The sequence below is a fragment of the Cobetia sp. 5-11-6-3 genome (assembly GCF_013374055.1).
Lineage (GTDB): Bacteria > Pseudomonadota > Gammaproteobacteria > Pseudomonadales > Halomonadaceae > Cobetia > Cobetia marina.
Genome location: NZ_BLWJ01000003.1, coordinates 229,315 through 344,657, shown reverse-complemented (window position 1 = coordinate 344,657; position 115,343 = coordinate 229,315). Strand labels below are relative to the sequence as shown.

Annotated in this window: 92 protein-coding genes, 1 pseudogene and 2 riboswitches (2 of these 95 only partly in view); of the genes and pseudogenes, 49 read left to right on the top strand and 44 right to left on the bottom strand. The window is 63.7% G+C overall.

Annotation, left to right across the window (positions count from 1 at the left end):
- Positions 1-91: the 5' portion of a leucyl/phenylalanyl-tRNA--protein transferase gene (aat, locus tag HXS66_RS07330; RefSeq protein WP_077375328.1), read on the bottom strand. Its footprint begins 632 nt before the window's first position; 91 of the gene's 723 nt are visible here — the first part of the coding sequence; its start codon is at positions 89-91; the stop codon falls past the left edge of the window.
- A 400-nt stretch (positions 92-491) separates the two neighbouring features.
- Here aat and HXS66_RS07325 point away from each other — a divergent pair, with 400 nt between their 5' ends.
- Together HXS66_RS07325 and lolA are read left to right on the top strand one after the other, a co-directional pair.
- Complete coding sequence (locus HXS66_RS07325) at positions 492-4,277, top strand: DNA translocase FtsK (RefSeq protein WP_176503186.1); 3,786 nt, start codon at positions 492-494, stop codon at positions 4,275-4,277.
- A 196-nt stretch (positions 4,278-4,473) separates the two neighbouring features.
- Positions 4,474-5,142, top strand: coding sequence for an outer membrane lipoprotein chaperone LolA (lolA, locus tag HXS66_RS07320; RefSeq protein ID WP_077375322.1), 669 nt, complete (start codon positions 4,474-4,476; stop codon positions 5,140-5,142).
- Between the two features lie 73 nt (positions 5,143-5,215).
- Here lolA and HXS66_RS07315 read toward each other — a convergent pair whose 3' ends face one another.
- Entirely contained in the window at positions 5,216-6,583 is a 1,368-nt protein-coding gene (locus HXS66_RS07315) for a replication-associated recombination protein A (RefSeq protein ID WP_136938834.1), read from the bottom strand.
- A gap of 312 nt (positions 6,584-6,895) precedes the next feature.
- Between HXS66_RS07315 and HXS66_RS07310 the strand changes: the two genes are divergently transcribed.
- From HXS66_RS07310 to HXS66_RS07255, 12 genes are all read left to right on the top strand, one after another.
- Positions 6,896-7,444 carry a hemerythrin domain-containing protein gene (locus HXS66_RS07310; protein ID WP_077375707.1) on the top strand — a complete coding sequence of 183 codons (549 nt, stop codon included), beginning with the start codon at positions 6,896-6,898 and terminating at the stop codon, positions 7,442-7,444.
- 327 nt (positions 7,445-7,771) lie between these two features.
- Positions 7,772-9,289: an NAD-dependent succinate-semialdehyde dehydrogenase gene (locus HXS66_RS07305; RefSeq protein ID WP_373996122.1), complete on the top strand. Its 1,518-nt coding sequence runs from the start codon at positions 7,772-7,774 to the stop codon at positions 9,287-9,289.
- Positions 9,290-9,364: 75 nt separating this feature from the next.
- Entirely contained in the window at positions 9,365-10,825 is a 1,461-nt protein-coding gene (locus HXS66_RS07300; RefSeq protein ID WP_176503185.1) for an aminotransferase, read from the top strand.
- Between the two features lie 3 nt (positions 10,826-10,828).
- A complete protein-coding gene (locus HXS66_RS07295) occupies positions 10,829-11,953 on the top strand; it encodes a pyridoxal-phosphate dependent enzyme (RefSeq protein WP_176503184.1) in 1,125 nt (374 codons plus the stop codon).
- A gap of 80 nt (positions 11,954-12,033) precedes the next feature.
- Complete coding sequence (locus tag HXS66_RS07290) at positions 12,034-13,023, top strand: cyclodeaminase (protein ID WP_240704243.1); 990 nt, start codon at positions 12,034-12,036, stop codon at positions 13,021-13,023.
- A gap of 156 nt (positions 13,024-13,179) precedes the next feature.
- Positions 13,180-14,043 (top strand): HAD family phosphatase, encoded by an 864-nt coding sequence (locus tag HXS66_RS07285; protein ID WP_077375310.1) that lies wholly within the window; start codon positions 13,180-13,182, stop codon positions 14,041-14,043.
- Between the two features lie 4 nt (positions 14,044-14,047).
- Positions 14,048-15,058, top strand: coding sequence for a DMT family transporter (locus HXS66_RS07280; RefSeq protein ID WP_176503183.1), 1,011 nt, complete (start codon positions 14,048-14,050; stop codon positions 15,056-15,058).
- Between the two features lie 264 nt (positions 15,059-15,322).
- Positions 15,323-16,810 carry a SulP family inorganic anion transporter gene (locus tag HXS66_RS07275; protein ID WP_077375304.1) on the top strand — a complete coding sequence of 496 codons (1,488 nt, stop codon included), beginning with the start codon at positions 15,323-15,325 and terminating at the stop codon, positions 16,808-16,810.
- 243 nt (positions 16,811-17,053) lie between these two features.
- Positions 17,054-17,944 (top strand): universal stress protein, encoded by an 891-nt coding sequence (locus HXS66_RS07270; protein ID WP_077375301.1) that lies wholly within the window; start codon positions 17,054-17,056, stop codon positions 17,942-17,944.
- Between the two features lie 288 nt (positions 17,945-18,232).
- A complete protein-coding gene (locus tag HXS66_RS07265) occupies positions 18,233-18,592 on the top strand; it encodes a RidA family protein (protein ID WP_077375298.1) in 360 nt (119 codons plus the stop codon).
- Between the two features lie 92 nt (positions 18,593-18,684).
- A complete protein-coding gene (locus tag HXS66_RS07260) occupies positions 18,685-19,464 on the top strand; it encodes a hypothetical protein (protein ID WP_176503182.1) in 780 nt (259 codons plus the stop codon).
- Between the two features lie 82 nt (positions 19,465-19,546).
- Positions 19,547-20,071, top strand: a complete 525-nt coding sequence (locus HXS66_RS07255) for a hypothetical protein (RefSeq protein ID WP_176503181.1) — start codon at positions 19,547-19,549, stop codon at positions 20,069-20,071.
- A gap of 39 nt (positions 20,072-20,110) precedes the next feature.
- Here HXS66_RS07255 and HXS66_RS07250 read toward each other — a convergent pair whose 3' ends face one another.
- From HXS66_RS07250 to HXS66_RS07160, 19 genes are all read right to left on the bottom strand, one after another.
- Positions 20,111-21,013 (bottom strand): hypothetical protein, encoded by a 903-nt coding sequence (locus tag HXS66_RS07250; protein ID WP_176503180.1) that lies wholly within the window; start codon positions 21,011-21,013, stop codon positions 20,111-20,113.
- 9 nt (positions 21,014-21,022) lie between these two features.
- The gene (locus HXS66_RS07245) at positions 21,023-21,562 is read right to left on the bottom strand and encodes a heavy metal-binding domain-containing protein (protein WP_255303144.1); all 540 of its coding nucleotides are present in this window, start codon (positions 21,560-21,562) and stop codon (positions 21,023-21,025) included.
- Positions 21,563-21,754: 192 nt separating this feature from the next.
- Positions 21,755-23,011, bottom strand: a complete 1,257-nt coding sequence (locus tag HXS66_RS07240) for a beta-ketoacyl-ACP synthase (RefSeq protein ID WP_077375291.1) — start codon at positions 23,009-23,011, stop codon at positions 21,755-21,757.
- Positions 23,011-23,805 carry a 3-oxoacyl-ACP reductase FabG gene (gene fabG, locus HXS66_RS07235; RefSeq protein ID WP_176493499.1) on the bottom strand — a complete coding sequence of 265 codons (795 nt, stop codon included), beginning with the start codon at positions 23,803-23,805 and terminating at the stop codon, positions 23,011-23,013. The genes HXS66_RS07240 and fabG overlap by 1 nt, the downstream gene beginning before the upstream one ends.
- On the bottom strand, positions 23,805-24,449 hold the full coding sequence (locus HXS66_RS07230) for a hypothetical protein (RefSeq protein WP_176503179.1): 645 nt from the start codon (positions 24,447-24,449) through the stop codon (positions 23,805-23,807). The genes fabG and HXS66_RS07230 overlap by 1 nt, the downstream gene beginning before the upstream one ends.
- Positions 24,443-25,744 carry a beta-ketoacyl-ACP synthase gene (locus tag HXS66_RS07225; protein WP_176503178.1) on the bottom strand — a complete coding sequence of 434 codons (1,302 nt, stop codon included), beginning with the start codon at positions 25,742-25,744 and terminating at the stop codon, positions 24,443-24,445. Before HXS66_RS07225 ends, HXS66_RS07230 begins: the two co-directional genes overlap by 7 nt.
- A 23-nt stretch (positions 25,745-25,767) precedes the next feature.
- A complete protein-coding gene (locus tag HXS66_RS07220; RefSeq protein WP_176503177.1) occupies positions 25,768-26,361 on the bottom strand; it encodes a DUF3261 domain-containing protein in 594 nt (197 codons plus the stop codon).
- A 152-nt stretch (positions 26,362-26,513) separates the two neighbouring features.
- Positions 26,514-27,908 (bottom strand): NAD(P)/FAD-dependent oxidoreductase, encoded by a 1,395-nt coding sequence (locus HXS66_RS07215; RefSeq protein WP_176503176.1) that lies wholly within the window; start codon positions 27,906-27,908, stop codon positions 26,514-26,516.
- Between the two features lie 84 nt (positions 27,909-27,992).
- Positions 27,993-30,389, bottom strand: coding sequence for an MMPL family transporter (locus tag HXS66_RS07210; protein WP_176503257.1), 2,397 nt, complete (start codon positions 30,387-30,389; stop codon positions 27,993-27,995).
- On the bottom strand, positions 30,386-30,961 hold the full coding sequence (locus tag HXS66_RS07205) for a LolA-related protein (protein ID WP_176503175.1): 576 nt from the start codon (positions 30,959-30,961) through the stop codon (positions 30,386-30,388). Before HXS66_RS07205 ends, HXS66_RS07210 begins: the two co-directional genes overlap by 4 nt.
- A complete protein-coding gene (locus tag HXS66_RS07200; protein WP_255303141.1) occupies positions 30,961-31,509 on the bottom strand; it encodes an acyl-CoA thioesterase in 549 nt (182 codons plus the stop codon). The genes HXS66_RS07205 and HXS66_RS07200 overlap by 1 nt, the downstream gene beginning before the upstream one ends.
- Positions 31,506-33,113 carry a histidine ammonia-lyase gene (gene hutH, locus HXS66_RS07195; protein WP_176503174.1) on the bottom strand — a complete coding sequence of 536 codons (1,608 nt, stop codon included), beginning with the start codon at positions 33,111-33,113 and terminating at the stop codon, positions 31,506-31,508. The genes HXS66_RS07200 and hutH overlap by 4 nt, the downstream gene beginning before the upstream one ends.
- 137 nt (positions 33,114-33,250) lie before the next feature.
- The gene (locus HXS66_RS17440) at positions 33,251-35,200 is read right to left on the bottom strand and encodes a glycosyltransferase (RefSeq protein WP_176503173.1); all 1,950 of its coding nucleotides are present in this window, start codon (positions 35,198-35,200) and stop codon (positions 33,251-33,253) included.
- Entirely contained in the window at positions 35,197-37,188 is a 1,992-nt protein-coding gene (locus HXS66_RS07185) for an AMP-binding protein (protein ID WP_176503172.1), read from the bottom strand. The genes HXS66_RS17440 and HXS66_RS07185 overlap by 4 nt, the downstream gene beginning before the upstream one ends.
- Positions 37,188-37,799: a hypothetical protein gene (locus HXS66_RS07180; RefSeq protein WP_176503171.1), complete on the bottom strand. Its 612-nt coding sequence runs from the start codon at positions 37,797-37,799 to the stop codon at positions 37,188-37,190. Before HXS66_RS07180 ends, HXS66_RS07185 begins: the two co-directional genes overlap by 1 nt.
- Positions 37,796-38,068, bottom strand: a complete 273-nt coding sequence (locus HXS66_RS07175; protein WP_240499665.1) for an acyl carrier protein — start codon at positions 38,066-38,068, stop codon at positions 37,796-37,798. Before HXS66_RS07175 ends, HXS66_RS07180 begins: the two co-directional genes overlap by 4 nt.
- Positions 38,058-38,327, bottom strand: a complete 270-nt coding sequence (locus HXS66_RS07170) for a phosphopantetheine-binding protein (RefSeq protein WP_077375262.1) — start codon at positions 38,325-38,327, stop codon at positions 38,058-38,060. The genes HXS66_RS07175 and HXS66_RS07170 overlap by 11 nt, the downstream gene beginning before the upstream one ends.
- A gap of 160 nt (positions 38,328-38,487) precedes the next feature.
- Positions 38,488-39,333: a 1-acyl-sn-glycerol-3-phosphate acyltransferase gene (locus HXS66_RS07165; RefSeq protein ID WP_176493489.1), complete on the bottom strand. Its 846-nt coding sequence runs from the start codon at positions 39,331-39,333 to the stop codon at positions 38,488-38,490.
- Complete coding sequence (locus HXS66_RS07160) at positions 39,333-40,040, bottom strand: beta-ketoacyl synthase chain length factor (RefSeq protein ID WP_176493488.1); 708 nt, start codon at positions 40,038-40,040, stop codon at positions 39,333-39,335. Before HXS66_RS07160 ends, HXS66_RS07165 begins: the two co-directional genes overlap by 1 nt.
- A 429-nt stretch (positions 40,041-40,469) precedes the next feature.
- Here HXS66_RS07160 and HXS66_RS07155 point away from each other — a divergent pair, with 429 nt between their 5' ends.
- Positions 40,470-41,933 (top strand): TrkH family potassium uptake protein, encoded by a 1,464-nt coding sequence (locus HXS66_RS07155; RefSeq protein WP_136938958.1) that lies wholly within the window; start codon positions 40,470-40,472, stop codon positions 41,931-41,933.
- Between the two features lie 102 nt (positions 41,934-42,035).
- On the opposite strand, the gene HXS66_RS07150 is transcribed toward HXS66_RS07155, so the two are convergent.
- Both HXS66_RS07150 and HXS66_RS07145 read right to left on the bottom strand, forming a co-directional pair.
- Entirely contained in the window at positions 42,036-43,292 is a 1,257-nt protein-coding gene (locus HXS66_RS07150) for a 1-acyl-sn-glycerol-3-phosphate acyltransferase (RefSeq protein WP_077375253.1), read from the bottom strand.
- 54 nt (positions 43,293-43,346) lie between these two features.
- Positions 43,347-44,267 (bottom strand): recombination-associated protein RdgC, encoded by a 921-nt coding sequence (locus HXS66_RS07145; protein WP_176503170.1) that lies wholly within the window; start codon positions 44,265-44,267, stop codon positions 43,347-43,349.
- Between the two features lie 344 nt (positions 44,268-44,611).
- Here HXS66_RS07145 and HXS66_RS07140 point away from each other — a divergent pair, with 344 nt between their 5' ends.
- The 8 genes from HXS66_RS07140 to rpsA all read left to right on the top strand — a co-directional run bounded on the left by HXS66_RS07140 (position 44,612) and on the right by rpsA (position 56,830).
- Positions 44,612-45,739: a YHYH protein gene (locus HXS66_RS07140; RefSeq protein WP_176503169.1), complete on the top strand. Its 1,128-nt coding sequence runs from the start codon at positions 44,612-44,614 to the stop codon at positions 45,737-45,739.
- Between the two features lie 180 nt (positions 45,740-45,919).
- On the top strand, positions 45,920-46,411 hold the full coding sequence (locus HXS66_RS07135) for a thioesterase family protein (RefSeq protein WP_084208007.1): 492 nt from the start codon (positions 45,920-45,922) through the stop codon (positions 46,409-46,411).
- A gap of 282 nt (positions 46,412-46,693) precedes the next feature.
- The gene (gyrA, locus tag HXS66_RS07130; RefSeq protein ID WP_176503168.1) at positions 46,694-49,507 is read left to right on the top strand and encodes a DNA gyrase subunit A; all 2,814 of its coding nucleotides are present in this window, start codon (positions 46,694-46,696) and stop codon (positions 49,505-49,507) included.
- A 58-nt stretch (positions 49,508-49,565) separates the two neighbouring features.
- The gene (gene serC, locus HXS66_RS07125) at positions 49,566-50,660 is read left to right on the top strand and encodes a 3-phosphoserine/phosphohydroxythreonine transaminase (protein ID WP_176503167.1); all 1,095 of its coding nucleotides are present in this window, start codon (positions 49,566-49,568) and stop codon (positions 50,658-50,660) included.
- Between the two features lie 12 nt (positions 50,661-50,672).
- Positions 50,673-51,812, top strand: a complete 1,140-nt coding sequence (pheA, locus tag HXS66_RS07120) for a prephenate dehydratase (protein WP_373996121.1) — start codon at positions 50,673-50,675, stop codon at positions 51,810-51,812.
- 38 nt (positions 51,813-51,850) lie between these two features.
- Complete coding sequence (locus HXS66_RS07115) at positions 51,851-54,100, top strand: bifunctional prephenate dehydrogenase/3-phosphoshikimate 1-carboxyvinyltransferase (protein WP_176493589.1); 2,250 nt, start codon at positions 51,851-51,853, stop codon at positions 54,098-54,100.
- Positions 54,097-54,816, top strand: coding sequence for a (d)CMP kinase (cmk, locus tag HXS66_RS07110; protein ID WP_084208009.1), 720 nt, complete (start codon positions 54,097-54,099; stop codon positions 54,814-54,816). The genes HXS66_RS07115 and cmk overlap by 4 nt, the downstream gene beginning before the upstream one ends.
- A 334-nt stretch (positions 54,817-55,150) precedes the next feature.
- The gene (rpsA, locus tag HXS66_RS07105) at positions 55,151-56,830 is read left to right on the top strand and encodes a 30S ribosomal protein S1 (RefSeq protein ID WP_077375230.1); all 1,680 of its coding nucleotides are present in this window, start codon (positions 55,151-55,153) and stop codon (positions 56,828-56,830) included.
- Between the two features lie 254 nt (positions 56,831-57,084).
- Here the strand turns inward: rpsA and HXS66_RS07100 are convergent, their stop codons facing one another.
- The 5 genes from HXS66_RS07100 to HXS66_RS07080 form a co-directional block, all read right to left on the bottom strand.
- A complete protein-coding gene (locus HXS66_RS07100; RefSeq protein ID WP_077375227.1) occupies positions 57,085-57,294 on the bottom strand; it encodes a hypothetical protein in 210 nt (69 codons plus the stop codon).
- Between the two features lie 334 nt (positions 57,295-57,628).
- Positions 57,629-58,438 carry an RNA methyltransferase gene (locus HXS66_RS07095; RefSeq protein ID WP_084208010.1) on the bottom strand — a complete coding sequence of 270 codons (810 nt, stop codon included), beginning with the start codon at positions 58,436-58,438 and terminating at the stop codon, positions 57,629-57,631.
- A 313-nt stretch (positions 58,439-58,751) separates the two neighbouring features.
- Entirely contained in the window at positions 58,752-60,401 is a 1,650-nt protein-coding gene (gene groL / locus HXS66_RS07090) for a chaperonin GroEL (RefSeq protein ID WP_065392449.1), read from the bottom strand.
- Between the two features lie 56 nt (positions 60,402-60,457).
- On the bottom strand, positions 60,458-60,751 hold the full coding sequence (locus tag HXS66_RS07085; RefSeq protein ID WP_043331438.1) for a co-chaperone GroES: 294 nt from the start codon (positions 60,749-60,751) through the stop codon (positions 60,458-60,460).
- A gap of 511 nt (positions 60,752-61,262) precedes the next feature.
- Positions 61,263-61,805 carry an FxsA family protein gene (locus HXS66_RS07080; RefSeq protein ID WP_176503166.1) on the bottom strand — a complete coding sequence of 181 codons (543 nt, stop codon included), beginning with the start codon at positions 61,803-61,805 and terminating at the stop codon, positions 61,263-61,265.
- 565 nt (positions 61,806-62,370) lie between these two features.
- On the opposite strand from HXS66_RS07080, the gene HXS66_RS07075 reads away from it, so the two are divergent.
- From HXS66_RS07075 to rsd, 6 genes are all read left to right on the top strand, one after another.
- Complete coding sequence (locus tag HXS66_RS07075; protein WP_084208013.1) at positions 62,371-63,132, top strand: SDR family oxidoreductase; 762 nt, start codon at positions 62,371-62,373, stop codon at positions 63,130-63,132.
- 196 nt (positions 63,133-63,328) lie between these two features.
- The gene (msrB, locus tag HXS66_RS07070; RefSeq protein ID WP_176503165.1) at positions 63,329-63,826 is read left to right on the top strand and encodes a peptide-methionine (R)-S-oxide reductase MsrB; all 498 of its coding nucleotides are present in this window, start codon (positions 63,329-63,331) and stop codon (positions 63,824-63,826) included.
- 139 nt (positions 63,827-63,965) lie between these two features.
- Positions 63,966-66,389 carry a Tex family protein gene (locus HXS66_RS07065; protein WP_176503164.1) on the top strand — a complete coding sequence of 808 codons (2,424 nt, stop codon included), beginning with the start codon at positions 63,966-63,968 and terminating at the stop codon, positions 66,387-66,389.
- Positions 66,390-66,552: 163 nt separating this feature from the next.
- Positions 66,553-68,151: a glutamate--cysteine ligase gene (gshA, locus tag HXS66_RS07060; protein WP_176503163.1), complete on the top strand. Its 1,599-nt coding sequence runs from the start codon at positions 66,553-66,555 to the stop codon at positions 68,149-68,151.
- 260 nt (positions 68,152-68,411) lie between these two features.
- Complete coding sequence (locus HXS66_RS07055) at positions 68,412-68,972, top strand: disulfide bond formation protein B (RefSeq protein ID WP_084208017.1); 561 nt, start codon at positions 68,412-68,414, stop codon at positions 68,970-68,972.
- Between the two features lie 125 nt (positions 68,973-69,097).
- Positions 69,098-69,592 (top strand): sigma D regulator, encoded by a 495-nt coding sequence (gene rsd / locus HXS66_RS07050; RefSeq protein ID WP_077375202.1) that lies wholly within the window; start codon positions 69,098-69,100, stop codon positions 69,590-69,592.
- 217 nt (positions 69,593-69,809) lie between these two features.
- Here rsd and HXS66_RS07045 read toward each other — a convergent pair whose 3' ends face one another.
- Both HXS66_RS07045 and HXS66_RS07040 read right to left on the bottom strand, forming a co-directional pair.
- Positions 69,810-71,201, bottom strand: coding sequence for an FAD-dependent oxidoreductase (locus tag HXS66_RS07045; protein ID WP_077375199.1), 1,392 nt, complete (start codon positions 71,199-71,201; stop codon positions 69,810-69,812).
- Positions 71,202-71,455: 254 nt separating this feature from the next.
- Positions 71,456-72,112 carry an HAD family phosphatase gene (locus tag HXS66_RS07040; protein WP_176503162.1) on the bottom strand — a complete coding sequence of 219 codons (657 nt, stop codon included), beginning with the start codon at positions 72,110-72,112 and terminating at the stop codon, positions 71,456-71,458.
- Between the two features lie 259 nt (positions 72,113-72,371).
- Between HXS66_RS07040 and HXS66_RS07035 the strand changes: the two are divergent.
- Together HXS66_RS07035 and ptsP are read left to right on the top strand one after the other, a co-directional pair.
- Positions 72,372-72,836 (top strand): annotated as a pseudogene (locus HXS66_RS07035) (RNA pyrophosphohydrolase); the annotation flags it as partial.
- Positions 72,837-73,038: 202 nt separating this feature from the next.
- The gene (ptsP, locus tag HXS66_RS07030; RefSeq protein WP_176503161.1) at positions 73,039-75,342 is read left to right on the top strand and encodes a phosphoenolpyruvate--protein phosphotransferase; all 2,304 of its coding nucleotides are present in this window, start codon (positions 73,039-73,041) and stop codon (positions 75,340-75,342) included.
- 91 nt (positions 75,343-75,433) lie between these two features.
- On the opposite strand, the gene HXS66_RS07025 is transcribed toward ptsP, so the two are convergent.
- Positions 75,434-76,327, bottom strand: a complete 894-nt coding sequence (locus HXS66_RS07025) for an NRDE family protein (RefSeq protein WP_176503160.1) — start codon at positions 76,325-76,327, stop codon at positions 75,434-75,436.
- Positions 76,328-76,596: 269 nt separating this feature from the next.
- Between HXS66_RS07025 and HXS66_RS07020 the strand changes: the two genes are divergently transcribed.
- The 10 genes from HXS66_RS07020 (at position 76,597) to HXS66_RS06975 (ending at position 89,023) form a co-directional block, all read left to right on the top strand.
- A complete protein-coding gene (locus tag HXS66_RS07020; protein WP_176503159.1) occupies positions 76,597-79,482 on the top strand; it encodes a response regulator in 2,886 nt (961 codons plus the stop codon).
- Positions 79,483-79,575: 93 nt separating this feature from the next.
- The gene (locus HXS66_RS07015; protein ID WP_077375183.1) at positions 79,576-80,358 is read left to right on the top strand and encodes a sulfite exporter TauE/SafE family protein; all 783 of its coding nucleotides are present in this window, start codon (positions 79,576-79,578) and stop codon (positions 80,356-80,358) included.
- A 157-nt stretch (positions 80,359-80,515) separates the two neighbouring features.
- Complete coding sequence (lgt, locus tag HXS66_RS07010; protein WP_077375180.1) at positions 80,516-81,319, top strand: prolipoprotein diacylglyceryl transferase; 804 nt, start codon at positions 80,516-80,518, stop codon at positions 81,317-81,319.
- A gap of 218 nt (positions 81,320-81,537) precedes the next feature.
- A complete protein-coding gene (locus HXS66_RS07005) occupies positions 81,538-82,332 on the top strand; it encodes a thymidylate synthase (RefSeq protein ID WP_084208021.1) in 795 nt (264 codons plus the stop codon).
- Positions 82,329-82,880 carry a dihydrofolate reductase gene (locus HXS66_RS07000; RefSeq protein WP_077375174.1) on the top strand — a complete coding sequence of 184 codons (552 nt, stop codon included), beginning with the start codon at positions 82,329-82,331 and terminating at the stop codon, positions 82,878-82,880. The genes HXS66_RS07005 and HXS66_RS07000 overlap by 4 nt, the downstream gene beginning before the upstream one ends.
- A 103-nt stretch (positions 82,881-82,983) precedes the next feature.
- A complete protein-coding gene (locus tag HXS66_RS06995) occupies positions 82,984-83,799 on the top strand; it encodes a ProQ/FINO family protein (RefSeq protein WP_240704264.1) in 816 nt (271 codons plus the stop codon).
- A gap of 379 nt (positions 83,800-84,178) precedes the next feature.
- Positions 84,179-85,168 carry a TRAP transporter substrate-binding protein gene (locus HXS66_RS06990; protein WP_176503158.1) on the top strand — a complete coding sequence of 330 codons (990 nt, stop codon included), beginning with the start codon at positions 84,179-84,181 and terminating at the stop codon, positions 85,166-85,168.
- Between the two features lie 97 nt (positions 85,169-85,265).
- Complete coding sequence (locus HXS66_RS06985; RefSeq protein WP_176503157.1) at positions 85,266-85,859, top strand: TRAP transporter small permease; 594 nt, start codon at positions 85,266-85,268, stop codon at positions 85,857-85,859.
- Positions 85,856-87,241 (top strand): TRAP transporter large permease, encoded by a 1,386-nt coding sequence (locus HXS66_RS06980; RefSeq protein ID WP_077375166.1) that lies wholly within the window; start codon positions 85,856-85,858, stop codon positions 87,239-87,241. The genes HXS66_RS06985 and HXS66_RS06980 overlap by 4 nt, the downstream gene beginning before the upstream one ends.
- Before the next feature lie 753 nt (positions 87,242-87,994).
- Positions 87,995-89,023, top strand: a complete 1,029-nt coding sequence (locus HXS66_RS06975) for a porin (protein WP_176503156.1) — start codon at positions 87,995-87,997, stop codon at positions 89,021-89,023.
- Positions 89,024-89,364: 341 nt separating this feature from the next.
- Here the strand turns inward: HXS66_RS06975 and HXS66_RS06970 are convergent, their stop codons facing one another.
- The 5 genes from HXS66_RS06970 to edd all read right to left on the bottom strand — a co-directional run bounded on the left by HXS66_RS06970 (position 89,365) and on the right by edd (position 96,067).
- Positions 89,365-90,348 carry a carbohydrate kinase gene (locus tag HXS66_RS06970; RefSeq protein WP_176503155.1) on the bottom strand — a complete coding sequence of 328 codons (984 nt, stop codon included), beginning with the start codon at positions 90,346-90,348 and terminating at the stop codon, positions 89,365-89,367.
- A complete protein-coding gene (gene pgi / locus HXS66_RS06965) occupies positions 90,348-92,030 on the bottom strand; it encodes a glucose-6-phosphate isomerase (protein WP_141392204.1) in 1,683 nt (560 codons plus the stop codon). The genes HXS66_RS06970 and pgi overlap by 1 nt, the downstream gene beginning before the upstream one ends.
- A 215-nt stretch (positions 92,031-92,245) precedes the next feature.
- Positions 92,246-93,115: a D-hexose-6-phosphate mutarotase gene (locus tag HXS66_RS06960; protein WP_176503154.1), complete on the bottom strand. Its 870-nt coding sequence runs from the start codon at positions 93,113-93,115 to the stop codon at positions 92,246-92,248.
- Between the two features lie 45 nt (positions 93,116-93,160).
- Positions 93,161-94,177: a glucokinase gene (gene glk, locus HXS66_RS06955; protein WP_176503153.1), complete on the bottom strand. Its 1,017-nt coding sequence runs from the start codon at positions 94,175-94,177 to the stop codon at positions 93,161-93,163.
- Positions 94,178-94,210: 33 nt separating this feature from the next.
- Positions 94,211-96,067 carry a phosphogluconate dehydratase gene (gene edd / locus HXS66_RS06950; RefSeq protein ID WP_077375147.1) on the bottom strand — a complete coding sequence of 619 codons (1,857 nt, stop codon included), beginning with the start codon at positions 96,065-96,067 and terminating at the stop codon, positions 94,211-94,213.
- A 376-nt stretch (positions 96,068-96,443) separates the two neighbouring features.
- On the opposite strand from edd, the gene gap reads away from it, so the two are divergent.
- The 4 genes from gap (at position 96,444) to HXS66_RS06930 (ending at position 102,109) form a co-directional block, all read left to right on the top strand.
- A complete protein-coding gene (gene gap / locus HXS66_RS06945) occupies positions 96,444-97,448 on the top strand; it encodes a type I glyceraldehyde-3-phosphate dehydrogenase (RefSeq protein ID WP_176503152.1) in 1,005 nt (334 codons plus the stop codon).
- Between the two features lie 696 nt (positions 97,449-98,144).
- A complete protein-coding gene (locus HXS66_RS06940) occupies positions 98,145-98,543 on the top strand; it encodes a hypothetical protein (protein WP_176503151.1) in 399 nt (132 codons plus the stop codon).
- Between the two features lie 282 nt (positions 98,544-98,825).
- Complete coding sequence (locus tag HXS66_RS06935; protein WP_176503150.1) at positions 98,826-101,177, top strand: diguanylate cyclase; 2,352 nt, start codon at positions 98,826-98,828, stop codon at positions 101,175-101,177.
- A gap of 65 nt (positions 101,178-101,242) precedes the next feature.
- The gene (locus tag HXS66_RS06930) at positions 101,243-102,109 is read left to right on the top strand and encodes a dienelactone hydrolase family protein (protein WP_136938791.1); all 867 of its coding nucleotides are present in this window, start codon (positions 101,243-101,245) and stop codon (positions 102,107-102,109) included.
- A 107-nt stretch (positions 102,110-102,216) separates the two neighbouring features.
- On the opposite strand, the gene pncB is transcribed toward HXS66_RS06930, so the two are convergent.
- Positions 102,217-103,401, bottom strand: coding sequence for a nicotinate phosphoribosyltransferase (pncB, locus tag HXS66_RS06925; protein WP_084208033.1), 1,185 nt, complete (start codon positions 103,399-103,401; stop codon positions 102,217-102,219).
- A gap of 132 nt (positions 103,402-103,533) precedes the next feature.
- Positions 103,534-103,890 carry a DUF4190 domain-containing protein gene (locus tag HXS66_RS06920; RefSeq protein ID WP_255303140.1) on the bottom strand — a complete coding sequence of 119 codons (357 nt, stop codon included), beginning with the start codon at positions 103,888-103,890 and terminating at the stop codon, positions 103,534-103,536.
- Between the two features lie 203 nt (positions 103,891-104,093).
- Between HXS66_RS06920 and HXS66_RS06915 the strand changes: the two genes are divergently transcribed.
- The 4 genes from HXS66_RS06915 to HXS66_RS06900 all read left to right on the top strand — a co-directional run bounded on the left by HXS66_RS06915 (position 104,094) and on the right by HXS66_RS06900 (position 107,940).
- The gene (locus HXS66_RS06915; protein ID WP_255303139.1) at positions 104,094-105,281 is read left to right on the top strand and encodes a GNAT family N-acetyltransferase; all 1,188 of its coding nucleotides are present in this window, start codon (positions 104,094-104,096) and stop codon (positions 105,279-105,281) included.
- A 191-nt stretch (positions 105,282-105,472) separates the two neighbouring features.
- Positions 105,473-106,810, top strand: coding sequence for a nuclease-related domain-containing protein (locus HXS66_RS06910; protein WP_176503148.1), 1,338 nt, complete (start codon positions 105,473-105,475; stop codon positions 106,808-106,810).
- Positions 106,811-107,092: 282 nt separating this feature from the next.
- Complete coding sequence (locus HXS66_RS06905) at positions 107,093-107,461, top strand: phasin family protein (RefSeq protein ID WP_077375127.1); 369 nt, start codon at positions 107,093-107,095, stop codon at positions 107,459-107,461.
- Positions 107,462-107,661: 200 nt separating this feature from the next.
- A complete protein-coding gene (locus HXS66_RS06900; RefSeq protein WP_043331408.1) occupies positions 107,662-107,940 on the top strand; it encodes a peptidylprolyl isomerase in 279 nt (92 codons plus the stop codon).
- A 130-nt stretch (positions 107,941-108,070) separates the two neighbouring features.
- Here the strand turns inward: HXS66_RS06900 and thiC are convergent, their stop codons facing one another.
- The 6 genes from thiC to HXS66_RS06870 all read right to left on the bottom strand — a co-directional run.
- Positions 108,071-110,080, bottom strand: coding sequence for a phosphomethylpyrimidine synthase ThiC (gene thiC, locus HXS66_RS06895; RefSeq protein WP_136938788.1), 2,010 nt, complete (start codon positions 110,078-110,080; stop codon positions 108,071-108,073).
- 126 nt (positions 110,081-110,206) lie between these two features.
- Positions 110,207-110,347, bottom strand: a riboswitch (TPP riboswitch).
- 190 nt (positions 110,348-110,537) lie between these two features.
- Entirely contained in the window at positions 110,538-111,197 is a 660-nt protein-coding gene (tenA, locus tag HXS66_RS06890) for a thiaminase II (RefSeq protein ID WP_136938787.1), read from the bottom strand.
- Between the two features lie 143 nt (positions 111,198-111,340).
- Positions 111,341-111,479, bottom strand: a riboswitch (TPP riboswitch).
- Positions 111,480-111,631: 152 nt separating this feature from the next.
- Complete coding sequence (locus HXS66_RS06885) at positions 111,632-112,324, bottom strand: TIGR04282 family arsenosugar biosynthesis glycosyltransferase (RefSeq protein ID WP_176503147.1); 693 nt, start codon at positions 112,322-112,324, stop codon at positions 111,632-111,634.
- 43 nt (positions 112,325-112,367) lie between these two features.
- Complete coding sequence (locus HXS66_RS06880) at positions 112,368-113,177, bottom strand: TIGR04283 family arsenosugar biosynthesis glycosyltransferase (protein WP_077375114.1); 810 nt, start codon at positions 113,175-113,177, stop codon at positions 112,368-112,370.
- A gap of 142 nt (positions 113,178-113,319) precedes the next feature.
- Complete coding sequence (locus tag HXS66_RS06875; protein ID WP_176503146.1) at positions 113,320-114,624, bottom strand: sorbosone dehydrogenase family protein; 1,305 nt, start codon at positions 114,622-114,624, stop codon at positions 113,320-113,322.
- A gap of 125 nt (positions 114,625-114,749) precedes the next feature.
- Positions 114,750-115,343, bottom strand: the 3' portion of a protein-coding gene (locus tag HXS66_RS06870) for a lysophospholipid acyltransferase family protein (protein ID WP_255303137.1). 441 nt of this gene lie beyond the right edge of the window; 594 of the gene's 1,035 nt are visible here — the last part of the coding sequence; the start codon falls outside the window, past its right edge; its stop codon occupies positions 114,750-114,752.

Here is a 115,343-nt window from a genome sequence, read left to right as displayed (position 1 = left end):
CGCCGCCCGCGCACAGCAGGCCATCGGGGTCGCTCAGCGCTTCGCTGGCATGCGGGAAGCGTACGGGGGCAGGAGGAAGCCAGGGCAGCATGGGCAGTCTCTTGTTGGATCGTGAACAGCTCAGTGCAATGCGCTCGTGACACCTGGATGTCATGGGCAGACGTGAATCGGCAATTGTGACGTCACTGCCATCGGATGGTTATGATAACCGGCTGAAGGTACATGGAAAATCGCCCACAAGGTGCAAGGGGGATGGCGACTTGACTGCCAAGAGTGCCAGAAAGACAAGTCGGGATCAGGCGAAGCCGGAGACCCGCAGCCGCCGCGCGGCAGCAACACCGAGAAAGCGTGCCCGCCAGAAGGCGGATGCGCCAGGCTTCTTCGCTCGTCTGCGGGGCGCTTCAGCGGCCAGCAAGCCCGCGCCCCGCAAGACGCCCAGAGTCTCGGGCAAGCCCGCGAAGAAGGACACGAGCAGGAATGAACCGCGCGAGATGAGCGCGGCGGCCCTGCGCCGTGAAGAGCGCCAGGCTGAACGCGAGGAGCGCAAGGCCATCCGTGCCGAACGACGCGCGGAAGCCCAGGCTCGCCCGCCTTCACGACTGACGACCACCTTGCAGGGTGTCAGCCGTGAAGGCGTGGTCATCCTCATGCTCAGCCTGTGCGTCTTCATGCTGCTGGCGTTGTTCAGCTACGCGCCGACGGACCCCGGCTGGTCCTACAGCGGGCCTGAGTCGACGACGAGCAACTGGATGGGCAGCATCGGTGCCTGGTTGTCCGACGTCCTGTATTCCCTGTTCGGTGGCAGCGCCCTGTGGTGGCCTGCCATGCTCGGTTTCGGTGCCTGGCGTCTGATGCGTCAACCCAGCACCGAGCTGGTGTGGGACCCGACCACCATCGCGGTGCGTGCCGGCGGGCTCTTCCTGTTGATCATGGCGACTTGCGTGATCGGCGATATCCAGTTCTACAGCCCTGACAGCCAGCTGACCAACGGTGCCGGCGGTATCCTCGGCAAGGGCATCGCAGGAGCGCTCACGCCCTTGATCGGCATGGGCGGCACCGTGCTGGCGTCGCTTGCCAGCTTCCTGTGTGGTTTCACGCTGTTTACCGGCATGTCGTGGCTGACGGTCATGGACGAGCTGGGCAATGGCTGCATGCGCCTTGGCGTCTGGCTGAAGGAGCGACTCAACAGTCGTCGTGATGATGAATACGATGACGAGGCGACCTATGCCGAGGAAGCGCTGACTCACGACGAGAACGATGCCGACAATGAGCCGGAGCGTGATGACGAGCGACTGAGCTGGTGGCAGCGTCTGTTGCCGCGCCGTCGAGACGAGCGTGTCGAGTGGGAAGAAGACAGCGACGAGATACTGCTTGGCGCAGCGCAGGCTGACGACACTCTGGCGGCTGAGCCACGTGGCAAGCGTCGGGTGGAACCCTCGCTTGGCGGTGACGACGATTTCGCCAATGATCGCAGCACGGATATCCCCTGGCAGACAGCCGAGACCACGCCTTCCGCCAAGGTGCCGGGGGCTGCCTACACCGAACGCATGACGGTGCAGAGTGCCACGGTCAACATCGAGGGCGTCGAGCTTGCCAGCGCCGTGCAGGCAGCCGTGGCGTCCCAGGCTGCCGCGGCCCCCAGAACGGCAGCCTCGCTCGAGAGCGCCGCAGACTCACGCGCCGATGTGACCCGCTCGCGCCTGCCGGATGCCTCTGCCATCGAAGCCGAGCGTCAGCGTCACGCCTCGGCGTCCCGTGACGCCGAGGCGTCGACGTCCGGCAGCACGCCGCCAGTCGACAGCTCGGTGAGCGAAACCGCACCGGTGACAGATTCCCGGCCAGCGAAGGAGTGGGACGCTGCGTCTGCCTTCGCACCTGCAGCGCGTCAGGACACTCGCCAGGCAGAGTCGACCTCCCGCGAAGCTGACAAGGCGCCGCAGAGCCAGGCAGACCGTGAGACTGAGGCGGCCCGCGAAGCAGAAGCGGCACGTGAGGCCGAGGCAGCGCGTGAAGCGGAAGCAGCCCGTGAAGCAAAAGCGGCCCGTGAAGCCAAGGCAGTCCGTGAAGCAGAAGCGGCACGTCAGGCCCAGCATGAGGCCGAGACCTCCCGTCAGGCCGCCGCGCAGGAAGCCGAACGCGCTCACAAGGCAGCCAATCCGGCGCTTCAGCCGCCTGAGCCGCGTGATGAAGAGGATGTACCGCTACCGAGAGAGTCCTCCCTGGCAGGCGCTGCGGTCGGTGCCGGCGTGATGGCTGCCGGTGTGGCAGCAGCGGCCTCGCGCAAGGCCGTCGTCTCCTGGGATGATGCCTTCGAGGCTCCCACCGGCAAATCCACCGATGCCACACCCACCGCATCGGGTCCGGCAACTGCTGGTGCGAGCGGTGCTGGTGGCGTCCCGACGTCAACTTCGGCTCCGGCACCGACACCGGCAGAACCGACGGAGCCGGCGCCACGTGCGCCAGAGCCTGAGCAGGTTTCCCGAGAGCCAGCTTCTCGAGAGCTGGCCGCTCGTGAGTCGGCCGCCCCGTTGCAGCCGGCAGAGCCGCAGGTGCCGGAAGACGAGATCGAGCCGCAGCAGGCCCCCGCCAACGCGACGCCTGAGCGTCCGAGCTGGGCCTATGACGGCGATGAGTCCGGCATGGTGCCGGGCGCCGGGCGACTGGCGACGGCGGAAGATGCGCAGGAAGCGGTACGGGATCCCTCCGGGCCGACTCTCTGGACCGTGGAGCACCTGCAGAGTCAGCGTCACGAGGGCTCGGATCACGAAGAGGCACCGGAGGGCGATCTGCCACAGCTCAGCCTGCTGACGCCCCCGGATGAGCAGAAGCCCAACTACAGCGAAGAAGAACTCGACCAGATGGCCGAGCTGCTGGTGGTGCGTCTGCGCGAGTACGGGGTGAAGGCCGAGGTGGCGGATGTGTGGCCGGGGCCGGTCATCACGCGCTTCGAGATCCAGCCGGCGCCGGGGGTCAAGGCCTCCAAGATCTCCAACCTGTCGACTGACCTGGCGCGCTCACTGCTGGTCAAGAGCGTGCGGGTGGTCGAGGTGATTCCGGGGCGTCCCACGGTCGGCATCGAGATCCCCAACCCCAACCGCGCCATGATCCGCCTGCGCGAAGTCTTCGACTCGGATGCCTATCAGCTGGCGGATTCGCCGGTCACGCTGGCGCTGGGTCAGGACATCGGGGGCGCACCGGTGGTGGCCAATCTGGGCAAGATGCCTCACCTGCTGGTGGCCGGTACCACCGGTTCGGGCAAGTCGGTCGGCATCAACTCGATGCTGATCTCGATGCTGCTCAAGGCCACGCCAGATGAAGTGCGCATGATCATGGTCGACCCCAAGATGCTGGAGCTGTCGGTCTATGACGGCATCCCGCACCTGCTGGCACCGGTGGTGACGGACATGAAGGAGGCCGCCAATGCCCTGCGCTGGTGTGTCGCCGAGATGGAGCGTCGCTACAAGCTGATGGCCGCCATGGGGGTGCGTAACCTGGCCGGCTTCAATGCCAAGATCGATGAAGCCGAGGCGCATGGCGCCCAGATCGCTGACCCGCTGTGGGAGCCGCAGCCCTGGGAGATGCATCAGCATCCGCCGGTGCTAGCCAAGCTGCCCTACATCGTGGTGGTGATCGACGAGTTCGCCGACATGTTCATGATCGTCGGCAAGAAGGTCGAGGAGCTGATCGCACGTCTGGCCCAGAAGGCGCGTGCCGCGGGGATTCACCTGATTCTGGCCACTCAGCGCCCGTCAGTGGACGTGGTGACCGGCTTGATCAAGGCCAACATCCCGACGCGCATGGCCTTCCAGGTCTCTTCCAAGATCGACTCGCGCACCATTCTCGACCAGGGCGGTGCGGAAGATCTGCTGGGCCATGGTGACATGCTCTATCTGCCGGCCGGTGCCGGCATGCCGACGCGTGTCCACGGCGCCTTCGTCGATGATGACGAGGTGCACCGCGTGGTGGATGACTGGAAGCGTCGCGGCACGCCGGAGTATATCGAGGAGATCCTCACCGGCGGCGTGCAGGCGGATGCGCTGGCCGGGCTTGAGGCCGAAGGCGAGGACGGCGATGCCGAGCAGGATGCGCTCTACGATGAAGCGGTCGCCTATGTGGTCGAGTCGCGTCGTGCTTCCATCTCCGCCGTGCAGCGGCGCTTCAAGATCGGCTACAACCGTGCCGCGCGGCTGGTCGAGGCCATGGAGATGGCCGGTGTCGTCTCCGCGATGGGCACCAACGGCTCGCGGGAAGTGCTCGCCCCCAACCATAGCGGCTAGGGCAGCCAAGCGTTTGAGTTGAAACATGAAAGACACGAAGGGGAGCTTTTGGCTCCCCTTCGTGTCAAAGACGTCAGATCACCTGTCAGACTCGCGGCGAGACTGGCAGGCCACAACCCGAATCGCTGACATGAGGTGGATATCGCGCGTCGAGGCCTCAGGCCGCAGCCATGTCCGTCTCATTGCAAGGAGTGTCATGAATACACCGTCACGTTCTTTCGTTTCCTCATTGACCACCCGTCTGGCCAAGGGGCTGGGCGCCGCCTTGATGCTGGGCATGGCCAGCCTGCCGGCCCACGCCGATGACGCCGCCGGAGAGCGTCTTTCTCGCCTGCTGGAGCCCCTCAAGACCTATACCGCCGACTTCGATCAGCAGATTCTCGATGCCTCGGGCCAGCGTCTGCAGGAAGCCCACGGCAAGATGTGGCTGTCACGCCCGGGCAAGTTCCGCTGGAGCGTCGACGCGCCATACCGCCAGGAGGTGGTCTCCGACGGCAAGGAAGTCTATCTGCATGACCCGGATCTGGAGCAGGTCACCGTGCAGCCGCTGGATGAGCGCGTGACCCACACGCCGGCACTGCTGCTGTCCGGGCGTTCCAGCGAATTGACCGCCAACTACGATGTCGAGCGCCAGCAGCAGGGGGCCCGCGAGACCTTCACGCTGACGCCCAAGCAGGCCGACACCCTGTTTGAAAGCCTCAAGCTGACCTTCGACGGCGAGCAGCTCGACATGCTGCAGATGGCCGATTCCACCGGCCAGCGCACGGCCATCGATTTCCATGATGTCCAGTACAACCCGAGTCTGGAGGCCAGTCGCTTCGTGTTCCAGATTCCTGAAGGTGCGGATGTCATTCGCGAGCAGTGATCCGCGAGCAGTGACATGATGATCAGACGACAACGCCCGGGCCATCTGGCCCGGGCGTTGTCGTTTCTGGCGCTCACGACTGGGCGTCAGGCGTGTGCCGGTCGGCGTGGTCATCCAGCTCGCGGCGCCAGCGCTCTATCTCGGCAAAGCGCTTCTCGCCGCCATACTGGGTCGGGCGGTAGAACTGCTGTACCGGCAGTTCCTCGGGCCAGGCGTTGTGCGCCGTGCCGGCGGGATAGCCGTTGGGCTCGTTGTGGGCATAGCGATAGCCTTCGCCCATGCCCAGCTCCTTCATCAGGGTCGTCGGCGCATTGCGCAGATAGACCGGCACCCCGAAATGCGGCTGCTGGCGCACGAAGGCTCTGGCCTCCTTCCACGCCGTGTCGATGGCGTTGCTCTTGGGGGCGATGGCCAGGTGTATCGCCGCATGCGCGATGGCACGCTGGCCCTCGTAGTCGCCCAGGCGCAGATAGGCGTCCCAGGCCGCGATGGTCAGCGGCAGGGCGCGCGGGTCGGCGTTGCCCACATCCTCGGAGGCAATCGCCGCCAGCCGACGCACCACATCCAGCGGATCCCCGCCGCCATCCATGAACCGTGCCATGTACAGAAGCGCCGCGTCGGGGCGCGAGGAGCGTACCGACTTGTGGATCGCCGACAGCAGGTCGTAATAGTCATCGCCCTGCTTGTCGAAGCTTGAGGCCTGATGGCCCAGCACGGCCTCCAGCGAGCTGTCCTCGAGTATCTCGCGCGTTCCCCCCTGGGCATCTGGCTCACGGCGCACGAAGTCGCAGGCGGTTTCCAGAAGGCCCAGGGCACGACGCGCATCTCCCGAGGCTGCTCGCGCAATCCGGGTCAGCGTCTCGCGGCTGGCGTCGATCTGACGCGTGCCGAGGCCATTGACCTCATCGCGCAAGGCACGGGTCAGCACCTCGACCAGATCCTCCTCGTCCAGTGCCTTGAGCACATAGACCCGCGCCCGCGACAGCAGTGCCGAGTTGACCTCGAAGGACGGGTTCTCGGTGGTCGCGCCGATCAGCGTCAGCAGACCCGACTCCACATGCGGCAGCAGGGCGTCCTGCTGACTCTTGTTGAGGCGGTGGATCTCATCGAGAAACATCACCGTCTGGCGCTCGCTGGCCTGATGGTGGCGCGCTCGCTCCACCACCTCGCGGATGTCCTTCACGCCCGCCATCACCGCCGACAGCTGTTCAAGGTGTGCATCGCAGCCGTGGGCCAGTATCTCGGCCAGCGTCGTCTTGCCGACGCCCGGCGGCCCCCACAGGATCATCGAGCGCACCACGCCGGATTCCACCATCTGGCGCAGCGGCATGTCAGGCCCGACCAGCGCCGCCTGGCCGATGTAATCTTCCAGCGAGCGCGGTCGCATGCGGTAGGCCAATGGCGCATGGGAATTCGAGGCGGTATCGGCAAAGAGATCCATCGGCGAGTCAGGCTCCGGCAGGCGTGGGCGGGGAATGCGCTCATCATGGCCGATCCCGCAAGCCTGTACAAATCAGCAGGGCTGGCGCGGCCTGCCAACGGCATCAGGCCATCCGTGACTTCTTCACGGACTGTCATGTTTTCCTGACAGCATGCCTCGCGCATTCAGGCAATCCCGCCCAACGTCTAACGGGCGCTCATGGGATGTGTCCTACACTTCAGGATGACGACATTGCTACATTCGGTAGCAATGCCCGAGGCGGCAGCGCTGTCTGCCAGCATCGGCCACCTGTTCCGTCAGGAGGAGGAAGTCATGCCCAATGTGACTCAGCTGCGCCAGGACCACGCCAACATGGCGCGTCTATTGCACGTGCTCTCGCATCGCCACAGGACACTGGTCAGTGGCGAACGCCCGGACTTTCGCATGATGCGGGAAGTGGTGGATTACATTCTCGATTACATGCAGGGCTTCATCATTCCGCTGGAGCGTCAATGCACGCAGATGTTGTGCGAGCGCTCCGAGGATGCCTCACCCCTGTGTCAGCGGCTCATCCAGCAGTATCACACTCTGCACGGCCGTCTCTCCAAGCTGTCCGACAATCTCGACAGCATCCTGATGGATCAGATCATACCGATGGATCAGTTCATCCATGATCTGCGCGACTATGTCGAAGCGCATCGTGACTACCTGCGTGCCGAGCGTACCGAGCTGTTTCCGCTGATGCGGGACAATCTCAGTGATGAGGAATGGCAGCAGCTGACCGACGCCATCCCGCATGCCCGTGCAGAGCTTGAGCGTCTGCAGGAAGCCTATCCGGAACTCTACGCCGAGCTGACCGAAAGTGAGGTCGTGACCGCCTGATCCCCTGCACATGAAGGCCCTGTCGTCTCGTGAAGGTGAGGTCGCGCTCCAGAGCACTGCGCCGGAGCGCGCCCCCGTCTGACAGAAAAAAACCGTCATTTCGCCCGCCACAACAGAAAGAACGTCAAGCCTCTGGCGGGCATTCCCGAAAGTCTCCTCCCGTCACATCCCCCACACTGAAGTCACTGAAACGCGTCCTTCGCAGGCCTCGGGCTGCGCGAAGGACACTGCCCATGCAGTGCTCAGTGATGTGCATCCTTGCCGATATCCACAAGGGGCAGATCGTCTGAGTGTCCAGATGACGGCCCTTCGGCCGGGGAGAGCGCCATGAGTGTCCAGACCCTTACCCGTCAGTGGGCCAGCGCCAGCGATGGCATGGCACTGGAAGACCCGCGACTGTTTCGTCAGCTTGCCTACGTGAACGGCTGCTGGGTGCATGGTGAGGCAGGCCGTGAGGAAGCGGTCTTCGACCCCGCCACCGGCGAGCGCCTCGGTCAGGTGCCGTGGCTCGAGTCCACGCAGATCGATGCTGCCATTGCCGCGGCCGATGAGGCCCAGCGGGAATGGCGCAAGCTGCGGGCGGACCAGCGCGGCGAGCTGCTGGATGCCTGGTATGACCTCATCCGCGCCCACAAGCAGGATCTCGCCATGCTGATGACCCGTGAGCAGGGCAAGTCGCTGGACGATGCCCGTGGCGAGGTGGAATACGGCGCAAGCTTCGTTCACTGGTTCGCCGAGGAGGGCAGCCGTGCCTTCGGCGAGACCATCCCCAGTCATATCCCGAATGCCGCGTTGGGCACCGTGCGTGAACCCATCGGCGTGGCCGCGCTGATCACGCCGTGGAACTTCCCGCTGGCGATGATCACCCGCAAGGCCGCCGCCGCGCTGGCGGCCGGCTGCACGGTGCTGGTCAAGCCCGCCGGCGAGACCCCGTTCTCGGCGCTGGCGCTGGCCGAGCTTGCCGAGCGTGCCGGGATTCCCGCCGGTGTCTTCAGTGTCATCACCGGCGAGGCCGCGGAAGTCTCGAAGCAGCTGTGTGATGACCCGCGTGTCGCCGGGCTCTCGTTCACCGGTTCCACCCGGGTGGGGCGTCTGCTGCTTTCCCAGTGCGCCGACAGCGTCAAGCGCGTCTCGCTGGAACTGGGCGGCAATGCGCCCTTCATCGTCGGGCCGGACATGGACCCCGAGGAGGCGGCGCGTGCCGCCGTCGATGCCAAGTTCCAGACCTCCGGCCAGGACTGTCTCGCCGCCAATCGCATCCTGGTGCACGACAGCCTGTATGAGGATTTCCTGAGCCACTTCGTGCGCCTCATGAAGCAGCTCAAGGTCGGCAATGGGCTGGTCTCGGGTATCGACATGGGGCCGCTGATCCACCGTGACGCCGTGGCCAAGGCGCAGACCATCGTCGATGACGCCGTCGAGCAGGGCGCGCGGCTGATCCACGGCGATCAGAGCATGGCTCCCGGCCCCAACTTCTTCATGCCGGTGCTGCTGGCGGATGTCACGCCGAGCATGCGCGCCTGGCGCGAGGAAACCTTCTCGCCGGTGGCCGGCGTGACGGCCTGGCACGATGAGGAAGAGGTGATCGCGATGGCCAACGACACCGAATACGGCCTGGCTGCCTACGTCTACACCCACGACATTCGCCGCGTCTGGCAGCTGATGCGCGGCCTGCGCTTCGGCATGGTCTCGGTCAACTCGGTGAAGATGACCGGTGCGCCGATTCCCTTCGGCGGCGTCAAGCAATCCGGTCTCGGGCGCGAAGGGGGTCGCCAGGGGCTGGAGGAATATCTGGATATCAAGTACTACTGCCTGGGTGGGATGGAAAGCGCCTCCGGGAGTTGAGACGGACATCATTCATTGTCACGGGCGGTCAGTGCCACGGCGCGATCGCCCCTTGTGGACCATTCGGAGAGTCACATGAGCACCGATAACACCCAACGCCAGTCTGTCGGCTTCGATGACAGCATCAGCACCGACGAGCTGATTCGCCGTGACCGCAAGGTCACCTTCCATGCGTCCACCCACCTGCGTGATTTCGCCCAGGGCGATCTGCCGGGCCGCGTGATCACCGGCGGCGAAGGCATCCGCATCCGTGAGCGCGACGGGCGTGAGCTGATCGACGGCTTCGCCGGACTCTACTGCGTCAACATCGGTTACGGGCGCACGGAAGTCGCCGATGCCATTCACGAGCAGGCCCTCAAGCTCAGCTATTACCACACCTATGTCGGCCACTCGAACGAGCCGCAGATCGCGCTGTCCGAGAAGATTCTCGAACTGGCCGGGCCTGACATGTCCAAGGTCTACTACGGCATGTCCGGCAGCGATGCCAACGAGACCCAGCTCAAGCTGGTGCGTTACTACCACAACGTGATCGGCAAGCCGGAGAAGAAGAAGGTCATCTCGCGCTGGCGCGGCTATCACGGCTCCGGCATCGCCTCAGGCTCGCTGACCGGCCTGGCGGCCTTCCATGATCACTTCGATCTGCCGATCGCCGGCATCCTGCATACCGAAGCGCCGGACTATTACCGTCGCCCCGCGGAATGCGCCGAGATGAGCGAGCGTGAATTCTCCGCCTGGTGTGCCGACAAGCTCGAGGCGATGATCCAGGCCGAAGGGCCGGAGACCATCGGCGCCTTCATCGGCGAGCCGGTGCTGGGCACCGGCGGCATCGTGCCACCGCCGGAGGGCTACTGGGAGGCCATCCAGGCCGTGCTCAAGCGTCACGACATCCTGTTGATCTGTGACGAGGTGGTGTGCGGCTTCGGGCGCATCGGCAGCCAGTTCGGCTACCAGCACTTCGGCATCAAGCCGGACCTGGTCACCATCGCCAAGGGCCTGACCAGCGCCTATCAGCCGCTGTCCGGGGTCATCGTCGGCGACCGCGTGTGGAAGGTGCTGGAGCAGGGCACCGGGGAATTCGGCCCCATCGGCCACGGCTGGACCTACTCCGGCCACGCGCTGGGCGCAGCGGCAGGTGTCGCCAACCTGGAGATCATTCGTCGTGAGGGGCTGGTGGACAACGCCCGCGATACCGGCGCCTATCTGCAGAAAGCCATGAAGGCAGCCTTCGCCGATCACCCCATCGTCGGCGACGTGCGTGGCATCGGCCTGCTGGCAGCGCTGGAGTTCTCACCGCAGCCGTCAGAGCGCAAGGCGTTCGATTCCGCACTCAAGGTCGGCCCGCGCATCTCGGCGGCGGCACTCGAGGAAGGGCTGATCGCCCGTGGCATGCCCCAGGGCGACATCCTCGGCTTCGCACCGCCGCTGGTGATCACCCCCGAGGAGATCGATGACATCATCGCCCGCGCGCGCCGCGCCGTGGACAAGGTGCATCAGGAGCTTCTCGACAACGGTGATCTGGCCTCTGGTGACAAGTAGGCCATGGTATTGACCCTACCCCCGCTCAAGCATCCACGGGAAACGCCGCTGGCGCTGGCTGATATCCATGCCGCGCGCCAGCGGCTGTTTCATTCATCGACTGACACGGGTGTCGAGCGTACGGCGCTGGTGCCATCCCCGGCGCTGTCGCGACGCTTCGATGCCGAGATCCTGCTCAAGCTGGAAACCCGTCAGCCCACCGGCGCCTTCAAGCTGCGTGGTGCCAGCAACCTGCTGGCGGCCGTGGCCGAGCAGACGTCGGGGGATGCCGTGACGCGCCTGGCGCGCGGCGTGACCACTGCCTCCACCGGCAATCACGGTCGGGCGCTGGCCTATGCCGCGATGCGCCGTGGCTTGAAGGCCATCATCTGTCTCTCCGAGCAGGTACCCGCCAACAAGGTACGGGCCATCGAGGCGCTGGGCGAACTGGGCGGCGCCTCCGGCGGCAGCGTCGAGGTACGCCGTGTCGGCCGCAGTCAGGACGAGGCCTTCCAGGAAGTCCATCGGCTGGTCGAGGAGGAGGGCATGCTGGCGGTGCCCCCCTTCGATGACCCGCTCATCGCGGCCGGTCAGGGCACCATCGGACTGGAACTGCTGGAGGATTGCCCAAAGCTCGACCACGTGCTGATCGGGCTCTCCGGCGGTGGACTGCTCGGGGGAATCGGGGCGGCGCTCAAGGCGATTCGCCCCGAGACCCAGGTGCATGGCGTCAGCCTCACCGAGGGCGCCGCCATGTGGCACAGCCTGCAGGCGGGCGCTCCGGTGGAGGTGGAGGAGGTCGCAAGCCTCGCCGATTCACTGGGCGGCGGCATTGGCCTGGACAACCACACCACGCTGCCGCTGGTGCATCGCGTGATGGATCATCACCATCAGGTCAGCGAGCGCGCCATCGCCCGCGCCATGCTGATGCTGCTGGAGGAAGAGAAGCTTCTGGTGGAGGGCGCTGCGGTGGTCGGGCTTGCCGCACTCGAGGCCTCGCGGCGAGGCGAGACCGACCCCGCGCTGGCCGAGTCGATCCGTGGCCAGCGCGTCGCGCTGATCATCAGCGGCAACGGCGTCAGCCTGGAAACGCTCGATCAGGCCAGAGCGCTGCTGGCAGACGCTCAGGGGCAAGGCCAGAACGCCTGAAGCACCAGAACGCCTGAAGACAACAGAGTGCCTGAAGACATCAGCGCGCTCGATGACACCCGAACCCCGGAGGAGGACGCATGACGGAACCGACTCAGGACAGCATGCAGAGTTATTCACGCGAACAGATCGCCGAGGTCGTGGGGCTGGATACCACGGCACTCAAGGCCATTCGTGATGCCTTCATCGCGTTGGGGCAGGGCAAGGTGGTGCAGCCGCCGATCCTGTCGATGGCCATCGAGGAGGCCAACGGCGAAGTGGACGTCAAGACGGCCCACATCCAGGGGCTCAAGCACTTCGCGATCAAGATCAGCCCCGGCTTCTTCAACAATCCCGCCCGCGGCCTGCCGAGTCTCAATGGCCTGATGGTGGTGTTCTCCGCCGAGACGGGCCTTGCCGAGGCGCTGCTCAATGATGGCGGATATCTGACGGCGGTGAGAACCGCGCTGGCCGGCGCCGTGGCCGCCGACGCCCTGTCTCGCCCGGACAGCAAGCGGGTCGCGCTGATCGGGGCCGGTGAGCAGGCCGGCCTGCAGCTGGAGGCCTTGCGGCTGGTGCGCGACATCGAGAGTGTCGATGTCTGGGCGCGGGACAAGCAGCGTGCCGAGACCTTCGCGCGGGAGACGGAGGAGCGCCTGGGGCTGACGGTGCGCAGTCATGACAGCCTGCATGCGGTCTGCCAGAACGCCGATATCATCGTCACCGCCACCCCCTCGCGAACGCCGCTGCTGGACTACTCGATGCTGCCGGAGGGCGTGCATGTCACCGCGATGGGCTCCGACAGTCCCGAGAAGCGTGAGCTGGAAGCCGATGTGCTCCTCGAGTGCGATCATTTCGTGTGTGATACCCGCGCCCAGTCCGAGACCAACGGCGAGCTGAAAGGGCTGGAGGCCGAGCAGGCCAGATCGCGTGACGTGCATGAGCTGGGCCGTCTGCTGGCCGAGGGGCGTGATCTGCGTTCAGGCGGGTCGGCCCCGGATACCTGCATCACGGTGGCGGATCTCACCGGTACCGGCGTGCAGGATACGGCCATCGCCAGCCTGGCGCTCTCGCGGCTCGTCCGGCGTTAGTACGGGAAGTGTCGGTACGGAAAACGTCGGTGCTGGCAGCGTCAGCGCTGGAGCGCCTGAATGGTGCGGCGGACTTGCCCGCAGCGTCGCCGCATGCGAGGGTCACGCAGGTGACGGCAGGAAGCCGTTGACGCCCCTTGCCACTCGGAGCCTGTCGTGACTCGTACCTCGTCCTCATCTGCCGCCCGGCCGCGTGCCCTGAGCGCTGCGCCCGATGTCGAGATCTGCCGCACACCGCTGGCGGATCTCTGCGCCGACTGTGACGCCGTGACCCTGCTGCCGCCGCTCTCGCCGCCGGAGGAGGGCCATGTGCGCCACCACTGTGCGCTGGATGCCCCGCTGGCGGTGTTCGATCTCGACGATACGCTGCTCGACGGCGACTGCACCGGCATGTGGATGCGCTGGATGGTCGCCTGTGGCTGGATCAAGGATGTCGATGCCTTCATGGCCATCGGTGAGCGTCATCAGGTGCAATACCATGCCGGCACTCTGGACATCCACGAGCACACCGGCCATCTGCTCAGCCCGCTCGTCGGGCGGCATCGTGATGAGGTGCGTCGCGAAGTCGATGATTTCGTGGAAGAAATGGTCATGCCGCGACTGCTGGAAGGTGGCATCGCGCGGCTGGCCGAGCACGGTGAGGCCGGCCATCGCACCCTGATCATCTCCGCCTCCATGCATCATCTGGTCGGGCCCATCGCCAGTCGTCTGACCGCCGATGGGGCGCTGGCCACCCATCCGGCCTTTGATGAGCAGGGCTGCTTCACCGGAGCCACCAGCGGTATCGTTACCTTCCGCGAAGGCAAGCTGGCGGCACTCGATGACTGGCTTGCGGGTGCCGAGCGCATCCATCGCACGCCGCAATCCCTGTGGGGCTATTCCGACTCCCACAATGACCTGCCCCTGCTGGAGCGGGTCGATTTCCCCCACGCCACCCAACCGGACGCACCGCTGCGCCAGCTGGCCGAGGCGCGCGGCTGGCCAGTGGTCGACTGGCGCCTGTCGCGCCTGTCGGACTGACGTCATGAACCCGCTGGCCGGGCGAGAGGCCGCCGCCCGCGCCTCGCGGCAGGCGCGGGGCGTGGCGATGACGGCCTGCGGGGTGCTGTTGATCTCGCCGGACGCGCTGCTGCTGCGGCTCGCCGATGTCGCCGATGGCCCGCTGGTGTTCTGGCGCGGTCTGCTGACGGCCATCGGCTTTGCACTGCTCCTGCTGGCCCTCCAGCGCGGCACTCCCGCACAGCGCATCGCCAGCGCCCTGGCGCGCATGCGTGGCTGCGGGCGTACCGGCGTATGGGTCGCGCTGCTGTTCACCGGCTCCACCCTGGGTTTCGTGCTCGCCAATCAATACACCCGCGCCGGCAACGTGCTGATCATCCTCGCCGCCAGTCCGCTGTTCGCGGCGCTGATGTCGCGCCTGTGGCTGGGCGAGCGTCAGCCACGCCATGTGTGGGGCGCGATTCTGGCCTCGCTGGCGGGCATCACGCTGCTGGTGCTCGATGAGGCCGGCAGCGGCACGCTCACCGGCAACCTGCTGGCGCTGGGCTGCAGCCTGTCGCTGGCCGGCAACTTCACGCTGTGTCGCACGCGCCCGGGGCATGACATGAGCCCGATGCTGACACTGTCCGGGCTGGTCACCGCGCTGTGCGGCCTGCTGGCGTGCCTGTGGAGCATGACGCAGGGCGGCGGTGACGTGCTGACGCAGCTGTGGCCTTCGCACGGTGCCGATTTCGCCCAGCGCGCCGGCTGGCTGGTGCTGCTGTGTCTGGTGCTTTCGCCGCTGGGCTTCACGCTGATCCAGCGTGGCCCGATCTATCTGCCCTCCGCGGAAGTGGCGCTGCTGATGTTGCTGGAAAGCGTGTTCGGCATCCTGTGGGTGTGGTGGGTGCTGGAAGAATCGCTCACCCCGCGTGGCTGGGCGGGCGGTGCACTGGTGCTGGGCGCGATGCTCATCAAGAGTCTGATCGACCGTCGTCACCGTCAATCGGTGACGGCGAGCGCGCGTTCTGCGGATGCGTCCACCGGTCGCAGCTGATACAATCCCGCCTATCCCCGAGTTTATTCACTGTCAAATGACAGCCCTCTGGACGCCTCACGGCGACCGGAGCGAATAGCTCATGGCGCGAAGAAAGCCACAGGGCGACCGGAAACGACAGCGGCATCACGACGCAAGCCAGGCGCGAGCGGCACTGCCCCTGACGGCAGCGATGAAGATTGCCACAACCGGACGCCAGACTGACTCGACAGCGCCAGGATTCAGCACGCACACCACCTTCCCCAACCTGTTGCGGACGACTCGATGACAAGCAGCCTCAAACAGCAGTGGCTTTCCAACCTCCGGCCCGACATCCTGTCCGGCCTGGTGGTGGCATTGGCCCTGATCCCCGAAGCCATCGCCTTCTCCATCATTGCCGGTGTCGACCCCAAGGTCGGCCTGTATGCCTCCTTCTCCATCGCCGTGGTGACCGCCATCGCCGGTGGCCGTCCGGGCATGATTTCCGCCGCCACCGGTGCCATGGCACTGCTGATGGTCGACCTGGTCAAGGACCACGGCCTGGAGTACCTGCTGGCCGCCACCGTGATGACCGGCGTGATCCAGGTCATCTTCGGCTACTTCAAGCTCGGCTCCCTGATGCGCTTCGTCTCGCGCTCGGTGGTCACCGGCTTCGTCAATGCGCTGGCGATCCTGATCTTCATGGCCCAGCTGCCGGAGCTGACCAACGTCACCTGGCACGTCTATGCCATGACGGCCGCGGGCCTGGGCATCATCTACCTGCTGCCGCTGGTGCCGAAGATCGGCAAGCTGCTGCCGTCGCCGCTGGTCTGCATCATCGTGCTGACCCTCTTCGCGATGGCCGTCGGTCTGGATATCCGCACCGTCGGTGACATGGGTGAGCTGCCGGACAGCCTGCCGGTGTTCCTGATTCCGGACATCCCCTTCAATCTGGACACCCTGTGGATCATCCTGCCGTACTCGCTGCCGCTGGCGGTCGTGGGTCTGCTGGAATCCCTGATGACGGCCACGCTGGTCGATGATCTGACCGACACGCCGTCCGACAAGAACCGTGAGTGCAAGGGCCAGGGCGCGGCCAACGTCGTCACTGGCTTCCTCGGTGGCATGGCGGGTTGCGCGATGATCGGTCAGACGATGATCAACGTGAAATCCGGCGGTCGTACCCGCCTCTCCACCATGGTGGCGGGTGTCGTGCTGCTGATCCTGGTCGTGTTCCTCGGCCCGTGGGTCTCGCAGATTCCCATGGCCGCACTGGTCGCGGTGATGATCATGGTCTCCATCGGCACCTTCTCCTGGCAGTCGATCCGTGACCTCAAGAGCCACCCGATGTCCACCAACATCGTCATGCTGGGGACCGTGGCCGTGGTGGTCGCGACCCACAACCTGGCGATCGGCGTGCTGGTCGGCGTGCTGCTCTCGGCGCTGTTCTTCGCCAACAAGATCGGCCAGGTGCTGCATATCGGCAGCGACATGAATGCCGATGGCCGTACCCGCGAATACCGCGTGGTCGGTCAGGTGTTCTTCGCCTCCAGCGAGCAGTTCCAGGCCGGTTTCGACCTCAAGGAGACCGTCGAGCGTGTCGTGATCGACGTCAGTCGTGCGCACTTCTGGGACATCACCGCCATCGGCGCGCTGGATACCGTGGTGGTCAAGTTCCGTCGTGAGGGGACCGAGGTCGAGGTACGTGGCCTCAACGAAGCCAGCGCCACGCTGGTGGATCGCTTCGCGGTGCATGACAAGCCGGACGCGGTCGAGAAACTGATGGGTCACTGATCACGCACGATTGACCCTGCGCGATCGAGGCACTTCGCTTGATCGCGCCGCGTGACAAGGTCAGACGGCGGGCAGTCCTTCACGGGCTGCCCGCCGTTTGCGTTCATGGGGCCGGAAAGTGGTAATCTCGAAACAGGCCGCGCCGGCATCGCTGGGGAATGTCAGTCCTCCTTCTGCGTCGCCCCGGTCGGCACGCCATCTCCGTTGTCAGTACTTTTTGTTGTCAGCACAAGGAAGCCCGCCATGAGCCAATCCTCTGCCAGTGCCGCGACAGGCCATGACAAGGTCACCGCCTGCATTGACGGCTCCGCCTTCGCCGCCCCCGTGTGTGACGCCGCCGTCTGGGCCAGCCAGCGCCTGTCGGCACCTCTCAGCATCCTGCATGTGATCGACCGCAATGAAAGCGCCGAACCCGCCAATGGCGATCTCTCCGGCAGCATCGGTCTCGGTGCCCGGGAGCACCTGCTGGAGGAGCTCGCCACCCTCGATGAGCAGCGCGGGCGCATCGCCCAGGAGCAGGGCCGCCTGATGCTGGAAGCCGCCTGTGAGCGCGCCACCCAGGCCGGTATCACCGAACCACGCCCGCGCCAGCGCAATGGTGAGCTGGTCGAGACACTGGCCGAGCTTGAGGACGAGATTCGCCTGCTGGTGATCGGCAAGCGCGGGGAAGGGGCGGAGCAGGCCAGTGAGCATCTCGGCTCCAATCTGGAGCGCGTGATCCGCAGCCTGCATCGTCCCGTGCTGGTAGTGCCGGGCGAGTTCCAGACGCCGACACGCGTGTTGATCGCCTTCGATGGCAGCGCCACCATCAAGCGTGCCATCGAGGTGCTGGCGGCCAGCCCCTTGCTGCAGGGCGCCGAGCTCCATCTGGTGATGGTCGGCGCGGACTCGGTGGAGCATCAGGCTCCGCTTGAGACCGCGCGTGACACCCTCCAGTCAGCGGGCTTCAACGTGCAGGCCAGCCTCAAGGCCGGTGAAGTGGAAGCCTGTCTGCGCGAATACGCCAAGGAGCACGCCATCGACATGCTGGTGATGGGCGCCTACGGCCACTCGCGCATCCGTCAGTTGCTGGTCGGCAGTACCACCACCGAGATGATCCGCAATGCCACGGTGCCGCTGCTGATCCTGCGCTAGCACGTTCAGCACACGCCCTGCCGGGCAATGATGACGCCGCGCCTTCCCGTGTCATGTCGGGATGGTGCGGCGTCATCATTTCCGCCCCTTGGGCAGTGGCTACAGGTACGCAAGGCAGAAACCCTCACGACGACTGGAAAATACCCCGCAGGTCGCGTTGCGCCGCTCGCCGGAATCTGGAACGCTGATGGCCGCTTATCCTCATTGCGCGCCATGCCGCTGAGGGGCTTTCCCTTACACAGGCGCGTCTTTCACCACTCCAAGAAGAACGGCACAAGGACACTCTCCATGAGCGATATCCAACGTCACGACACCAAGGCACGCATGAGCCGCGCCGTCATCCACAACAACACCATCTACCTGTGTGGTCAGGTCGCCGGGCCGGAACAACGCTTCAGCGATATCACGGACCAGGCCAACAGCATGCTCGCGCGTGTCGATGCGCTGCTGGAAGAAGTCGGCACCGACCGCGAGCACCTGCTCTCCGCCACCGTCTATCTCAAGACAATGGATGACTTCAAGACCTTCAATGACATCTGGGACACCTGGGTACCGGAAGGCCACGCCCCCGCCCGCGCCTGCGTCCAAGCCGCCATGGCCAGCCCGGAACTGCTGTGTGAAATTACCGTGGTCGCTGCGGTTAAGTAACACGCAGTATGGTTTTTCTAACCCCGCCAGAGATTTCTCTGGCGGGGTTTTTTATAGTTTATTATCTTTTCTAATTTTAATGGGAGGTGCGTATGGAATTTTTTTCTCGTTTATCCAGAAATCGATATTTTACTAGAACAAGTAGTATGGTGTTCGGGTCACTAGAGTTTTTTGCTGGAGCATTTTTTGGTTTTTTAATAGTTGTTTATCTAATTGGTATGTTTTTAGTGCCTTGGGTTAACGGAGGTTTTAGTTGGGACTATCTTCAGAGCGTTTGGTATAGATGGCAGGGGTTAAATGTAGGTGTTCTAGCCTTTATGTCTAGTATTATTATTTACATCTCTGCTAAGTATAGTGCTGAAGCTCAAAGGAAAAGAGAGTTTGAAGCCTCTAAAGCTTTTTTAAGTGATGCTCTAAGCGAGCTTGTTGGCTTCTATAAAAAGAGTGCGTCCCAATATGATAGTGTATGGAATGGGAATTACGTACTTATAGATATTGGGCACCCGAATAAATATCGAAACGTTTTTAAAGACTGCATAAGGCATTCAGATCCTTATGTAAGTAGTTTTTTGTATAATTATTTGGTGGATCTGCAAGTTCATAATGCCAGGCTATCTGACATTAGAGAGTATGTAAGTTCTAATTCTGTATACAGTTCAGATATGTTGGCCTCTAATCTTTTGTTACTTGGCAAATTATATGCTGCTACTGACAGGCTATTCGATATTGCCAGAAATGAAAGTTATAATCTACATGATTCTCTTGCTCTTCAAGAATATATGAGGTCTTATAGATTGATGAATGTTGACTATGATAAAGTTATAGTGAATGGTAATAGTCTCAGGGTTTATGTAGAAACCAATATGGATTAGTTTGGGTTTTAGTTTTAAAAGTTTAGTTTTAGTTAATGCACGCCTGCTTTGAGTTTTATATTTATATATTTCAGGAGGTGTTATGTCGAGTTATGTATCTTCAAGATATGTATATTCTAGCTGGGATATTCAGCAAGCGCTCTCAGCACTGACGTTTCTGATGGATGAATATGAGCCAAATGAGATTTCTAGTAGGTTGCATATCCGAAAACTAAAATGTTTTGAAAATACATTGATAATAGCATTCTGTCGACCGTTTAAAACCGGCAGAGGGAGGGCGTCACTTGAACTGGAAGAAATAGGTATTTACCTCTCTGATGAGGAGGCTGCCTTGATTGAAAAAGTGATTTGGTTGAGAGATAAGATAATAGCTCACTCAGACGAAGAAGCGATGGAGTATAGGGCTACATCCTTTCAGATTTTCGAAGATAGTCCTATTATATCTGTCTCGGAAAGTTTTCCTGAATATCTTTATTTTAATAACAGTGATCATAGGAAACTAGAGGTTCTTCTTAGAAGAATAAGGTTTTCTTTGGTAGAATATAAGTTTAAGTGCGTGCAGAATCCGCATGAAATATTCGATATTGTAAAGAAGAAAATTAAATAGTTGGTCTTGATTTGGCTGTTGTAGATTAAAAGTGCGGTCTCAATGCTTTAATTTGATCATCGACTCATACCGCACCCATTCCCGATAAAATCCGTCCAGTCGTTCTGTCTCGTTGAGGTGTGGTGCCTCGGCGAGGCGTTCGCGTGCGTCTGTAGGCAGCATGGCGATGCGGGCGTCGAGGTCGTGGGCGTGGCGGGGGGGGCGGTATTCGAGGTCCAGCCCGAGCGGGAGGGTGGCGAGGCCGACGAGTACATGGCCATGGCGGTGGGCGATGGAGACGTAGAAGCCTGCCGGTAGTGCAGGGTGATGGGGTGCCTGGCCACGCGGTGACCAGTCTGCCAGCGCAAGCTGGATACCCTGGGCAGCGGCGAGTTCACCAAGCAGCACGCGGGCGAGGTGGGATTCGGCTTCACGTTGCTGGCGACGGCGGGTCTTGGCGGAGGACACGGGGGTGTTCGCGTTATCCACATCCGCATGTCGAGCGCGCAGCGAGCGACGGCGGGAAGCCTCAGTCGAGGAGTTGATAGAGGGGGCAGCCGAATCAGCACAGGATGCTGGCAGCACACAAGCCTCGGCCAGCCACAGGCGGGCTGGTCGAGAGAAGGAATCAGAGCTTTCATTCGGCAAATTGCGCGCAGCGCTGTCAGTCGCAGACGCCAAGGCGGCGGCGAGGGCATGGGGATCATGCGAGATCAGCGGCTCGCCGTTGGACAAGTCGGCGCTCAGCGAATCAGTGCCCAGTAAACCAGTGCTCGGCGAACCAGTGCTCAGTGAACCAGTGCTCAGCGAACCTGTGCCATGCGATACCGCATGCCCCAGCACCACGCAGCGGTAGGCGGGGTGATCGGTCGGGCGCGCCGCAGGAGTATCCGCCGCGCGCGCCGAGCTGCCCTCGACCGGCTCGCCTGTCTCACTCACATCCTTGCCTTCCCTGGCCGTCATGATGGCGAATCAGTTCTTCGGATGCAGGATCACCAGATCCCCGCGCAACGCGACGCCCGCGACGACATTGCCCGCGTGGCACTCGTACTTCTCGCTGCTGGAGTAGGGCACGTTGTCATAGTCGCTGCGAATGTTGATGACGGCATTGGCCCCGTATTCCCGCGCCTTTTCCTGCAGCTCGCGCAGCGCCGACAGGAATACCCAGCGGCAGGCCGCGGCATCGCTCTTGTTGGTCGCGTTGGTCTTCGGGTTCACACGTGCCCAGCCACGCTTCTCGATGCGCTCGTAGGGCTGCTTGTCACCGAAGAAGAAGGCCACGTCCTTGCCCAGTCGCTGACTAGCCGCGGTGCTGGCCATCACCGGCATGATGGGCAGGAAGTGCTGCGTATCCCGCGCCTGTGCCGGCGCGGAGGCCAGCAGCCCGGCCGCGCCGAGCACCAGGGCGGACACCAGCACGCGTCCCCGCGACAGGCGGCCGACCGGCGCCGTGCTGGCGTGGGCCATGGGGTGTGACGAGGAAACGAACGACTGAGCAACGGATGACGCCATCTGACACCTCTCCTGACAGGGTTTGACTGGCTCAACGCCAGGGAATATCGCCTTCATCCAGTCAACGGCGTGAGCCCATCACACCATAGACCATGCAGCGGGCGCGTATCTTGCGCCAGTTGTGACCCGCTGCAAAGTCGTCTGGTGGCGACAGTCACGCGCCCGATGACCCCGAGGGCCGTGCGGGCGTCGTCAGCCCTGCCAGCGCCGCAGGATCAGCGAGGTGTTGATGCCGCCGAAGGCGAAGTTGTTGCTCATCACCGTATCCGTCTCGATCTCGCGGCCGCCGTCACGCAGGTAGTCCAACGCCGCGCAGCGCGGGTCGATGTCCTTGAGGTTGGCGGTGCCGTGGAACCAGCCTTCGCGCATCATCTCGATGGCGATCCAGGCTTCCAGCGCACCGCAGGCCCCCAGGGTATGGCCGGTGTAGCTCTTGAAGGCACTGATGGGCGTGCGTTCCCCGAACACGGCATGGGTGGCGTGACTCTCGGCGATGTCGCCGCGCTCGGTGGCGGTGCCATGCGCGCTGACATAGCCGATCTCGCTGGCCGAGAGGCCGGCATCGTCAAGGGCCATGCGCATCGCGGCCTCCATCATGTCGGCGTCCGGCTGGGTGACGTGGCGGCCATCGGAGTTGGTGCCGAAGCCGAGAATCTCGGCGTGGATGGTCGCGCCACGCGCCAGGGCGTGGTCCAGCTCCTCGAGGATCAGCGTGCCGGCGCCTTCGCCGATCACCAGCCCGTCACGCTCGGCGTCGAAGGGCCGCGGCGAGCGGTCCGGGCGGTCATTGCAGGTGCTGGTGGCGAACAGGGTGTCGAACACCGCGGCATCGGCGGCGGACAGCTCCTCGCAGCCCCCGGCGACCATCGCTATCTGGCGGCCGAAGCGAATCGCCTCATAGGCATAGCCGATGCCCTGGCTGCCGGAGGTGCAGGCGCTGGAGGTGGTGTGAATCCGTCCCTTGATGCCGAGAAAGACCCCGATGTTCACCGGCGCGGTATGCGCCATCATGCGGATGTAGGAGTTGGCGTTGAGGCCATCGGTGGAGTGGTTGATCAGCATGTTGCCGAAGTCCGCCACCGCGTCCGGCTCACCGGCGGACGCGCCGTAGGCGATGCCCATCTGGCCGCTCTCCTTGAGCGGGCTGTCACTCAGTCCCGCGGCTTCCAGCGCCAGCTCGCTGGAGCGGGTCGCCAGCTGCGCCACACGCCCCATGCTGCGCAGCGCGCGGCGGTTGTAGTGCTTGGGCAGTTCGAAATCGCTGACCGGCGCGCCGAGACGCGTGTTGAGACCCTCGTACTTGTCCCAATCCTCGATATAGCGGATGCCGGTGCGGCCCGCGGCCAGATTGGCGCGCAGGGTCGGCCAGTCATTGCCGATGGGCGAGAAGCCATGCATGCCGGTGACGACGACGCGATGGCCGCGCAGCGGGGAAGAGGGAGCTGTCATCAGAACATCCCTCCGTTCACCGCGATGGTCTGGCGGGTGATGTAGCCGGCATCCTTCGAGCACAGGAAGGCCACGGTGGCGGCGACTTCCTCGGCCTCGCCCGCGCGGCGCATGGGAATCATCTTCAGCGCCTCGTCCATCTCGACCCCTTCGGTCATCTCGGTGGCGATGACCCCCGGCGCGACGGCATTCACGGTGATGCGGCGCTTGGCCAGCTCCACCGCCAGCGCCTTGACCGCGCCGATCAGCCCCGCCTTGGCGGCGGAATAGTTGACCTGACCGCGATTGCCCATCATGCCGGACACCGAGGACATCACGATGATGCGCCCCGGCTTGCGGCGACGCACCATCGGCATCGCCAGCGGCTTGACCACGTTATAGAAGCCATCGAGGTTGGTGCGGATCACGCTGTCCCAGTCCTCATCGGTGAGCGCCGGGAAGGCGTTGTCGGCGTGGATGCCGGCATTGCAGATGACGCCGTAGTAGCAGCCGTGGGCCTCGACATCGGCCTCCAGTGCGCTGCGTGCGGCCTCGCGGTCGGCGACATCGAAGCTCAGGATGCGCGATTCACCGCCCAGGGCGCTGATCTCACGCGCGACCTCCTCGGCGGCGTCACGGCGCGAGCGGCAGTGCAGCACCAGATTGTAGCCTTCGCGGGCCAGACGCAGCGCGATGGCGCGGCCGATGCCACGGCTGGAGCCGGTGACCAGAATCCACTCGCGCGTCTCATTGGCAGCGGCGGCACCCTGGTTGTCAGCAGGGGTAGTTCGAGTAGCGGGGGGGGTGACAGACATCAGACATTACCTTGCGGTGCGGCACCGGCAGCATCCTGCTGACCGGGTGAGTGTTCTTGTGAGTGTTCTGGTGAGTGCCCCTGTGGGCCTGCTTCGGGGCTTCCTTCCTTCGACACGGCAGACGCCATGGCCTGGGCGGGCGGCTCGAAGACATTCACGCCGGCACGGGCGACCTGCGTGCCGTGCTCGTCGCTGAGGGTGGCCTTGAAGGCGCCCAGGCCGTTGTCGGCGCGATAGTCGAGCTGCACGTCTATCTGCCAGCGTTGCCCGCAGGCGAAGGCGGGCAGCTCGCTCTCATAGCGGCGGCTGCCGAGCAGAAACCCGACGCGGGGTGACTGGCCTGCGCGCGCGGCCTGCAGGCCCGACCAGGCGGCGATGGCCTGGGCCATCCACTCGAGCCCGACCCAGGCGGGAATCACGGCCTGGCCAGCGCCGTCCAGCTCCGCGAACAGATCCTCGGGCGAGGGGCGCACGCTCGCGCTGAGCGAGTGCTCGTCACAGGCCAGTACCTCATCCAGCAGGCACATGCCCGCCTCGTGTGGCACATAGGGGCCGATGGCGCAGGGCATGACGGGATAGCCTCCGTCACGGGAAGACGTGCCGTCGGGTAGCGGCGTGGCGGGGGTAGCGGTCGGGGTCAGCATGCAGAGGACTCCGGGTCGGTGGCGTGACGCTCCAGTATCAGCGAGATGTTGTTGCCGCCGAAGGCGAAGGCATTGCTCATCACTCTGAGCGGCGGGGTCTCGGGGCGGTCACGATAGACGATGTTGAGCGCGGGCAATGACGGGTCCAGTGCCTCACGCGGGGTGGCGTGCGGCGGCAGGCGACCATGTTCCAGCGTCAGCCAGCAGAAGGCGGCTTCCAGCGCCCCGCAGGCCCCCAGCGTATGGCCGGTGAGGGCCTTGGTGGAACTGACGGCGGGCGGGCGGCTTGCGGCCTCGTCGCCATCGGGACCGAACAGGCGGCTGATGGCGAGGCTTTCCATGGCGTCATTGAGCGGCGTGGCCGTGCCGTGCAGGTTGATGTAGTCGATCTCGCCGGGGACGCGGCCGGCGCTGGCGAGCGCGCCACGCATCGCGGCCTCGGCGCCGCTGCCATCCGGGCAGGGCGCGGAGATGTGATGGGCATCGCTGGATTCGCCGACGCCGGTCAGCTGCACGCCGCCGTGCTCCGGCGTGACCACGAACAGCACCGCGGCCTCGCCCAGATTGATGCCGTCGCGCGCGGCGCCCAGCGGCTGGCTTTGCTGGCGGCTGACGGCCTCCAGACTCATGAAGCCCTTCACCGTCATGTGGCACAGGCTGTCGGCCCCACCGGCGATCACCGCATCACACTGCCCGGAGGCCAGCAGACGCCGTGCGCTGGCCAAGGCCTTGGCGCTGGAGGTGCAGGCGGTGGAGAGGGTGTAGACCGGCCCGCGCGCGCCGCTCAACCAGGCCACGCACTCGGCGGGCGCGCCCAGTTCCTGACGGCGGTATTCAAAGCTCTCCGGCCAGCTGTCGGCGCTCGGCGTGCCCTGGGCGACGGCGGCGCGCTGAGCGTCCATCGCGGCTTCCGTCTCACCGATACCGGAGGTACTGGTGCCCAGCACCACGCCGATGCGCTCCGGCGCGATGCCCTGGCGCTTGAGGGCCTCGAGTTCCGGTGTCAGCTGCTCAAGCGCGGTGGCCAGCAAGCGGTTGTTGCGTGAGCGCAGCGGGGCCGGCCAGTCGCTGTCATCCACCAGCCGTGCGGTGACACGGCCCAGAGACAGCGGCGTGCCGGGACTGAAGTCATCACTGACGCGCAGGCCGCGACTGGCGCTGAACAGCGCACTGCTGATCAGCCCGTGGTCGGCGCCCAGCGGACAGACGATACCGGGCCGAGACAGACGGCATGGGCTGCGAGGGGCGAGGCCATGGCGGGTATCAGGTGCCTCGGGTGTGACGGGTTCAGTCATGCGGGGAAGCTTCCGGTGAGTCGTCAGGGGCTGGGGGAAGACAGGGGATCTAGCGTCATCTGCATCTCGGTGGCCGGGTCCCGCAGGATCACGCGGCCTTCGGCGTCGCGGGTCAGCTCGGCCATGCGCTCGCCATCGCGCAGGATGAGGCGCTGCGCGGCCTGGTGAGGCGTGTTCCACTCGCCGTGCTGCACCAGTTGCCAGGCGCTGCCGGCAAAGGCGTCATCGATCGCGGCCTGTGGCCAGTGGACCCAGGCGATGCGACGGGCCAGCCAGTCGGCGGTGAAGGGCAGCTTGTCGAGCACCTCGGGGCGGGCCTTCTCGAAGCGGCTGCCATCGGCGTCATGCACCAGTGTCAGCAGTCGCTGGCCCTGCACGCTGAGCAGCACCAGCCGCATGGCCTCGGGCGATTGGCGCAGCACGCCGATGAGGGGCGGCAGGTCGCGAGCCTCGTCCTCAGCGGCGTCTGCTGCCGCGTGATTCTCGCTGGCCTCACTCTTGTTACGCTCAACGCGCAGAATCAGACGTTGGGTGCTGCTCTCCTGCAGGCTCGCCAGGGCCGGCATCGGGCTCTCGGCGCTGAGCGGACCGGGCGCGAGCAGGCTGCAGCCGCTCAACAGCAGGCTGGTCGCCAGCAGCAGTCCGACGGATCGCCGCCCGACTGTACGCAGCCCGACAGAACACTTTCTGAAAGAGCGCAGTCCGACGGATCGCCGCCCGACTGAGCGCAGCCCGACTGAGATGGCATGAGGCGAGAGACGCATGGATATCATGACGATACTTTACCTTTTCTGGCGTCATTCTGCCGCGTGCCGGCCGTTGAGAGAGCGCTTGCGGCGGGCTCGCAGGTCTCCGCTTGCGGCTCCTGTGCTGCCGAGAGCGTGGCCAGTGCGGTCAGGCGACGACGACTGGCGCTGACGAAGGGATTGGCCTCGTCCCAGGCGTAGCCGGCGAGGACCGAGCTGATCATCTGGCGAATGCGGTCCGGCGAGCGAGGGTGATAGATGATGTCGGTCAGGCGGCTGTCGTACCAGGCGGTGACGAACTCGCGGAACACCTCGATGCCACGTCGCAATGGCAGCTCGTATTCGCGGGCCCAGTCCGGGCGCTGCTCATCGCGGGTCGCGGTCAGTTCACGCGCGACCAGCGGTGCGGCACGCAGGGCGGATTCCAGTGCGATGGTCACGCCGGAGGAGAACACCGGGTCCAGAAACTCGCCGGCATTGCCGAGCAACGCATAGCCCGGGCCATGCAGGCGGCTGACATCGGCGCTGTAACCGCCCAGCGACTGCACGGCATTGGCGGGCGTGGCATCGCGCAGCAGCTCCGCCAGGCGCGGTTCTTCCATCACCCACTGCCACAGGCGTGTCTGCGCATCGTCCTCGGCGGCAGGCTCGATCAGCTCCCGCGGGCCGACCACGCCCAGCGAGGCGCGGCCATTGGCGAAGGGAATCAGCCAGTACCAGACATCCGGATGCCCCGGGTGCGAGGCGATCAGGATAGTGTCGCGACGATAACCCTCGGCGGGCGGTGTGAGGTCGGCGATGCCATCGTGGACATGGCCGAACAGCGCCATGCGTGGCTCCAGACGCGGATCACGCTCAAGCGCCTCGAGCCGCGCCAGCACGCGCCCATAGCCGCTGGCATCCAGCACGAAGGCGGCCTGAAGCTCGCGGCCATCGGCCAACGTGAGACGCGGCCCCTGAGCATGGCCAGCGGTGTCACTCTGCGTGGGGCGAGCGGGAGTGAAACCGGTGACGGTGACGCCGAATTCGACCTCGGCCCCCGCCGCCCGTGCGCCCTCGATCAAGCGCTGGTCAAAGTCGGCGCGCTCCACCTGCCAGGTGGTGCCGGGGCCGTCGCTGAACTTGTCGCGGAAGTCGATCACGCGATGCTCGCCGCGGCGGGTGAAGGCCGCACCGGTCTTGCGCTGATAGCCTCCGGCGGCGGCGGCCTCCATCAGGCCACAGGCCTCCAGATGCTGCATGCAGCGCGGCAGCAGGCTCTCGCCGATGGAGAAGCGCGGGAAGTGGCTGCGCTCCAGTACGCGCACGGCGTGGCCGGCGCGCGCCAGCCAGGCCGCCGCCGCCGCCCCGGCAGGTCCGGCGCCGATGATGATGACTTCCTTGCGTGGTGGGTTGTTGCTGCGATCTGCCGATTCCATGGCATCGTCCCCTGTCGTTGTCGTTATGTGTTCATGACGGCATTCGTGTTCCCGCCTCCGTCTGGCCCGCGTGACGAGATCGCCTCAACTGCGGGCGAAGGGCACCAGGCACCAGGTGGCCGTCAGCCCCAGCAGGCAGGCCAGCCCCAGTGCGGCCAATGCCGGTGTCTGACTGAAACTCAACAATCCGAAGGCTAGCAGGCTGGAGGCACATGACAGCGAGATCGCCAGCAGACTGGCCTGCGAGGCGCGACTGGCGGTGGCCTCTGCGTTGCCTTGTTCGGTTTTGTCATTCGCGCTGCGCGCGGGATTACCTTTCTCTGCGCTGCGCGCGGGATGCTCGGCACAGAAGATCCCTGCATCCAGGCCAATCCCCAGTACCAGCAGCAGGCCCAGCAGGTGGAACAGGTTGAGGCCGACGCCCGCCAGCGTCAGGGCGGCGAGCGTCAGTACCAGTCCGCCCAGCGGCGGCAGCAGGGCGCGCCAGGTGCTGCGGCGATAGCGCAGCGCCAGCAGCAGGCTGATCACCACCACCGCAGCACTGACCAGCCAGGCCATTTCGCTGCGAATGCTGCCGAGCGTCGTCGAAAGCCTGGCGACCTGATCGACGTACTCGAGGCGGTCATCGCCTGCCGCGAGGCGTGCCAGGGCGGCGCTACCCTCGGCCGTGACGTCACCAAAGCGCACGATGCCGATGGCGGCGGTGCGTGAGTCGAGCCACAGTCGCTGGCCCATCTCGCCGGCAGGCAGCGTGACCCAGTCGGCCGGGCGCAACGGATGGGCGCTTTCGATGGCCTGCTCGGCACGTTTCACCAGCGCGGCGGGCAGGCCCGCCTGATGAAGCACCTGGGGCAGCAGGGTGCGGGTGCGCTCACGCATGGCGCTGAGATTGGCCTGCTGCTGTTCAAGCGTAGGCAGTTGCTGGGCGAGGCTCGCCCAGTGCCCCAGCTGCTGCTGGGCATTCAGCTGCTGGAAGGTGTCTTCCAGTGCCTGCAGGCGCGTGAGCAGCGCGACGCCATCCTCGGCCTGCACAATCAGGTAACGCAGGCCGTTCGGTTCGGCGAGCAGGCGCTGGACCTCGCGTTGCTCATCGATCAGCGACGCAGGCGAGGGGTTGAGCTGAGTGAGACGGTCATCGCTGCGCAGGGCGTAGAGGCTTGCCAGCGCGGCCAGCAGCAGCAGACCCAGCGCCTGCCAGCTGCGCCTGCCGGGAAGTACGCGTGCCAGCCATCCTGCAGCGCGGGCGGCGGGGGAATCCTTGCGGGTGGCATCCTCCGGCAGCGAGAGACGCGGCAGCCACAGGCGCACGCTCAGCCAGGCGCCGAGCAAGCCGAGGGCGGCGAACATGCCCATCTGGCGCAGGCCGGGCATCGGCGTCAGGGTGATGGCCAGATAGGCGGCGAGGCTGGAGCACAGCCCCAGCGTCAGGCCCGGCCACAGCGCGGCGAGTCCGCCGCGACCGTCTGTCGTCGCCAGGCGGCGCATGCATTCCAGATGCAGCACGTAATCGATGGAGATGCCGATCAGGCTGGCGCCGAAGGCCAGCGTCAGCACGTGCAGGCTGCCGAAGGCCCACCAGGTCAGCGGCAGCGCGAACAGCACGCCCGTGGCCACCGGTACCAGCAGCAACGGCAGCCGTCGCGGGGTGCGGAACACCGCCCACAGCAACAGCAGCACGCCGATCAGCGAGCCGAGCCCGATGGTCGACATCTCCTGTCTGGCCTGCTGCGCCCCGGCACTGGCATGGAAGACCAGTCCGGAGCGCAGCAGCCTGACGTCGGGGTAGTCGGCCTTCACGCCATCCACGGCCTGTTCCAGCGCCTGCTGATCCCCCATCGCGTAGGCGCTGCCGGTGAGGGTGGCGCTGATCAGCCGATAGCCGTTGCCGGGCTGCTCACCGCTTGACGTCGGCGCGCGCAGCAACAGCTGGCCGCCGGACAGCGACAGGTTGGCGGGTGTCAGCCAGTCCTGCCAGGCGCCGGCGAGACCGAAGGGATCATGGATCAGGTCGCGCTGGCCGCCGGGCTGGAACAGCTGCCTGAGCGCGCGCGCCTGCCACTGCTCGTCACTCAGCTCGGCAAGCCGCGGGGCGATCAGGGCTGGCTGGACCTCGGCCGGCAGGCGCAGGCTTTTGAGGCTCTTGCCGTCATCCAGCGTCGCGAGGGGGGCGAGCGCCTGACGCAGCGCCTGGGCGGCGGCGTCACGCTGCTTGAGTGACGTGGCGCTGGCATCGCGTGCGCCGACCAGAATCACCAGCCGATTGGCGGTGTCCTCCAGCGATTCGGCGCGCGCGGCCAACGGGCTGCGTTCCTGCGCTGGCAGCATGGCGGTGATGCGGGTGTCGATCGCGCCTCGCCATGGGCTCTGCGGGGCGAGCTTCCCGGCCAGCAGCACCGCGCACAGCAGCAGCACGCCGGCCCACAGCCAGCGCCAGGCGGCGCGATCCAGCCCCGTGTCATGCGAGTCGCCGCGCCCTGTCATTCGGGGCACTGATCGCGCGGTGTCAGGGTCAGGGCGAGACGGTCACCGTCGCCGCTGGTGAGGGTCAGGTGGTCAAGCCAGCTGCCACCCTCGATCTCGAGGTGCTCGATGGCCTCGGCCAGACGGGCATCACGCGGTGTCAGGCTGGCCTGCCAGTCATCCGCGCTGCCGGTGAGCTGGAGCGTGAAGTGCTCCTCGAGCGCCTGCCAGTCGCCGTGGAAGAAGTTGACCAACAGCTCCGCCATCGCCTGCTGGTCGGCGGGCAGTGGCTCGCCGTCCGGGCCTTCGCTGGCATTCGGGCGCATCTCGAGACGGTCCTCGATGGGGGAGGTGGTGTCCCACACCAGGCCTTCGGGCGCGTTCGGATCCCCGATCAGATGGAACTGGCCACGACTCTTGAGCTGTGCGCCGACATCCTCGAGCCAGCGGGTCTGCTGGAAATCACCGCAGACAGGGGCGGTGCGCGCCAGCTGTTGGGTCAGGGCGCGGGCGTCGAATTCGGCGGCGCTGGCCCCGAAGGCACTGGCAGTCAGCAGCAGGGTAGTGGCGGCAATGGCAAGGCGTGACGTCATCACGGCGTTCCTCGTGTCGGGGGCGGGGTGGCAGGCGCGTCCTTGTCGGCTGTCTGTGACGGGCTGGTCTGTGACTGGCTGGCCTGCCAGGCGGCCAGCCGCTCGCTGAGCGCAGGCGGCGAGGCCAGCAGCATCTCACCATCCGCGAGTCCGACGGCGACCTGCACGCTATGGCCACGGGTCAGGCGCTTGCCGCTCTCGACATCGCGGATCACGTAATCGAGCTTGAGGCGGTTTTCCCACTCGCGCAGGCGCGCGGTGACGGCGATGCGCTGGCCGAAGCGCGCCGGGCCCGCGTAGCGCAGGCGCAGGTCGATCACCGGCCAGGCATAGCCTGACTCGCGCATCTGCGGGTAGTTGTAGTCGAGCATGTCGAGCAGCTTGCAGCGGGCGATCTCGAGATAGCGCACGTAATGGCCGTGCCAGGCAACTTCCATCATGTCGACGTCGTGGAAGGGCACTTCCATTTCCACCGTGGCGCTGGGCATCGGCGTTTCGGCGGGCTGGTTCATGGCGTTTTTCTCGCTCGTGGCTGTCTGCTCGCTCATGCGTGGGCCTCGTCTGCGCTCAGGGCCCAGTGGCGCTCACGGATGCGTGCGCAAAGCAGGCGCAGGTCGGCTTCCAGGCCGCGGTCCTCCTCGAGCGGGGCGATGTCCTCGCGCAGCTCGCTGACGAAGGCCGCCAGGCTCGGCGGCGTGGCGGTGTGGCCGGCGATGGCGGCGCGTTGCTCACAGCCCTGTGCGGCGGCGTGCAGGGTGGCGGCGGCGACCTGCTCGACCAGCGCCAGCACGCGCAGGGCATCCCTCGCGGCGATGGTGCCCATGCTGACCTTGTCCTGATTGTGGCATTCGGTGGAGCGCGAGAAGACGCTGGCCGGCATGGTCAGCTTGAGGGCTTCCGCCGTCCAGGCCGAGGCACCGATCTGCACCGCCTTGTAGCCATGGTTGAGCGGCGCGCGCTCCGGCGTGGCACCACTGAGATTGCTGGGCAGGCCACGGTTGTAGCGGCTGTCAACCAGCAGGGCCAGCTGGCGGTCGAGCAGGTCGGCCAGGTTGGCGACCGCCGTCTTGAGGCTATCCATCACCATCGCCACATGGCCGCCGTAGAAGTGGCCGCCGTGGAGGATCTTGCCGGCCTCGACATCGATCAGCGGGTTGTCGTTGGCGCTGTTGAGCTCGGTCTCCAGGAAGCGGCGCCACCAGTCGAGACTGTCCTCGACCACGCCGATGACGTGGGGCGCGCAGCGCGTCGAGTAGCGGTCCTGCAGGCGCGGTGAGTTGATCGGTGTGGCATCGACCTCCGGTGCCGCCGGGTGGGCCAGATCATCACGCAGCCACTGCGCCACGCGGGCCTGACCGGGATGCGGCTTGGCGGCGAACAGGTCGGCATCGAAGTGGTAGGGATTGCCTTCCAGCGCCTGCACGCTGAGCGCGGTGATGCGCGCACTCAGACGGCTGAGGTAGCAGGTGCGACCGAAGGCCAGTGCAGCGAGGGCCGTCATCACGGCGGTGCCGTTCATCAGCGCCAGGCCTTCCTTGGGGCGCAGCACATAGGGTGTCAGGCCGTGCTGGGCGAAGACGTCAGCGGTCGGGCGCAGCGCATGTGGCTGACCTGCGCCGGGGCGCACCCACACCTCACGCTCGCCGCACAATACGGCGGCGAGATAGGACAGCGGAGTGAGATCGCCACTGGCGCCCACCGAGCCTTCCTCGGGAATGCGCGGCAGGATGTCGTGGTCGAGCAGCCAGACAAGGCGTTCCAGCAGCGCCAGGCTGACCCCGGAGACACCACGGCACAGCGAGACGAGGCGCACCATCACCACCGCGCGGCTGCTGACCACATCGAGGTCCGCGCCCATGCCACAGCCGTGGAAGGTATAGAGGTGGCGTGGCAGGGCCTCGAGGTCGTCGGCACCTTGCACGGCGCGGGTCACGGAATCGCCGTAGCCGGTGGTGACGCCGTAGACCACGCCTTCCTCCTCCAGCAGGCGTTCCAGCAGGGCGGGGCCTGCCTCGATGCGTGCTCGGAAGGCCGGCGCATCACTCAGACGTACGCCACACCGGCCCTCGGCGACGTCGATCAGCTGCTCGAGGGTGATATCACTGCCGTCGAGCGTCAGCGCCGGGGCAGTGGTTGAGACGGGATATGACATGACGAGGTACCTGAAAGCCGAGAGCCTGAAAGACGGAATGCCGGACAACTGAATCTGAAACTGAAACTGAATCTGAGCTTGAACCTGAACCTGAATCTGAACCTGAAACTGAGAAAGACGGGGTGACGCGCCAGCCGTCAGGTCACTCGCTCGGACTCCGAGGCACCTTCGCTAGAGGTCGGGACGTCGGGCGCCTGGTGCCAGAAGTCGAAGAGGTTGAACCATTGCAGCGGGTGGCGTCTGACACGCGCCTCGAGATGACCGGCATGGCGCTGCATGGCCTGCTCAATCCATGCCTCGCGGGTGCTGCGCTTGACGGCGCGGCTGTCATCGAAGGGCGCGAAATCGACCCGGAAGCGGGGATTGGCACCACCCTGCTCGCGCACGCAGCTCAGGGTGTAGACGTGACAGCGCAGCAGCGCCGCCAGCATGAAGGGGCCCACGGGGAAGGGCGCAGGTTGATCGATGAAGTCGCAGTGCTGGACACGGGCGCGGGTGACGGCGCTCTGTTCCACGCTCTCCCGCTCGCTTCCCCTCGCGTTTTCCCGTTCTGCCGCCACGCTTTCGGGGGGAATCGGCACGCGGTCCGCGGCGATGACCACGAAGCCACCGCGATTGACGCGGTCACCCAGCGCCATGGCGGTGGCGGGGGTGATCTCGCTGACCTCGATCATCTGCGGCGGCTTGCGCCCGGTGGCCTGTTCCAGCAACTGGTTGAACTTCTCGGCGTGACGCGTGTGCACCAGCGCGCACAGGTCGATGTCGTGACGCTCGCCGATGGCATTGATCACATCCAGATTGCCGTGGTGGGCGACGAGGATGATGCCGCCCTCGCCACGCAGCGCGGCATCGCGCAGGTCTTCCGGGCCGGTGCCGGTCAGCGAGGAGAGCGGAATCTCGCCGCTCCAGGCCGAGACCTTGTCCATGATCGCCTCGCCGAACTGCATGAAGTGGGCGAAGCTTCTGGCCCACAGGCGCACGCCGCCAAGTCCGGGCTCCAGGCGTCTGAGGTAATCGAAGGAGGCACGTCGCGCCACGCCGCGCAGCAGGAAATACCACATCAGCACCGGGAACAGCGCGATGCGAAACGGCCAGGCCCCGAGCCGACGGCGGATCGTCACCATCAGCCGCATGCCGCTCAATGAGCCGGTTTCGGACAGGCGGGCCCAGTGATTGGGCGCGACGCTGTCGTCGGCGGTCTGTGCTGCACGGTCTTCGCCATCCGTCAGCGCGTCATCTTGAGCGTGGGCGGTTTGCCGCTTGCCGCCTCGGCGGCTCAGCGTGCGCCAGGCCAGTGTCGGCGAGCGCAGCAGCATGCCGCAGAACAGGCGGGTATGCATGGCGCTGATCAACAGGTTGTCGTGGCCGGGGCGGAAGTGGCTGACGCCTCCGGTGGGGTAGCTGACACGCACCGGCAGGTTGGCCACCTCGCCCCCGGCCCAGTACCAGCGCACCAGTACCTCGGTGTCGAAGGACATGCGATCGCCACAGTCATTGCGCGCCAACAGGCGATTGGTGGCGGCCAGCGGGTAGAGGCGCACGCCGCACATGGTGTCGCGGATGGCCAGTGACAGGGTGTTGATCCATACCCAGACATGTGAGGCGTAGCGACCGTAGAAGCGGATGCGCGGCACGCTGGCATCGTATTCGGGATAGCCGATCTGCAGGCAGTCGGGATTGTCCTGCATGCCCTTCAGGAAGGCGGGCAGGTCACTGACATCGTGCTGGCCATCGGCGTCCACCTGCAGGGCATGGGTGAAGCCGAGCTGCTCGGCAGCCTGCAGGCCACTGCGCACCGCCGCTCCCTTGCCGCCGTTGTGCGTGCGACGCACCAGGTGATGGCCCTCGGCCGCCAGCTGATCGAGTACCTCGGCGCAGGGGGCACTGCAGCCATCATCCACCAGCACGATGGGCAGGCCGAGCGGTGCCAGGCCCGCACATACGCCGGCGATGGTGGCGGGGTGATCGTAGACCGGGATCACCACGCAGGCGCGCAGGGCGTTGCTCTGTTCAGGGGCGCTCTGGCGAGAGAGATGCTGCTCAGAATCGTGCTGCGAGTCGCTCACAGGCGCAGGGGATTGGCTCATGACGCCTCCGAGGTGGAATGGGGGGATGGGGTGGCCGCGGGCCCGTCATCGCGGGTGACGTCCGGAGCATGCGGCTGACCATGACGCAGCCGTCCACTGGCATGCAGGCCTGCGCGGGATTCCAGCCGGAAGTCGAGGCGCAGGCCCTGGGCGTCTTCCAGCAGGTGAGTGCTCAGCGTGAAGCGCATGCCGGGCAGCAGCAGGTTGGAGAACTTGAGGCGTTCCAGGCGCAGAAAGGGCGCATCGTCCATGCCTACGCCGTTCACCCGCAGTGTCCTGCCTTGCTCGCGTGCCCACTTGAGCATCACCACGCCCGGCACCAGCGGTTGGGCGGCGAAGTGGCCGTCGAGATAGACCAGACCATCAGGCACCTCGGCTTCCAGGGTGCTCTGCTGTGGCCCGCTGGAGGTGTCCCCCAGCCAGCGTGGCAGGCGCGGATCATCGAGATCGGCGAACAGCCGCGCGATGGAGTCCGCGGTGAACTTGCCCTGGGCATTGAGCGGCAGGCGCGTGACGAAGCGCCAGTAGCGCGGCAGGGCGATGCGCTCGAAGCCCGGCATCAGCGCGCGGCGCAGGCGGGCGATCAGATCGCGGCGGCTGGCGTGATCCTGCGGCAGCGCGCACTCATCCATCACCACCACTGCGCCCAGGCGATGCTCACGCGTGGGCATCGGCAGGCAACGCACTTCAAGCACCTCCGCTTGCTCGCTCAGGCAGCGCTCCACCGCGCTCAACGAGACCCGCTTGCCGGCCAGCTTGACCAGCCGATCACTGCGCCCCAGCAACTGAAAGCGTGGCGCCGCGTTCCGTGCGTCGTCACCCTCTGCCGCGTCCTCCACCAGCGCCGCCTTGTCGGCCTGCTGCCACCACTGATCAGGCGCTTTCAGAAATGGCGAGCGCACCGCGAAGCCCGGCGAGAAGGTGATCTCCACTGCCGGCAGCGGCGTCCAGTAGGCTGTCTCTTGCTGGCGGCGCCGGGCGATGCCGCCCGTCTCGGTACTGCCGTAGAGCTCGATCACCGGTGCCTTCAGGCTGGCCTCGGCATGACGGGCAGCCTCGGCCGGCAGCGGAGCGCCCGAAGAAAAGACCCGCAATACCTGACCGAGTTCCGCCAGAGGGGCGGCGGATGGCGTCTGTTCATCGGTCTGTGGCAGACGCGCCAGCTGGGCCGGAGAGCTGACCAGCTGGCAGCGATGACCAAGCCCGGAAAGCTGGGCGATGGCGGCGGCCAGCTGCTCCGGGTAGTGGCAGGCTTCGCTCAGGAACGGCACGCCTTCGCTGAGCGGACGCAGCAGCGAGACCAGCAGGCCGTAGATGTGCTGATGGCTGACCTGACTGAGGCTGACGGTGTCCGGCGTGGACGCCAGGGCTGTATCAGGGCCTGTCGCCAGCGGCCATAGCGCGCGATGCACGGCCAGTTCGGCCTCGAGCTGGTCGAAGCGCTTGGCGATGCGCAGTGGCTCGCCGGTGGAGCCGGAGGTGCAAAGCTCCAGTGCGATGCGTGCGGCATCGGGCGTGGTATCCGGTCGTACAGGGGCAGGGGCAGAAGCCGTCGCGGCAGTACCTGCAGGGGCGGGCTGTCCCGGTGGCCAGCCATCGGCGGTGGTCTCGGGGAGCTGGCCGGCGCTGTCGCCCGCCAGACGTGCCAGGGTCTCGGGGCGGTCATCTCCCGGCAGGATCGCCCGCATGCCGCGTTCCCACAGCGCCAGCAGCTGCACGCAGGCGCCCAGCGTGGTGGGCTGGAACAGCACCCAGCGCGCACCGGGCTGGCGGGCGTCGTGATCACCGGGCAGGCAGTCCAGCCAGTGATGCCAGGCGTCCACACGCGCCATCAGTTCGGCACGCGTCAATGCGCGCAGTGGGTGACCGGGGATGGCCAGCCAGCAGGCCGGCGCCTCGGGTGACTGTTCGGCGAGTTGACGCCAGACATGCTGCGTCAACAGCGACGTGACCGGCGTATCCGGGCTGACGGGAGATGAGTCAGGCATCAGGTGTGTGAACTCCGCAGGCGACGGCGAACCAGCCATTCACCGCCGAACAGGAGGCCCATCAGCACATAGCTGATCAGGCCGTTGTAGAGCGTCCAGGTCGCCAGGTCGGCATGCAGGGCCGTCCAGCCGGCGATGCTGGCATTGAAGAGAAAGAAGGCACACCACACCCGGGTGACCTGGTGGGTGTAGCGCACGCCGGCAGGGGGCATGTCGGGTTCCTTGAGGCGTGCGAGGCGCTCGATCACCGGCATGCCGCGCCACAGGCTGGTGGCGAAGACGCTGAGCATGGCCAGATTGACCAGTACCGGATAGGCCCGCAGCCCGAGTTCGGCCTCGCTCGCCACGCTGATGCCCACCAGCAGGGCGGCCAGACCCAGGCGCAGTGCTAGATGCAGCGGCAGGCGCTGGATCAGCAGGGCGCCGAACAGGATCAAGGCCCACACCCAGGGCGACGAGTGTCCACTGACCGCGCCGCTGTCTGCGGTGAGGCGCGACAGCAGGGCGTAGACCAGCAGTGGCCAGCCAAGAGCGGCCACGATGCCCAGCACGCTGAGCAGCACCCTGCTCAGTGCGGGGCGCGTGCGGCTGTCAGGGGACGACGGCGTCATGCCTGGCGCTGTGTCAGCTGTTCGACGGCGGTGACCACATCGTTGAGCGTGCGCACGCTCTTGAAGTCGTTGGCGTCGATGCGTCGGCCGGTGAACTTCTTGAGCTCGACCACCAGGTCCACGGCATCGATGCTGTCGATGTCGAGATCCTCGTAGAGGCGCGCCTCGGGGTGGATGTCAGCGGCCTCGATCTCGAACAGCTCGATCAGGGTGCTGCGGACATGGGCGTAGATCTCCTCGCGGGAGGGGGTCGGTTGATCAGCGCTCACGACGGGCCTCCACCATCTCGCGCAGCGCGTTGAGGCTGGCGAAGTGGGCCCGGGTGTCCTCGGATTCGGCATCCAGGGTGATGCCGTAGCGCTTCTGCAGCGCGAGGCCCAGCTCCAGGGCGTCAATCGAATCCAGCCCCAGGCCGTCCACGAACAGCGGCTCATCGGCGACGATGTCGTCCGGGGTGATGTCTTCAAGCTCCAGCGTATCGATGATCAGCTGCTTGAGTTCCAGTTCCAGCGAGGTGGTATCACTCATGGGAAATCCTCTCTCTAGCGCGTCAGGGTCGTTGATCCATGGATCAGCGATGATGTCGGGGGTCAGTCATTCAATAACGGCAGATATGCCATCTGGATGAATCTGCGGCATGCATTCGTGACATGTCTGCCACTCATGCCTGGCCTGCCTGCACAGACTTTCATGCCTGATGGGGGCTGTCAGGCTCCGCGATGGCCTGCTGGAAACGCTCGAGCTGCGTGGCGAAGGTGCCCGCCAGCTGGCGGGTCAGTTCGCGGGCATCCCGGGACAGCGGCGCCTCCGGCTCATCCTGCTCCTGTGTACGGGAGACCTCGGGGGCCATGTCCGGCAGTACCTTGAGATTGAGCATCACGCGCTGCGCGGGGATGTGGTACCAGGGCTCGCCCTTGGTCAGCGTGCTGGGCTGGCAGTCGATCAGCACCGGGGTGATGTCACAGGGCGTGCGCAGGGCGATGTTGGCGGCGCCGCGACGGAACTTCAGGGCGCGGCCCGGCACGCTGCGCGTCCCCTCGGGGAACAGGATCAGGGCGTTGCCCTTGGCCAGGCTCTCGCGGGCGGCATCCAGCACGCCCTGTGGCTCGTTGTTGGTGATATAGCCGGCGGCGCGGATCGGGCCGCGAGTGAACGGGTTGCGGGCCAGACGCCCCTTGACCACGCAGTCGGCGTGGGGGATCAGCGCGATCAGGAAGACCACGTCGATCAGTGTGGGGTGATTGGCCAGCACCAGCAGCCCCGGGCGCTGCAGACGCTGACAGTCGTGCAGACGGTAGTCGAGCACACCCAGGCCGCGCATCAGCTGGAGGAAGCCGCGCATGGCGTGATGGATGATGCGGCGCGCCAGGCGCTGGCGGCGTTCGCCATCGCGCATGCTCACTGTCAGCAGGGGCAGCAGCCCCCCCAGCAGCAGGCCACCCAGCCCGAAGACGCTGAAGCTGATGGCGGTGGCGATGCCACGCCACAGGCGCCCGAGGGGGGAGGATAGCCAGAAGGCATGACGAGGCGTCATCACTGCGGCGCGGCGTCAGTGGCGGGAGGAGGGTTCAGTTGCCAGGCCTGCCGGCGACAGACGAGCGGTGTCTGTCCGGCGGCTTCCAGCCACTCGATCACCTCGATGGGGGTCGGGGCGTGGCGGGCCGGCTCCTCGGCGTCGACTGGCAAGGCGGCGAGCCGCGGGGCCTCAGGCGAGGTGCGGCTCAAGCGCATGGCGACGGCACTGGCATGCTCGGGATAGTCGCCGTGGTGCTGGAAGGCCTCTGGCGCGGCGATATCGGAGAACAGCACGATGACTTCCTCCCGCTCCCCCAGATAGCCGAGCGCTTCGCTCATCAGTGCATCGAACTCGTCACCGCAGGCGGCGAGCGCCTCGAGCGGCTGATGGGACTGACGCGTGATCGAGTACATGCCAAGGATGGCGTTGTGCACCGAGAGCGAGAAGCGTGCGGGTGACAAGGCTTCCTGCGGCTGGGTGGCCGAGTCGAGCAGGGCAAGTATCTTGCTGGTGTCGCCATGTCGGGAGGCGTGGATGATCGGCAGATCGCCCTCAGGGTCGAGGGTGAACAGCAGCTTGCAGCATGCCTGCCCGACCGGACTCAGTCGGCGGCGCAGCATCGCCGGTACCTGTTCGGCACGCGGGGAGGGGGTGATGTCGGTGCGACCGTCGTGGGTCGTGCGTGTCGCACTCGCCTGCCAGGCTCGCCAATCAGTCAGACGCATGAGGTTCCTGTCCGTGAACGCATCGTTGCCATATTGGAGCCTCAGTGTACCGCAGGGGAAACGGCCAGCCCAAGCCAGCGGCCCATCAGGCCGAGCGTTGGCGCTCTGGTGGACAAATGCCCGGTGCCGCCCGAGTGAGACGTCGCGGACCCGGCGCCTCGCGCCACCGCGCGCTGGGCGCCTTGCGGGCATGAGCACTGGACTGCCCGCGATGACGGTGTAAGGTGTCGCTTCAGCGAGCCAGAGGCCGAGGGCCTGAGGGCGATGGGAGCGCCGGCAGCGGGGGCGTGTGCGCCTGCCGGGCGGTCCTGTCATGCCTTCTGGTGGTCATAACGAAGGGTGAGGATGGGTAATGAAGCCGATCATGCGTGAGGCAACGTCATGAGCACGCCGAGGGAGGCGAGAGCGGGTGGCCACGGTGCCGCCTTGATGCGCCGTCTGCAGGTGACGGAGTGGCTGCCGGTGGTCCGGGTGCTCGGCCTGCTGCTGTGCGTGGTGGCGGTGATGATGCTGGTGCCGCTGCTGCTGTTGCTGGAAGAGGGCGATGCGGATGCATGGGCCTTCGCGATATCGCTGGGCATCACGCTGGGGTCGGCTCTGGTGATGCTGCTGGTCTCGCACCAGGTGGAGCTGCAGCTCAAGCCCCGCGCGATGTTCGTGCTGACGACCCTGAGCTGGGTGCTGGTATCAGCCTACTCGAGTCTGCCCTTGATCTTCGGCGCGACCCACCTGGGCGTCACCGATGCCGTCTTCGAGTCGGTCTCGGCGATCACCACCACCGGCTCGACCGTGCTGACCCACATCGAAGGACTGTCGGATGGCCTGAAGCTGTGGCGGGGCCTGATGCAGTGGGTGGGGGGGATCGGCATCATCGTGATGGCCATCGCGATCCTGCCGTTCCTGAAGGTGGGTGGCATGCGTCTGTTCCAGACCGAATCCTCGGACTGGTCCGACAAGGTGCTGCCACGTGCCGGGGGTGTCGCCAAGGCGATCGGGCTGGTCTACGTGGGGCTGACGCTGCTGGCGATCCTGAGCTACTGGCTGGGGGGCATGCTGCCGCTGGATGCCGTGGTGCATGGCATGACCTCGCTGGCCACGGGCGGGTTCGCCAACTACGACAGCTCGATGGGCATCTATTCCGATCGCCCGCATCTGCTGTGGATGGCTTCCGCCTTCATGCTGCTGGGGGCGCTGCCCTTCGTGCTGTTCATCCGCGCCTGGCAGGACAGTGCCGGAGTGATGTGGTGCGATGCCCAGGTGCGCGGCTTCCTGCGTTTGCTGGGCTGGGTGATCGCGGCGCTGACGCTCTATCGCGTCGTGCTGGGGGAGGACCTCTTCACGGCGCTGACCCAGGTGACCTTCAACGTCATGTCGGTGGTGACCACCACGGGCTATGCCAGCGATGACTACAGTGCCTGGGGGCCCTTCGCGGTGGTGGCCTTCTTCTATCTGACCTTCGTCGGGGGCTGCAGCGGCTCCACCAGCGGGGGCATGAAGATCTTCCGCCTGCAGATCGGCCTGATCATGCTCGGCAATCACCTGCGCTCGCTGATCCATGCCAACGGGGTCTTCTCCCAGCGCTACAACGGGCGCGCCTTGCCGGATGAAGTGGTGCGCGCGGTCATCGCCTTCTCGTTCTTCTTCTTCATCACCATCGGCGGGCTGGCACTGGCGCTGTCATTGATCGGGCTGGATCTGGTGACCGCCGTGACCGGTGCCGTGACCGCCGTCACCAACGTCGGCCCCGGGCTTGGGGACATCATCGGCCCGGCCGGCAACTTCGCACCGCTGCCTGACAGCGCCAAATGGCTGCTGTGCATCGGCATGCTGATGGGGCGCCTCGAGATCCTGACCGTGCTGGTGCTGTTCTCGCCCAGCTTCTGGCGCAAGTAGGCGCTCGCCGGCAGCAGGCTGCATGAAGCGGCCAGACACGACAACGCCACCGTCGCAGGACGGTGGCGTTGTCGTGTCCAGGGCGGTATCCCGTGAGCGGGATCAGTCGGTGGCGGTGGCCTCGGCGGCGTCCAGCTTCTCGTCGAGATCGATGGACAGGCCTTCACGATTGAGGATCGGGTTGGCGTACTGCACCAGCCACCAGTCCCTGAGCTCACTCGGCACGCCGGCGAGACGATTCTCGAACACGGCGCGCTCGGCACCACTGATGGCGGAGACATCCAGCGCGGCGGCCAGGCGTGGCTCGTCACGCAGCTGCGGACGGCTGGCAGCCAGTTTCTCGAGTGCCAGCTGGTGGCTCGGGTAGAGGGTGTAGTGCTGGAGTACCTGACGGTCGACTTCGGCGACCACGTCGTCCGGAGTGGCGAAATCGCCCTTGAGCGGCTCGCCGAATACCAGCTTGACGCGCCCCTTGTGACCGCTGATGCCGGCGGCGATCGACTGGATGTCCTCGTACTGCACCTTCTCGTAGCGCCCTTCATTGGCGATGGCCGCCAGCTCGCGCGCCTTCTGCAGATCGCAGGGGTCGAATTCGTAGCTGATGGACACCGGCACGATGTTGAGCTCGCTGACGCTCTCGCTGAAGGGGCGTGTCTTGTCGGCGGTGCGGGCCGCCATGGTCAGCATCTTGATGATGGCGCTTTCGGTGCCGTCACGGCCATCCTTGGCACGCCCTTCCCGCTGGGCCAGCCAGATGGAGTGCCGATCGTGGATCAAGGAGTGACGAATATAGCCCGACAGTGACTGGTAGGCCGCCAGCATCGCGCGCTTGCCCTTGGCGGAGCGCGGCACGATGAAGCTCTTGTTGAGGCGCATCAGGTCGGTGACGAAGGGCTTCTGCAGCAGGTTGTCGCCGATGGCGATGCGCACCGTGTCGCGGCCGTGGCGATAGAGCGCGTAGTTGACGAAGGCCGGGTCCAGCGAGATGTCGCGGTGATTGGACAGGAACAGATACGGCGTGTCTTCCGACAGCCGCTCGAGTCCCACCGTCTCGAAACTGGTGGTGGTGGTATGGATCATGCGCGCCATGTAGCTGGCGATGCGGGTCTGGAAACTGGCCACGTCCTTCACGCCCATCATCTCGCGCTTGATGGCCAGGCGAGCGATCTGGCGCGCCAGCCACGGGAAGCGCTGGGTCAGTCCCGGCAGGCGGAAGCGAGTCAGGGTGTCGAGCAGTTCGCGGTCCTGCTCGAGGCGCACCAGTACCTCACTTACCTCGTGATCGTGGTAGGGGCGAATCCTGGCGAACGGGTCCTGTTCGTCAGGCGTGGCAGGCTTGGGCGTTGCTGTGTCAGTCATCGACGCACGTCATCCGGATTGTCATTCTTGAGAAGAGAAGAAGGGGGGGGGCGCTCAGCTTCCCGGCTGAGCTTCGCCGCCCAGCCAGGCGGTCATCTGCTCGATCACGCCGGAGAGCACCTGGGCCATCAGCGCGAAGTCGGTCTCCAGTCGCAGGATGGGGTCTTCACCATCCTCCTGGGCATTGGCTTCATCGATGACGGCATCGGCGAACTTGAGGCTCTTGAGCGCCATGTCCTCGCCGAGGATCAACGCGACGCGGCCCTCGACTTCCAGTGCCAGCTTGCTGACCACGCGGCCCAGAGTGAGCGCCGTCTGGATTTCCTCGCCGTCGAGGTCGAACTGACGGGCGCGCAGCACGCCATCCTCGCCGCCCGGCGCCTTGAGCTCGACCTGATCACCGACGATGAGGTCATCCGGACGCGAGGCCACGTCCTTCAGCCAGGTGGTCATCACCTGGGAGGGCGGCTGGGCGACGGCCAGCGGCGTGACCTTGAGCGAGCCGAGCGTCTGGCGCAGCAGGTCGAGGACTTCCTCGGCACGCTTGGCGTTCGAGGCATTGACGGCGATCAGCCCGCGACGGCTGTCCCACCACAGGTCAGTGCGCGAGGAGCGCGTGAAGGCGCGTGGCAGCAGCTCCTCGTAGATCTGCTCCTTGAGGGTCAGCTTCTCGCGGCGACGCAGCGGACGACCTTCCGCCGTCTCGCGCTCGGCGACTCGCTCCTCGAGTTCTTCCTTGACCACGGCAGTGGGCAGGACACGTTCCTGACGCAGTGCGCTGATCAGATAATGGCCCTGGATCTCGTGGACCAGCATGTCGCTGTTGCGACCGCCCGGTGCCACCCAGCCGATACGCTTGGCTTCGACGCCGGTGACCGGGCGGAAGACATGCTCCGGCAGGGCGTCGGCGAGACGACCCTCTTCCAGCGGTGCGCTATCGTGCAGGCGATACAGTTGCAGGTTCTTGAACCACATGCGACCAGTCCTTGAGTCCGGTGAACGGGGGCTGCCCGTCTGAATGGCGCATATTATGGCGAAACTCATGCGGCGGGTCATCCGCCGTGGACGTGACCCTGCGTCACACTGCGGTTGCCGGCCATCGCGCGCGAGCGCAAAGACATACTGTGTGCACGCTGTGGCGCTAGTCTGAGATCGACCTGGCGGTTCGCGGTCTGGCGGTTTGCGGTATCGACCGACAGATATCGATCAGCAGGCATCGACCCGCAGGCATAGACCATCAGACTTGAGACGCGGAGGGCGGCAGAGTGATCGACGACGGTGTTATGAAGACTGCTGTGGGGACTGCTGAGGAGACGGTTGTGGCGGCTTTTGTGAAGAGCAGAGCGTCGGGCGCGAGCGCGCTGAAACGGGCACGGCCGCTGACGCTGGCGGCGCTGACCCTGCTGCTGTTCGGCTGCAGCGGGGAGGATGACGCGCACGACAGGGCGGCCAGCACGGCGGCGGCCAGTGCAACGGTCACGAAAGAGACAGTCGTTGCAGAGGAAGTCACGGACGGCGAACCTGCCCCGGCGGCGGTTGGACTGGATCCTCAGATATTTGCCGCGGGCGCGATCGTCGGTGAGGTCGAGACCGTCGACTGCACCCTGAGCGGCGGCACGCAGACGACCTGCTATCAGTTCCGCGTGGCCGGTGCGCCCGCGGACCCGGAAACCTCGCCGGAGGGGCCTTTCTGTCCGCCCAATATCCATTCCGGTGAGGAGGAGGGCGGCACCTGGATGGATGGCGAGGGCACCCTCTATCAGGTGGACGGCGAGTTCATCAAGAATCTTGCCACTCTCTATCATGACAAGGAGTGGCAGATGTACGACGTCAACACGGGGGAGGTCACCGTGATCGATGGCGCGCGTGGCTGCGAGGTGGCGGGGAACCCGAATCCCATCGAAGGCTTCGACAACTTCTGTCTCGAGTGTCCGCTGGAGGAACTGGGCGGCGGCATCGAGAAGACTGTCGTGATCCCCAAGGTGCCGGTACCGGCCGCCGAGCCGACCTCGCTGGCCGGCCGCGCCAACACCGGCGTGGCGCTCAATGGCGTGCTGTTCGGCCCGCCGGCACCGCTGGAGCTGATCCTGAGCTCTCACACCCTGGGGGTGCTCGATGATTGTGGCGCGCATGCCAATCCGCATGAGGGCTATCACTATCACACCGCCACCGGCTGCTCCGAGATCGGCATTCAGGAGGATGGCCATTCGCCGATGATCGGCTATGCGCTGGATGGCTATGCCATCTATGCCAGAGAGGACAAGGACGGCAATGAACCCGCTGACCTGGATGACTGTGGCGGCGAGACGGACCCGGTGCGTGGCTATCACTATCACGCCTCCGCGCCGGGGGTTAACCAGATCTTCGGCTGTTTCATGGGCGAGAAGGGGCACTTCCTCGACGAGGAGGGAGGCGAGAGGCCGCCGCAGGGCCCGCCCGGCGAGTAGCCGTCCTGCAGGTCTGGACGTGAAGGGCATCGCCCGTGGCAGAACCCGCCGCCTTGTCAGGATGGCGAGCAGGGCAGGCGCCATCATTCAACCAAGCGTTTGTTTTTCTGCTCGTGCCCGGCCTAAGATCTGATGACGAGGGCCGAGCAGGCTCATCCGTTTCCCGCACAGGAGGCAAGGATGCAACAGGACAGCCGTCAACAGGACGCCGCCGATGAGACCGCCGGCACTTTCAGTCGCACGACACTGACGGTGCGAGGTTATCACCTGGATGGCTATGGGCACGTCAACAACGCCCGGTATCTGGAGTTCTACGAAGAAGGGCGCTGGGAGTTCATGCTCGCGCATCTTGACCTGGCGGACCTCAAGCGCGAGGGCATCGCGATGGTGGCGGTCAATGTCAATCTGGACTGGCATTATCCGGCCACCGTGCATGATGAGCTGGTGATCACCACGCGACTCGCTCGGGTCGGGCGGCGCAAGATGATCATGCATCAGGAGATCCATCTGGGCGAGACTCGAATGGGCGAGGTGCATCCGCGCTCCGGCGCACTGGTCTCCCGCGCGGATTTCACCTTCGTGCTGATGAATACCCAGACCGGACGGGCCATGCCGCTGGAGGGAGAAATCGGCACGCTGCTGGTATCATTGCTGTCGCCCGAGCCGCAATGAGCGCTGTCAGCGACAGGGGCGCGGCAGTGGGCCGCGTGCCCTTGAGGCCGTACTACCGTACTGACATCCGTTTGCGGGCTCGTGTGAGCTGCTAGGTGAGCGCGCAAGTGATATAATCCCGCCACTTCGGTGCCGCGGAGCTGGCACCCCGTGTCCGCTTCACGCCACTGCCGCGCTGCAGTAGCGACCGAAACCTGATGCTGCCCGAAATACGGTTGCTGCCCCGAAACATTGTCGCTGCCGCAGTGGCGCCAACAGTTGAGTTCAAGGATTTGACGAATCATGGGTGAGATCGCCAGAGAGATACTGCCAGTCAACATCGAGGACGAGCTCAAACAGTCGTATCTCGATTACGCGATGAGCGTCATCATCGGGCGTGCCTTGCCGGATGTCCGCGATGGCCTCAAACCGGTTCACCGTCGCGTGCTGTTCGCGATGCACGAACTGAACAATGACTGGAACAAGGCCTACAAGAAATCCGCCCGTGTCGTCGGCGATGTGATCGGTAAATACCACCCGCACGGTGACAGTGCGGTCTATGACACCATCGTCCGCATGGCCCAGCACTTCTCCATGCGTTATGTGCTGGTGGATGGTCAGGGCAACTTCGGTTCCATCGATGGCGACAGCGCCGCGGCGATGCGTTACACCGAGGTGCGCATGGCGCGCCTGGCGCACGAGCTGCTGGCCGACCTCGAGAAGGACACCGTCGACTGGGTCGACAACTATGACGGCACCGAGCGCATTCCTGCCGTGTTGCCGACCAAGACCCCGAACCTGCTGGTCAACGGCTCCTCCGGTATCGCCGTGGGCATGGCCACCAACATCCCGCCGCACAACATGGGCGAGGTCATCGATGGCTGTCTGGCGCTGATCGACAACGGCGACCTGACCATCGATGAGCTGATGGAATACATCCCGGGGCCGGACTTCCCGACCGCGGGCATCATCAACGGCCGTGCCGGCATCCTCGATGCCTATCGCACCGGCCGTGGTCGCATCTATGTGCGTGCCGTGCACACCATCGAGCACCACGACAAGAGCGGTCGTGACCACATCATCATCACCGAGCTTCCCTACCAGGTGAACAAGGCGCGTCTGATCGAGAAGATCGCCGAACTGGTCAAGGACAAGAAGATCGAGGGCATCGCCGAGCTGCGTGACGAGTCCGACAAGGACGGTCTGCGCGTGGTCATCGAGACCAAGCGTGGCGAATCCGGTGAAGTGGTCGTCAACAACCTCTTCTCCCAGACCCAGCTCGAGACCGTGTTCGGCATCAACATGGTCGCGCTGCACGAAGGTCAACCGAAGATCCTGAATCTCAAGCAGATTCTGGAATCCTTCGTGCGTCACCGTCGTGAAGTCGTCACCCGTCGTACGCTGTTCGAACTCAAGAAGGCGCGCGAACGCGGCCACATTCTTGAAGGTCTGGCGGTGGCGATCTCGAACATCGATGAGGTGATCGAGCTGATCAAGGGCTCGCCGAGTGCGGCGGAAGCCAAGGAAAAGCTGATCGATCGTGAATGGCAGCCGGGTCAGGTGGTCGAGATGCTCGAGCGCGCCGGTGCCACTTCCTGCCGTCCGGAAGACCTGCCGGAAGGTCTGGGGCTGTCTGAAGATGCCAGGCATTATCGTCTGTCGCCGGCCCAGGCCCAGGCCATCCTCGAGCTGCGCCTGCATCGCCTGACCGGTCTCGAGACCGAGAAGCTGCTGGCCGAGTACTCCTCCATCCTCGAGCGCATCGCCGAGCTGATGGAGATCCTGTCCTCTGCCGATCGCCTGATGGAAGTCATCCGCGAAGAGCTGCGCGAAGTGCGTGCCCAGTACGCCGATGAGCGCCGCACCGAGATCATGACCAGCCGTCGTGACCTGACCATCGAAGACCTCATCAACGAGGAAGACATGGTGGTGACGGTCTCGCGCAGCGGTTATGCCAAGACCCAGCCGCTGTCTGACTACCAGGCCCAGAAGCGTGGTGGCCGCGGCAAGTCCGCCACCGCGATGAAGGACGAGGATGTCATCGAGCACCTGCTGGTCGCCTCGACCCATGACACCGTGCTGCTGTTCTCCAACAAGGGCAAGGTGTACTGGCTCAAGGTCTACGAGATGCCGCAGGCCTCGCGTGGTTCGCGTGGCAAGCCGCTGGTCAACCTGATTCCGCTGGCGGAAGGCGAGTGGGTGACCACCATCCTGCCGGTGCGTGATTACGCCGCCGACAGCTACATCTTCTTCGCCACAGCCAACGGCACGGTCAAGCGTACGGCGCTGAGCCAGTTCTCGCGTCCGCGCAGCGTCGGCCTGATCGCGCTGGACATCGAGGAAGGCGACCGTCTGATCGGCGCCGATATCACTTCCGGCTCCGACCACGTCATGCTGCTGTCGTCCAACGGCAAGGCGATCCGTTTCGAGGAGCAGAACGTGCGTGTCATGGGCCGTACCGCTCGCGGTGTGCGTGGCATGCGTCTTATCGGCGATGCTCAGGTCATCAGCCTGATCATCCCGCGCACCACGGCCATCGATGACAACGAGGCTGACGTCGATGATTCGCTGGATGTGACGGCGGATGGCGTCGAGAGTGCTGATGTGGCAGCCACTGATGTCGCGACGGATGAAGGCGTCGCGACCGGTGAGGTGCCGCAGTGCTACATCCTGACGGCCTCGGCCAATGGCTACGGCAAGCGTACGCGCCTGGAAGAGTTCCCGCTGCGTGGCCGCGGTGGCCAGGGCGTGATCGCGATGCAGACCAGCGAGCGCAACGGCGATCTGGTCAGCGCGGTTCAGGTCAGCGACAACGATGAACTGATGTTGATCACCGACCGCGGCACCCTGGTGCGGACCCGTGTGGCCGAGGTGTCCATCACCTCGCGCAACACTCAGGGCGTGACCCTGATCCGCACGGCGGAAGAGGAGCGACTGGTGACCACGGTGCGTGTCGACGAGCCGGAAGATGTCGTGGTGATCGACGAAGACGGTACGGTCGCTCACGACGTCGAGGGTCAGGAAGAAGGCAAGAAGGACGCGCTGAGCACCGATGAACAGGTGCAGGCGGGAGACGCTGCCGAGTCGACGGATACCCCGCCGACAGACGTGGAATAAGACGCTGGATTGCGACCGCCTTCGGGGCGGTCGCTTCACTTTCGGGAATTAAGACGACATGACACGCAAGTTCAATTTCTGCGCCGGTCCTGCTGCACTGCCGACCGCTGTCCTGGAACGCGCACGCGCCGAGATGCTGGATTATCAGGGCCGCGGACTGTCCGTCATGGAGATGAGTCATCGCTCCGACGACTTCGTGGCCATCGCCGAGAAGGCCGAGGCGGATCTGCGCGAACTGCTCGACATTCCGTCCCACTATCGCGTGCTGTTCATGCAGGGCGGCGCTTCCACCCAGTTCGCGGGGGTGCCTCTGAACCTGCTGGGCGAGGGTGGCAGCGCCAACTATCTGTATACCGGTATCTGGGGCAAGAAGGCGATCAAGGAAGCCGAGCATCTGGCCGTGGGCAGCCATGTGGCCGCCTCCAGCGAGAGCAATGGCCTGATTGCCGTGCCGCGTCAGAATGCGATCCAGCTCTCGGGTGATGTGGGCTATCTGCACTACACCGCCAACGAGACCATCGGCGGCCTCGAGTTCGACTACATTCCCGAGGTGGCAGCGGATGGCGTGCCGCTGGTGTGTGACATGTCGTCTTCCATCCTGTCGGGGCCGCTGGATGTCAGTCGTTTCGGTGTCATCTATGCCGGTGCCCAGAAGAACATCGGTCCGGCGGGTCTGACGCTGGTCATCGTGCGTGAAGATCTGCTCGAGCGTGCGCGCAAGGACTGCCCGACCATGCTGAACTGGAAGACGGCCGCCGAGGCGGGCTCCATGTTCAACACCCCGCCGACCTATGCCTGGTATCTCTCAGGCCTGGTGTTCGAGTGGCTGAAGGATGAGGTCGGGGGTCTCGATGTCATGAATGCGATCAATGATCGCAAGGCGCAGGCACTTTATGCGGCCATCGACGGCAACGACTTCTACTCCAATCCGATCGTCACCGAGAACCGTTCACGCATGAACGTGCCGTTCGTGCTGGCCGATGATCGTCTCGACAAGACCTTCCTTGCCGAGTCCGAGGCGGCGGGTCTGCTCAACCTGGCCGGTCATCGCAGTGTCGGTGGCATGCGTGCCAGTCTCTACAACGCCGTGCCGGAAGCTGCCGTCACTGCGCTGGTGGACTTCATGGGCGACTTCGCGCGTCGTCACGGCTAAGGGAGAGGTGAGATGACGGATTCCAAGCAGAATCCTGCGCCGCAGGTGGCTGCCAAGTCGGTCACGCTGGACGAGCTGCGTCAGCGCATCGATACCATCGACAGCGAGCTGCTGCGCCTGATCAGCGAGCGGGCGGGCTGTGCGCAGCAGGTGGCTGAGGTCAAGATGGCGGCCGGCGACGTGGGCGAGGATGGCCAGGTGCAGTTCTATCGTCCTGAGCGTGAAGCCCAGGTGTTGCGCCGTATCATGGCCGACAACCCCGGCCCGCTGAAGGGCGAGGAGATGGCGCGTCTGTTCCGCGAGATCATGTCCGCCTGTCTGGCGCTGGAGCAGCCGATTCGTCTGGCCTATCTCGGCCCGGAAGGGACCTTTACCCAGCAGGCCGCGCTCAAGCACTTCGGTGACAGCGCCGTGACCAAGCCGATGGCCGCCATCGACGAGGTATTCCGCGAAGTGGAAGCCGGCGCGGTGCAGTACGGCGTGGTGCCGGTGGAAAACTCCACCGAGGGCGTCATCAATCACACGCTGGATTCTTTCATGGGCTCGCAGCTCAAGATCTCCGGCGAAGTGGTGCTGCGCATTCACCATCACCTGCTGGTGGGCCCGAATACGCGTCGCGAGAAGATCTCGCGCATCTATTCCCACGCCCAGTCGCTGGCCCAGTGCCGCAAGTGGCTGGATGCCCACTTCCCGCACGCCGAGCGCATCGCGGTGTCCTCGAATGCCGAGGCCGCGCGTCAGGTGCGCACCGAGTGGCACAGTGCGGCGATTGCCGGTGACATGGCGGCCAAGCTCTATGAGCTGGAGAAGGTCGAGGAGAAGATCGAGGACAGCCCCGACAACTCCACGCGTTTCCTGATCATCGGCGACAGCTCGGTGCCGGCGTCCGGTGATGACAAGACCTCCATCGTGGTGGCGATGCGCAACCAGCCGGGGGCGCTGCATGACCTGCTGGCACCGTTCCACCGCCACCAGATCGATCTGACCCGTGTCGAGACGCGGCCGTCGCGCTCGGGTGCCTGGAACTATGTCTTCTTCATCGACTTCCGTGGCCACCGTGATGATCCGCTCATCACGGAGACGCTGGAAGAGCTGCGTCAGTGCGCGGCGGACGTCAAGGTGCTCGGGTCCTACCCGGTCGGTGTGCTGTGAGCGAGTCGGAACAGGCAGTGACTGGCGCGGCGGCGGACATGCTGTCCTCGGAGCGGCTGGCCGGCGAGCGGCGTATCCTGCTGGTCGGGCTGGGGTTGATCGGTGGCTCGCTTGCCGCCGCATTGCGTGCGGCGGGTCATCGCGGCGAGATTCTCGCCTGTGATCGGGATTCCAACGAGATCTGCCTCGGTCAGCGCATGAAGCTGATCGATGGCGGCAGTACTCAGCTGGCTGGGCTGGTGCCCGGCGCCTCGCTGGTGGTGCTGTGCGTGCCGGTGATGGCGATGCAGGGCGTGATGGCGGAGATCGCACCGCTGCTGGACGATGATGCGGTGGTCACCGATGTCGGCAGCACCAAGGGCGCGATCCGCGACGCGGCGATCGGCGTGTTCGGTCACATGCCGCCGAATCTGGTGCTCGGGCATCCGATCGCCGGTTCCGAGAAGAGCGGGGTGGCGGCGTCCAATCCCGAGCTCTATCGCGATCACAAGGTGATTCTGACGCCGGAACCGGATAGTGATCCCGAGGCCGTGGCACGCGTGGCCGCCATGTGGTCGGTGTGTGGTGCTCAGCTGCTGGACATGAGCGTGGCACGCCACGACGAGGTTCTGGCACGCACCAGCCATCTGCCGCATCTGCTGGCGTTCTCGCTGGTGGACAGTCTGGCGCGTCAGGATGAGCGTCTGGAGATCTTCCGCTATGCGGCGGGCGGTTTCCGCGACTTCACGCGTATCGCGGGCAGTGACCCGGTGATGTGGCGTGACGTCTATCTGGCCAACCGCGATGCGGTGCTGGAGGCGCTGGATGAATTCGAGGCCGGGGTAGCGCGAGTGCGTGCTGCCGTGACCGCGGGCGATGGCGAGGCGATGCTGGGGATATTCACCCGCGCCAGCCACGCTCGACACTACTTCAATACCCTATTGAAACAGACGAGTTATCAGACAATGGAACAGCAGAACGTGCGGTACCGTGCACTGCCGGGTGGGCAGGTTCAGGGGCGCATTCGTGTGCCGGGTGACAAGTCCATGTCACATCGCTCCATCATGCTGGGCGCGCTGGCGAACGGCGTGACCGAGGTCGAGGGCTTCCTCGAGGGTGAAGACAGCCTGGCCACGCTGCAGGCCTTCCGCGACATGGGCGTGGTCATCGAAGGCCCGCATCAGGGTCGTGTGACCATTCATGGCGTGGGCCTCAACGGCCTGAAGCAGCCGCCGGGCCCGCTGTATGTCGGCAACTCCGGCACCGCGATGCGTCTGTTCGCCGGCCTGCTGGCCGGTCAGGCCTTCGATACCGAGCTGACCGGTGATGCCTCGCTGACCAAGCGCCCGATGGACCGCGTCGCCAACCCGCTGCGCGAGATGGGCGCGGTGATCGATACCGCCGAGAATGGCCGTCCGCCGCTGCGTATCCACGGTGGTCAGCCGCTCAAGGGGATCCGCTACGAGATGCCGATGGCGTCCGCTCAGGTCAAGTCCTGCCTGCTGCTGGCCGGTCTCTACGCCGAAGGCGAGACCCGCGCCATCGAGCCGGCACCGACGCGTGATCACACCGAGCGCATGCTCAACGGCTTCGGCTACAAGGTCGAGCGTCAGGGCGCCGAGGCATGGCTGACCGGTGGTGGCAGCCTCGAGGCCTGCCCGATCGACGTGCCGGCCGACATCTCCTCCGCGACCTTCTTCCTGGTCGCCGCGGCCATCACGCCGGGTGCCGATCTGGTGCTGGAGCACGTCGGCATCAACCCGACGCGCATCGGCGTGATCAACATCCTCAAGGCGATGGGCGCCGATCTGAGCATCTCCAACGAGCGTGAAGTCGGCGGTGAGCCGGTGGCGGACCTGCACATCCGCTATGCGCCGCTCAAGGGGATCGACATCCCGGAAGATCAGGTCCCGCTGGCCATCGACGAATTCCCGGCGCTGTTCATCGCGGCGGCTAATGCCGAGGGCATGACCCGCCTGCGTGGCGCCGAGGAGCTGCGCGTCAAGGAGTCCGACCGCATCCAGGTGATGGCGGACGGTCTGGCGCAGATCGGTGTCGAGCACGAAGTCGTCGCCGACGGTATCGACATCCGTGGCGGTGCCTACGGTGGCGGTCTGGTCGACAGTCACGGTGACCACCGTATCGCGATGGCCTTCAGCGTGGCGGCGCTGCGTGCGCAGGGCGAAATCCTGATCGATGATTGTGCCAATGTCGCGACCTCCTTCCCGAACTTCGTGGCGCTGGCCAGTGAAGTCGGCATGCAGGTCGAGAACCTCGGTGCCGTGGCACCCGGACAGGAGGCGTCATGAGTGGTGAAGCGACTCCGCATCACAGCCAGGTGAGCGATGAGCCGGTGCTGACCCTCGATGGCCCCGGCGGGGCCGGCAAGGGCACCATCAGCCGTCTGGTAGCGGCGAGCCTGGGCTGGCACCTGCTGGACTCCGGTGCGCTGTATCGCCTGACGGCTCTGGCCGCCGAGCGTCACGGTGTGGCCTTGGAGGACGAGTCCGCGGTGGCCACCATCGCCGAGCACCTCGATGTCCAGTTCGATGCCGAGGGGGATGCCACTCGCGTGATTCTCGAGGGTGAAGACGTCACGCGTGACATCCGTCTCGAGACGGTCGGCAACAACGCCTCCATCATCGCGGCCCAGCCGCGCGTGCGCACCGCACTGCTGGCACGTCAGCGTGCCTTCGCGCGTGCGCCGGGCCTGGTGGCCGACGGTCGCGACATGGGCACGGTGGTCTTCACCGAGGCGCCGCTCAAGATCTTCCTCACCGCCTCGGCCGAGGAACGTGCGCGCAGACGTCATGCCCAGTTGCAGGAAGCGGGTGTGGATGCTAATATTTCGAGCCTTTTGACAGAAATACAGGCGCGCGATGCACGCGACATGGGCCGGGCAGTCGCCCCGCTCAAGCCGGCAGATGATGGCGTGATCCTCGATACGACGGATCTCGACATCGAGCAGGTGGTCGAGCGCATCCAGCAGCTGCTGGTCGAGTATGGCCTGGTGGCGGAACGCTGAAACGGCATGTCCGTGGCCTTCATCGGCAAGCGTACCTGTTGTGTCAGGACAATCGATTGATAGCCTGCTGCTGCATCAAGGCCTTCGGGCCGGGCAGTGGCAGGCTTCGCTCGCTCTGCGAGCGGAGACGCAGGACAAGGCACGACCCAGATGACACTGCGGTGTCATCAACCCCCCGGCCAGGTGTCATGGGGTGCATCGGCGGCAAGCGGAAAGCCGGTGTATCTCGAACCAGCGTCAACGCCCCCGGGGATATGTAGATATGGCCCGTGCTTGCTGGTGGTACGGAGACTGCGGTGCAAGCCGCCCCAAACGTTGATCATGTAGGAATACCATGAGCGAGAGCTTTGCTGATTTATTTGAACAGTCACTCCAGGACATCAACATGGAGCCGGGCGCAATCGTGTCCGCCACCATCGTCGATATCGATGGCGACTGGATCACTGTCAATGCCGGTCTGAAATCTGAAGGTCAGATTCCGTCTGAACAGTTCCGTGACGAAAGTGGCCAGCTGTCCATCAGCATCGGCGACGAAGTCATGGTCGCGCTGGAAGCCGTCGAAGATGGCTTCGGTGAGACCCGCCTGTCCCGCGAGAAGGCCAAGCGTGCCGAAGCGTGGAAAGAGCTGGAAGCCGCCTTCGAGAAGGACGAGATCGTCAAGGGCGTGATCAACGGCAAGGTCAAAGGTGGCTTTACCGTCGACATCAACACCATCCGTGCCTTCCTGCCGGGTTCTCTGGTCGATGTCCGCCCTGTGCGCGACACCGCCCACCTCGAGAACAAGGAACTGGACTTCAAGGTCATCAAGCTCGACGCCAAGCGCAACAACGTTGTCGTGTCTCGTCGTGCCGTCCTCGAAGCCGAGAACAGCGCTGAGCGTGAAGCCCTCCTGGCCACTCTGCAGGAAGGTCAGCAGATTCAGGGTATCGTCAAGAACCTGACCGACTACGGCGCCTTCGTCGACCTCGGCGGCGTTGACGGCCTGCTGCACATCACCGACATGGCCTGGAAGCGCATCAAGCATCCGTCCGAGATCGTTGCTGTCGGCGACGAAATCAACGTCAAGGTGCTGAAGTTCGACCGCGAGCGCAACCGTGTGTCTCTGGGTCTCAAGCAGCTGGGTGAAGATCCGTGGGTCAACATCAAGGCTCGCTACCCGGAAGGCGCCAAGATCAACGCACGCGTCACCAACCTCACCGACTACGGCTGCTTCGCCGAGCTGGAAGAGGGCGTCGAAGGTCTGGTCCACGTGTCCGAAATGGATTGGACCAACAAGAACATCCACCCGTCCAAGGTCGTCAATGTCGGCGATGACGTGGAAGTGATGATTCTGGACATCGACGAAGAGCGTCGTCGTATCTCCCTGGGTATCAAGCAGTGCACCACCAACCCGTGGGAAGACTTCAGCGGCAAGCACAACAAGGGCGACCGTGTCTCCGGTACCATCAAGTCAATCACTGACTTCGGTATCTTCATCGGTCTGGAAGGCGGCATCGACGGCCTGGTTCACCTGTCTGACATCTCCTGGAACGAAGCTGGCGAAGAAGCCGTGCGTCGTTACAAGAAGGGTGAAGAAGCTGAAGCGGTCATCCTGTCCATCGATCCGGAACGTGAGCGCATCTCTCTGGGCATCAAGCAGCTCGAGAGCGATCCGGTCTCTGAATACCTGGCCGTCAACGACAAGGGCGCCATCGTGTCCGGTCGTGTTGTCGACATCGACGCCAAGGAAGTTCAGGTCGAGCTGGCCACTGACGTCATCGCCATCCTGAAGGCGTCTGAAATCAGCGCTGATCGTGTCGAAGACGCACGCAACGTCCTGAGCGTCGGCGATGCTGTCGAAGCCAAGATCGTCGGTGTGGATCGCAAGAGCCGCCTGATCAACCTGTCCGTCAAGTCCAAGGACCAGGTGGAAGCACCGCGTCGCGATGCTGCCAAGCCGCGTACCCAGGAAGTCGAGAGCAACGGCCCGACGACCATCGGTGACCTGATCAAGCAGCAGCTGGGTCAGGAGTGATCCCGAGACATTCCGCCTCCTCGTGAGGCGGGATGTCCGGATCCACGCTGAGGTGACATGCCTCTGGTTGCCACCTTAGCGTCTCCGAATCGGTATCCTGCACACGACGCATGTCATGCGCAGGAACGAAAAAAACCGCCACCCTTCGGGGTGGCGGTTTTTTTGTGTCCAGAGATCGTGTCCGGGAAGTGCGGAGATCGTGTCTGGAAAGTGCAGAGATCGTGCCTGTGCACCCTGTCCTCGCTGTGCGGACGTTACCGGTTGATTCCGCTGGCGAGAGAATGCCCGGAGTCCACACGCTGACTGTTCTGGGCGAGAAGCTGCATCTGGCGCAGGGAGATGGTGCAGTAGAGGCTGCGGTACTGTGCCGGCTGCTCCGTCGGGTCGATCTGATGCAGGCGCTTTTCCAGTTGCTGGATGTCGCGGGCCAGTTGCTGAGGGCTGAGAGAGGCTGTCTGAGTCATGGTGGGCGCTCCTTGAGTTCAATGAATATCATTGCAAGGGTCAGGCGTGACGCCTCTCGTGGCGAGCTGTCGCGCGCTCATCGGGAGTCTTTGCCTGAGGTGGCGACAGGGGCGGCGGGGTCTGCGTGACCCTGCCACCTTCCGTCGCGAGTCATCGTCGTGACCACTACAGTCTGGACGATGTTCAAGCGTGCGCCTTGATCCATGTCAGGACGATGACGTCGAGCTGACAGTCTGCCTGTGGAATTGGCGGGGCGGGTCAGCAGACCAAGTACCAGTCGTTGCCGGCCCCATCGTCTCTTGATTGGCTCATCCCCGCCCAGCCCTGCGTGGTCTAGTCGTTCTCGCTCTGATCGGGCTTGGTGGCTTCAGCGGCGGCGGTCTGGCGTTCCAGGTTGGCCAGCATGCCGCGCAGGATGGACAGCTCACGGCGGGTCGGTTCAGCGCGGGCAAACAGTGCACGCAAGCGCTCTTCGGTCTGTGAGTGCGGTTGATTGAGGAAGCCGGAACCGCGCAGGGCACGGCCGAGGTGCTCGTGGAAGTGGCCGAGCTGCTCGCGGGTCGGCAGCTGGTCATCCTCACGACGCGCGACCGGAGCCTCGCTGGTCGGCTCCAGGGTGCGACGCCAGGCGCTGCGACACTCGTGGGCGAGTACCTGTACGGCCTGGGAGACATTGAGGATGCCGTAGTCGGGGTTGGTGGGGATGGACACCTGGTGCGTGCAGCAGCCGATCTCCTCGTTGGTCAGCCCGAAGCGTTCACGGCCGAACACCAGCGCCACCTTGCCATCCTGGGCGGTATCGATGACGCGCGCGGCCATCTCGCTCGGCTCATCGAAGTGAGGCAGCGGCAGACTGCGCAGGCGGGCACTGGCACCGATGACCAGCTGGCAGTCATTGACGGCGTCTTCGAGACGCTCGACCACGCGGGCGTTTTCCAGAAGCTCCGCGGCGCCGCTGGCCATGCGCGTGGCTTCCTCATCGGGGAAGCAGCGCGGGTTGACCAGCACCAGGTCCTTGATGCCCATGGTCAGGATGGCGCGAGCGGTGGCGCCGATATTGCCGGGATGGAAGGTCTGCACCAGCACGACACGCACGTTGTCGAGGGTGGCTGGGCTCGAGGCAGAGCTGGAGGTATCAGTCATGAGAAGAAGATCCTGGGCAAGCGAGGCGCGCGGCCTGAGCGGTTGTCGTCATTGATCGTGGGCGTCAATGCGCTGCCAGCCTCGTGCACTGCCAGCGTCATGCACTGTCATCACGAAGAGGCAATGTCTCAGGTCGCCGCAAAAAAGTGGCGCCTAGTGTAGCGTGACGGGCGAGAGGAGTCAGGTAGCGGCCTGCGCCGTGCAAGCGAGGCATGTCACGGCGGGGAGCGTGAATGTCAGGCATGAAAAAACCGCCCCTGCTTGCGCAGGAGCGGTTCGGGTCACGACGGGTGAGTCGTGGGGTGAGGCTGGCTTACATCATGCCGCCCATGCCACCCATTCCGCCCATGCCACCCATGTCGCCGCCGCCGGCAGCTGCCTTGTCTTCCGGGTCTTCGGCGATCATGCATTCGGTGGTGATCATCAGGCCGCCGATGGAGGCTGCGGACTGCAGGGCAGAACGCGTCACCTTGGCCGGGTCCAGCACGCCCATCTCGAACATGTCGCCGTAGACACCGGTGGAGGCGTTGTAACCGTAGTTGCCTTCACCTGCCTTGACGTTGTTCAGCACGACGGAGGCTTCTTCGCCAGCGTTGGTGACGATCTGACGCAGCGGCGCTTCCATGGCGCGCAGCGCGATGGCGATACCGTGAGTCTGGTCTTCGTTGTCGCCTTTCAGCTCGGTCAGCTGGTTGAGGACGCGAACCAGGGCGGTACCACCGCCAGGCACGACACCTTCCTCGACGGCTGCACGAGTGGAGTGCAGGGCGTCTTCGACGCGAGCCTTCTTCTCTTTCATCTCGACTTCGGTGGCAGCACCGACGCGGATGACGGCAACACCGCCGGCCAGCTTGGCGACACGCTCCTGCAGCTTCTCGCGGTCGTAGTCAGAGGAGGTTTCCTCGATCTGCGCGCGGATCTGGGAGACACGAGCTTCGATGTCGCCTTCGTTGCCGGCGCCATCGATGATGGTGGTGTTTTCCTTGGACATGGTCACGCGCTTGGCGGTGCCCAGGTGGTCCAGGTTGGCCTGCTCGAGGTTGAGGCCGACTTCTTCGGAAATCACGGTGCCGCCGGTCAGGACAGCGATGTCCTGCAGCATGGCCTTGCGACGATCACCGAAGCCCGGCGCCTTGACGGCCGCGACCTTGACGATACCGCGCATGGTGTTGACGACCAGAGTCGCCAGCGCTTCACCTTCGATGTCTTCGGCGACGATCGCCAGCGGCTTGCCGGACTTGGCGACGCCTTCCAGCACCGGCAGCAGTTCGCGGATGTTGGAGATCTTCTTGTCGACCAGCAGGATGTACGGGTCTTCGAGCTCGACCGCCATGGTGTCCTGGTTGGTGACGAAGTACGGAGACAGGTAGCCACGGTCGAACTGCATGCCTTCGACGACTTCCAGCTCGTCTTCGAAGCCACGGCCTTCATCGACGGTGATGACGCCTTCCTTGCCGACCTTCTCCATCGCTTCCGCGATGATCTCGCCGATGCGAGAGTCGCCATTGGCGGAGATGGTACCGACCTGGGCGATGGCCTTGGTGTCGGTGCACGGCACGGACAGCTCACGCACGGCCTTGACGGCTTCGATGACGGCCTTGTCGATGCCGCGCTTCAGGTCCATCGGGTTCATGCCGGCGGTCACGCCCTTCAGGCCTTCATTGACGATGGACTGAGCCAGCACGGTGGCGGTGGTGGTGCCGTCACCCGCGACGTCGGAAGTCTTGGAAGCGACTTCCTTGACCATCTGGGCGCCCATGTTCTCGAAGCGATCCTTCAGCTCGATTTCCTTGGCGACGGACACGCCGTCCTTGGTCACGGTCGGTGCGCCGAAGGATTTTTCCAGCACCACGTTGCGGCCTTTCGGGCCGAGGGTAGTCTTGACGGCATCCGCCAGGACATTGACACCACGCGCCATGCGCTTGCGAGCATCATCGGAGAAACGAACGTCTTTTGCAGCCATTGTTATCTCTACCTTTAATCAGTAAGTCGTAGCATTTAAACCGGAAACGCTGGAAATCAGCCTTCCACCACGGCGAGGATGTCGCTCTCGCTCATGATCAGCACTTCTTCGCCGTCGATCTTCTGCTTCTCGACGCCGTAGCCATCCTTGAAGATGACGGTGTCGCCGACTTTCACGTCAAGCGGGCGAACTTCACCGTTCTCGAGGATTCGGCCGTTGCCGGCGGCAAGAATTTCACCGCGCGTCGGCTTTTCCTGAGCGCTGCCGGGCAGAACGATGCCACCTGCAGTTTTCTGTTCTTCTTCCACGCGACGGACCACGACGCGATCGTGCAAGGGACGGATGTTCATTGCTCACGTTCTCCTGATGGTAAATCCCGCCATCTGCCGGTCTTTGCCGGCACGTCTGGCGTTCAATGGGGTTGCCTACCGAGTGTTGGGCCTCGCAGAGGCGAGGCCGTTATCCATTGCACCGCTTTTATGGTGGCGAGAGGACAGCTTTCAAGTAGGCGAACATAAAAAAATTTCAAATCTCGTCATCAACTGCGTCGCCTGAAAGGCACGCACTTGAGGTGCCGACTATCCCGATGCACTACTGTGAGTTGAATCAAGCAGTTGAGTGTATCTGAGCCATACGCCTCTGGCATGTGGACGCCCGACGGTGAATGACGTCCATTGGTACTAGGTGTCAGCGATGAGGCGCGTTGCACAGCGCGGCCATGCACAGCGCGGCCATACACAGCGCGGCCATGCATGGCAACGAAAAGCCCGGCAGGGGAGATGGGCTCCCGTACCGGGCTTAGATCATCATCATGCAGTGGGGGCTCGTCGGGCTCTTTGCCTGTCGAGGCGCGATGCCGGCCTACAGACGTGGCTCATCGCGGCTGATGTAATCGCCTTCCAGCGGCTGCCCACCCTTGTCACCGCTATTGGCGCGGCCTGATTCGCGCTGTGGCTCCTCCTGCTGGGCAGTGCCGTGATCCGTGGACTGCCAGTTGCCGGAGTGCGTCTGACGTGACTGACTCTGTGCGGAGAAGCGACCCTTGAAGAAGCGTGCGATGGCGTTGTTGCCGCTCAGGCCTCGGGTCAGCAGTCCACGCGAGGCCGGCAGCAGGCAGAGCAGCCCCAGGCCATCCGAGAGAAATCCCGGTGCCATGAGCAGCGCGCCACCGAAGATCAGCGCCGCGCCTTCCATCAGTTCACCGGAGGGCATCTCGCCACGTTGCAGGCGCTCCTGGGCACGCATCAATGTCGCGCGACCTTCGCGTCGAATCAGATGCAGGCCCACGGCGCCGGTGATCAGTACCAGTGCCAGCGTCGGCAGCAGCCCTATCTGGCTGCCAAGACTGAACAGCACCACGAAATCCAATAACCCGAACAGGGTAATCACTAGCAGTATGGGCATCGTCTCTCCCGAATCCGGTAAATGGCAGCTTGCACCAATGCGTCAAGGGTAAACCAGCAGCAGGATGGGGAACAGTCGAATCGATGTCATGAAAGGCTCATGCCGGCCGACGTGGATGGCTGGCGCTGGTGGTAGAGCGGTGCCATGCTGGATGTTGCAGTGCACAATGACGGCGAGTGATACCGTGTCAGGCGCGACGGATGTCTCAAGTGTCCGAAGGTGGCAACGATACGCCTGACCAGGCGGGCCCCATGGCGGCCGGAAGGGACATGGGCACGCCGCATCAGCACCCGCCTGCAGGCCGCTACGTTGATGACGAGACCGGTTGCGTTGGCCGGTTGGGCCAGCGTTGAGGCAGGACACGTCGCAATCTGTTGCACTGCGTCATGCAGATTCACCGTGAGCCTGCAGCGTTCGTCATCCGTGACAGCTCCAGTCACGGTGGCACACGCGGATGGACGCGGTGCGGGACACTCGACACATTGATCGTGACGCTCGTACGGCATGCGGGCCTCGCACCCGGCAGGCATTTCTCGCTGTCGGCAGACAACCTGGGAGACGGGACATGAAGCTTGACGACAAGGTCATCGCGATTACGGGCGGCGCTCGTGGGCTGGGGCTGGCCATGGCGCGACATCTGGGTGAGAAGGGCGCCGTGCTGGCGCTGCTGGATATCGAACAGGGCGGTCTGGATGACGCTGTCTCGAGCCTGGAAGCGGCGGGCATCAAGGCGCAGGGGTTCGTGACCGACGTCGCGGACGAGGCCTCCGTCACGCAAGCCTTCTCTGCCATCAAGGCGGCGCTGGGTCCGGTGAGTGGTCTGGTCAACAATGCCGGCATTACCCGAGATGGTCTGCTGATCAAGGCGCGTGATGGAGTCGTGGAGAAGACCATGTCGCTGTCCAGCTGGCAGCAGGTCATCGATGTCAATCTGACCGGTGTCTTCCTGTGCACGCGTGAAGCCGCCAGTCAGATGATCGAGGCCGGTCAGCCGGGCGTGATCGTCAACATCTCCAGCATCTCGCGCGCCGGCAACATGGGGCAGAGCAATTACACCGCAGCCAAGGCGGGTGTCGCCGCGATGAGCGTCACCTGGGCCAAGGAGCTGGCGCGCTACAAGATTCGTGTCGGTGCCGTGGCACCGGGCTTCATCGCCACTGAAATGACCGCCGGCATGAAGCCGGAGATGCTCGACAAGATCAAGAGTGGCATCCCGATGCGTGATCTGGGACGTCCGGAAGACATCGCGGGCAGCGTGGCCTTCATCTTCGACAATGATTACTTCACGGGGCGCGTGATCGAATGTGATGGCGGTCTGCGTATCTGAGCCGATGTCTCCTGCCTGACGTCATGCCTCCCTCTGTGAATGCGCAAGCCCCCATGCCGGATCTGCCGATATGGGGGCTTTTTCGTGCATGCGAGAGAGTCGACTTGCGTGCGAGGGCCAAGGTGACATGCATCCAACGAGGCGTGCCGTGCGTAATCCCGGTATCGCGGTTCATATCGGATAAAGGAGATTCGTCATGCAACGTCGCCAATTCATGGGGCTTGTATTGGGTGGCGGTGCGATGTTGGCACTGCCGGGACTGGCTGCCGCTCGCCCGGAGCTTGAGCTGGAGCGCTCGCCGGACATTGCCGAGCTCGTGCTGGATGATGACGAGTGGCGCGCACGCCTGAGTGCAGAGCAGTATCGCGTGCTGCGCGAGGAAGGCACCGAGCGCTCAGGCTCCAGCGCGCTCAACAAGGAAGCGCGTGACGGTGAGTACCGCTGTGCCGGCTGTGACCTTGCGCTGTTCACCTCGCGCACCAAGTTCGAGTCCGGCACTGGCTGGCCGAGTTTCTTCGACCATATCGAAGGGCATCTGTTGACCAAGACGGACTACGGGCTGGTGTGGCCGCGTACCGAATATCACTGCGCACGCTGCGGAGGGCATCAGGGACACGTGTTCGAGGACGGCCCCAGGCCCACGGGACTGCGCTGGTGCAACAATGGGGTGGCGCTGCGTTTCGTGCCGGCCTGAGGGGGCCTGTGAAGCTAAAGCAATCCACGGGCTTTGTGGTAACGTGACGGCATCGTGATGCAGGCGGCCCGGTCGACTCAGCGACCGGGCCGCCTGCGTCTTGTCACCAGAATCATAGTCGTGAAGGGATCGATGTTTCATGGACGCTACCGCAACTGACGCCACTACCGCTCGCCCTGCACCGACGCTGTCGCCTGCTGCCACCGCTCGCCGCATCCAGCAGGCGCTGGCGGCGGAGCTGGACGTGCGTGAAGAACAGATCACCGCGACGGTGGAGCTGCTGGATGGCGGCGCCACCGTGCCCTTCATCTCGCGTTACCGCAAGGAGGCGACCGGCGGGCTGGATGACACCCAGATGCGTCTTCTGGAAGAACGCCTGCGCTATCTGCGTGAGCTGGAAGAGCGCCGTCAGGTGGTACTCGAATCCATTGCCGAGCAGAGCAAGCTGACCGCGAGTCTCGAGCGCGATGTGCTGGCTGCCGACAGCAAGCAGCGTCTGGAAGACCTCTACCTGCCGTATCGCAAGAAGCGTCGTACCAAGGCCCAGATTGCCCGTGAGGCGGGTCTTGAGCCGCTGGCGGATGCCTTGCTTGGCGACCCGACGCTGGTGCCGGAAGACGAGGCGGCTGGCTTCGTCGATGCCGACAAGGACGTGGCCGACCCCAAGGCGGCACTGGATGGGGCCAAGCAGATTCTGATGGAGCGTTTCGCGGAAGACGCCGCGCTTGTCGGTCGTCTGCGTCAGCGTCTGTGGGATGACGGTATCCTCAGTGCCCGGGTGATGAAGGGCAAGGAACAGGAAGGCGCCAAGTTCTCCGATTACTTCGAGCATGACGAGCCGCTGCACAAGGCACCGTCGCATCGCGCGCTGGCCATGCTGCGGGGTCGCAATGAAGGCGTGCTGAGCCTCGCGCTCAAGCTGGAAGGCGAGGACGAGTTGCCGCGGCACCCGATGGAGGGTGCCATCGCGGCGCATTTCTCCCTCGAGGACCAGGGGCGCGCCGCGGATCGCTGGTTGAAGGAGGTGGTGCGCTGGACCTGGCGGGTCAAGCTCTATACCCATCTGGAAAGCGAGCTGATCGGCCGCCTGCGTGAGCGTGCCGAGCAGGAGGCCATCCAGGTCTTCGCCGACAACCTGAAGGATCTGCTGCTGGCAGCCCCGGCGGGGCCCAAGGCCACCCTGGGGCTGGACCCGGGCCTGCGTACCGGCGTCAAGGTCGCGGTGGTGGACGCCACCGGCAAGTATGTCGATCAGGCCACTCTCTACCCGCATGCGCCGCACAATCGTTGGGATGCCTCGGTGGCGGAGCTGGTCAGGCTGGTCGAGCGTCATGATGTCGAGCTGATCGCCATCGGCAACGGGACCGCATCACGCGAGACCGACAAGCTGGCCGCCGACGTGCTGACCCGCCTGTCCGGTCGTCGCCTGCAGAAGGTGATGGTCAACGAGGCAGGGGCGTCCATCTACTCCGCCTCGGAATATGCCGCGCGTGAATTCCCGGATCTGGACGTGACCATTCGTGGTGCGGTCTCCATTGCCCGTCGCCTGCAGGACCCGCTCGGCGAGCTGGTCAAGATCGAGCCCAAATCCATCGGGGTCGGCCAGTATCAGCATGATGTCAGTCAGGTGCAGCTGGGGCGCAGTCTGGAGGCGGTGGTCGAGGACTGCGTCAATGGCGTCGGTGTCGATCTCAACATGGCGTCCAGTGCGCTGCTGTCACGCGTCGCGGGTCTGAATACCACGCTTGCCGAGAATATCGTCGCGCATCGTGATGCCAATGGCCGCTTCGCCTCGCGCAAGGAGCTTCTGAAGGTCAGTCGGCTCGGGCCACGTACCTTCGAGCAGTGCGCCGGCTTCCTGCGTATCGCCGAGGGTGAGAACCCGCTGGATGCCAGCGCCGTTCACCCTGAGGCCTACCCGCTGGTCGAGCGTATCGCCAGAGCGCATGGCCGTGAGCTACCCAGCCTGCTGGGCGACAGCAGCTTCCTGCGCAGCGTGAAGCCTGCCGAGTTCACGGATGAGCACTTCGGGTTGCCGACAGTCACGGACATCCTGCGGGAGCTGGACAAGCCGGGGCGCGACCCGCGTCCTGAATTCCGCTTCGCCGAGTTCAAGGAAGGGGTCGAGACGCTCAAGGATCTCGAACCGGGCATGAAACTTGAAGGTGTCGTGACCAACGTCACCCATTTCGGGGCCTTCGTGGACATCGGTGTGCATCAGGATGGCCTGGTACACATCTCTGCTCTGTCGCAAAAGTATGTTGCCGACCCGCGTGAGGTGGTGAAGGCCGGTGACATCGTCAGCGTCAAGGTGATGGAGGTCGACATACCGCGTGGACGCATCGCGCTGAGCATGCGCATGAGCGATACTCCCGGTGAAAAAGGCGCGGGAGGCGAGGCGCGACGCGGGGGCGAGGGCAATCGTGGAGGGCGCTCCCAGACCGGGGGTGGTCGTCAGGAACGAGGCGGTCGCGGCAGCGGCTCCAGTGCAGGAGGCGGCGCGGCACCCGCCAACAATGCCATGGCAGCGGCCCTGCTCAATGCACGCAAGTCGAAATCATAAGCCTTGAAAGCATTTTTTACGCGCCCATAATGTGGGCATACTGACTGACGCGAACGGTGGATGCCGTTCGCGTCTTGCATGGCATCCGGTGCAGTCCGCGGGCCATGGTCATCCAACTCGACCGGAGAGGCTGGGCTTCTCCCCATGCGAAAGGGTCAATACCTTGTCCGAGCAACTCGCGTCCGCCATTGCGCGACTCAAGGCCCCCGCCCGTCAGGGACTCTTCGGGCGTCTGCGCCGTGGCATCGAGAAAGAAGGCCTCAGGGTCGACGCCGACGGCCGCATCAGCCAGACCCCGCACCCGCGTGCTCTGGGGTCCAAGCTGACTCACCCGTACATCACCACGGATTATTCCGAGTCGCTGCTCGAGTACATCACGCCGGTCTTCTCGCGTCCCAAGGATTCCCTGGAGTTTCTGGCGGACCTGCATCGTTTCAGCTATCGCAATCTGGGGGATGAGCTGATCTGGCCGGCCAGCATGCCGCCAAGGCTGAACGGCAATGACAGCGTGCCGATCGCGGATTATGGCACCTCCAACACCGGCACCATGAAGCATGTCTACCGCAAGGGACTGGATGTGCGCTACGGGCGCATCATGCAGTCCATCGCCGGTATCCATTACAACTTCTCGCTGCCGGATGATTTCTGGACGCTGCTTCAGAAGATGGAGAATGCCGAAGGCGAGGATGCGCGTGACTTCCGCTCGCGCCGCTACTTCGAGCTGATCCGCAACTTCCGGCGCCATAGCTGGATTCTGCTCTATCTGTTCGGCGCCTCGCCGGGGATCGACGAAAGCTTCCTGGATGGTGGCAATGATGACCGTCTCAAGCGTCAGGCCGACCGCAGTCTGGTCTCGGCCTATGCCACCAGCCTGCGCATGTCGGACCTGGGCTACCAGAACAAGGTCCAGGCACAGCTCAAGATCTGCTTCAACTCGCTGGACAACTTCGTCGGGACGCTGCGTCACGCCATCGTCACGCCGTGGAACGACTACGAGAAGCTGGGGGTGAAGCAGGCTGATGGCAGCTGGTCGCAGCTCTCCAGCAACATCCTGCAGATCGAGAACGAGTACTACTCCGACATCCGTCCCAAGCGTGTCACCCGGCACAACGAGACGCCCAGTCAGGCGCTGGAAGGCCGGGGTGTCGAATACATCGAGGTGCGCTGTCTGGATCTCAATCCCTTCCTGCCGGTGGGGATCGACGAGACGCAGATCCGCTTCCTCGATACCTTCCTGATCTGGTGTCTGCTGACCGAGAGCCCATGGATCGATGACGAGGAATGCGCCAACCTTGACGACAGCAAGCGACGCGTCGTGGAGGCGGGGCGTGACCCCGAGCTGACCCTGAACGTCAAGGGTGAGGAGCGGCGTCTGCGTGAACTGGCCGCCAACGTGATGGATGAACTTGGCGAAGTGGCAAGCCTGCTGGACGAGAACCACAAGTCAGGCAGCGAGCATCGCGATGCGCTGGCGGCACTCGCGCCGCGCTTTGACGATGCCCAGACCACGCCCTCGGGCCGTCTGCTGACCAGCATGCTCGACAACGGCAGCAACTTCGTCGATGAGGTGCTGGCGCTGGCCAAGGGGCAGGCCGAGCAGTTCAAGACGGAGCCGATGGAGCGTGCACGTGGCTACCTGCTGGATCAACTGGTCGAGACCTCCCTGCAGCAACAGGGCGATATCGAGGCCGGCGACCATCAGGACTTCGATACCTTCATGGCCGAATACTTTGCCTCGGCGCATGCCACGCAACCGGCCTGACTCGTCGATGCAACGCCGATTCATGTTCAGGTCATCCCTGCGCGGCATGATAGGCATCCATCGCTGATCGCGGCGACACCGGCCATCGCGACATCATCGGCGCCTCAGACTTGAGGCGCCGATGATGTCTCTGGCCCATGCGTGCGTCCTGGCCAGGCAATGACGCCACGCATGCTCTGAGGTGGTCATGGAGAGATGTCTTCGTGATCGCGCCATTTCTCACCAATGACTCCAGCGGAGTCGGACGGCAAGGACAGCAAATGACACACGCGGACAATCAATCAGGACAACAGCCGACACGCCAGGGTGGGGGGCTCGCCTGTCTGGCGCGCTGGAGCGGGCGTCAGTGGTGCCTGTTGGGGGCGCTGGGGTGCGCGTTGCTGCTCGGTGTCGCCTTCGTGCTGCAGTTTGCCTTCGGTCTGGCACCGTGTTCGCTGTGCATCTTCCAGCGCGTGGCGGTGGCCGTGGCAGGCGTCTTCTTCCTGCTGGGTGCCGTGCATGGACCGGGGCGTATCGGTACCCGCGTCTACGCGCTGGGTGCGCTGGCGGGCAGTGTGGGTGCCATCGTGCTGGCCGGTCGTCATGTCTGGCTGCAATCCCTTCCGCCGGATCAGGTGCCGGCCTGTGGCCCGGGCCTCAACTACATGCTGGAAGTACTGCCGGTATGGGACGTGATCACCCAGGTGCTCAATGCCTCCGGTGAATGCGCGCAGATCAGTGCCCAGTGGCTGGGGCTCTCGATCCCTCAGTGGTCGTTGATCGGCTTCTGTGCTCTGACGCTGGTACCGCTGGCCATGCTGTGGAGCAGCTTCCGGCGTTGAGGGCATGACGCCTGCCACCATGGTGGGGGGTTGGCAGCGTCCGTCGCATGGAGGATAGTGGGTTGGCAGCGGGGTGAGCACCTGATGTCAGCCCCACCGTTCGGGTCATGCCAGAGGAGGCGCCCATGCTGGAGGAATGCACCACTGCGGCGGAACGCTTTCGTGGCGTTCATCAGTTGGTTGATCGCTGGCTGGATCAGCGACGCGAGATGCTGGTCTGCTTCATGGATCTGCACGAGGCCTGCGTCAATGATCTCGAGCAGCTCGACATGACACGCGTCAATCGCTTCATCGAGCTGTTGATGGATTACATCTCGGCGGGCCATTTCGAAGTCTATCCTCAGCTCAAGGAAGAGGGGCGTGTCTTCGAGGACACCCAGGCTCTGGCCGCTGCCGAGAAATTGATGCTGCGTCTGGAGCCCTCGACGGAGCTGGTACTGTCCTTCGATGAGGACTTCTCGAGTCCGACCCGCTGCCAGCACTACCGCACACGCCTGCCCGAGTGGCTGGCCCGTCTTCAGGAGGGGCTGACGGAGCGCTTCGCGCTGGAAGATCAACTGATTCAGCGCCTACATGCGGTACACGAGCCACTGGCTCACTCGCGGCAACCCGTGGCATGAGTGAATGACTCAGGCAGACATGCTGTCCGCCTGAGTACTGAGTGCTGAGTGCTGAGTGCTGAGTGCTGAGTGCTGAGTGCTGAGTGCTGAGTGCTGAGTGCCAGCCGCCGTCAGTGGCAACACGAAAAAGCCCCCGTCAGCAGATGCTGGCGGGGGCTTTTCGTTCGGCCCGACTTCCTTCAGCTCACCTGCGCGGCGGTTGGCGCCGCGCGGCGTATCACATCAGGGAAGAGGCTTCCGGGCGTTCGAGTTCGGTCAGCTCGATCTCACCGGTGAGCAGGTCACGCTCGAAGGCATCCTTGTCGATGTTGAAACCAAGGAATTCCTGAGCGAGATACATGTCCTTCTCGGCGTTGCCCAGACAGCTGGTGCCACCCGGTGACGGCGTCATGTTGAAGACGATGCCGGTGCCCGGATTGATCTTGGCTTCGCCCATCACGAGCTTCTGCTTGCTCTTGTCGATCAGCTGCGGGCGCACGCCGCCGAAGCCCTTGGCGAAGCTGACATCCTTGACGTCCAGGCTCGGGACGATCTTCTTGATGTCGCCGTGGAACAGGCGCTCACGCAGTACCGGCACCTCGAACATGAAGTTCTTGAAGATGTAGTTGCGGATGTCGCGCACCTTCATCAGGTCCCACAGGGCCTTGACGACATTGCGGTCCATGCGCAGTACCTTGAGGAACTCCCAGAAGGTCTTGCCGTTGTAGCGCTCCAGCAGCGGCAGCATCAGAGCGGTCGGCCCGAAGCGGGTCTTGCCTTCCACCAGCACGTCCGGGTCGCCGTGGACGGCGGCGAACGGCAGGTTCTCGTTCTGGATGGTGTAGACCTTGCCGTTGAGCACCTTCGGCGTGAAGTAGAAGGAGCCAGCCATCGGCAGGCAGGACTTGTCCAGTCCGTAGCCCATCTTGTGGGCGAACAGCAGGGAGTGACCACCGGCGCTGACCACGACATAGCGTGCGCTGAGCTCGCCCTTGTCCGTCTTGACCTTGTAGACGTCACCTTCCTTGCGGATGTCTTCCACGGCGGTCGAGAGGCGAACGTCGAAGTTCATGCCTTTCTCGGCCGCTGCCTTCTCGCCTTCGCTGACGAAAGCCTCCGACAGGGTGGTGTAGTTGACGGCGGTGTATTCGTCGGTGGAACCCAGCGCGACGATTTCCTCGTCCGGACGGCGACCTTCCACGACCTTCGGCTCAAGCTCGGCGATGTCATCACGCTCGAGCAGCTTCAGATTCGGGAACAGTGGCTTGAAGGTCTCGAAGCGCTTGCGCAGGAACTGGCATTCCTTGGCGCCGACCGCCAGTACCATCTTCGGGTACTTGTAGACGATGTGATCGCGCTCACTCTCGCTGAGCTTGGTGGCGAAGTTGACCACCATACCTGCGGTGCGCTTGGTCACGCGCGCCTTCTCGACCGTGTAGTTGGTCTCGATGTCGCCGCAGTGGATGGTCTGGGAGTTGTTGCGACCGTGCGAGTTGACGATCGCGACATGGTCGTATTTTTCCACCAGGCCGACCGACGAGAGGTCGGTGTAGCGGGCGAGTTCATAGAGAAGGGCGGTGCCGGACACGCCGCCACCCACAATCAGGACATCGTATGTCGTTGAGGACATGGCTGCTCACGCTCAGAGTTGGTGAGGGACATCCCCCGGCACCCGACCGGGCTACCGGGGGCCGTCCTGCCGTGACGGGGCATGCCTCGTCAGGCTCGACGGTTCGATGGACACACATTATAGACACATCGGACGCGAAATGATTCAGCAAATAAGGTCGACTTTATGGTGAATGCCTGTAGCCACATGAAAACCTTATAGATGAAGCTGCATTCCCTTATAGATCGATTATTTGTTTGAAAATCAATGGCTTGTCAGTCACGCAGTGAGATGATGCGCCATCCGCGCTGCTGGGCGGTCGCCAACAGTTGCTCATCCGGGTCCACTGCAATGGCAGTATCGACACGCTCGAGCAGCGGAAGATCATTGATGGAGTCACTATAGAAGGTGCTGCCATCCAGGGTGTGATCACGCTCGGCAAGCCAGGCTTCGAGGCGAGTGACCTTGCCGCCCTGGAAGCTGGGAATTCCGTCGACGCGGCCGGTGTAGCGCCCGTCGATGATCTCGGGCTCGATGGCGATCAGGTCATCCACACCAAGGCGCTCGGCGATGGGGGCAGTGATGAAGCGGTTGGTGGCGGTGATGATCAGCAGCGTATCGCCGCGTGCACGGTGACGCGCCAGCAGCTCTTCTGCCCGTGCCAGAATGATGGGCTCGATCTTGGCGGCCATGAACTGCTGGTGCCAGGCGGCGAGTTGTTCCGGACTGTTCTCGGCCAGCGGCTTGAGTGAGAAGGCCAGGTACTCGTGAATGTCCAGTTCGCCACTCTGATAGAGCTGGAAATAGCGCTCGTTGGCTTCACGGTAGGTGTCAGCGTCGACAGCGCCTTGTTCAACCAGGAACTCGCCCCAGGCGTGATCGCTGTCCCCGGCGATCAGGGTATTGTCGAGATCAAAGATGGCCAGACTCACGGAGAACTCCTTGCTCAGCCCAGCCGTTGGCGTGGGCGACGGACGCAGACAGAGGGGCGCGGCAAGGTCGCCGGCCCAGTGTTTGCGCGGGTGTACGGGGGCCAACGGAGGATTTCCGAAGGCGGTGTTGCAGTGCAATACGGTGAAGGGGTCGATTATTGCAGACGTGCCTGGCCTTTCACACCGCCAAACCGCGTATTGAAGCGCTTTCAGCCTTTGTGGAAGAATGGTTTCAATTAACGAATCAAAGGTGACATCCGTGATCGACGCTGACGGCTTTCGCCCCAACGTTGGCATCATCATTGCCAACTGTGAGGGCCAGCTGCTCTGGGCGCGCCGGGTAGGACAGAATGCGTGGCAGTTTCCGCAAGGGGGCATCAAGCCAAACGAGACACCGCAACAGGCGTTGTATCGTGAACTCGAGGAAGAGATCGGCCTCAAGGCCGAGGACGTCGAGATACTGGCCTGTACCCGAGGATGGCTGCGCTACCGGTTGCCCAGACGCATGGTGAGAACGCACTCCCGACCGATCTGCATCGGTCAGAAACAGAAGTGGTTCCTGTTGCAGATCCGCTGTCAGGACAACCGCGTGAGTGTGGATTCCACGCCCAAGCCGGAGTTCGATGGTTGGCGGTGGGTCAGTTACTGGTATCCGCTGGGTCAGGTCGTGGCCTTCAAGCGCGAGGTCTACCGGCGCGCGTTGCGCGAACTGGCACCGCGTCTGCAACGACTGGTGGATTCGCAGGGCAATCTGCCGCTCTCTGCGGTGCAAGGCAACATGCCCTGCAGCGAGGACAAGGTCGCCATCAGGCCGACGGGAAATGATCGCCACATCCCCGATTGAGGTCGGGCTCATCATCTGCAACGTGCGCGTCCGGGCCAGGAACCCTGTTTCCTCGTGAGGCGCGTCATGCTCGAGGTACACCATGCTTGAGGTATTGCGGCGTATCGTTCAGGAGGTCAATGGCGCGCGTTCACTCGATGCGGCGCTGGCGACGATGGTGTTGCGCATTCGCAAGGCCATGAAGACGGATGTCTGTTCCGTCTACCTTCTGGCGCCCGAGACGGACCGATTCGTGCTCAAGGACACCATTGGCCTGCGCTCGTCTTCCGTGGGACAGGTCAGCATGGCGCGCGGTGAAGGGCTGGTGGGCATGGTGGCGCTCAGAGAGGAGCCGCTCAACCTCGAGGATGCCCCGGCGCATCCCCAGTTCCGGTATTTCGAGGAAACCGGCGAGGAACGCTTCTCCAGCTTCCTGGGCGTCCCCATCATCCATCAGCGCCGTGTGCTCGGCGTACTGGTCATCCAGCAGCACGAGAAGCGTCGTTTCGATGAGGGCGAAGAAGCCTTTCTTGTCACGCTGGGCGCGCAGCTGGCAGGTGTGCTGGCGCATGCGTTGGCGACCGGGGCACTGGGCAAGCTGGCCGGGACCAGCGGCCAGGCGACCTTCAAGGGAGTCGCCGGGTCTCCCGGTGTCGTCATCGGCAAGGCCTTCGTGCTCTCTCCGCCGGCGGATCTGGACTCGGTGCCGGACCTCATTCCCACCGACATCGACTTCGAGATCGCTCGCCTGAAGGAGGCGATCAACGCCGTGCGCGAGGAAATCCGTGTCGCGGCAGAGCGTCTGGCCAGTCGTATCTCCACTCAGGAGCATGCGCTGTTCGAGGTCTACCAGCAGATGCTGGGCGACGCGGCGCTGGGTCAGGAGGTCGAGAAGCGTATCCGGGAAGGGCAGTGGGCGCCTGCGGCACTGGCCGATATCGTGCGCCGGCATGTTCAGTATCTCGAGCGCGTGGATGATGACTATCTGCGTGAGCGCGCCGCGGATATCCGCGATCTTGGCCGGCGGGTGCTCGCGCATCTGCAGGAGGAGGGCGACAGCGGCCCGATCGAGTACCCCGAGAACACCATCCTGATCGGCCATGAGATCAGCCCGGCGACACTGGGCGAGGTACCGCGGGAGCGGCTCAAGGGGCTGGTGGCGGTCAGCGGATCCAGCACCTCCCACGTCGCCATCCTGGCGCGGGCCATGGGAATTCCGACCGTGCTCGGGATGGTGGACCTGCCGCTGTCACGCCTGGGTGGCGCGCCGGTGATCCTCGATGGCCATCGCGGTCGCCTGGTGGTGCGTCCGGAGCATGAACTCAGCGTGCATTATTCGCGGCTGATCGCCGAGGAGCAGGCGTTGAGCGTGCTGCTGGAGCAGGAGCAGGATCTGCCGAGCGTGACGCCTGATGGCCATGTGATGCCATTGATGGTCAATACCGGCCTGGCGCTGGATGCCGTGGCCTCGCTCAAGACCCGGGTTGGCGGCGTGGGGCTCTACCGCACGGAAGTGCCCTTCATGATGAATGATCGCTTCCCCAGCGAGCAGGAGCAGGCACGACTCTACCGTGAGCAGCTGGCCGGTTTTGCCCCTCTGCCTGTCACCATGCGTACGCTGGATATCGGGGGCGACAAGGATCTTCCCTATTTCCCCATCAAGGAGGCCAACCCCTTCCTTGGCTGGCGCGGCATACGCGTGACACTGGATCACCCGGAAGTCCTGATGGTGCAGCTGCGTGCCATGCTGCGCGCCGCCGAGGGCCTGGACAATCTGCGTATCATGTTGCCGATGGTCTCGGGGATCGAGGAGGTGGATGCCGCGCTGGCGCTGGTCAATCGTGCCTTGATCGAGCTGGCGGAAGACGGTGTCAACGTCTCACGGCCCAGCGTCGGCGTGATGATCGAGGTGCCGGCGGCCCTCTATCAGCTGGAAGCGCTCGCGACCCGGGTCGACTTCTTCTCGGTGGGGTCCAACGACCTCACCCAGTACCTGCTGGCGGTGGACCGCAATAACCCACGAGTGGCGAGTCTCTATGATGCGTGTCACCCGGCGGTATTGCGCGCGCTGGCGCGCCTGGCGGAAGAATCGAAAGCGCTGGGCATGCCGGTGAGCGTCTGCGGTGAGCTGGCCGGTGACCCTGCCGGCGCCTTGCTGCTGCTGGGAATGGGCTTTGATGGTCTGTCGATGAATGCGCCCAGCCTGCCACGTGTCCGTGCCGCCATTCGCCGCGTGTCGTTGGCGGCAGCCCAGGGGCTGGTCAGCGAGGTCCTGTGTCAGCCGACGGCCAATCAGGTGCATGGCCTGCTGCTGGAGCGCATGCAGGCATGGGAGCTGGCGCATCTGTTGCCACCGCGTGACCACACGCCGGATGCCAGTGCGGCCCAGGCGGCAGTCTCTCGTTAGCGACCTGCAGGCAGGATCACAGACCTGCGCTCCTGCCTTGGGTGGCGTCCTCTCGCTGGCCTTCCCTCAAGACGTCCCCTGCAGGCAATTGTCAGCTCAGATGCCATCCCCGTGTCGCTTCCTCCTGGAGGTGCGACACGGCCTTGCGATGAGCGACACACTGGCCTTGTGGTGAAAAGCGGCGTTCATGCAGTGTCAGTGAGGTCCGCTTGTCATCTCGCTGCCAGCGCACCAGGGTGGCCGCGCGGGTGCCGTACTCGGGGCTGGTGATGAAGGGGCTGGACAGCAGGGCTTCCCGCTCAAGTGCCAGGCCGGTGGCCGGCAACTGTGCCGTCGGCGGCCGCCAGCCATCCTGCAGGATACCCAGACAGGCATCGTCATCGTGCATGACCGCAGACGCCTTCAGCGCGGCAAGGCGCTGTCTGAGTCGCCGCTGCTTTGGCCATTCATTGTCCGGGTGACCATTGGACAGGCTATGCAGCCCAGGGGGGAGTCGGATCAGCTGGCTGCCGTCAGGCCCATGATGGAGTCGCCAGAGAGTCCGGCCATCGCAGACCAGCAAATTGCACCAGTCAAGTGCGCTCAAGCTCAGGGGTTCGCAGTGCTCGGGAGAGTCCGCCGCGAGCCTTGCCATGACGGTCTCGCCAGCGCTCAGGGCCTCCAGCCAGTCCCCAGGCGACAGGGTGGAGGCATTGGCCACCGCCTGTCGCACGGCGGCCGTGACCAGCTGACCGCGACTGATGGTGGCCGCATGGGGGGGGCGGTCCAGCTGGCGGACATTGGTCAGCGTCGCCAGGGCGCCGGCCCGATGCATGACCAGCCATCCCCCTCCTGCCACCAGATCACGACCACCACACAGGGCGGTATCCGGCCAGCGGCACAGGCCAGTGGTCGCACGGGCATGAAACTCGTCGCGGTTGCCCAGCAGCGTGAGGCAGTGACCTGTCGTGGCATCTGGCTGCCAATCGAATGCCATCAGGCACATGGCGAGACTCCGAAAGAGGGTGGGCGAGGTTCCCGGGGATCAGGATGTGACAGGTGTCGCGCCGGGAACATGACGCCCGTCAGTGGCTTGCGTATGCTGCAGTCTTGTGGCGAACGGGCCGACGATCTGCCGTGACGTCGAGCTACGGGCAGCATGGCTCGATGCGACCCGATCGTACTGCTGCGGCAATGTCACGCCACGTCACGAATTGCTGCACCCATGCCCGATGGTTTTTGCTGTCAGGTCCATCTACAGGATGCTCCCAGACCATGTTCTCGCGCCGTCCTCCCCCTGTCGAGCCAGCGTCACGCTCGCCCGAGGCTGAATCTTCCCAAGCGGAGGCTCCCCCGACGGGAGCGTCCGGCGTCACCGGCGACGCCACTCGTCTCGAGGATGGCGGCAGTGCGGGGAACCGCAGTGAGAGCAGCCCCAGTGGACTGGAATCGGTATGGCGGCGCATGAGTCGTCTGACGGTGGGCCCGCTGCTGCTCGCCGAGCTGGCAGTGGCGCTCAGCTGTCTGGTCGGGGCCTGGGTCACCTGGGACAGCGAGCGGCACAAGCTCGTGGACAGCGCCCTGGGCGAGCTTCGCCAGCAGCATTCGCTGGCCACTGCCTTGGTGAATGAGCGCTTCGAGGCGCAGCAGCGTCGTCTGCAGATTCTGGCGCGCTACACGCGTCGCCATCTCGACCATGCCGGGGGCGAGGCGGATTCGTCATTGAATGAGCTGGTGTTGACCGAGGAAGGTCAGCTGTTCCGGCCGATCACGCGTGGCGGCGCTGCCTTGTACGGAGAGTTTCACCGCGCATTGGATGAGCAGGATCACGACGTGGCGCGACGCCTGATCCGGATGCAATGGCTGTTGTCGGATCTGTATTCCACGGACCCATTGATCTCGCGACTGTTCGTCAGTCTCGACAACAGCATGATCATGCTCTACCCCTGGTTCAACGTGCTGGATGCCTTCTCACCGGGCACCAGGCTCCTTCCCTACACCGATGTCACACCTGCCACTCAGCGCCAGCTGGCCAGCAGCTCGGACAACGGCGCGCCGCGGGTCGTCTGGCTGCCGCCACATCCCGGTCCGGCGGGCCTGCCTCAGATCACCGCGCTGGTCGAGGTGGAACTCAACGCGGGACAGAAGGTCCATGTCGGGCTGGATCTCGCGGTCCCCCAGATGGAATCTCGCTTGCTGCTGCCCGGTCAGGGCCGCACGGCTCCCTATTGGCTGATCGGTCAGGACCTGGAAGTGTGGGCGGCCAGCAGCAATACGCGTGACCCTCGGCCGCGACGCCTGCCCGATGACGTGGCCCAGGCGGTGGACGGCGGTCTGCGTGGCGCTACCTTGCTGCCAGGACCTGCGGCGCGTGCCGTCGTCTGGGACACCTTGCCTGTCAATGGCTGGCGACTGGTGGCGCGGCGCGATCTTGACGTGCCGGGCGAGATGCCATTGCTGTCATTGCTGCTGGGCAGCGCCGGTGCCTTGCTGCTGGTCTTCGCGGTGAGCATGCTGATTCTGCAATGGCGCCTGCGTCGCCTTGATCAGCGCCTGGGGCAGCCACTGGAATGGTTGGCACGCCAGAGCGTGCGGCTCGAGCAGGGGCAGGTCATGGAGGAGTATCCCGTCTCGGCCCATCAGGCGTATCCGGCCGACGAGATTCTGCGCCGTCACCGTGCTGCCGTGGCACTGCTGCGCCGTGGTCGTGGCCACGAACTGGATGCCTTGCCACTGCCTGCCTTCGTGATGCGTCATGGCCTGCTGGCGATGGCCAATCCTGCCTTCGAGAAGCTGTTCGGGCTGGTGCTACATGAAGCGCTGGGGCGCTCGGTCGGGAGTCTGCTGATGCTGGAGCCCAACCCGAGCGTACCCAACAGTCGAGAATTGCGCGTCCATGATGCCGAGGGCCGCATGCGGCGCATGCGTCTCGAGCTGTGCCGTTTCAACAACGACCCCGCTCAGGTGCTGGGCGTGATGATTGATGAATCAGAACATGATCAGGCCAGCCAGCAGTTGCTGGTCGCACGCGACAGGGCGCGCGAGGAAGCCCGCCTCAAAAGTGACTACCTGGACATGCTGCACGCCGAGTTGACGCCTCCCTTGCAGGGATTGGTGCGCAAGCTGGGGCAGTTGCGTCGCGAGCGTCATCTGGAGGATGCCGAGCTGAGCCTGCTGCAGGGGCGTCTCGATAGCGTGGCACAGCTGCTGAATGTGCTGACGGAGCGCGACGATGTCGTGCGCACGCCGCTGGAGGAGAATCTGTTCACGCCGGCCGAGGCGCTGGGAGCGCTGCTCAATGACATGCAGCAGCGCTACCACGACGTGGGACTGCCCTTCGAGTGGCAGCTGGGCGCGCTGCCTGCATTGCTGCGTGGCGATGTACGGCGTCTGGCGCAGCTCTTCGAGCATCTGTCGGAAGATGGTTGTCGACGCGCGAGCGCGGGTCGGCATCGCGTGTTCGTCGAGGTGGTGGACGCCGAGGGTGCGTCGTCGCTGGCCGGTGGCCCGACGGGAGCTGGCCTGAGGGACACGGAGACAGGGGGTCAATGCTGGCTGAGGCTTGAGCTTCACGATCACTGTGGTCTCGATGTCGGGCGCAATGCCCCTTCCTCGCTGTTGATGGCTCGTCGTCTGGTGGAGGAGCTCGGCGGGCGCTACCGACAGCATGAGACGCAAGGGGAGGAGGTGCTGGAGATCCTGGTGCCGTTGTCCTGGCCGGACAATCCTGTCGAAACTCGCATTCTGGTCGTCGATGACGGTCCGGTGAACGCCATGCTGGCGCGCACGGTGCTCGGCCGCCAGGGATTGGTGGTGGATACGGCGAGCAGTGGAGAAGATGCGCTGGCCGCGCGCGAGCGCCATTTCTACGACCTGGTGTTCATGGATATCTTCATGCCCGGCATGGATGGCGTCAGCGTTACCCGGAATTGGCGCGAACAGGAGGCCGGGGCCGGCAGTGACAGGCGTAGCGTGATCATTGCCCTGACGGCCAATGCCAGCGAGGCGGACCGCGAGCGTTTCTTCGCGGCAGGTCTGGATGATTATCTTGGCAAGCCCTATCGTCCTCAGGCGTTGATCGACAAGGTTCGCAAATGGCTGCCTCGGGCCACGATGAAGGCACCGGGAGCAGAAGGTGGCGTGACGGGTGATGGGGTCTGAGTTGGCAAGGGTAAGCGATGAGCCATCGGTTCATGGCCTCAACCCGGCCCTTTGACAGAGGTTCTCGATGAAGACAGGTGCAAGGAGTGGGGCATGTGGTGGTGGTATCCCGTGTTGGGGGCCGTGGCGGGTCTGATCGCCGGCCTGTTCGGTATCGGTGGCGGGCTGGTCATCGTGCCGGTGCTGGCGGCAGCCTTTGCGCTGCAAGGTGTCGCCACTGATGTCTTGATGCATCTGGCGATAGGTACCTCACTGGCGACCATCGTGGTGACCTCGCTGTCATCGGCGCGTGCGCATCATGAGCGTGGCGCCGTGCGTCTGGACTGGCTCAAGCGCCTGCTGCCCGGACTGGTGGTGGGAACCGCGCTGGGGGTGGTGCTGGCGGGCGGACTGAGCAGCGAGATGCTCAAGCTGCTGTTCGGTGGCTTCGTGCTGCTGGTCGCCGTCAAGATGGGACTGGATCTCAAGGTGGGTCAGCTGGCGCAGGCGCCGGGGCGTGCCGGGCAGTTTCTTGGCGGTGGCACCGTCGGGGTGGTATCCGCGCTCTTCGGGATCGGAGGGGGGACGGTGATGGTGCCGATGTTGACCAGCTGGCAGGCGCGCATGACCGAGGCGGTCGGGACGGCGGCCGCGGCCGGGTTTCCCATCGCCTTGGTGGCAGCGCTGACCAACATCGCGGTGGGCTGGCATGCCCCGGGCTTGCCGGAGCATGCCATCGGCTATGTGCATTGGGTTGCCTGGCTCGGCATCGTGCTGGTGTCGGTGCCCTTCGCGCGAGTGGGCGCACGGCTGGCCCATGCGTTGCCGGCGCTGTTGCTCAAGCGGTTGTTCGCGTTGATTCTCGTGATCGTGGGGCTGCGCTTTCTCGTCTCGTGAGACATCTCGGCATGTCCGCTTTGCGGGGAAGGGCTGCTAGGTGGCGTTCATGCGCGAGCTGTTACCCTTCGTCACTTGACCGGTAGCGCATCGGATTGATGGCGAAAGACTTGCGACTGGCGTCAGTCGTGCCGACTTATTCATTCAAGGTTTTCTCATGTTGCAATATCCTCAGATCGACCCCGTGGCGTTGGCATTGGGGCCTTTCAAGATTCACTGGTATGGATTGATGTACGTGATCGGCTTCGCGGCGGCCTGGGGGCTGGCGCGTGCCCGGCGCGGACGGGTCGGCCTGAGTCAGGATGCCGTGGGAGACCTGATCTTCTTCGGTGCGTTGGGCGTGGTGCTGGGTGGGCGCCTGGGGTATGCGCTCTTCTACGGCTTCGACAAGTTGCTGGCGGACCCGGTGTGGATCTTCAAGGTCTGGGATGGCGGCATGAGCTTCCATGGCGGCCTGCTGGGTGTGTTGATCGCCATGCTGGTGTTCGCGCGTCGTCACCAGCTGACCTTCTTCCAGCTGACTGACTTCATCGCGCCGATGGTACCGATCGGCCTCGGTGCAGGGCGCCTGGGCAACTTCATCAACCAGGAGCTGCCGGGGCGTATCACCGATGTCTCATGGGGCATGGTCTATCCGCTCTACGGGCCGGAGCCACGCCATCCCTCTCAGCTCTATCAATTCGCGCTGGAAGGCGTCGCGCTGTTCGCGATCCTGTGGTTCGCCTCGCGTGAGCCGCGCCAGAAGGGGTTGATCTCCGGTCTGTTCCTGCTCTGCTACGGCAGTTTCCGCTTCATCACCGAGTTCTTCCGCCAACCGGATTCCCAGCTCGGCTTCATCGCCTTCGACTGGCTGACCATGGGTCAGCTGCTGTCGCTGCCGATGGTGCTGTTCGGGTTGCTGCTGATGGCATGGTCGCGTGGTCAGGACGTGGCGCAGCCGCCGCTGCCTCGCGCATCCTGAGGTGGGAATGCAGGTGTGATTACAGGGGGCAATCGGTGTAAACTGGCCCCCTGCCAGATACGCAAGAACGCGGCCATCGGGCCGCGTTCTTGCGTATCTGGCAGCGTAAAATATCGTCAAGTGAACGATTCGAATTCATGAAGAGGCTGGTGCAGGGCCGATCCCCCCGGATCCGCTCGCCGAGCCAGCCTCTGATCCGCCGTACGGACCCGCTGCCCATGCAACCCTATCTTGATCTGATGCGCCACGTGCTGGAAAACGGCACGCAAAAGGGCGACCGCACCGGTACCGGTACCTTGAGTGTCTTCGGTCACCAGATGCGTTTCGATCTGGCCGAAGGCTTTCCGCTGGTCACCACCAAGAAACTGCACCTGCGCTCGATCATCCACGAGCTGCTGTGGTTCTTGAAAGGCGACACCAACATCGCCTACCTCAAGGAAAATGGCGTGCGTATCTGGGATGAGTGGGCCGATGAGAATGGCGATCTCGGGCCGGTCTACGGTTATCAGTGGCGCAGCTGGCCGAATCCGAAAGGCGGCAGTGTGGATCAGATCACGCATCTGATCGAGCAGATCAAGACCAACCCGGACTCGCGCCGTCTGATGGTCTCGGCCTGGAATCCGGCGCTGGTGGATGAGATGGCCCTGCCGCCGTGTCATGCCCTGTTCCAGTTCTATGTCGCCGATGGTCGGCTGTCCTGCCAGCTCTATCAGCGCAGCGCCGACATCTTCCTCGGCGTGCCGTTCAACATCGCCAGCTATGCGCTGTTGACCCAGATGATCGCTCAGGTCTGTGGCCTCAAGCCGGGGGAGTTCATTCATACCCTCGGCGATGCCCACCTCTACAGCAATCATCTGGAGCAGGCGCGTGAGCAGCTGACGCGCGAGCCGCTGGCCCTGCCGACGCTCAAGCTGAATCCGGACGTGACGGATCTGTTCGACTTCACCTTCGATGACATCGCCATCGAAGGCTATGAATCCCATCCGCATATCAAGGCGCAGGTGGCCGTATGAGTGACAAGGAATTTTCTCCGCTGAGTGCCGCCGCCGAGACCGTGGTCCCGGTGGCGATGATCGCCGCCATGTCGGTCAATCGCGTGATCGGTGTCGACAACAATCTGCCCTGGTACCTGCCGGAAGACCTGAAGTTCTTCAAGCATGCGACCCAGGGCAAGCCGGTGATCATGGGGCGCAAGACCTTTGCCTCCATCGGCAAGCCGCTGCCCAATCGACTCAATATCATCGTCACGCGTGACAGCGAGTTCCACCACGATGGCGTTCGGGTCTGTCACGATCTGGCGGCGGCGCTCAACATGGCGGATCACCATGCGATGATCGAAGGTGTGGACGAGATCATGGTGATCGGGGGTGGACTGATCTATGCACAGGCACTGCCCGTCGCCACGCGTCTGTACCTGACCGAGGTAGCGGTCGAGATCGAAGGCGATGCGCACTTCCCGGAGCTTGGTGCTGACTGGGAAGAAGCTCAGCGTGTGCCGGGAGAAAGTGGTGAAGGCCTGCCTGCCTATGACTTCGTGCGCTATGAGCGCAGGGACGACTAGCGCTTGCGCCTGCCAGCGGGAACTTTACAGTCAGCAGGTACTGACACAGACTGGTGCCAAACGGAACTGCCCATAGCGTGCAAGGGAGGCTCAGGCCTTGACGATGGATCGCCTCGAAGCGCTGTACTCTGCGCTTGAACATGAAGCCGACACCCAGCGACAGCAGCGTGACGGAGAGCGTCAGGCTCGTCTGGCGCTGGAATCGGAAAATGCCCAGCTACGCGAGACGCTGGCCGCGCTGCGCCAGCAGATGCAGGAGCAGCAGGCGCAGCTGACCGGGCTGAGCGAGGCCTTAATGGCGCGTGATGCCGAGCTGCGCGAGTTGCGCGAACGCAGCGCACAGTCCCCCGCGTCACAGCCGGTGGAGGATGCGCGTCCCAGTGCTGCGCAGGTGGAAGCTGCCGCGGAGCAGCTGGCCTCCGCGAGCGAGTCACCCGGTGTTGCCTCGGGGGAGACCGCTGACGCCGAGTCTGCACCGTCGCCAGCAATGTCTAACGACGCGCCAGTCGAATCCGCTGGCTCTGACGAGACACCGGACCAGGCAACGCCGCCGTCGCCCCAGGCGCTGCTCAAGCAATGGTACAAGCGCTATCCGGATACCTTCTTCAAGGGCCACACCCGCCCCTTGAAGATCGGCATCCATGTCGAGTTGCTGGAGAACGAGCCCTGGGACGAGAAGCTCGTGCGCCGCGCTCTGGCGGGCTACGTCCACTTGCCTCGATACCTGAAGGCCGTTCGTGCCGGCACGCAGCGGGTCGATCTTGAAGGTCAGTCCGTGGGTGCCGTCACGGAAGACGAGGCATTGCATGCACGTCAGCAGCTCGCGGAGCTGACTCGTCAGCAGAAGGAGCGTGAGGAGCAGGCTGCCAGCCAGCGCATCAGCCACAAGCTGAGTGAATTGATGACCAAGCACCGCTAGCGACGTGTCGTGCAGGCAGGCCCCATGGCCAGCCCGCACATGTCACCTCGATCGTCAGTGTTCAGAGCCCCTGTGCGGATTGCCGCACAGGGGCTCTGTCGTTGGTGGGTGGAAATCCGCACATCGGGCCGGCGTTGTCGGCAAGCCCACTCATGTCGCGAAGAAGGGTTTTCGCCACAGGTATCTGAATTCAATCGAAAAAACTGGGAATGTGCTGCTCATGGCGCGGTACTCGCTATACCCAGGTGTCCCTGCTCGCGCTCATGTCTGGCGTTGCGACTCGCGCTCATGCCGAGTGTCGTGATGCAGCACACGCCAGGCGGGATGATCAACAGATGACCAAACCCCAATAACAACCAAGATTCCGAGAGGAACTGCCATGCGCCTTTTCAAGCCTGCCCTGACAGCCCTGAGTGCCGCCATTCTGATGGCCTCGACCGCTGTCATGGCCGACCCCATCACCATCAAGTTCTCTCACGTCGTCGCGGAAAACACCCCCAAGGGGCAGATGGGCAAGAAGTTCCAGGAGCTGGTCGCAGAGCGACTGGGGGATCAGGTGGCCGTTGAGCTCTATCCCAGCTCCCAGCTCTATGGGGATGACAAGGTGCTGGAAGCCATGCTGCTGGGCGATGTCCAGCTGGCGGCTCCGTCACTCTCCAAGTTCCAGAAATACACGGATCAGCTGCAGGTCTTCGATCTGCCGTTCCTGTTCAAGGACATGGAAGCGGTGGAGCGTTTCCAGAGCAGCGAGACAGGCCAATCCTTGCTGACGGTGCTGGAGCCCAAGGGACTGGTCGGACTCGGGTATCTGCACAACGGCATGAAGCAGCTCTCCGCGTCCTCACCGCTCACGGTGCCTGATGATGCGGATGGCAAGAAATTCCGCATCATGACCTCTGACGTGCTCGAGGCGCAGTTCGATGCGCTGGATGCCGTCTCGCTGAAGAAGCCGTTCTCCGAAGTCTTCATCCTGCTGCAGACCAAGGCTATCGACGGTCAGGAAAATACCTACTCCAATATCTATTCCCAGAAGTTCTTTGAAGTGCAGCCTTACATCACCGAATCCAATCACGGCGTGCTGGATTACATGGTGGTGTCCTCGGCACGCTTCTGGAATGGGCTTCCGGAGGAGGTGCGTGGCGAGGTCAAGTCAGCGCTGGATGAAGCCATCGCCTATGGCAATGAGCTGTCCCAGGCCAAGAATCTCGAGGCCAAGCAGGCCATAATCGACTCCGGTCAGAGCGAGATCATCACGCTGGACGATGCGCAGCGCCAGCAGTGGGTGGATGCGATGAAGCCGGTGTGGGGCGAATTCGCCGAAGATATCGGTCAGGACATCATCGATGCCGCTCAGGATGCCAATCGCTGAGACGTGCAGGCCGACAATCACTTGCCTCGCCGGGAGACGCGACATGTCCGTCCTCTCGTGCGAGGCAAGTCTCCATGAAGGGCATGAGGACATTGCCATGAAACTTGGATGGCTACACAAGGCAGAAGAGACGCTGTTCTTGCTGCTGCTGGTGGCGATGGTATTGCTGGTCTTCGTCGAGGTGGTGCTGCGTTTCGTCTTCAATACCGGTATCAGCTGGTCCCAGGAAGCCACTCTCTATCTGGCGGGCTGGTTCGTGCTGATCGGCGTGTCGTGGGGCGTCAAGCAGGGCGCGCACATCGGTGTGGATGTCGTGGTGAAGATGCTGCCACTGATCTGGCAGCGGGTGGCTACCCTGGCCGCGCTGGTCATCTGCATGGCGTACTGCGTGATGCTGCTGGTCGGCAGTTACGAATATCTGTCCTTGATGCAGATGATCGGTATCGAACTCGAGGATATCGCGATACCCAAGTGGTATGCCCTGACGATTCTGCCCATCGCGATGCTGCTGCTGATGCTGCGCTTCGCGGTATTGGGCTGGAAGGTGATACGCGGAGATGCCAGCGGTTTCGGCTTTCACGACGAAGGCGAGGACAGCATGCACCTGGTGCAGCCGGCTGACTCGGTCATTGGTGACAGCTCCGATGGTGCCGGTGGTAAACGTGACAGTGATCAGGAACCCAGACGATGACCATAGCCACTCTGTTCGCGCTGCTGTTCGGTGGCATCTTTCTCGGCATGCCGATCGCCTTCGCGCTCGGATTTTCCAGTGTCACGACGATACTGCTGTTTTCGAGTGATTCGCTGGGCTCGGTCGCCATCAAGCTGTTTGAAGCCCTGTCGCATCACTACACCTTGCTGGCGATTCCCTTCTTCATTCTTTCCAGCACCTTCCTTTCGACGGGAGGCGTGGCGCGCCGCCTGATCACCTTCGCGACCGATGCCATCGGTCATGTCCGTGGCGGGCTTGCGATGGCCTCGGTGCTGGCCTGCATGCTGTTTGCCGCCGTCTCGGGGTCCTCTCCGGCCACGGTCGCGGCGATTGGCTCCATCGTGATCGCGGGCATGGTGCGTCAGGGCTACAGCGAATCCTTCGCGGCCGGGGTGATCACCAATGCCGGTACCCTGGGGATCTTGATTCCTCCCTCCATCGTGATGCTGGTGTACTCCGCGGCCACGGAGGTCTCGGCGGCCAAGATGTTCATGGCGGGCCTGATCCCCGGGCTGTTGATGGGCGGCATCCTGATGGTGGCCATCTATATCGCTGCCCGAATCAAGAAACTGCCTTCACAGCCGTTCCCGGGTCTCAGGACGCTGGCTCGTTCGGGGCTGGTCGCGATGGGCGGGCTGATGTTGATCTTCATCGTGCTGGGCTCGATCTACGGCGGGGTGGCCAGCCCCACCGAGGCGGCGGCGGTCGCGACGGTCTACGCCTGGTTCATCGCAGTGGTGGGCTATCGCGACATGGGGCCCTTGAAGGACGTGCCATGGCGCAGAGGCAACGAAGCATGGGGCAGGGCCGGGTTGCGTGCTCTCTGGCAGGTGCCGGCAGGCCTGGTGGGCTCATTCTCGGACCAGGAGGTCAAGAAGGTGGTGCTGGATGGTGCGCGCGTCTCGATGATGCTGCTGTTCATCATCGCCAATGCGATGCTGTTCGCCCATGTACTGACCACTGAACGCATTCCTCACACCATCGCCGAGACCATCATCGGCTGGGGGCTGCCAGCCTGGGGATTCCTGATCGTGATGAATCTGCTGCTGCTGGCGGCGGGCAACTTCATGGAGCCCTCGGCCATCCTGCTGATCATGGCCCCGATCCTGTTTCCCATCGCGACGCAGCTGGGCATCGACCCGATCCATCTCGGCATCATCATGGTGGTCAACATGGAGATCGGCATGCTGACGCCACCAGTGGGGCTCAACCTGTTCGTCACCGCGGGCATCACCGGCAAGCCGATGACCTGGGTCATTCGTGCCGCACTCCCGTGGCTGTCGTTGTTGCTGCTGTTCCTGGTATTGATCACCTATGTCCCGTCGATCTCACTCTTCCTGCCCAACTGGCTAAGCCAATGATGGCGCCATGCTCCTTCGCGGTTTTGAGGCGACAGGAATGTGGAAACTTCGTGCAGGCGACATGTCGATCCGGCGCTATCCCTCACCAGAGTCGCGACATGAGGTACTGCCGTCGGTGATCCCCTGACCAGCGGCATTCAACCTGATCATGATCAGGCCACCATGGACTACCCCGGTCACTCCATCGAGTGATCGGGGGTTCATCACGTCAAGGTCATCGGAGGAAAGCGGTGAGTCGTTGAAGAAGACACCGAAAATTGACTGCCATGTCATTTTTCACCGAGGCGCGTCCATGCTCGTTTTCCTTTCGATTCCAGAGATTTGCACGATGGCATGCAAGGGGAATGATGAGCTTCCAATGGCGTGAGATGACAAAGAATTCATCGGCTCAGTGCATGCTACTTTTGTCTTGCATGTCATGGCTGAGGCAAGTGTGTCTTCGCTCTGACTGCCGGGAAATCAGCGAACGTCAAAACCCTCGAGAAAACCCATGGTTGTCATGAATCCTTCATTCTTCCGCTCTAGAGTGTTGGCACACCAGACAATTGACCGGCGTATTGGTTCAGGACCAGTGATCGAAAACAGTGTTTTTTTCTGTTGCACATCCTGAAAGCCCGGTATATGGTTTCCCTGCGAGCATTGGATAATAACAAGGCCACAGGGTTTTAGAGGCGTCATCAAGCGCCCGGAACCTTGGCCACTGCCACCGGCAGACACGATCGAACAGTTAACGCTAGTTAAGGAACTATCGCGATGAAAAAGACACTTCTGGCTACTGCCATCGCCGGCGCTGCTGCCCTGGCTGCTACCTCCGCTTCCGCTGCAACCGTCTACAACCAGGACGGCACCAAGCTGGACATCTACGGCAACGTTCAGCTGGCATACTCCTATGTCGACCAGCTCGGCGGTGACCCGGAAAGTGAACTGGGCGACAACGGTTCTACCTTCGGTGCCAAGGGTGAGCACAAGATCAACGACGACATCGTCGGTTACTTCAAGGCCGAGTGGGAATACGACGCTGACGAATCCAAGGGCGGCGGCAACGGCCTGAACGATGGCGACCAGTCCTACGTCGGTGCCAAGGGTTCCTTCGGTGACGCGCGTATCGGTTCCTGGGATCAGCTGATGGACGACTGGATCCAGGATCCGATCTCCAACAACGAATACTTCGATCTGACTGATTCCAGCACCCAGATCGACGGTGACAGCCAGACTCGTGAAGGCAACAAGCTTCAGTACATGTCTCCGGTCATGGGCGGCCTGCAGTTCGCTGTCGGTTCCAACTTCGAAGGCGACGGTGAAGACGAGAACGTCACTGATTCCAACCAGGCGTCCTTCTTCGCAGGTGCCAAGTACACCGTCGGCGGTTTCTCTGTCGCTGGTGTGTATGACAACCTGGGCCAGTTCGAAGCCACCAACGGCAGTGACATCGGCGACCAGTACGGTATCACCGGTCAGTACACCGTTGACGCCCTGCGCATCGCCGTCAAGGCTGAGCGCTTCGCTGGTGAAGAAGATGACACCGACGTTGATTACTACGGTATCGGCGCACGCTACGGCTACGGCATGGGCGACGTCTACGGCGGCTACCAGTACGTCGACGCTGAAGACAATTCCACTCTTGCTTCTGACAACGGTGGCGACGACAGCTTCAACGAATTCAACCTGGGTGTGACTTACAACATCTCTTCCGCGATGTACACCTACATTGAATACGCCCAGTACGATCGCTCTGGCGACGCTGGTGACGGCGCTGCAGTCGGCATCTACTACGGCTTCTAAGACGCTCTCAAACGTCTAGCAAGCTAACGAAAGCCGGTCCCTCGGGGCCGGCTTTTTTACGTCTGATAGGTGCCGACTTAAGACGGAGATTGCGTGGCTTTCTGCTGCGCTTCGCAGGCATATTTGTTGTTGGTTGGTCTTGGCCAAAAGACGCAGGGCTGTCATGACATCTGGCATGTGTACGTAGAACATGTATTCAAGACATGTACTCAGCAAATGAGGCAAGAACTTGAACCCAGAAAACCAAAAGCCCCGCTGATCATCAGATCAGCGGGGCTTTTACGTGCGCGTCTCAAGATTGTCGCTGGCTCTGAGGTGGCCAGTGACGTCACTCGGGCCGCTCACTGCATGGCAGTGAGGTCTTCTCGAGTCGGTAGCGCGGCATAGGCACCAGGGCGAGTCACGGCAAAGGCGCCGCAGGCTGCTGCACGCTCAAGCGCAGCCTGAAGATGGCTCTCCTCCTCGCACCAGTCACGCAGCAGGGCTGCATCCACACCGGCTTCGCTGAGCGCCGAGAGGAAGCCGCCGATGAAGGCATCACCGCCGGCCGTGGTGTCGATGGCCTTGACCACCGGCGGCGTGATGCTGACGGTCCTGGTCTCGCCGCTCTGCTTGCGCACCAGTGCGCGGATGGTGCCCGGGCCGTCGGTCAGCACGATCAGGCGGACGCCGGCCTGCAGGCGTGCCTGCAGCCAATCGGACTCTTGCTGGCCATCAGTGAGTGCCTCGACCTCTTCCTGGGACAGCTTGAGGATATCGGCGTTGTCCAGCAGGCGAGTGACCAGTGACACGTCGACCTGCTGATTCGGCCACAGGTTGTGACGCAGATTGGCATCCACGCTGACCAAGGAGCCAGCAGCACGTGCGCGAGACGCCAGCACGAAGCTGGTGTCCGCGATACCGGCATCGGTCAGGCTGTTGCTGCACAGATGGAAGATGGCGGGTTGAGCGAACAGCTCCGGGCCTGCATGTTCCGGACGAAACAGCAGGTCAGCTGCCGGCGGACGATAGAAGTCGAAGCGACGCTCGCCATCCTCGTCCCGCGAGACGAAGGCCAGCGCGGTACGCGCCTCGCTGGTGCGCTTGACGTGATCCAGGCGTACGCCATGGGTGGCCAGTTCGTCGTGCAGGAAGTCGCCGAAGCTGTCCTGGCCCAGCATGCCCACGAAGTGGCTGGGCAGCCCGAGACGTGCGCAGGCCACGGCGACATTGGCGGGCGCACCACCAGCGTAGGGCGTGAAGGTTTCCTGCTCGACGGCCTGACCGCCGAGCTTGTTGGACAGCATGTCGACGAGCGCTTCGCCGAATGCGATTACCGGAGTCATCAGGAGGTTGCTCCCTTGGTGGTGGCCGTCGAGGCCTTCTTGCTTGATTTGGTGCTGGTCACGCCTGTCTCTGGCTGCATGCTGTCTCCGGCGGCCGGGAAGTGCTCGCGTACCAGTGCCAGCAGGCCCTGGGTGGAGGGATCGAAGGCCTGGACGTCAGTATCGATGCGTGCGCTGATCTCGCCTGCGATGCGCTTGCCGAGCTGCACGCCCCACTGGTCGAAGGAGTTGATGTTCCAGATCACGCCCTGCACGAAGACCTTGTGCTCATAGAGAGCGATCAGCGCCCCCAGGTTGCGCGGTGTCAGCTCATCAAGCAGCAGCGTGCTCGAGGGACGGTTGCCCGGGCAATTGTAATGCGGGTCGAGGTTGCTGCCATCCTGACTGCCTTCCATGAAGGCATTGGCCTGGGCCAGCATGTTGGTGATCAGTGCGAAGTGGTGCTCTTCGGTACCCGGCTCCGGCTTCAGGGAAGCGATGAAGTCGATGGGAACGTAGCGAGTCCCCTGGTGCAGCAGCTGGAAGAAGGCATGCTGACCGTTGGAACCGGTCTCGCCCCACACGATCGGGCCGGTCTTGTAGTCGACAGGACGCCCGAAGATGTCCACCGACTTGCCATTCGATTCCATGTCGAGCTGCTGCAGGAAGGCGGGCAGCTGATGCAGGGCTTGATCGTAGGGCACGATGGCCTGGGTCTCGGCTCCCATGAAGTTGATGTACCAGATACCGATGAGGGCCATCAGGACCGGCATGTTCTCGCCCAGCGGCGCTTCGATGAAGTGCTGGTCCATCTCATAGGCGCCTTCCAACAGTTCCATGAAGCCGTCATAGCCGATGGAGAGGGCGATCGGCAGACCGATGGATGACCACATGGAATAGCGGCCCCCGACCCAGGCCCAGAATTCGAAGACGTTCTCTTCGCGGATGCCGAATTCCTTGGCCGCCTTGCGGTTGGTGGAGGCTGCGACGAAGTGGGCGCCGACGTCGGCATCCTGACCTGCCTGCTCCAGGAACCAGCGACGTGCTGACTTCGCATTGAGCAGGGTTTCCTGCGTGGAGAAGGTCTTGGTGGAGACGATGAACAGGGTCGTGGCCGGATCGAGGCGCTTGAGCACCTTCTGGATGTGGTTGCCATCCACGTTGGAGACGAAGTGGAAGTTCAGCTCCGGATGACGATGCTTGAGCAGGGCGCGGCAGGCCATGTTGGGGCCGAGGTCGGAGCCTCCGATGCCGATATTGACGACATCGCGGATGCGTTGTCCGTCATAGCCTTTCCATTCGCCGCTGCGCACGCTTTCGCAGAAGGCGCGGATCTGCTCGCGAGTGCTGTGGATCTCCGGCATCACGTCCTTGCCGTCGACGATGACCGGCGTATTGGACTGGCTGCGCAGGGCCGTGTGAAGGACGGGGCGATTCTCGGTCACGTTGATGATGTCACCCGAGAACATCTGGGAGCGACGCTGAACGAGGGCGGAGTGGTCTGCCAGCTCGATCAGTGCCTTCATCACCTCGTCGGAAATGTGGTGCTTGGAATAGTCGAGGAACAGGCCGCCGACCCGGAGACTCATCTTCTCGAAGCGCTTGGGGTCCGCGGCAAAGTAGTCGCGAATACGGTCGTTGCGGGTTACCTCGCCTAGCCGGGTCAGCGCCTGCCAGGAAACACTACGGGTCAATTGCAGCATGGAAGTGTCCATCGTATGGGTTGTGGATAGCTTGTGTCGCCAGTCTGCAGTCCGTCGCTGACCAGCGCGCCTTGAGCTGACGAATGACGCTGGCAGGCGTGGCATGACACGATTCAGTGCCATGGGAAAGGCACTTGCCGATGATTGCCTGCTGATCGCCGCTCGGTAGCCACCTGTCAGTGGGAGGCTGACAGGTGGTGTATGGATCGTGAGTGTCACCCTTCCTGTTCGAGAGGGGAGATGTGCTGTACCAGCAGATGTTGCGCGCCCGGCGGCAGCCAGACGGGGTCAAGGCGGGTACAGGCAGCCTCGACACACAGGAAGCCACGGGCGTTCTCGACGCTGGTATCGGCCGGCGGTGCATCGCCCGGGTGCCAGACGACCGTGGAGTCGGAGCCTTGCTTTGCAATGCGCAGCCTGCGCTGGCCATCCTCGAGCACCTGGACCTGGCTTGACTGGTAGATGCGATCCAGCGGGCCGCGAATGCCCAGCTCGCCTTGCTGATCAAGACGCGAGAAGTCCTGACGCTTGTCCAGATAGCTGGCGCCGGCGAGGCCGGTGACGCGGCACTGGAAGGCATCTTTCACGGCAAAGTAGGTATGCAGGGCGCCGGTCATCTTGACCGGGTCCTCACCGCGATTTTCCGTGATCAGCTCCACCTTCAGGAAGTGGCGACCCGCGAAGATGACGACGCGAGGCGAGAGTGCCGCGTGCAGGGGCGATTGCGGAGAGGCGTGGATCTCGACGCCTTCCTCCTCGTCTTCCTCTACCGCGTCGATGCGCCACTCGGCCTTGCGCGCCGGGCCATGCAGCTCTGTCTCGCCCTCAGGATACTCGTCAGCGAACCAGGGCCAGCACAGCGGAATGCCGCCACGAATGCTGCCCGGAAGCGCCGCCGGCGTCTCGGTGACCCACAGCCAGGGGCGCTGAGATGCTGGCTGGTAATGCAGCACCTGGGCGCCCTGGTGGCAGACGACCAGCTCGCCCCAGGCGCGGTTGAGGATCAGGAGCATGCGGCCTTGCCATTCGCAGGTACGTTGGCCGCTCGTGGCATCCACCAGTGCGCGCAGACTTTCAGGAATCATCTCGAGCTTCCTCGACGGTTCAGGAGCGTGGCCGACGGCATCGCGTCAGGCCACCTCTTCATTGTGCAGTGCCTCGGCGGCCCCCAGCAGACCGGTCCACGGCGCGGTCACCACCCAGGTAGGGATCGCGGCATTGTAACGGCTCATGCGGTTCTTGTCGGCGAAGGCGCGGCGAAAATCGCTTTGCCTGAGCAGGTCAAGGTTGCGCGGCAGGACGCCGCCGCAGAGATACACGCCGCCACGTGCGCCGAGTGCCAGGGCAAGATCCCCGGCCACGTCTCCCAGAATCTTCATGAAGCGCAGCACGGCATCGCAAGCCAAGGTGTCCTTGGGTTGCCCGAGCGCATCGCGGGCATGGGCGGCCTGGCTGACGTCCGCAGCGCTTTCGAGCGGAGTCGGCAGGCCGCGCAGTTCGCCCAGCGCCCGGTAGATCTCGAGCATTCCCTGGCCACAGAGCAGGCGTTCCACCGAGACTCTGCCGTGCCAGCGCCGGAAGATCTTCAGCAGCGCATCCTCGAGCGCATCGGTGGGGGCAAAGCTGACATGCCCACCTTCGGTAGCCAGCGGAATCCAGTTGTGGGTGCCATGTACCAGACCCGCGACACCCAGTCCTGTTCCCGGGCCCATGATCAGGCGGGGGCCGGCATCATTGCCCGCTCCTTCCGTGAGTTCCTCACCGATGGCCAGTCGCTCATCGGCCTCGATGTGCGGCACGCCCAGTGCCATGGCGGTGAAGTCATTGAGGCACTTGAAGCGCGTCAGGCCCAAGGATTCGCGCACGTCGCTCTTGGCGAATGACCAATGGTTGTTGGTCATGCTGACCTGCTCCTCATGGACCGGGCAGGCAAAGGCGAGGCAGGCCTCCTTGGGTTGTTCGTCAGGGGCAAGCCCCAGTCTCTGGTAGTAGGCCTGGACGGCCTCCACGAGTCCGGAATGCTCGGCGCAGGCCAGCGTGTGGATGTCATGGAGGGTGTGGCTGCCCGGCTGGACAAGTGCCAGCCGGGCATTGGTGCCACCAATGTCGCCTACCAAGGCAAAGCGGCTCGGTGTCTCACGAGTCATCGTGTGGCGTCCTCAGTCGACTTGCGTGGCTGCTCAGTGGGTATTGCGGTCGTGGCCGCTGCCGGGCTGGTCGCCGTAGCCTGCGAAGCTGGAGGCTCCTTCTTCGGCGCCACCGACCAGGGAGCGCATCCCGGAGAACAGCTCACGGCCCAGGCCATGGTGGTAGCTGTCACGGGAGATGCCTTCGGCCTCACGAGCCTGCCATTCGCCTTCCTCGACCAGGGCTTCCAGCGTACCGGCGTTGGCATCCAGACGAACGACATCGCCTTCGCGCAGTCGTGCCAGCGGGCCACCGTCCAGCGCTTCCGGGGTCATGTGGATGGCGGCCGGCACCTTGCCGGAGGCACCGGACATGCGGCCATCCGTCACCAGCGCGACCTTGAAACCGCGGTCCTGCAGGATACCGAGATAGGGCGTCAGCTTGTGCAGTTCCGGCATGCCGTTGGCGCGCGGACCCTGATAGCGGACCACGGCGACCATGTCCTGTTCCAGTTCGCCGGCCTCGAAGGCGGCCTTGAGCTCGTCCTGATCGCTGAACAGCTTCACGGGGGCTTCGACGAGGCGGTGCTCTTCCTTGACGGCGGAGACCTTGATCACGCCACGCCCCAGATTGCCTTCGAGCACGGTCAGGCCGCCTGTCGGCGCGAACGGATTGGCGACCGGACGCAGCACGTCCTCGTCGAGGCTGTCGGTGGGGCCATCCTTCCAGACCAGCTTGCCGTTCTCGAGGAAGGGCTCACGCACGTAGCCGGCCAGGGTGCCGCCGTCCTGGGTGGTGATGTCGTGCAGCAGTCCCGCCTTGAGCAGCTCGCGAATCAGGAAGCTCATGCCACCGGCTGCCTGGAAGTGGTTGATGTCAGCCTGACCGTTGGGATAGATGCGCGTCAGGCTGGGAACCACGGCGGAAAGCTCGGTGAAGTCATCCCAGGTGATGGTCACGCCTGCCGCACCCGCCATCGCGACCAGATGCAGGGTGTGGTTGGTGGAGCCGCCGGAGGCCAGCAGGCCGACCATGGCGTTGACGATGGCGCGAGCGTCGATCTGGCGATAGAAGGGACGATAGTCCCCGCCGACTTCGCTGTTGCGGATGGTCTGCTCGGCAGCGTGACGGGTCAGGGCGTCGCGCAGCGGGGTGCCCGGATTGACGAAGGAGGCGCCCGGCAGGTGCAGGCCCATCAACTCGATCATCAGCTGGTTGGAGTTGGCGGTGCCATAGAAGGTGCAGGTGCCCGGGCTGTGGTAGGAGGCGGACTCGGCTTCCAGCAGCGCGTCGCGGCCTACCTTGCCTTCGGCGAACAGCTGACGTACCCGCGCCTTCTCGTTGTTGGGCAGGCCGGAGGGCATCGGGCCCGCGGGCACGAACAGGCTCGGCAGGTGACCGAAGCGCGCCGCGGCGATGAACAGGCCCGGCACGATCTTGTCGCAGACACCCAGGAACAGGGCGCCGTCGAACATGTTGTGTGACAGGCCGATGGCGGCGGCCATGGCGATCAGGTCGCGGGAGAACAACGACAGTTCCATGCCAGGCTGTCCCTGGGTCACGCCATCACACATCGCGGGTACGCCGCCGGCGAACTGGGCCGTGGACCCCATCGCCTGCACCGCTTCCTTGATGATGCGCGGGTAATCCTCGAATGGCTGGTGCGCGGACAACATGTCGTTATATGACGAAATAATGCCGAGGTTGGCCGAGTTCATCAGCTTGAGGCGATTCTTGTCGGTCTCACCGCAGGCAGCGAAGCCGTGCGCCAGGTTGCCGCAGGAGAGTTCGGAACGATGGACGCCACGGCGTTGCTGGCTTTCCATCAGTTGCTCATAGGCAGCACGACGTTCGCTGGAGCGATCAATGATGCGCTGAGTCACGCGCTCGACGGTCGGATTGACGGACATGCTCTTACCTCATGGGTCAGGCGGCGCAGGGCGCCGAGGCTGGCGAAGAAATGGGGGCTTCCCGTGCATCGGGCGTGCCTGTCTAGGGCGACGCTAGCCAGTGACGGCGGCACTGTAAAGTCTGGAGTCTCGGTCATCCTGCCGAGAGCAGGCTACAGTAGCGCGTCACGTTGCTCAGGAAACGCATTTGTTCGAAATATTCGGTAAACTTAACAAAAAAACTGCTTGAAGACTGGACGACTTTCGGCCAAATTAACGTAAAAGCGTGTAGGATACTTTCATGAGCCACGTTGGTCTGCCCGGGATGCGCCAAGTCTTCCCGAGCAGTGAAGCCATGTGCCAACCTGCACCTGCCATACGCCACAGGAGTTGAGTCATGACATTACGCGTCGCCATCAACGGTTTTGGTCGCATCGGTCGCAACGTGCTGCGTGCGCTGTATGAAGGCCAATACAATGATCGCATTCAGGTCGTTGCCATCAACGATCTGGGTGATCCGAAGCTCAACGCTCATCTGTTGAGCCGCGACACCGTGCATGGTCGTTTCGCCGAGACGGTCTCTCATGACGAAGAGAACCTGTTCGTCGGTGAAGACAAGATTCGTATCCTGGCGGAACGCGATCCGGCCAAACTGCCGTGGTCCAGCCTGAATGTTGACCTGGTGATGGAATGCACGGGTCTGTTCACCAAGCGTGCCGCTGCCGCCAAGCATATCGAAGCCGGCGCCAAGCGTGTGCTGATCTCCGCGCCGAGCGGTGATGCCGATGCCACCATCGTGTTCGGTGTCAACGAAGACACGCTGAAGGCAGAGCATCAGGTCGTGTCCAACGCGTCCTGCACCACCAACTGCCTGGCACCGGTCGCCAAGGCGCTGAACGACGAAGTCGGCATCGAGAACGGTCTGATGACCACCATCCATGCCTACACCAACGATCAGAACCTGTCGGATGTCTACCACTCCGACCCGTACCGTGCCCGCAGTGCCACGCACTCCATGATTCCGACCAAGACCGGTGCCGCGGCAGCCGTGGGCCTGGTGCTGCCGGAACTCAATGGCAAGCTGGACGGTCTGGCGATTCGCGTGCCGGTGATCAATGTCTCGCTGGTCGATCTGACCTTCACGGCCTCTCGCGATACCTCCATCGAAGAGATCAATGCCGTCGTGACCAAGGCTGCCGAAGGCTCCAGCGTGCTGGCCGTCAACGAGCTGCCGCTGGTGTCCATCGACTTCAACCACGATGCGCATTCCTCCACCTTCGACAGCAACCACACTCGCGTCAGCGAAGGGCGTCTGGTCAAGGTCATGGCGTGGTACGACAACGAATGGGGCTTCTCCAATCGCATGCTCGACACCGCACTGGCCATGCAGGCCGCCAAGTAAGATGACCCAAGGCCTCGCCTGAGGCTCCCTGAAGAGGCCATCTCTTCAGGCTGGCACAGGTGAGGTCTCAGAATTCGGAGCCCTGTCAGAGACTCGACAGGCTCCCCCCAGGTGAGGACGAGTGGCCCGAGGATTCTCGCGTCGCGCTCAGGCTCCACGGACAAGGCAATGTCACTCGTCCCCTCTCAATCGTGTGTCGGTCAGGGTTGGCGCCAAGACCGGCTTCGATGCTGCTCGGAATGACATCGCGTCATCCACTCTTTGAACCTCCCAGTCATGGGAGGTTTTTTTTCGCCTGAATCTCGAGATGAGGGCTTGCCTCGCGATGCTCGTCCTCCAGGCATTCGTGTCTTCGTTTGGCATCATTCGCGTGAGGCATGAGAGACAGAGATTACAAAGATGGCGACACTCTCTGAAGTTGGTCGGCATAACGTGCGGTGAAAAGTGCCGAATGGCTGGCAATGTGCCGCTTTCTTGTGGGTGGTGTCGGTGTGATTAGCGAAACTATGAACATGTGTTACACTTTGCTCTTGACATGCGCCGTGTACGTCGCTCGTGAGCGCGGGTGGCATGTCAGATCATGCAGGCACGCTTTCGTCCTGCGAATGTTCATGTACTGGGGCAATGCAGGGAAGGTATTGCCACACTGCCGCTGTTCTCGGCAGATCTCTTGACTTCCAAAGCAGGCTGTCTCAGATGCACGATGCCATTCGCGAAGCCCACGAACTGATCGGTGCGACGCTGCGCGACCCCGGGACACAACGTCAGGGACGCGTGGTCGGCATGGATCTCGGGCGTGAGCAGCCGGCCATCTATGTTCTCTGGCAGGAGAGTGCCGCCGCAGAGCGCATTGACATGACGCCGGATGACTTTCGTTCATTGCTGGAACACTCCCGCGCCCGTGGTGGTGAGCGGCAGGAAACTGCCACGCGACGTCACGCTACCGGCGCGGCGCAGAGGCGAGGCAAGGCGCCCTCTGCGGCGAGCCGAGTGCGCAAGGATGTCGCCCGCGATGGTGCCCCGCATGACACGGTCAGCGAGCCGGATACCCTGCAGGCTGATACCATGGTCGGTGCACGTACCGCACAAGGCTAGCACCTTCCGCTCTGACCCCTTCACGCCCGACCCGGACTCTGTTCCGGGTCGGGCGTTTTCGTGCTGCCCATCGAGATTGTCAGTCTAGAGGCGGCATGGGCCTGCCTGCCCTTGACGGTGACGTGCCCTCCAGCGTTGGCGTGACGCACTGGTCTTGCGCGGGGTGATGACGCACTCTGAGGGGCGACGTCTGACCCAAAGGGGAGTCTCACATTGCTGGAATCGTTCTCAGATGCCCGCCTGCTGCACCATTACCATGCCGTCGCAGGGGATGTCCTTTTCATGTTGAGCGCGGACGGCCAGCGCTTCCTTACCCTGAATCCTGCAGTGGAGCGTCTGCTCGGGTATGGCGAGCGCGACTTCCTCAAGCATCCCGAACTGTGGTTCTCCCTGATCGTGGCGGCAGATCGTCAGCGAGTCAGAGACTTCCGGGCCTCCGGTGCTCCTGCCGGGTCGATGACCTATCGCATCAGGGATCGCAGTGGACACGGCGTGCTGGTGGAGGAAACACTCTGGCGCTCCGGCGCGAATCACCCGGTCTGCGGTCGAGTCGTCGATATCTCCCTACGAGAACAGGCACTTGCCCACGAGCGACAGCAGCTTCAGGCATATCGCATGATGCTGATGCGCAGCAGAGACCCCATGGCCATGCTGGAGGTGAGAGGGTCCTCCCTGTACCTGCATGAGGCGAATCCGGCATGGCACCTCTACCATGACGCCGCCATGGCACATGCGGGACAGACCCTGGAGCGGGTGTATCACTCCCACGTCATGCATTGTCTGGAAGGAGCCGGGACCTTGCAGTGTGACGTCAGCCTGAGCTTGCCACGTGGCGATTGTCGTCTTTCCGTCCAGCTGGTGAATCTGGGTCGGACGCAGCAAGGAGACTCGCCTCGAGTCGCCGTGATGGTGCGTGACATCAGCGCGACTCATCACCGGTTGGAGCAGGCGGTCAATCAACGTCAGCGGTTGATGACTCAGCTCAATGACACCCCGGGGGTGCGCTATTGTGCGCGAGGCCCCTGGCCACTGGAGGAGCTGCAATCCATCTCCTCCGGCGTCGAGATGCTGGCGGGCCTGTCGCGGGACCTGCTGCTGGCCAGCCCGCGAATCTGGCAGTCACGCATCTGCGAGGATGACCTGGCGGAATGTCAGGCACGCTTTCAGGAGGCCGTCGACTCGCGCAGTGCCAGCGTCAGCCTGCGTTACTCCTTCCGCCATGTGGATGGCCGCCAATGCTATCTGCAGGATGACATGCACCTCTACTATGCGGCCGGAGGCGCCGTCAGAGAGGTGTTGGGGCAACTGAGTGACATCAGTGAAAGCGAGGCTCACCGACGCCAGCTGGAGTATCTGATACAGCAGATGCCGGGCATGGTGTTTCAATGCCGGCTCAGCCGGGAGGATGAGTTCACCTATACCTATCTATCGCCGGTCGCCCATCAACTGCTGGGAGAGGAAGTTGACGCGACACTTGAGGATGCCTCGCGCTTCCTGTCGCATCTCAATGACCAGGAGCGGCAAAGACTGCTTGAATCGGCACGCGCCAGTGCCGAAACCCAGTCGCCCTGGGAGCCGGATATCTACTATGAGCATCCAGATGGGGAAACCCGGCGGCTGGCCTGCGTGGCCTTGCCCCAACCGATGGACCCCATCGATGGCAGCGTGACATGGAATGGTTACTGTGACGACATCACGGCGCGCCATCACATCGAGCGGGCGCTGCGTCAGAGCGAGGAGCGCTATCGATTCATTCTCGATTCCGTCAGCGACATGGTCAGCATTGAAGGCAGTGACGGGATCTGTCAGTACATCAGTCCATCCGTCGAGAGGCTTTGCGGGTTTGGCGTGAATGACATCGAGGGCAGCGAGATCAAGCTGCTGATTCATCCGGATGACAGAGACCGCGTCGCCAGGAAGGTCCATCGTTCCGCCTGTCTTGGAGAGGTCTTTCGTGTCGACTTCCGAATTCTCCACAAGCAGGGCCATACGCTGTGGTTCGAATCCATCTCCACGCCCTCGATGGACCCCAAGACCGGCCGCTATCTCCGGATTCTGTCGGTCTCGCGCAATATCAATGAACGCAAGCTGATCGAACAGCGGCGCGAGCATGAAGCCATGACGGACGCGATGACCGGTGCCATGACCCGCAGCTGCTTCCTCTCCATGCTGGATACGTTGCTGGTATCCGCCTCGCGGGACCAGATTGCCCTGGTCCTGTTCGATGTGGATCACTTCAAGCGGGTCAATGACAGCTTCGGTCATGCCGCCGGGGACCAGTTGTTGAGTGGGTTGGGCGGCATCTGTCAGCAGCAATTGCGGCGCAATGACTATTTCGGGCGATTGGGGGGCGAGGAATTCGGCATCTTGCTGGCTGATGCTGGGGTCGCCACCGCTGTTGGCATGGCAGAGCGTCTGCGTCAGAAGATTGCCGGCATGACCTTCGCGTTCATGCAGCAGGAGCTGTTGTGTACCGTGAGTCTCGGCGTCGCCACGCCGCTGCCCGGGGAGAGCCGTGACGACTTCCTGCATCGTGCTGACATGGCGCTTTACAGTGCCAAGCGGAGTGGTCGTAACCGGGTGGTAGTGGCATCAAGCTCGGTGAGCGAGGACAATCGGGAGGAAGGGATGTGACCGCGACACGACAGTGGGCACGTTCCATCATTCTGTACTCTGTCAATCTGCACAAGGAGTGGGCGATGCGTATGTTACGTGGCTGGTGCGCCGGAAGTCTGTTGTTTGCACAATCGGTGCTGTCCGCGGGGCAGGCATTGGCGGCCGATGATGGCACCCTCGTCGACCGTCTCGAAGGGCCGCAGGTCGTCACCGAGGTCGTGACCTATCGTGCCAATGGTGAGGAGCATGTCGGGCTGATCGCGCGTGATGCCAAGGCCAAGGGACGTCGTCCCGGCATACTGCTGGTCCATGAGTGGTGGGGGCTCAACAGTTATGCTCGCAAGCGCGCGGAGCAGCTGGCGGGGCTCGGCTATGTCGTGATGGCGGTAGACATGTACGGTGAAGGCCGCACGGCGGAGCATCCCGAGGATGCCAAGGCCTTCTCGTCGGCGGTGATGAGTGACTGGCCGAAGGCCGAATCCAGCTTCAATTCGGCGCTGGCGGTGCTGCGTTCTCGCCCCGAGGTGGATGGTGACCGCCTTGCGGCCATCGGCTATTGCTTCGGGGGAGGTGTCGTGTTGAACATGGCGCTTTCCGGCGCTCCGCTCAAGGCTGTCGTCAGCTTCCACGGCAGCCCTGGAATCGCCGTCGAGAATCCCGAGCCCTTCGCCGGACGCGTCGTGATCCAGAATGGCGAGGCGGATTCTCTGGTATCGCAGCAAGGATTGGACACGCTGCTGTCTACCTTTGAATCCCTCGGTACGCGGACGACCCTGATCCAGTATCCGGGGGCGAAGCATGCGTTCACCAATCCGGAGTCGGATGCCAAGGCCGCCAGGTACGACCTCCCGCTCGGCTATGATGCGTCGGCGGATGCTGCCTCCTGGCAGGTCATGCTCAATCTGTTCAATGGCGTGTTCAAGTCACCGAAGACCCAGCCGCAGACATGAGCAGGTGGTCGTGACGCCGAATGCGTGACCTACATGAAGAAGCCCGTTCAGGCATCATCCTGAACGGGCTTCTTCATTGCTGGGTGACGGTGTCAGGGGCGAACGCGTCAGTCTGCCGTCTGATCCAGCTCCTTGAGCGAGAGCACCTGATGCGCGAGACGGATCATGTCCGGATCACCCGTATGCTTGCTGGACACATCCGACAGCTTGATCACCGGCACCCAATCCTGACCCTCGGGCCGGGCTTCCGTCATCTTGATGACCATGTTCATCGGCTGGGGGCCGACGTCATTAGTGAAGTTGGTGCCGATCCCGAACGACATGCCGATACGACCGGCACAGTAGCGCACGATACGGTCAACCTTGTCGGTATCCAGACCATCCGAGAAGATGATCGTCTTGGTCTTGGGATCAATGCCCAGCGACTCATAGTGGCGGATGGTCGCTTCGGCAAACTCGATGGGATCACCGCTGTCGTGCCGTACCCCATCAAACAGCTTGGCGAACTTCTTGTCGAAGCTTCTGAAGAAGGCACGACTGGTAAAGGTATCTGAAAGCGCGATCCCCAGATCACCCCGGTAGACCTTCACCCAGTTTTCCAGCGCCAGGATGTTGGCCATCTTGAACCCGAAGCGCGCTGCATGAAACATGAACCACTCGTGAGCATGCGTCCCGATGGGCTTGGTGCCATGACGCTGGGCCATGTGGACATTGCTGGTGCCGATGAAACAGCCACGGCCCTGTTCCTTGAGGGCGGCCACTACCTGATCATGGACCGCATAGGAATGGCGACGACGCGTCCCGAACTCGGCGACACGTACCCCCAAACGCTTGTAGTGCTCGATCTTGGTCAGCGTACTGTCACGCACGCTCTTGTCGCTGTCACGCTGATCGCCACCAAGGCGGTACCAGAGCTCACTGATCATCGCCATCAGCGGGACTTCCCACAGGATGGTGCGGTACCAGTAGCCCTCGATATGCACCTCAAGCTCCTCACCCGACTGGGTGATGGTGATTTCCGCGGGATCGAAGCGAAAGCCGGCAAGAAAGTCACGATAGGTGGGGTCGAGGAAGGGGCACTGTTGCTCCAGAAACTCCTTTTCCTCAGCACTCAGCGCCAGGCGTGCCATGTCATCCACGGCCGCGCGCAGTGCTTCGCCGAATCCCGGGGGGAAGGCATGCTGGCCCCGGTTGATGAAGGCGTAACGGGTGCGTGCGTAGGGAAACAGTTTCACCACCGCGTTCTGCATGGTGAACTTGTAGAAATCATTATCGAGAATCGAGTGCAGCATCGAGGCTCGCTCAGGTATGAGGCGGCTCACAGGAGCCGGAATCGCTGGCGGGAGCACACCAGGTGCTCAAGGCGGCAGGGTGTCCCGCTGGCATGAAAATCGGGGGGCAGGCTGAAGGAGGGTCGTCCTGCGTCAGCTGCTGAACGCCATGATACCGAACATGGTGAGCATCATGCCGCCGAACATCAGCAGACCCGCCAATGACAACGCGATGAGCAGGTAGCCCAGTATGAGGCCGGCCAGCGCCCAGCTATCGCCGGCATCACTGCGCTGGCGAATCTGTCGGCGGGCGAGATGACCGCAGACGATGCCACCCAATGCCGCAGGTGCCAGCAGACAGCCCAGCACGCTCAGGGCAAAGGAGGCCAGTGCCATGGCATTGGTCTCGGCGCGGGTTTCCTGCGCAGAGGGAGTGGTGGGACGCTCGGTAGCCGTCGCCGTATCGCGCGTGGGCTCAGGCTTGTCGGCGGGAGGCGATGTATCAGTCATGGCAGTCTCATTGTCTTGCATCATGGCGACACACTAGCATGTCCTGGGGCAGGCGGCATATCGGCCGGGCGGCAGGGTGGGCATCTTCAGAGGAGAGCAGGGTGAGCGAGCACCGGGAAGCAGGGCATCAGGAGAGTGATGCGTCGCGAAGGCAGATCGGGACTGAGGCCACTGACAGACGTGGCGCGAACTGGGATCTGGACGTGCTCTCGTCGATCAGCGCTGTCACGCCCGCAGAATGGGATGCGCTGGCGGGAAAAGAGTATCCCTTTCTGCAACATGCCTATCTTCGTGCACTGGAAGACAGCGGCGCGGCCTGCGCGTCTACGGGCTGGTACCCGGCGCACTTGCTGGTGCGTGACGAGTCAGGACGGCTTGTCGCCGGCTTGCTGCGCTATCTCAAGCTGCACTCGCGGGGCGAGTATGTCTTTGATCAGCAATGGGCCGAGGCGCTGGAGCAGGCCGGTGGGCGTTATTATCCCAAGCAGCTGTCGGCAGTTCCCTTCACGCCGAGCGCTGGTCCGCGGCTGGTCCTGGCCTCATCGGAGACGGGAGGCCCTTCCCGCCGAGCGCTGCTTGCCTGGTTGTGGCCCAGGCTTCAGGCCGGCGTGGCACCCGCCGTCGACGCAGGCGGGCCCTTGCGACGCTTTGAGCACAGTGGCTTTCATCTGTTGTTCGCGGATCTCGACGAGTGCCGCGACTGGCAAGCCGTCAGTCCGCAGCTGATGCTGCGTGGTGGCATGCAGTATCACTGGCAGTCGCGAGGTGAGCGAGACTTCGATGAGTGGCTGGGCAGTCTGCGCTCCAAGCGACGCAAGGAGATCCGCCGCGAGCGCCGCAAGGTGCTCGAGCAGGGCATCACCCTCGCGCGTCTCAGCGGTGAAGCCATCGGTGAGAGCGATCTCGAAGCATTCCATCGCTGTTACTGCATGACCTATCTGGAGCGCGGACAACGGCCCTACCTGACACTGGCGTTCTTTCAGCGCTTAAGGCGCAGCATGCCCGAGCAGCTGCTGCTGGTGCAGGCGCGTGATGAACATGGTGATCCTGTGGCGGCTGCGTTGTGCCTTGTCGGTGCCGATTGCCTCTATGGGCGCTGGTGGGGCAGTGAAGTGCAGGCGGACTGCCTGCATTTCGAGGTCTGCTATTACCAGGGGCTGGAGTTCTGCCTTGAGCGGGGACTGACGCGCTTTGATCCGGGCACACAGGGTGAGCACAAGATCAGCCGCGGCTTCTCGGCCTATGACACCTGGTCATTGCACTGGCTGGTACACCCCGGCCTGCAGTCAGCCGTGGCTGACGCGCTTGAGGAGGAAGCGCGCTGGTTGAGCGGGGCGCGACGCCAGGTGGAGGCGATGCTGCCCTATCATCAGCAGCCTGATCTATCCTGAAGGTCTGTCCTGAAGCGCTATTCTTAAGGTCTGTCCTGAAGCGCTATCCTGAAGATCTGCCCTGTACCCGTTTCTCCCCTGCTTGTTCCCCCTGGCTGGATGCCCTGACAGGTAGCAGGTAGCAGGTGGCAGAGATGGCACTGCGATGACTACACTGAAAACATCTTAATGTTCTAAATTTAGAGGCTCCCATGCTGCTCAAGGATTGTGACTCCAGGGAGTATGACGTTCTGGTACTAGAGGTGTTGGCGCAGAATGCCACCTTGAGCACCCAGGAGCGCCAGCAGGTTCTGAGGATGCTGCGAGGCGTTCGAGCGCATCAGGAGCGTCGTCGTTCGCTCGCCCGATTCCTGAACACCCTGTTCGAGTCGCGCGATGACTGGGTCGTGCTGCATGACCTGCGCCTGGAAGGGGATGATGGCGTGATCGAGCTGGATCACGTGCTGATCAATCGCCTCATGCAATTCTGGGTACTGGATGCGTCCTGCTTTGATCTCCCGCTGACGATCTCGCCATTTGGCGAGCTGAGCGCGCACCAGGGCCCCTCTGTCGAGCAAGGCGCTTCCGTCGGGCAGGGCTCATTGGAAGATGCCGGGGAGGTCGTTCAGAGCGGTGATGAGTTGCGGTTGACGCCATCACCGCTGCTGGCACTCAAGGAACAGCAGCAGTGCTTTCGCCGCTGGCTGGAGAGCTCAGGTCTCCTGCCTTCCAGACTCGGGATGGTGCTGCAGCCACAATTGACGCATCGGTTGGTCATTGCCGCCGAGGAACAGGTCAGCCGGCCTCCCGAAGATATTCTGGACAGTCGAGCGCTGGTGGACCTGCGCGGGTTGTCCGAAGAATGCCTCAATCTGGGGAGCGGGGCGGCCTCCGTCGCCCGCATGCGTGATTTCACCCACCGGATCGACCCGCGTCGTCTGAGGCGTCTCGGTCGTGCCATCCTGGCGCAGCATGGCCCATCACGGGTCGACTGGGCGTCGCGACTCGGCTTGTCAGAACATGCCACCGTGGCCATCCATCCCGATGAGCAGACGGCCTACGCCTGGGCGCCACCCCAGGACCCATCCGCTTCCCCCTCGGTGGCCCCCGTGCGTGATGACGCCATCCCTTCTTCAAGCGGGGATGACGCTCCTCAGGTCACGCCTCGTGAGGAGGGGCCAACACCTTCCGAGACTCGCCGGGCCACTCCTCCAAAGGCCATCTCATCCTCTTTCCAGACACTGATGTCCGGCATGACGCAGACCATGCCCTCGTCCACGTGCCACGGCTTGCAGGCTCAGGACTGGCAGCCTTCAGTTTCTGACGTGAGGCTGCAGGGCGTGTCTTCCGCTGGCGCGAAAGCCTCTGACGTGTCGCACGGCCATCGTGGCATGGGGTCTGGCCATGATGAGATGCAATACCTGCAGCCACGTTGTGATGAGTGTCGTCGCTGGTTGTCCAAGGCCAGTGTGGCGTTATGTCGTAGCGAGGGTCAGCGCGAATTGCTGGGCGACAGGATGTTGTGCCAGCGATGTCGTGCGAGCGACTGAAATCTTCATGACATTCAGGGGCTTGGCGTCTCTGGACAAGAGGGGAGTCAGCCCGGCAGCAGACTCGCAGGGCAAGGTGGTTGATCAATATTGCGTTCCTGATGTTGCAGTGCAGCAAGAGGTGGCTTATGCTGCACTGCAGCGAGGATGGAACCTGTCGAGAATGCTGGCTTGCAGTGAGATCTCGACCTCATGGCTCACAAGCTTGGTTCAGTCCTGGTAGCCAACGGAGCAAAGCTCCGCTTCATTTTCCGTGTGATGCCAAACCCTGGAGGGTGCCCCATGTTCAACACCAATCTTGAGAAGACCACTCAGCAGTTCGACGACATGTTCTTCGCTCCGCTGCGTGCTTTCAGCGCCCTGAGCCTCGATTACAGCGAGAAGCTGGTCAGCGCCCAGATGGATCTGACCAAGTCCTACGTTGACACCTCCATGGCGCAGGCGCGTTCCATGCTCGAGATCAAGGACAGCGAAGGCCTGAAGAACTTCGTCAAGGAACAGCAGGAGACGGTCAAGTCTCTGGGCGAGAAGCTTCAGAACGACACCCAGAAGGTGGTCGAGCTGAACCAGGAATACGCCAAGAAAGGTCAGGAACTGGCAGAGAACAATGCCAAGTCCGCCTCCGAGGCCATGCAGAAAGTCGCCAAGTAAGCGACTGCTGCCGACGCTCTCAGGCGAGCGTCCTCAACGCCCATCCGGTCTTCCGGGTGGGCGTTCGCGCGTCTGAGGCATCGCTGGGGAGGTGGGGAGGCGCGCGACGCTAGCGGCGAGCGTCGCCTTGGGCCACAATGTGCTGCCACGCCGCCGGTGATTGCCGGCGGCATTTATTCGATCAGTGACAGGTGATAGACATGGCACAGGCCACAGCGCGTCATATTCTCGTTTCCAGCGAAGAACAGTGTGCAGCTCTCAAGACCGAAATCGAGAACGGCCGCGATTTCGCTGATGCCGCTCGCGAGCACTCCTCCTGCCCGTCCGGTCGCAGTGGCGGTGACCTGGGCGCCTTCGGCCCGGGCATGATGGTCAAGGAATTCGACGAAGTCGTGTTCAGCGCACCGATCAACACCGTGCAGGGCCCGGTGAAGACCCAGTTCGGTTATCACCTGCTGGAAGTCACCAGCCGCACGTGATCTCTGGATCACGCTCATGACACGTCATGAGCGGTTGGCAGCAGGCCATTGAAAACGCCCCGACCAGTGATGGTCGGGGCGTTTTTCGTGCGGCTCAGCACGTCAGCCTTTCGTGCGCCAGTCTCTCTACCTATACCTCCTGATAGAGCTGGCTGCCTTCGCGCTTGAACTTGTCAGCCTGCTCCTGCATGCCGGCCATCACGCTGTCGGCGTCACCGGTCAGGCCGTGTTCGTTGGCGTAGTCGCGGACTTCCTGGGTGATCTTCATCGAGCAGAACTTCGGCCCGCACATGGAGCAGAAGTGGGCGACCTTGGCCGAATCCTTGGGCAGCGTCTCGTCGTGGAAGCTGCGCGCGGTGTCCGGGTCAAGGCCCAGATTGAACTGGTCTTCCCAGCGGAACTCGAAGCGTGCCTTGGAGAGTGCATTGTCACGACGTTGCGCGCCCGGATGCCCCTTGGCCAGGTCCGCGGCATGCGCGGCGATCTTGTAGGTGATGATGCCAGTCTTGACGTCGTCCTTGTTGGGCAGGCCCAGGTGCTCCTTGGGGGTCACGTAGCAGAGCATGGCGCAGCCGAACCAGCCGATCATCGCGGCACCGATACCGGAGGTGATGTGGTCGTAGCCCGGGGCGATGTCGGTGGTCAGCGGGCCGAGGGTGTAGAAGGGCGCCTCGTCGCACTCGCTGAGCTGCTTGTCCATGTTCTCCTTGATCAGGTGCATCGGCACGTGACCCGGACCTTCGATCATGACCTGGACATCGTGCTGCCAGGCGATCTTCGTCAGCTCGCCGAGCGTCTCGAGCTCGCCGAACTGGGCGGCGTCATTGGCATCGGCCACCGAGCCCGGGCGCAGGCCATCGCCCAGTGACAGGCTGATGTCGTAGGCCTTGCAGATCTCGCAGATGTCCTCGAAGTGGCGATAGAGGAAGCTTTCCTCGTGATGCGCCAGACACCACTTGGCCATGATGGAGCCACCGCGCGAGACGATGCCGGTCACGCGGCTGGCGGTCAGCGGCACATAGCGCAGCAGGACGCCGGCGTGGATGGTGAAGTAGTCGACGCCTTGCTCGGCCTGCTCGATCAGCGTGTCGCGGAAGATCTCCCAGTCGAGATTCTCGGCCACGCCATCGACCTTCTCCAGCGCCTGATAGATCGGCACCGTGCCGATGGGCACGGGAGAGTTGCGCAGAATCCATTCACGGGTCTCGTGGATGTTGGCGCCGGTCGAGAGATCCATCACGGTGTCGGAGCCCCAGCGGATCGCCCAGGTCATCTTGTCGACCTCTTCCTCGATGGAGGAGGTGACCGCCGAGTTGCCCAGGTTGCCGTTGACCTTCACCAGGAAGTTGCGGCCGATGATCATCGGCTCGCTTTCCGGGTGATTGATGTTGGCGGGAATGATGGCGCGGCCACGCGCGACTTCCTCACGCACGAATTCGGCGGTGATCTCGTCGGGCAGGTTGGCGCCGAAGCTGTGACCCGGGTGCTGGTGGCCCAGAATGCTCTCGACGGAGTCGCTGCCCTGATATTCCTCACGCAGCGCGATACGACGCTGATTCTCACGAATCGCGATGTACTCCATCTCCGGCGTGATGATGCCCTGGCGCGCATAGTGCAGCTGGGTGACATTCTTGCCCGGCAGGGCACGACGCGGGCGGTGGTCCAGCTCGAAACGCAGGGACGACAGGCGCAGGTCGGCCTGGCGCACGCGACCATATTCGCTGCTCAGCTGATTGAGCTGTTCGGTATCGCCGCGTTCCTCGATCCACTTCTCGCGCAGCGGTGCCAGCCCGCGACGAATGTCGATCTCGACCGCCGGGTCGGTGTAGGGGCCGGAGGTATCGTAGACGACGATCGGCGGATTCTCTTCCAGACCGCTGGAGGTCTGGGTCGGCGAGCAGCCGATCTCGCGCATGGGCACGCGGATGTCCGGGCGAGAGCCTTCGATATAGATCTTGCGCGAGCCGCTCAGCGGCGCGATGGCGGCGGCGTCGACGCGGGCTTCACTGGCGAGATGGCGACTGCCATCCTTGCGACCGGCACGTGCGCGCGCCTTCGGCGCAGCCTCAGGCTGGGGGGCGAGCGACGGTTCTGCGGCGTTGGTGGCTTGCGGATCTTGAGTCGTGGGGGTAGTGCTCATGCAGGTCTCCTCAAAGGGCGACGTCACGGCAGACGTCATCATGGGAAGACCGTGCGCAGGGAGAGGATGGCCATCGCCGACTCCTTGCCAACAGGTGGCCCGGGAGCGAGGCGGCCGCGGGCAGCGGCTGACCATCAGCTTGATTCCTACGCCGGTCCTAACCGGTTCAGGTTCCACGGGACCCCTTGCTGGCAGCCTCGCCCATTTGGCGGCGAGGTGATGCATGCAGGATCTCAGCCGGTTCCACCGGCACCCCGTCAAGCGTGCTCAGAATTCAATGCGGGCATGACCTGTGCTGAGCGTTGTGCTGGCCCAGGTCATCGTGCTCGCATTCAGGCTCTGATGGCCTGTGGTGTGTCTGGATGATTGGCGAGAGGACCACGTTTCCAGGCCGATGAAAATCGGTGTGTCTTCCGTTCGCGCAGGCGCGGCCTGTCAGGCGACGGCCTGCCACGGATCAGTCGCGATCAAGGCCCATCTGCCAGAAGTCGATCTCGAGACGTGTCGCATCGCGGAAGACATCGACCAGTTCGCCCAGCCGGCGCTCCGAGACCTCCGAGAGCCGAGCGTCCAGCCATTCACGTTCGGCGTCCACCGCTTCCTTGAACTCATCGCTGGAGTACATCGCGATCCAGTCCGCGTACGGATTGTCCTCGATCTCGGTGGTGTCCTGATCCAGCAGCCACTCGGCGATCTCGCCGTAGCCGATCAGGCAAGGCGCGAGCGCCACGTGAAGATCGAGAAGATCGCCGCGCTGGCCGCAATCCAGTACGTAACGGGTATAGGCCAGGGTGGCGCGGGATTCCGGCAGCTCACTCAGGTCATCCTCGCTGATGCCCCACTCGCTGCAGTAGCCGATATGCAGGTCGAGCTCGGTATTGAGAATGGTGTCGAGACTGGCCGTGGCCTGACGCAGCTCCGCGAGGGTGCGGCTCTTGTAGGCGGCAAGCGCCCAGGCGCGCGCGAAGTGGATCAGGAACAGGTAGTCCTGCTGCAGGTAATGGCGGAAGGACTCCTCTGGCAGACGACCTTCCCCGAGCTGGCGAACGAAGTCATGCTCGAGATAGTCGCGCCATTCCTCGGCGCAGGCACTGGTCAGGTCTGAAAAGCTGGGCATCGACGCATCCCTCGGTGAGCGTGCTGCCAATCCGTGATGGAGTGGCAAAGGTCTGGCTCGAGCGTGGTCAGGTCCGGCAATCTGCAGGGAAAAAGCGGGGGGAGGTGCGGCGTTCACCTGGAAGAGGTGAAGATGATGTGCGGCAACACTTCGCGCTTGATCCCTACGCCGGTACTAACCGGATCAGGTTCGGCGGGATCGTCATTCACGCACCTCGATGCAAGGCCTCGAACAGTGCGAATGACATCTCAGCCGGTCTTACCGGCACCCCGTCAAGCTGTGACTCAGACGTCACGATATCTCGAGTGTAACAGTCCTGCGGTGCAGGAAAAGCCTCTGCCGCCCTAAAACCCATGCGACTTTGGGAGGCCTTCTGCGATGCTGAAAGGGCTTCCTGCGATGCGGGAAGCGTGTCATGCGCTGCAGGAAAGATGTCATGCAGGCTGACAGGAGGAGAGGTTCGCCATCAGGGCTGGGAAGTGTCGCCTCAGGCGCACCAGATCGTGAGGCTCATCGACATCCCAGCTGACAGGCAGGCAACCGACGCTTCTGCCTGCCTGAGCCAGCAGTGCAAGAGTCTCCCGGCTCACGTCGGCATGGCTCCAGTGATCCAGCTGGAAGGCCGCCGGGCAGGCTGCTTTCAGGCCAATCAATCCGTATCCCCCGTCTTCGCTGGGCTGCAGCACCGCCTCATGGTCATGCAGGCACCGCGCCGCCTCGCGCAGACGTTGACTGTCCAATGCGGGCAGGTCAGAGCCCATCAGCAGCACGGGGCCTGCGGGCAGGTGGCGCAGCATGGCCTGATGCATGCGCTCCCCAAGCCCACCCTGTGGCTGTGCCTCGAGCGTGATTCGCTTGCCATATGCCGCCATGCTCTCTGCACGCCACTGATCCTCAAGGTCCGTCAGCAGGGCTGCCAGCTCAGGTTGCTGCCGAGCGTGCTCGGGGGAGGGAGTCAGCATCACGACCACCTTGCCGAGGCGTGAGGCGCAGGCCTGCTGAACGATTCTGCGCAGCATGCGCGAGTAGAGGCGTGCCGCCCCCTCGGGACCGAGGGCAGGGATCAGCCGCGTCTTGCATTGTCCGGCCAGTGGCAGGCGGCCGAAGATGATGAGCGTCGGGCGCATGTCATACGCGGCCGTGTCGGTTTCCCTGTCAGCAAGCGAGGCTTCAGGCATGAGGCAAGCCACGTTGTTCGCAGGCCTGAGCGGCGGCACCATATCCATAGAGGCGCGCCAGACGGACAGGAGATACGCCACCCCAGGCTGCCAGGCGCAGCCCCCACATCTTGAGGATGGTGCGACAGACGCCATGGGTTTCCCAGCGTCTTCCACTGGTGGTGACTCTGGCGGAGAGGTTCAGCGGCGAGGTCAGTCGCTTGAGCCTGACGCTCAGCTGGATGTCCTCCATCAGGGGCACGACGGGAAAGCCCTCGATGGCCTCGAAGGTGGAGCGTCGTACGAACTGGGTCTGATCACCCGTGCTGATGCTGGTCAGGCGCGAGCGCAGATTCATCAGCATGGCGATCACGGGCAGCAGCGGAGAATCTCCTTCGATGTCGACATCGAAGCGACCCCAGTCGCACTCGCGATGCTCGGCGAGGGTCTCTGACAGTACCGAGAGGACATGTGCCGGCAGGCGCGTGTCGGCATGCAGGAACAGCAGCCATTGACCACGAGCCTGAGAGGCACCGGCGTTCATCTGCGTTGCCCGGCCCGGATCACTGCTCAGGCAGCGATCGCACAGCGGCGTTGCCAGCTCGCGGGTAGTATCCGTGGAGCCGCCATCGACCACGATGACCTCGCAATCCCCGCTCGCGCGCAGTGGACTCAAGGCGATCAAGGCCGAGACGATACCGGATGCCTCGTTGTGGACTGGCATGATGATGCTCAGCCACGGGGTGCGTGTCAGGGCGCTGCCCGAACGGACAGCCCTGGGGGCAGGTCTGGCAACTGGCGAGAAGATGGAGGGCTTTGTCATGGCGCAGGCTCCGGCGATGGCGTCGTCCTGAGAGCATACGCATGTGATCACCCCATGGATGCAGAGCGTCGAGACGCTCGCTCAACGCTTGGGCGAAGAATCAACGCGTGAGCCGCCGTGTCGAGTCAGAGGCGGCTGGAGGTCACTGAGAGAAGGTGATCCGATAGAGTCCTGAGGCTCCGGTATCGCTGGTCAGGTAGAGGCTGCCATCCTTGCCGAATGCTACATCCAGTGGGCGTATCCAGCGCTCGCCGCTGGCGGCATCCTGCAGGCCGGTCAGTACCGGCACTAAGCGTGCTTCAGTGTCTGGCGTCGCCAGCTTGAGGCCCAGCAGGCGAGGCTCACGACGACTGGCGGGGTCTCCCCACGCCTTGCCGGAGGGCGCCGTGCCCCAGCTGCCGTGGACTGCCACCACGACATCCATGTCAGCAGCCAATGGATGCCCAGGCGGCACCACCGCGATACCCATCGGCGCACTGCGAGCGGGGATCTCGGCCAGTGGCGGTGCAATCTCGTCACGTTCGCGCGGTGAATCGCTCGTGATGCAATCATCTGCCTGCCAGCGGCCATCGATCCACTGATACCAGGGCATGCCATGGAAGCTGCCTTCGCGGGCAGCGACCACCAGCTCGCGAGGATGCTCGTAGCCCCAGTGGTCCGGTCCGTTGTTGGTGGCCAGCAGGCGCGTCTCTCCTGTCGCCAGTGCCTGCCAGACCAGGCCGACGGGGTTGCGCAGACCACTCGCCCACGCCCGCCACTCGGGAGGCTCGCCACTTTCCTCAAGGCGCATCACTCCCCCACGGCGCTGTTGCTGTGGGTAGCGAGGCGAGGTGCCCGCCAGGTACTGATCGGAGCAGTTGCCCTGGATCCCCAGCGCCAGATACAGGCCATTGTCAGGGCCCAGGCTCAGCGTACGCGAGTTGTGGCCACCGCCGCCGGGAATCGCGATCACGCGCTGGAAGTCGCTCGGGGCAAGGGAGATCCCGGGATGGTAGTCCGCGACCAGCAGGGCGCCCGTGGTCGCGACATACAGGCGCGCATCGCGGACGACGGCAGAGTGGGGATAGCCTTCCAGCTCGACCAGCACTTCCATGCGCTTGAGGCTGCCATCATCGGCCAGCTGGCCTCGATAGAGCTTGCCGGCCCGCGAGCCGATCAACACCTCATCGTGAGCGGTGAGGTGCAGCATGCGAGGTGCCTGAAGCGATGCCAGCCGAGTCATGCCGGCCCCTGGTGGCAGCCTCAGGGAGGGGGCGTCCTCGGGAACCGAGCTTGCCGCCTGCAATGCCAGAGCCGGGGCATGAGCAGAGGTCTCGCCATCGAGGGTGTCGCTGCTGCTTGCCTCGCTCCAGGCAAGAGACGACGCGCAGAGACAGCCGATGAGTGCCGTCCCCATCAGCAGTCTGATGCTTGCGCATCCACGGATTTCCTGTTGGCGCTTGCTCATGTGCTCCACTGCCTCCCTGGCCTGTCGCGGCTGCCTCGGCAAGTCGACTGGCATTGCTCGCTGTCGTGCAGGAAAGTCTGGAAGCTTGTGCCGGTTTGCGCCAGTGCTGCCCTGTCCCTGGAGAGTCAGGAGCGCTTCGCGTTGCGGCGGCGGTACTTGAGGTGGCGGCGCCAGCCCTTGAGGGAAAGCCAGGAGTCGTCGCGGGGATAGAAGCGCTTATCACGCCAGCCCGGCTGCTCGTCCAGTTCTTCCGGGCTCTTGCGCCAGCGCTTGTATTCCCATTGATACTGCGCGGGCGCCAGGGCGATCGCGGCTTCCACTGAGGCATTCACTCCCCGTGCCGAGATGACCTCGTCTTCGGTGTAGACCGCCTCATCCGCGGCGAGGAAGTGGATGGCGAAGCCATGGCCATCTTCCAGGCGTTGAGCGACACCGGTCACCACGCGGGCGTCGGTTCTCGCCACCAGCTTGGGGAGCAGAGTGGCGGTGTAGGCGGGGCGGCCGTAGAAGTCGGCGAAGACACCGCTGCCGCGTCCCGGTTCCTGGTCCGGCAGGATGCCGATCGCCTCGGCGCGCTTGAGCGCCTTCAGCAACGCTGCCACGCCGCGGGAGTTGGTAGGCACCAGTCTCGCTCCCATGCGCTCACGCCCGTTGCGAATGATCGGGTCGAGCCGCTCGAACTTGGGCGGCTCGTACATGGCAGTGAAGGGGAAATGGCT

What these genes read in the sequence shown, in the direction of transcription:
- HXS66_RS07325 (WP_176503186.1), top strand. Translation starts at nt 492, where the DNA reads ATGAGCGCGGCGGCCCTGCGCCGTGAAGAGCGCCAGGCTGAACGCGAG.
- lolA (WP_077375322.1), top strand. Translation starts at nt 4,474, where the DNA reads ATGAATACACCGTCACGTTCTTTCGTTTCCTCATTGACCACCCGTCTG.
- HXS66_RS07315 (WP_136938834.1), bottom strand. Translation starts at nt 6,583, where the DNA reads ATGGATCTCTTTGCCGATACCGCCTCGAATTCCCATGCGCCATTGGCC.
- HXS66_RS07310 (WP_077375707.1), top strand. Translation starts at nt 6,896, where the DNA reads ATGCCCAATGTGACTCAGCTGCGCCAGGACCACGCCAACATGGCGCGT.
- HXS66_RS07305 (WP_373996122.1), top strand. Translation starts at nt 7,772, where the DNA reads ATGAGTGTCCAGACCCTTACCCGTCAGTGGGCCAGCGCCAGCGATGGC.
- HXS66_RS07300 (WP_176503185.1), top strand. Translation starts at nt 9,365, where the DNA reads ATGAGCACCGATAACACCCAACGCCAGTCTGTCGGCTTCGATGACAGC.
- HXS66_RS07295 (WP_176503184.1), top strand. Translation starts at nt 10,829, where the DNA reads ATGGTATTGACCCTACCCCCGCTCAAGCATCCACGGGAAACGCCGCTG.
- HXS66_RS07290 (WP_240704243.1), top strand. Translation starts at nt 12,034, where the DNA reads ATGACGGAACCGACTCAGGACAGCATGCAGAGTTATTCACGCGAACAG.
- HXS66_RS07280 (WP_176503183.1), top strand. Translation starts at nt 14,048, where the DNA reads ATGAACCCGCTGGCCGGGCGAGAGGCCGCCGCCCGCGCCTCGCGGCAG.
- HXS66_RS07275 (WP_077375304.1), top strand. Translation starts at nt 15,323, where the DNA reads ATGACAAGCAGCCTCAAACAGCAGTGGCTTTCCAACCTCCGGCCCGAC.
- HXS66_RS07270 (WP_077375301.1), top strand. Translation starts at nt 17,054, where the DNA reads ATGAGCCAATCCTCTGCCAGTGCCGCGACAGGCCATGACAAGGTCACC.
- HXS66_RS07265 (WP_077375298.1), top strand. Translation starts at nt 18,233, where the DNA reads ATGAGCGATATCCAACGTCACGACACCAAGGCACGCATGAGCCGCGCC.
- HXS66_RS07260 (WP_176503182.1), top strand. Translation starts at nt 18,685, where the DNA reads ATGGAATTTTTTTCTCGTTTATCCAGAAATCGATATTTTACTAGAACA.
- HXS66_RS07255 (WP_176503181.1), top strand. Translation starts at nt 19,547, where the DNA reads ATGTCGAGTTATGTATCTTCAAGATATGTATATTCTAGCTGGGATATT.
- HXS66_RS07250 (WP_176503180.1), bottom strand. Translation starts at nt 21,013, where the DNA reads ATGACGGCCAGGGAAGGCAAGGATGTGAGTGAGACAGGCGAGCCGGTC.
- HXS66_RS07245 (WP_255303144.1), bottom strand. Translation starts at nt 21,562, where the DNA reads ATGGCGTCATCCGTTGCTCAGTCGTTCGTTTCCTCGTCACACCCCATG.
- HXS66_RS07240 (WP_077375291.1), bottom strand. Translation starts at nt 23,011, where the DNA reads ATGACAGCTCCCTCTTCCCCGCTGCGCGGCCATCGCGTCGTCGTCACC.
- fabG (WP_176493499.1), bottom strand. Translation starts at nt 23,805, where the DNA reads ATGTCTGTCACCCCCCCCGCTACTCGAACTACCCCTGCTGACAACCAG.
- HXS66_RS07230 (WP_176503179.1), bottom strand. Translation starts at nt 24,449, where the DNA reads ATGCTGACCCCGACCGCTACCCCCGCCACGCCGCTACCCGACGGCACG.
- HXS66_RS07225 (WP_176503178.1), bottom strand. Translation starts at nt 25,744, where the DNA reads ATGACTGAACCCGTCACACCCGAGGCACCTGATACCCGCCATGGCCTC.
- HXS66_RS07215 (WP_176503176.1), bottom strand. Translation starts at nt 27,908, where the DNA reads ATGGAATCGGCAGATCGCAGCAACAACCCACCACGCAAGGAAGTCATC.
- HXS66_RS07210 (WP_176503257.1), bottom strand. Translation starts at nt 30,389, where the DNA reads ATGACAGGGCGCGGCGACTCGCATGACACGGGGCTGGATCGCGCCGCC.
- HXS66_RS07205 (WP_176503175.1), bottom strand. Translation starts at nt 30,961, where the DNA reads ATGACGTCACGCCTTGCCATTGCCGCCACTACCCTGCTGCTGACTGCC.
- HXS66_RS07200 (WP_255303141.1), bottom strand. Translation starts at nt 31,509, where the DNA reads ATGAGCGAGCAGACAGCCACGAGCGAGAAAAACGCCATGAACCAGCCC.
- hutH (WP_176503174.1), bottom strand. Translation starts at nt 33,113, where the DNA reads ATGTCATATCCCGTCTCAACCACTGCCCCGGCGCTGACGCTCGACGGC.
- HXS66_RS17440 (WP_176503173.1), bottom strand. Translation starts at nt 35,200, where the DNA reads ATGAGCCAATCCCCTGCGCCTGTGAGCGACTCGCAGCACGATTCTGAG.
- HXS66_RS07185 (WP_176503172.1), bottom strand. Translation starts at nt 37,188, where the DNA reads ATGCCTGACTCATCTCCCGTCAGCCCGGATACGCCGGTCACGTCGCTG.
- HXS66_RS07180 (WP_176503171.1), bottom strand. Translation starts at nt 37,799, where the DNA reads ATGACGCCGTCGTCCCCTGACAGCCGCACGCGCCCCGCACTGAGCAGG.
- HXS66_RS07170 (WP_077375262.1), bottom strand. Translation starts at nt 38,327, where the DNA reads ATGAGTGATACCACCTCGCTGGAACTGGAACTCAAGCAGCTGATCATC.
- HXS66_RS07165 (WP_176493489.1), bottom strand. Translation starts at nt 39,333, where the DNA reads ATGACGCCTCGTCATGCCTTCTGGCTATCCTCCCCCCTCGGGCGCCTG.
- HXS66_RS07160 (WP_176493488.1), bottom strand. Translation starts at nt 40,040, where the DNA reads ATGCGTCTGACTGATTGGCGAGCCTGGCAGGCGAGTGCGACACGCACG.
- HXS66_RS07155 (WP_136938958.1), top strand. Translation starts at nt 40,470, where the DNA reads ATGCGCCGTCTGCAGGTGACGGAGTGGCTGCCGGTGGTCCGGGTGCTC.
- HXS66_RS07150 (WP_077375253.1), bottom strand. Translation starts at nt 43,292, where the DNA reads ATGACTGACACAGCAACGCCCAAGCCTGCCACGCCTGACGAACAGGAC.
- HXS66_RS07145 (WP_176503170.1), bottom strand. Translation starts at nt 44,267, where the DNA reads ATGTGGTTCAAGAACCTGCAACTGTATCGCCTGCACGATAGCGCACCG.
- HXS66_RS07135 (WP_084208007.1), top strand. Translation starts at nt 45,920, where the DNA reads ATGCAACAGGACAGCCGTCAACAGGACGCCGCCGATGAGACCGCCGGC.
- gyrA (WP_176503168.1), top strand. Translation starts at nt 46,694, where the DNA reads ATGGGTGAGATCGCCAGAGAGATACTGCCAGTCAACATCGAGGACGAG.
- serC (WP_176503167.1), top strand. Translation starts at nt 49,566, where the DNA reads ATGACACGCAAGTTCAATTTCTGCGCCGGTCCTGCTGCACTGCCGACC.
- pheA (WP_373996121.1), top strand. Translation starts at nt 50,673, where the DNA reads ATGACGGATTCCAAGCAGAATCCTGCGCCGCAGGTGGCTGCCAAGTCG.
- HXS66_RS07115 (WP_176493589.1), top strand. Translation starts at nt 51,851, where the DNA reads ATGCTGTCCTCGGAGCGGCTGGCCGGCGAGCGGCGTATCCTGCTGGTC.
- cmk (WP_084208009.1), top strand. Translation starts at nt 54,097, where the DNA reads ATGAGTGGTGAAGCGACTCCGCATCACAGCCAGGTGAGCGATGAGCCG.
- rpsA (WP_077375230.1), top strand. Translation starts at nt 55,151, where the DNA reads ATGAGCGAGAGCTTTGCTGATTTATTTGAACAGTCACTCCAGGACATC.
- HXS66_RS07100 (WP_077375227.1), bottom strand. Translation starts at nt 57,294, where the DNA reads ATGACTCAGACAGCCTCTCTCAGCCCTCAGCAACTGGCCCGCGACATC.
- HXS66_RS07095 (WP_084208010.1), bottom strand. Translation starts at nt 58,438, where the DNA reads ATGACTGATACCTCCAGCTCTGCCTCGAGCCCAGCCACCCTCGACAAC.
- groL (WP_065392449.1), bottom strand. Translation starts at nt 60,401, where the DNA reads ATGGCTGCAAAAGACGTTCGTTTCTCCGATGATGCTCGCAAGCGCATG.
- HXS66_RS07085 (WP_043331438.1), bottom strand. Translation starts at nt 60,751, where the DNA reads ATGAACATCCGTCCCTTGCACGATCGCGTCGTGGTCCGTCGCGTGGAA.
- HXS66_RS07080 (WP_176503166.1), bottom strand. Translation starts at nt 61,805, where the DNA reads ATGCCCATACTGCTAGTGATTACCCTGTTCGGGTTATTGGATTTCGTG.
- HXS66_RS07075 (WP_084208013.1), top strand. Translation starts at nt 62,371, where the DNA reads ATGAAGCTTGACGACAAGGTCATCGCGATTACGGGCGGCGCTCGTGGG.
- msrB (WP_176503165.1), top strand. Translation starts at nt 63,329, where the DNA reads ATGCAACGTCGCCAATTCATGGGGCTTGTATTGGGTGGCGGTGCGATG.
- HXS66_RS07065 (WP_176503164.1), top strand. Translation starts at nt 63,966, where the DNA reads ATGGACGCTACCGCAACTGACGCCACTACCGCTCGCCCTGCACCGACG.
- HXS66_RS07055 (WP_084208017.1), top strand. Translation starts at nt 68,412, where the DNA reads ATGACACACGCGGACAATCAATCAGGACAACAGCCGACACGCCAGGGT.
- rsd (WP_077375202.1), top strand. Translation starts at nt 69,098, where the DNA reads ATGCTGGAGGAATGCACCACTGCGGCGGAACGCTTTCGTGGCGTTCAT.
- HXS66_RS07045 (WP_077375199.1), bottom strand. Translation starts at nt 71,201, where the DNA reads ATGTCCTCAACGACATACGATGTCCTGATTGTGGGTGGCGGCGTGTCC.
- ptsP (WP_176503161.1), top strand. Translation starts at nt 73,039, where the DNA reads ATGCTTGAGGTATTGCGGCGTATCGTTCAGGAGGTCAATGGCGCGCGT.
- HXS66_RS07025 (WP_176503160.1), bottom strand. Translation starts at nt 76,327, where the DNA reads ATGTGCCTGATGGCATTCGATTGGCAGCCAGATGCCACGACAGGTCAC.
- HXS66_RS07020 (WP_176503159.1), top strand. Translation starts at nt 76,597, where the DNA reads ATGTTCTCGCGCCGTCCTCCCCCTGTCGAGCCAGCGTCACGCTCGCCC.
- HXS66_RS07015 (WP_077375183.1), top strand. Translation starts at nt 79,576, where the DNA reads ATGTGGTGGTGGTATCCCGTGTTGGGGGCCGTGGCGGGTCTGATCGCC.
- lgt (WP_077375180.1), top strand. Translation starts at nt 80,516, where the DNA reads ATGTTGCAATATCCTCAGATCGACCCCGTGGCGTTGGCATTGGGGCCT.
- HXS66_RS07005 (WP_084208021.1), top strand. Translation starts at nt 81,538, where the DNA reads ATGCAACCCTATCTTGATCTGATGCGCCACGTGCTGGAAAACGGCACG.
- HXS66_RS07000 (WP_077375174.1), top strand. Translation starts at nt 82,329, where the DNA reads ATGAGTGACAAGGAATTTTCTCCGCTGAGTGCCGCCGCCGAGACCGTG.
- HXS66_RS06995 (WP_240704264.1), top strand. Translation starts at nt 82,984, where the DNA reads ATGGATCGCCTCGAAGCGCTGTACTCTGCGCTTGAACATGAAGCCGAC.
- HXS66_RS06990 (WP_176503158.1), top strand. Translation starts at nt 84,179, where the DNA reads ATGCGCCTTTTCAAGCCTGCCCTGACAGCCCTGAGTGCCGCCATTCTG.
- HXS66_RS06985 (WP_176503157.1), top strand. Translation starts at nt 85,266, where the DNA reads ATGAAACTTGGATGGCTACACAAGGCAGAAGAGACGCTGTTCTTGCTG.
- HXS66_RS06980 (WP_077375166.1), top strand. Translation starts at nt 85,856, where the DNA reads ATGACCATAGCCACTCTGTTCGCGCTGCTGTTCGGTGGCATCTTTCTC.
- HXS66_RS06975 (WP_176503156.1), top strand. Translation starts at nt 87,995, where the DNA reads ATGAAAAAGACACTTCTGGCTACTGCCATCGCCGGCGCTGCTGCCCTG.
- HXS66_RS06970 (WP_176503155.1), bottom strand. Translation starts at nt 90,348, where the DNA reads ATGACTCCGGTAATCGCATTCGGCGAAGCGCTCGTCGACATGCTGTCC.
- pgi (WP_141392204.1), bottom strand. Translation starts at nt 92,030, where the DNA reads ATGCTGCAATTGACCCGTAGTGTTTCCTGGCAGGCGCTGACCCGGCTA.
- HXS66_RS06960 (WP_176503154.1), bottom strand. Translation starts at nt 93,115, where the DNA reads ATGATTCCTGAAAGTCTGCGCGCACTGGTGGATGCCACGAGCGGCCAA.
- glk (WP_176503153.1), bottom strand. Translation starts at nt 94,177, where the DNA reads ATGACTCGTGAGACACCGAGCCGCTTTGCCTTGGTAGGCGACATTGGT.
- edd (WP_077375147.1), bottom strand. Translation starts at nt 96,067, where the DNA reads ATGTCCGTCAATCCGACCGTCGAGCGCGTGACTCAGCGCATCATTGAT.
- gap (WP_176503152.1), top strand. Translation starts at nt 96,444, where the DNA reads ATGACATTACGCGTCGCCATCAACGGTTTTGGTCGCATCGGTCGCAAC.
- HXS66_RS06940 (WP_176503151.1), top strand. Translation starts at nt 98,145, where the DNA reads ATGCACGATGCCATTCGCGAAGCCCACGAACTGATCGGTGCGACGCTG.
- HXS66_RS06935 (WP_176503150.1), top strand. Translation starts at nt 98,826, where the DNA reads ATGTTGAGCGCGGACGGCCAGCGCTTCCTTACCCTGAATCCTGCAGTG.
- HXS66_RS06930 (WP_136938791.1), top strand. Translation starts at nt 101,243, where the DNA reads ATGCGTATGTTACGTGGCTGGTGCGCCGGAAGTCTGTTGTTTGCACAA.
- pncB (WP_084208033.1), bottom strand. Translation starts at nt 103,401, where the DNA reads ATGCTGCACTCGATTCTCGATAATGATTTCTACAAGTTCACCATGCAG.
- HXS66_RS06920 (WP_255303140.1), bottom strand. Translation starts at nt 103,890, where the DNA reads ATGACTGATACATCGCCTCCCGCCGACAAGCCTGAGCCCACGCGCGAT.
- HXS66_RS06910 (WP_176503148.1), top strand. Translation starts at nt 105,473, where the DNA reads ATGCTGCTCAAGGATTGTGACTCCAGGGAGTATGACGTTCTGGTACTA.
- HXS66_RS06905 (WP_077375127.1), top strand. Translation starts at nt 107,093, where the DNA reads ATGTTCAACACCAATCTTGAGAAGACCACTCAGCAGTTCGACGACATG.
- HXS66_RS06900 (WP_043331408.1), top strand. Translation starts at nt 107,662, where the DNA reads ATGGCACAGGCCACAGCGCGTCATATTCTCGTTTCCAGCGAAGAACAG.
- thiC (WP_136938788.1), bottom strand. Translation starts at nt 110,080, where the DNA reads ATGAGCACTACCCCCACGACTCAAGATCCGCAAGCCACCAACGCCGCA.
- tenA (WP_136938787.1), bottom strand. Translation starts at nt 111,197, where the DNA reads ATGCCCAGCTTTTCAGACCTGACCAGTGCCTGCGCCGAGGAATGGCGC.
- HXS66_RS06885 (WP_176503147.1), bottom strand. Translation starts at nt 112,324, where the DNA reads ATGCGCCCGACGCTCATCATCTTCGGCCGCCTGCCACTGGCCGGACAA.
- HXS66_RS06880 (WP_077375114.1), bottom strand. Translation starts at nt 113,177, where the DNA reads ATGACAAAGCCCTCCATCTTCTCGCCAGTTGCCAGACCTGCCCCCAGG.
- HXS66_RS06875 (WP_176503146.1), bottom strand. Translation starts at nt 114,624, where the DNA reads ATGAGCAAGCGCCAACAGGAAATCCGTGGATGCGCAAGCATCAGACTG.